At 58.3% G+C, this 109419-nt stretch carries 119 protein-coding genes, 7 tRNA genes, 1 other RNA gene and 8 pseudogenes (2 of these 135 cut by a window edge); 98 read left to right on the top strand and 37 right to left on the bottom strand.

Annotated features, from left to right (window positions below):
• Positions 1–674: the 5' portion of a substrate-binding domain-containing protein gene (locus ACOYW1_RS25850; RefSeq protein WP_482420272.1), read on the bottom strand. It extends 121 nt beyond the left edge of the window; the window shows 674 of its 795 coding nt (coding positions 1–674); it begins with the start codon at positions 672–674; its stop codon lies beyond the left edge, outside the window.
• 370 nt (positions 675–1044) lie between these two features.
• Here ACOYW1_RS25850 and ACOYW1_RS25845 point away from each other — a divergent pair, with 370 nt between their 5' ends.
• From ACOYW1_RS25845 to ACOYW1_RS25825, 5 genes are all read left to right on the top strand, one after another.
• Positions 1045–1437: a hypothetical protein gene (locus ACOYW1_RS25845; RefSeq protein ID WP_482420271.1), complete on the top strand. Its 393-nt coding sequence runs from the start codon at positions 1045–1047 to the stop codon at positions 1435–1437.
• Positions 1365–1835 (top strand): Coenzyme F420 hydrogenase/dehydrogenase, beta subunit C-terminal domain, encoded by a 471-nt coding sequence (locus tag ACOYW1_RS25840; RefSeq protein WP_482423824.1) that lies wholly within the window; start codon positions 1365–1367, stop codon positions 1833–1835. Before ACOYW1_RS25845 ends, ACOYW1_RS25840 begins: the two co-directional genes overlap by 73 nt.
• A 34-nt stretch (positions 1836–1869) precedes the next feature.
• A complete protein-coding gene (locus tag ACOYW1_RS25835; protein ID WP_482420270.1) occupies positions 1870–2199 on the top strand; it encodes a Coenzyme F420 hydrogenase/dehydrogenase, beta subunit C-terminal domain in 330 nt (109 codons plus the stop codon).
• Positions 2196–4136, top strand: coding sequence for a thiamine pyrophosphate-dependent enzyme (locus tag ACOYW1_RS25830; protein WP_482420269.1), 1941 nt, complete (start codon positions 2196–2198; stop codon positions 4134–4136). Before ACOYW1_RS25835 ends, ACOYW1_RS25830 begins: the two co-directional genes overlap by 4 nt.
• 417 nt (positions 4137–4553) lie before the next feature.
• Positions 4554–5174: an indolepyruvate oxidoreductase subunit beta gene (locus ACOYW1_RS25825; protein WP_482420268.1), complete on the top strand. Its 621-nt coding sequence runs from the start codon at positions 4554–4556 to the stop codon at positions 5172–5174.
• A 435-nt stretch (positions 5175–5609) separates the two neighbouring features.
• On the opposite strand, the gene ACOYW1_RS25820 is transcribed toward ACOYW1_RS25825, so the two are convergent.
• The 6 genes from ACOYW1_RS25820 to dnaJ all read right to left on the bottom strand — a co-directional run bounded on the left by ACOYW1_RS25820 (position 5610) and on the right by dnaJ (position 11873).
• Positions 5610–6611 (bottom strand): MBL fold metallo-hydrolase, encoded by a 1002-nt coding sequence (locus ACOYW1_RS25820; RefSeq protein ID WP_482420267.1) that lies wholly within the window; start codon positions 6609–6611, stop codon positions 5610–5612.
• A 408-nt stretch (positions 6612–7019) separates the two neighbouring features.
• Entirely contained in the window at positions 7020–7859 is an 840-nt protein-coding gene (locus ACOYW1_RS25815; protein ID WP_482420266.1) for an MBL fold metallo-hydrolase, read from the bottom strand.
• A gap of 548 nt (positions 7860–8407) precedes the next feature.
• Positions 8408–9301, bottom strand: coding sequence for an acyltransferase (locus ACOYW1_RS25810; RefSeq protein ID WP_482420265.1), 894 nt, complete (start codon positions 9299–9301; stop codon positions 8408–8410).
• A 289-nt stretch (positions 9302–9590) separates the two neighbouring features.
• Positions 9591–10346, bottom strand: a complete 756-nt coding sequence (gene hisA / locus ACOYW1_RS25805; RefSeq protein ID WP_482420264.1) for a phosphoribosylformimino-5-aminoimidazole carboxamide ribotide isomerase — start codon at positions 10344–10346, stop codon at positions 9591–9593.
• 25 nt (positions 10347–10371) lie between these two features.
• The gene (gene queD, locus ACOYW1_RS25800; protein WP_180137709.1) at positions 10372–10743 is read right to left on the bottom strand and encodes a 6-carboxytetrahydropterin synthase QueD; all 372 of its coding nucleotides are present in this window, start codon (positions 10741–10743) and stop codon (positions 10372–10374) included.
• Positions 10744–10757: 14 nt separating this feature from the next.
• Entirely contained in the window at positions 10758–11873 is a 1116-nt protein-coding gene (gene dnaJ, locus ACOYW1_RS25795; protein WP_180137708.1) for a molecular chaperone DnaJ, read from the bottom strand.
• Positions 11874–12109: 236 nt separating this feature from the next.
• Here dnaJ and ubiE point away from each other — a divergent pair, with 236 nt between their 5' ends.
• Both ubiE and trhA read left to right on the top strand, forming a co-directional pair.
• Positions 12110–12847, top strand: coding sequence for a bifunctional demethylmenaquinone methyltransferase/2-methoxy-6-polyprenyl-1,4-benzoquinol methylase UbiE (gene ubiE / locus ACOYW1_RS25790; protein WP_482420263.1), 738 nt, complete (start codon positions 12110–12112; stop codon positions 12845–12847).
• Between the two features lie 483 nt (positions 12848–13330).
• Entirely contained in the window at positions 13331–14014 is a 684-nt protein-coding gene (gene trhA / locus ACOYW1_RS25785) for a PAQR family membrane homeostasis protein TrhA (RefSeq protein ID WP_482420262.1), read from the top strand.
• Positions 14015–14368: 354 nt separating this feature from the next.
• Here trhA and pyk read toward each other — a convergent pair whose 3' ends face one another.
• On the bottom strand, positions 14369–15781 hold the full coding sequence (pyk, locus tag ACOYW1_RS25780; RefSeq protein WP_482418324.1) for a pyruvate kinase: 1413 nt from the start codon (positions 15779–15781) through the stop codon (positions 14369–14371).
• 445 nt (positions 15782–16226) lie between these two features.
• On the opposite strand from pyk, the gene ACOYW1_RS25775 reads away from it, so the two are divergent.
• Positions 16227–17231 carry a response regulator gene (locus ACOYW1_RS25775; protein WP_482420261.1) on the top strand — a complete coding sequence of 335 codons (1005 nt, stop codon included), beginning with the start codon at positions 16227–16229 and terminating at the stop codon, positions 17229–17231.
• A 1-nt stretch (position 17232) separates the two neighbouring features.
• On the opposite strand, the gene ACOYW1_RS25770 is transcribed toward ACOYW1_RS25775, so the two are convergent.
• From ACOYW1_RS25770 to ACOYW1_RS25750, 5 genes are all read right to left on the bottom strand, one after another.
• Positions 17233–20091 carry a response regulator gene (locus ACOYW1_RS25770; RefSeq protein ID WP_482420260.1) on the bottom strand — a complete coding sequence of 953 codons (2859 nt, stop codon included), beginning with the start codon at positions 20089–20091 and terminating at the stop codon, positions 17233–17235.
• Positions 20092–20110: 19 nt separating this feature from the next.
• Positions 20111–20656: a TOL_0243 family YfiR-like periplasmic protein gene (locus tag ACOYW1_RS25765; protein WP_482418321.1), complete on the bottom strand. Its 546-nt coding sequence runs from the start codon at positions 20654–20656 to the stop codon at positions 20111–20113.
• 53 nt (positions 20657–20709) lie between these two features.
• Positions 20710–22737, bottom strand: a complete 2028-nt coding sequence (locus ACOYW1_RS25760) for a TOL_0244 family TonB-dependent receptor (RefSeq protein WP_482420259.1) — start codon at positions 22735–22737, stop codon at positions 20710–20712.
• Between the two features lie 269 nt (positions 22738–23006).
• Positions 23007–23081, bottom strand: a tRNA-Arg gene (locus tag ACOYW1_RS25755).
• Between the two features lies 1 nt (position 23082).
• Entirely contained in the window at positions 23083–24828 is a 1746-nt protein-coding gene (locus tag ACOYW1_RS25750) for a LysM peptidoglycan-binding domain-containing protein (RefSeq protein ID WP_482420258.1), read from the bottom strand.
• A 398-nt stretch (positions 24829–25226) separates the two neighbouring features.
• Here ACOYW1_RS25750 and ACOYW1_RS25745 point away from each other — a divergent pair.
• The 50 genes and pseudogenes from ACOYW1_RS25745 to rplQ all read left to right on the top strand — a co-directional run bounded on the left by ACOYW1_RS25745 (position 25227) and on the right by rplQ (position 55993).
• Positions 25227–25302 (top strand) — tRNA-Thr (locus tag ACOYW1_RS25745).
• A gap of 21 nt (positions 25303–25323) precedes the next feature.
• Positions 25324–25408: transfer RNA gene (locus ACOYW1_RS25740), tRNA-Tyr, on the top strand.
• A gap of 97 nt (positions 25409–25505) precedes the next feature.
• Positions 25506–25581, top strand: a tRNA-Gly gene (locus tag ACOYW1_RS25735).
• 35 nt (positions 25582–25616) lie between these two features.
• A tRNA-Thr gene (locus ACOYW1_RS25730) sits at positions 25617–25693 on the top strand.
• A gap of 116 nt (positions 25694–25809) precedes the next feature.
• Positions 25810–27007: pseudogene (gene tuf, locus ACOYW1_RS25725) on the top strand (elongation factor Tu).
• A gap of 16 nt (positions 27008–27023) precedes the next feature.
• Positions 27024–27173, top strand: coding sequence for a 50S ribosomal protein L33 (gene rpmG, locus ACOYW1_RS25720; RefSeq protein WP_092214426.1), 150 nt, complete (start codon positions 27024–27026; stop codon positions 27171–27173).
• Between the two features lie 66 nt (positions 27174–27239).
• Positions 27240–27316: transfer RNA gene (locus ACOYW1_RS25715), tRNA-Trp, on the top strand.
• Positions 27317–27376: 60 nt separating this feature from the next.
• A complete protein-coding gene (secE, locus tag ACOYW1_RS25710; protein ID WP_180137675.1) occupies positions 27377–27760 on the top strand; it encodes a preprotein translocase subunit SecE in 384 nt (127 codons plus the stop codon).
• A gap of 18 nt (positions 27761–27778) precedes the next feature.
• Complete coding sequence (gene nusG, locus ACOYW1_RS25705) at positions 27779–28309, top strand: transcription termination/antitermination protein NusG (protein ID WP_180137674.1); 531 nt, start codon at positions 27779–27781, stop codon at positions 28307–28309.
• A 28-nt stretch (positions 28310–28337) separates the two neighbouring features.
• Positions 28338–28763, top strand: a complete 426-nt coding sequence (gene rplK / locus ACOYW1_RS25700; RefSeq protein WP_180137673.1) for a 50S ribosomal protein L11 — start codon at positions 28338–28340, stop codon at positions 28761–28763.
• Between the two features lie 30 nt (positions 28764–28793).
• Positions 28794–29498 carry a 50S ribosomal protein L1 gene (gene rplA / locus ACOYW1_RS25695; RefSeq protein ID WP_482418317.1) on the top strand — a complete coding sequence of 235 codons (705 nt, stop codon included), beginning with the start codon at positions 28794–28796 and terminating at the stop codon, positions 29496–29498.
• 221 nt (positions 29499–29719) lie between these two features.
• The gene (gene rplJ / locus ACOYW1_RS25690) at positions 29720–30250 is read left to right on the top strand and encodes a 50S ribosomal protein L10 (RefSeq protein WP_482418316.1); all 531 of its coding nucleotides are present in this window, start codon (positions 29720–29722) and stop codon (positions 30248–30250) included.
• A gap of 73 nt (positions 30251–30323) precedes the next feature.
• Complete coding sequence (gene rplL / locus ACOYW1_RS25685) at positions 30324–30707, top strand: 50S ribosomal protein L7/L12 (RefSeq protein ID WP_218950963.1); 384 nt, start codon at positions 30324–30326, stop codon at positions 30705–30707.
• A gap of 127 nt (positions 30708–30834) precedes the next feature.
• Positions 30835–34566, top strand: a complete 3732-nt coding sequence (gene rpoB / locus ACOYW1_RS25680) for a DNA-directed RNA polymerase subunit beta (protein WP_482420257.1) — start codon at positions 30835–30837, stop codon at positions 34564–34566.
• Positions 34481–34930 (top strand): DNA-directed RNA polymerase subunit beta, encoded by a 450-nt coding sequence (locus ACOYW1_RS25675; RefSeq protein WP_482420256.1) that lies wholly within the window; start codon positions 34481–34483, stop codon positions 34928–34930. The genes rpoB and ACOYW1_RS25675 overlap by 86 nt, the downstream gene beginning before the upstream one ends.
• A gap of 10 nt (positions 34931–34940) precedes the next feature.
• A complete protein-coding gene (gene rpoC, locus ACOYW1_RS25670) occupies positions 34941–39380 on the top strand; it encodes a DNA-directed RNA polymerase subunit beta' (protein WP_482420255.1) in 4440 nt (1479 codons plus the stop codon).
• Positions 39381–39537: 157 nt separating this feature from the next.
• Positions 39538–39909: a 30S ribosomal protein S12 gene (gene rpsL, locus ACOYW1_RS25665; RefSeq protein ID WP_180137669.1), complete on the top strand. Its 372-nt coding sequence runs from the start codon at positions 39538–39540 to the stop codon at positions 39907–39909.
• A 53-nt stretch (positions 39910–39962) separates the two neighbouring features.
• The gene (gene rpsG, locus ACOYW1_RS25660; protein WP_180137668.1) at positions 39963–40433 is read left to right on the top strand and encodes a 30S ribosomal protein S7; all 471 of its coding nucleotides are present in this window, start codon (positions 39963–39965) and stop codon (positions 40431–40433) included.
• A gap of 136 nt (positions 40434–40569) precedes the next feature.
• Positions 40570–41761: pseudogene (gene tuf / locus ACOYW1_RS25655) on the top strand (elongation factor Tu).
• A gap of 17 nt (positions 41762–41778) precedes the next feature.
• Positions 41779–42087 (top strand): 30S ribosomal protein S10, encoded by a 309-nt coding sequence (gene rpsJ, locus ACOYW1_RS25650; protein ID WP_092214491.1) that lies wholly within the window; start codon positions 41779–41781, stop codon positions 42085–42087.
• A gap of 18 nt (positions 42088–42105) precedes the next feature.
• A complete protein-coding gene (gene rplC / locus ACOYW1_RS25645) occupies positions 42106–42738 on the top strand; it encodes a 50S ribosomal protein L3 (RefSeq protein ID WP_180137666.1) in 633 nt (210 codons plus the stop codon).
• 76 nt (positions 42739–42814) lie between these two features.
• Positions 42815–43438 carry a 50S ribosomal protein L4 gene (rplD, locus tag ACOYW1_RS25640; protein ID WP_180137665.1) on the top strand — a complete coding sequence of 208 codons (624 nt, stop codon included), beginning with the start codon at positions 42815–42817 and terminating at the stop codon, positions 43436–43438.
• Positions 43435–43722 (top strand): 50S ribosomal protein L23, encoded by a 288-nt coding sequence (locus tag ACOYW1_RS25635; RefSeq protein ID WP_092214396.1) that lies wholly within the window; start codon positions 43435–43437, stop codon positions 43720–43722. The genes rplD and ACOYW1_RS25635 overlap by 4 nt, the downstream gene beginning before the upstream one ends.
• 14 nt (positions 43723–43736) lie before the next feature.
• Positions 43737–44564 carry a 50S ribosomal protein L2 gene (rplB, locus tag ACOYW1_RS25630; protein WP_482420254.1) on the top strand — a complete coding sequence of 276 codons (828 nt, stop codon included), beginning with the start codon at positions 43737–43739 and terminating at the stop codon, positions 44562–44564.
• A gap of 55 nt (positions 44565–44619) precedes the next feature.
• Positions 44620–44898, top strand: coding sequence for a 30S ribosomal protein S19 (gene rpsS / locus ACOYW1_RS25625; protein ID WP_092214391.1), 279 nt, complete (start codon positions 44620–44622; stop codon positions 44896–44898).
• Between the two features lie 35 nt (positions 44899–44933).
• Positions 44934–45269 (top strand): 50S ribosomal protein L22, encoded by a 336-nt coding sequence (gene rplV / locus ACOYW1_RS25620; RefSeq protein WP_482418313.1) that lies wholly within the window; start codon positions 44934–44936, stop codon positions 45267–45269.
• Positions 45270–45287: 18 nt separating this feature from the next.
• A complete protein-coding gene (rpsC, locus tag ACOYW1_RS25615) occupies positions 45288–45935 on the top strand; it encodes a 30S ribosomal protein S3 (protein WP_180137662.1) in 648 nt (215 codons plus the stop codon).
• Positions 45936–45975: 40 nt separating this feature from the next.
• Positions 45976–46389 (top strand): 50S ribosomal protein L16, encoded by a 414-nt coding sequence (gene rplP, locus ACOYW1_RS25610; protein WP_092214385.1) that lies wholly within the window; start codon positions 45976–45978, stop codon positions 46387–46389.
• Positions 46389–46571, top strand: a complete 183-nt coding sequence (gene rpmC, locus ACOYW1_RS25605) for a 50S ribosomal protein L29 (protein ID WP_180137661.1) — start codon at positions 46389–46391, stop codon at positions 46569–46571. The genes rplP and rpmC overlap by 1 nt, the downstream gene beginning before the upstream one ends.
• 30 nt (positions 46572–46601) lie before the next feature.
• Positions 46602–46859, top strand: coding sequence for a 30S ribosomal protein S17 (gene rpsQ, locus ACOYW1_RS25600; RefSeq protein ID WP_180137660.1), 258 nt, complete (start codon positions 46602–46604; stop codon positions 46857–46859).
• Positions 46860–46877: 18 nt separating this feature from the next.
• On the top strand, positions 46878–47246 hold the full coding sequence (gene rplN / locus ACOYW1_RS25595) for a 50S ribosomal protein L14 (RefSeq protein WP_180137659.1): 369 nt from the start codon (positions 46878–46880) through the stop codon (positions 47244–47246).
• Between the two features lie 39 nt (positions 47247–47285).
• Positions 47286–47615, top strand: coding sequence for a 50S ribosomal protein L24 (rplX, locus tag ACOYW1_RS25590; RefSeq protein ID WP_180137658.1), 330 nt, complete (start codon positions 47286–47288; stop codon positions 47613–47615).
• 20 nt (positions 47616–47635) lie between these two features.
• A complete protein-coding gene (gene rplE, locus ACOYW1_RS25585) occupies positions 47636–48175 on the top strand; it encodes a 50S ribosomal protein L5 (protein ID WP_180137657.1) in 540 nt (179 codons plus the stop codon).
• Positions 48176–48267: 92 nt separating this feature from the next.
• Complete coding sequence (locus ACOYW1_RS25580) at positions 48268–48438, top strand: type Z 30S ribosomal protein S14 (RefSeq protein WP_281374462.1); 171 nt, start codon at positions 48268–48270, stop codon at positions 48436–48438.
• Between the two features lie 65 nt (positions 48439–48503).
• Complete coding sequence (gene rpsH / locus ACOYW1_RS25575; RefSeq protein ID WP_482418311.1) at positions 48504–48902, top strand: 30S ribosomal protein S8; 399 nt, start codon at positions 48504–48506, stop codon at positions 48900–48902.
• Positions 48903–48917: 15 nt separating this feature from the next.
• Positions 48918–49448, top strand: a complete 531-nt coding sequence (rplF, locus tag ACOYW1_RS25570; protein ID WP_482420253.1) for a 50S ribosomal protein L6 — start codon at positions 48918–48920, stop codon at positions 49446–49448.
• Between the two features lie 93 nt (positions 49449–49541).
• A pseudogene (locus tag ACOYW1_RS25565) lies at positions 49542–49631 on the top strand (50S ribosomal protein L18); the annotation flags it as partial.
• A gap of 2 nt (positions 49632–49633) precedes the next feature.
• Positions 49634–49903 carry a 50S ribosomal protein L18 gene (locus ACOYW1_RS25560; protein ID WP_482423823.1) on the top strand — a complete coding sequence of 90 codons (270 nt, stop codon included), beginning with the start codon at positions 49634–49636 and terminating at the stop codon, positions 49901–49903.
• Between the two features lie 18 nt (positions 49904–49921).
• The gene (gene rpsE, locus ACOYW1_RS25555; RefSeq protein WP_180137652.1) at positions 49922–50416 is read left to right on the top strand and encodes a 30S ribosomal protein S5; all 495 of its coding nucleotides are present in this window, start codon (positions 49922–49924) and stop codon (positions 50414–50416) included.
• A 16-nt stretch (positions 50417–50432) separates the two neighbouring features.
• Positions 50433–50627, top strand: a complete 195-nt coding sequence (gene rpmD / locus ACOYW1_RS25550; RefSeq protein ID WP_180137651.1) for a 50S ribosomal protein L30 — start codon at positions 50433–50435, stop codon at positions 50625–50627.
• Positions 50617–51054 (top strand): 50S ribosomal protein L15, encoded by a 438-nt coding sequence (gene rplO / locus ACOYW1_RS25545; RefSeq protein WP_180137650.1) that lies wholly within the window; start codon positions 50617–50619, stop codon positions 51052–51054. The genes rpmD and rplO overlap by 11 nt, the downstream gene beginning before the upstream one ends.
• A gap of 6 nt (positions 51055–51060) precedes the next feature.
• A complete protein-coding gene (locus ACOYW1_RS25540) occupies positions 51061–51429 on the top strand; it encodes a hypothetical protein (protein WP_482420252.1) in 369 nt (122 codons plus the stop codon).
• Positions 51426–52358 carry a preprotein translocase subunit SecY gene (secY, locus tag ACOYW1_RS25535; RefSeq protein WP_482420251.1) on the top strand — a complete coding sequence of 311 codons (933 nt, stop codon included), beginning with the start codon at positions 51426–51428 and terminating at the stop codon, positions 52356–52358. Before ACOYW1_RS25540 ends, secY begins: the two co-directional genes overlap by 4 nt.
• A gap of 293 nt (positions 52359–52651) precedes the next feature.
• Positions 52652–52870, top strand: coding sequence for a translation initiation factor IF-1 (gene infA, locus ACOYW1_RS25530; protein ID WP_092214362.1), 219 nt, complete (start codon positions 52652–52654; stop codon positions 52868–52870).
• Between the two features lie 46 nt (positions 52871–52916).
• Positions 52917–53030, top strand: coding sequence for a 50S ribosomal protein L36 (rpmJ, locus tag ACOYW1_RS25525; RefSeq protein WP_092214360.1), 114 nt, complete (start codon positions 52917–52919; stop codon positions 53028–53030).
• A gap of 13 nt (positions 53031–53043) precedes the next feature.
• The gene (gene rpsM / locus ACOYW1_RS25520; protein ID WP_180137648.1) at positions 53044–53412 is read left to right on the top strand and encodes a 30S ribosomal protein S13; all 369 of its coding nucleotides are present in this window, start codon (positions 53044–53046) and stop codon (positions 53410–53412) included.
• 48 nt (positions 53413–53460) lie between these two features.
• Positions 53461–53850, top strand: a complete 390-nt coding sequence (rpsK, locus tag ACOYW1_RS25515; protein ID WP_092214356.1) for a 30S ribosomal protein S11 — start codon at positions 53461–53463, stop codon at positions 53848–53850.
• Positions 53851–53924: 74 nt separating this feature from the next.
• On the top strand, positions 53925–54536 hold the full coding sequence (gene rpsD, locus ACOYW1_RS25510) for a 30S ribosomal protein S4 (protein WP_482423822.1): 612 nt from the start codon (positions 53925–53927) through the stop codon (positions 54534–54536).
• 55 nt (positions 54537–54591) lie between these two features.
• Positions 54592–55560, top strand: coding sequence for a DNA-directed RNA polymerase subunit alpha (locus ACOYW1_RS25505; RefSeq protein ID WP_482420250.1), 969 nt, complete (start codon positions 54592–54594; stop codon positions 55558–55560).
• 49 nt (positions 55561–55609) lie between these two features.
• Positions 55610–55993 (top strand): 50S ribosomal protein L17, encoded by a 384-nt coding sequence (gene rplQ, locus ACOYW1_RS25500; RefSeq protein WP_180137647.1) that lies wholly within the window; start codon positions 55610–55612, stop codon positions 55991–55993.
• 158 nt (positions 55994–56151) lie between these two features.
• On the opposite strand, the gene ACOYW1_RS25495 is transcribed toward rplQ, so the two are convergent.
• Together ACOYW1_RS25495 and ACOYW1_RS25490 are read right to left on the bottom strand one after the other, a co-directional pair.
• Positions 56152–56658: a GGDEF domain-containing protein gene (locus tag ACOYW1_RS25495; protein WP_482420249.1), complete on the bottom strand. Its 507-nt coding sequence runs from the start codon at positions 56656–56658 to the stop codon at positions 56152–56154.
• A 41-nt stretch (positions 56659–56699) separates the two neighbouring features.
• Complete coding sequence (locus ACOYW1_RS25490) at positions 56700–57188, bottom strand: hypothetical protein (protein WP_482420248.1); 489 nt, start codon at positions 57186–57188, stop codon at positions 56700–56702.
• Between the two features lie 131 nt (positions 57189–57319).
• Here ACOYW1_RS25490 and ACOYW1_RS25485 point away from each other — a divergent pair, with 131 nt between their 5' ends.
• The 4 genes and pseudogenes from ACOYW1_RS25485 to ACOYW1_RS25470 all read left to right on the top strand — a co-directional run bounded on the left by ACOYW1_RS25485 (position 57320) and on the right by ACOYW1_RS25470 (position 59999).
• Entirely contained in the window at positions 57320–57913 is a 594-nt protein-coding gene (locus ACOYW1_RS25485) for a hypothetical protein (RefSeq protein WP_180137645.1), read from the top strand.
• A gap of 380 nt (positions 57914–58293) precedes the next feature.
• Positions 58294–58941 carry an NAD(P)/FAD-dependent oxidoreductase gene (locus ACOYW1_RS25480; RefSeq protein ID WP_482420247.1) on the top strand — a complete coding sequence of 216 codons (648 nt, stop codon included), beginning with the start codon at positions 58294–58296 and terminating at the stop codon, positions 58939–58941.
• A gap of 58 nt (positions 58942–58999) precedes the next feature.
• Positions 59000–59128, top strand: a pseudogene (locus ACOYW1_RS25475) (FAD-dependent oxidoreductase); the annotation flags it as partial.
• Positions 59129–59453: 325 nt separating this feature from the next.
• Complete coding sequence (locus ACOYW1_RS25470; protein WP_482420246.1) at positions 59454–59999, top strand: rhodanese-like domain-containing protein; 546 nt, start codon at positions 59454–59456, stop codon at positions 59997–59999.
• A 14-nt stretch (positions 60000–60013) separates the two neighbouring features.
• Here ACOYW1_RS25470 and ACOYW1_RS25465 read toward each other — a convergent pair whose 3' ends face one another.
• The gene (locus ACOYW1_RS25465; protein WP_482420245.1) at positions 60014–60301 is read right to left on the bottom strand and encodes a hypothetical protein; all 288 of its coding nucleotides are present in this window, start codon (positions 60299–60301) and stop codon (positions 60014–60016) included.
• Between ACOYW1_RS25465 and ACOYW1_RS25460 the strand changes: the two genes are divergently transcribed.
• Positions 60300–61163 (top strand): hypothetical protein, encoded by an 864-nt coding sequence (locus ACOYW1_RS25460; protein ID WP_482420244.1) that lies wholly within the window; start codon positions 60300–60302, stop codon positions 61161–61163. The genes ACOYW1_RS25465 and ACOYW1_RS25460 overlap by 2 nt on opposite strands.
• Positions 61164–61347: 184 nt before the next feature.
• Here ACOYW1_RS25460 and ACOYW1_RS25455 read toward each other — a convergent pair whose 3' ends face one another.
• The 20 genes and pseudogenes from ACOYW1_RS25455 to ACOYW1_RS25360 form a co-directional block, all read right to left on the bottom strand.
• Complete coding sequence (locus ACOYW1_RS25455) at positions 61348–61830, bottom strand: Crp/Fnr family transcriptional regulator (RefSeq protein WP_482420243.1); 483 nt, start codon at positions 61828–61830, stop codon at positions 61348–61350.
• 96 nt (positions 61831–61926) lie between these two features.
• A complete protein-coding gene (locus ACOYW1_RS25450) occupies positions 61927–63714 on the bottom strand; it encodes a Na(+)/H(+) antiporter subunit D (protein ID WP_482420242.1) in 1788 nt (595 codons plus the stop codon).
• A 275-nt stretch (positions 63715–63989) separates the two neighbouring features.
• Complete coding sequence (locus ACOYW1_RS25445) at positions 63990–65477, bottom strand: monovalent cation/H+ antiporter subunit D family protein (protein WP_482420241.1); 1488 nt, start codon at positions 65475–65477, stop codon at positions 63990–63992.
• A gap of 2 nt (positions 65478–65479) precedes the next feature.
• On the bottom strand, positions 65480–66970 hold the full coding sequence (locus tag ACOYW1_RS25440; protein WP_482420240.1) for a proton-conducting transporter transmembrane domain-containing protein: 1491 nt from the start codon (positions 66968–66970) through the stop codon (positions 65480–65482).
• A gap of 2 nt (positions 66971–66972) precedes the next feature.
• Positions 66973–67380, bottom strand: coding sequence for a cation:proton antiporter subunit C (locus ACOYW1_RS25435; RefSeq protein WP_482418300.1), 408 nt, complete (start codon positions 67378–67380; stop codon positions 66973–66975).
• A gap of 4 nt (positions 67381–67384) precedes the next feature.
• Positions 67385–68218 carry a Na(+)/H(+) antiporter subunit B gene (locus tag ACOYW1_RS25430; protein WP_482420239.1) on the bottom strand — a complete coding sequence of 278 codons (834 nt, stop codon included), beginning with the start codon at positions 68216–68218 and terminating at the stop codon, positions 67385–67387.
• Positions 68215–68460, bottom strand: a complete 246-nt coding sequence (locus tag ACOYW1_RS25425) for a Na(+)/H(+) antiporter subunit B (protein ID WP_180137635.1) — start codon at positions 68458–68460, stop codon at positions 68215–68217. The genes ACOYW1_RS25430 and ACOYW1_RS25425 overlap by 4 nt, the downstream gene beginning before the upstream one ends.
• Positions 68444–68791, bottom strand: a complete 348-nt coding sequence (gene mnhG / locus ACOYW1_RS25420) for a monovalent cation/H(+) antiporter subunit G (RefSeq protein WP_482418298.1) — start codon at positions 68789–68791, stop codon at positions 68444–68446. Before mnhG ends, ACOYW1_RS25425 begins: the two co-directional genes overlap by 17 nt.
• Positions 68792–68807: 16 nt before the next feature.
• A complete protein-coding gene (locus tag ACOYW1_RS25415; RefSeq protein ID WP_180137633.1) occupies positions 68808–69098 on the bottom strand; it encodes an MrpF/PhaF family protein in 291 nt (96 codons plus the stop codon).
• The gene (locus ACOYW1_RS25410) at positions 69091–69648 is read right to left on the bottom strand and encodes a Na+/H+ antiporter subunit E (protein WP_482418297.1); all 558 of its coding nucleotides are present in this window, start codon (positions 69646–69648) and stop codon (positions 69091–69093) included. The genes ACOYW1_RS25415 and ACOYW1_RS25410 overlap by 8 nt, the downstream gene beginning before the upstream one ends.
• A 726-nt stretch (positions 69649–70374) precedes the next feature.
• A complete protein-coding gene (locus ACOYW1_RS25405) occupies positions 70375–71847 on the bottom strand; it encodes an SLC13 family permease (RefSeq protein WP_482418296.1) in 1473 nt (490 codons plus the stop codon).
• A 79-nt stretch (positions 71848–71926) separates the two neighbouring features.
• Positions 71927–72361, bottom strand: coding sequence for a response regulator (locus ACOYW1_RS25400; protein WP_180137631.1), 435 nt, complete (start codon positions 72359–72361; stop codon positions 71927–71929).
• A gap of 67 nt (positions 72362–72428) precedes the next feature.
• Positions 72429–73661 (bottom strand): response regulator, encoded by a 1233-nt coding sequence (locus ACOYW1_RS25395; protein ID WP_482420238.1) that lies wholly within the window; start codon positions 73659–73661, stop codon positions 72429–72431.
• A 474-nt stretch (positions 73662–74135) separates the two neighbouring features.
• Positions 74136–74738 carry a histidine kinase gene (locus tag ACOYW1_RS25390; protein WP_482420237.1) on the bottom strand — a complete coding sequence of 201 codons (603 nt, stop codon included), beginning with the start codon at positions 74736–74738 and terminating at the stop codon, positions 74136–74138.
• Positions 74735–75097: a response regulator gene (locus ACOYW1_RS25385; protein WP_482418293.1), complete on the bottom strand. Its 363-nt coding sequence runs from the start codon at positions 75095–75097 to the stop codon at positions 74735–74737. Before ACOYW1_RS25385 ends, ACOYW1_RS25390 begins: the two co-directional genes overlap by 4 nt.
• Positions 75094–75576, bottom strand: a complete 483-nt coding sequence (locus ACOYW1_RS25380) for a sensor histidine kinase (RefSeq protein WP_482420236.1) — start codon at positions 75574–75576, stop codon at positions 75094–75096. Before ACOYW1_RS25380 ends, ACOYW1_RS25385 begins: the two co-directional genes overlap by 4 nt.
• The gene (locus ACOYW1_RS25375; RefSeq protein ID WP_482420235.1) at positions 75554–76819 is read right to left on the bottom strand and encodes a cache domain-containing protein; all 1266 of its coding nucleotides are present in this window, start codon (positions 76817–76819) and stop codon (positions 75554–75556) included. The genes ACOYW1_RS25380 and ACOYW1_RS25375 overlap by 23 nt, the downstream gene beginning before the upstream one ends.
• Positions 76803–77168 (bottom strand): NifB/NifX family molybdenum-iron cluster-binding protein, encoded by a 366-nt coding sequence (locus ACOYW1_RS25370; protein ID WP_180137626.1) that lies wholly within the window; start codon positions 77166–77168, stop codon positions 76803–76805. The genes ACOYW1_RS25375 and ACOYW1_RS25370 overlap by 17 nt, the downstream gene beginning before the upstream one ends.
• Positions 77169–77711: 543 nt before the next feature.
• Positions 77712–77828 (bottom strand): helix-turn-helix domain-containing protein, encoded by a 117-nt coding sequence (locus ACOYW1_RS25365; protein WP_482420234.1) that lies wholly within the window; start codon positions 77826–77828, stop codon positions 77712–77714.
• Positions 77829–78102: 274 nt separating this feature from the next.
• Positions 78103–79017 (bottom strand): annotated as a pseudogene (locus tag ACOYW1_RS25360) (sigma-54 interaction domain-containing protein); the annotation flags it as partial.
• Positions 79018–79453: 436 nt separating this feature from the next.
• Here ACOYW1_RS25360 and ACOYW1_RS25355 point away from each other — a divergent pair.
• From ACOYW1_RS25355 to ACOYW1_RS25310, 10 genes and pseudogenes are all read left to right on the top strand, one after another.
• On the top strand, positions 79454–80506 hold the full coding sequence (locus ACOYW1_RS25355; protein ID WP_482420233.1) for a hypothetical protein: 1053 nt from the start codon (positions 79454–79456) through the stop codon (positions 80504–80506).
• 29 nt (positions 80507–80535) lie between these two features.
• Entirely contained in the window at positions 80536–81999 is a 1464-nt protein-coding gene (locus ACOYW1_RS25350; RefSeq protein WP_482420232.1) for an ATP-binding protein, read from the top strand.
• Positions 82000–82473: 474 nt separating this feature from the next.
• Positions 82474–83934 carry a sigma-54-dependent transcriptional regulator gene (locus ACOYW1_RS25345; RefSeq protein ID WP_482420231.1) on the top strand — a complete coding sequence of 487 codons (1461 nt, stop codon included), beginning with the start codon at positions 82474–82476 and terminating at the stop codon, positions 83932–83934.
• A gap of 313 nt (positions 83935–84247) precedes the next feature.
• Positions 84248–85927 carry a sensor histidine kinase gene (locus tag ACOYW1_RS25340; protein ID WP_482420230.1) on the top strand — a complete coding sequence of 560 codons (1680 nt, stop codon included), beginning with the start codon at positions 84248–84250 and terminating at the stop codon, positions 85925–85927.
• 360 nt (positions 85928–86287) lie between these two features.
• Positions 86288–86518 (top strand): response regulator, encoded by a 231-nt coding sequence (locus tag ACOYW1_RS25335; protein WP_482420229.1) that lies wholly within the window; start codon positions 86288–86290, stop codon positions 86516–86518.
• Complete coding sequence (locus ACOYW1_RS25330) at positions 86475–86753, top strand: response regulator (RefSeq protein WP_482420228.1); 279 nt, start codon at positions 86475–86477, stop codon at positions 86751–86753. The genes ACOYW1_RS25335 and ACOYW1_RS25330 overlap by 44 nt, the downstream gene beginning before the upstream one ends.
• A 15-nt stretch (positions 86754–86768) precedes the next feature.
• Positions 86769–88596 (top strand): annotated as a pseudogene (locus tag ACOYW1_RS25325) (SLC13 family permease).
• A gap of 30 nt (positions 88597–88626) precedes the next feature.
• Complete coding sequence (locus tag ACOYW1_RS25320) at positions 88627–88773, top strand: hypothetical protein (RefSeq protein WP_482420227.1); 147 nt, start codon at positions 88627–88629, stop codon at positions 88771–88773.
• Between the two features lie 2 nt (positions 88774–88775).
• The gene (locus ACOYW1_RS25315; RefSeq protein ID WP_482420226.1) at positions 88776–89303 is read left to right on the top strand and encodes a hypothetical protein; all 528 of its coding nucleotides are present in this window, start codon (positions 88776–88778) and stop codon (positions 89301–89303) included.
• Positions 89304–89349: 46 nt separating this feature from the next.
• Positions 89350–90249 carry a CBS domain-containing protein gene (locus ACOYW1_RS25310; RefSeq protein ID WP_482420225.1) on the top strand — a complete coding sequence of 300 codons (900 nt, stop codon included), beginning with the start codon at positions 89350–89352 and terminating at the stop codon, positions 90247–90249.
• A gap of 133 nt (positions 90250–90382) precedes the next feature.
• Here the strand turns inward: ACOYW1_RS25310 and ACOYW1_RS25305 are convergent.
• Positions 90383–90459, bottom strand: a tRNA-Pro gene (locus ACOYW1_RS25305).
• Between the two features lie 160 nt (positions 90460–90619).
• On the opposite strand from ACOYW1_RS25305, the gene ACOYW1_RS25300 reads away from it, so the two are divergent.
• The 25 genes and pseudogenes from ACOYW1_RS25300 to tyrS all read left to right on the top strand — a co-directional run.
• Positions 90620–91483 carry a S66 peptidase family protein gene (locus ACOYW1_RS25300; RefSeq protein ID WP_482420224.1) on the top strand — a complete coding sequence of 288 codons (864 nt, stop codon included), beginning with the start codon at positions 90620–90622 and terminating at the stop codon, positions 91481–91483.
• Positions 91476–91970, top strand: a complete 495-nt coding sequence (locus tag ACOYW1_RS25295; protein WP_482420223.1) for a serine hydrolase domain-containing protein — start codon at positions 91476–91478, stop codon at positions 91968–91970. Before ACOYW1_RS25300 ends, ACOYW1_RS25295 begins: the two co-directional genes overlap by 8 nt.
• Positions 91940–92581, top strand: a complete 642-nt coding sequence (locus ACOYW1_RS25290) for a serine hydrolase domain-containing protein (RefSeq protein WP_482420222.1) — start codon at positions 91940–91942, stop codon at positions 92579–92581. The genes ACOYW1_RS25295 and ACOYW1_RS25290 overlap by 31 nt, the downstream gene beginning before the upstream one ends.
• Positions 92582–92834: 253 nt before the next feature.
• On the top strand, positions 92835–93878 hold the full coding sequence (locus ACOYW1_RS25285) for a rod shape-determining protein (RefSeq protein WP_180137616.1): 1044 nt from the start codon (positions 92835–92837) through the stop codon (positions 93876–93878).
• Between the two features lie 3 nt (positions 93879–93881).
• On the top strand, positions 93882–94703 hold the full coding sequence (gene mreC / locus ACOYW1_RS25280; protein WP_482418280.1) for a rod shape-determining protein MreC: 822 nt from the start codon (positions 93882–93884) through the stop codon (positions 94701–94703).
• The gene (gene mreD / locus ACOYW1_RS25275; RefSeq protein WP_482420221.1) at positions 94703–95230 is read left to right on the top strand and encodes a rod shape-determining protein MreD; all 528 of its coding nucleotides are present in this window, start codon (positions 94703–94705) and stop codon (positions 95228–95230) included. Before mreC ends, mreD begins: the two co-directional genes overlap by 1 nt.
• Entirely contained in the window at positions 95223–95939 is a 717-nt protein-coding gene (locus ACOYW1_RS25270) for a hypothetical protein (protein WP_482420220.1), read from the top strand. Before mreD ends, ACOYW1_RS25270 begins: the two co-directional genes overlap by 8 nt.
• Positions 95912–97090, top strand: coding sequence for a penicillin-binding protein 2 (gene mrdA / locus ACOYW1_RS25265; RefSeq protein ID WP_482420219.1), 1179 nt, complete (start codon positions 95912–95914; stop codon positions 97088–97090). Before ACOYW1_RS25270 ends, mrdA begins: the two co-directional genes overlap by 28 nt.
• Positions 97083–98183 carry a rod shape-determining protein RodA gene (gene rodA / locus ACOYW1_RS25260; RefSeq protein WP_482420218.1) on the top strand — a complete coding sequence of 367 codons (1101 nt, stop codon included), beginning with the start codon at positions 97083–97085 and terminating at the stop codon, positions 98181–98183. The genes mrdA and rodA overlap by 8 nt, the downstream gene beginning before the upstream one ends.
• Positions 98184–98574: 391 nt before the next feature.
• Positions 98575–98943 (top strand): F0F1 ATP synthase subunit B family protein, encoded by a 369-nt coding sequence (locus tag ACOYW1_RS25255; protein ID WP_482420217.1) that lies wholly within the window; start codon positions 98575–98577, stop codon positions 98941–98943.
• A gap of 56 nt (positions 98944–98999) precedes the next feature.
• Positions 99000–99602 (top strand): F0F1 ATP synthase subunit B, encoded by a 603-nt coding sequence (atpF, locus tag ACOYW1_RS25250; RefSeq protein WP_482420216.1) that lies wholly within the window; start codon positions 99000–99002, stop codon positions 99600–99602.
• Positions 99599–100150 (top strand): ATP synthase F1 subunit delta, encoded by a 552-nt coding sequence (gene atpH, locus ACOYW1_RS25245; RefSeq protein ID WP_482418275.1) that lies wholly within the window; start codon positions 99599–99601, stop codon positions 100148–100150. The genes atpF and atpH overlap by 4 nt, the downstream gene beginning before the upstream one ends.
• A pseudogene (gene atpA / locus ACOYW1_RS25240) lies at positions 100150–101665 on the top strand (F0F1 ATP synthase subunit alpha). The gene atpH and the pseudogene atpA overlap by 1 nt, the downstream one beginning before the upstream one ends.
• A gap of 53 nt (positions 101666–101718) precedes the next feature.
• Positions 101719–102609: an ATP synthase F1 subunit gamma gene (gene atpG, locus ACOYW1_RS25235; protein WP_482420215.1), complete on the top strand. Its 891-nt coding sequence runs from the start codon at positions 101719–101721 to the stop codon at positions 102607–102609.
• Between the two features lie 59 nt (positions 102610–102668).
• Positions 102669–104086, top strand: a pseudogene (atpD, locus tag ACOYW1_RS25230) (F0F1 ATP synthase subunit beta).
• Between the two features lie 58 nt (positions 104087–104144).
• Positions 104145–104552: a F0F1 ATP synthase subunit epsilon gene (locus ACOYW1_RS25225; protein WP_180137607.1), complete on the top strand. Its 408-nt coding sequence runs from the start codon at positions 104145–104147 to the stop codon at positions 104550–104552.
• Positions 104553–104764: 212 nt separating this feature from the next.
• Positions 104765–105058 carry an NTP transferase domain-containing protein gene (locus tag ACOYW1_RS25220; RefSeq protein WP_482420214.1) on the top strand — a complete coding sequence of 98 codons (294 nt, stop codon included), beginning with the start codon at positions 104765–104767 and terminating at the stop codon, positions 105056–105058.
• Positions 105055–105516: a sugar phosphate nucleotidyltransferase gene (locus tag ACOYW1_RS25215; RefSeq protein ID WP_482420213.1), complete on the top strand. Its 462-nt coding sequence runs from the start codon at positions 105055–105057 to the stop codon at positions 105514–105516. Before ACOYW1_RS25220 ends, ACOYW1_RS25215 begins: the two co-directional genes overlap by 4 nt.
• Before the next feature lie 61 nt (positions 105517–105577).
• On the top strand, positions 105578–105823 hold the full coding sequence (zapB, locus tag ACOYW1_RS25210; protein WP_180137605.1) for a cell division protein ZapB: 246 nt from the start codon (positions 105578–105580) through the stop codon (positions 105821–105823).
• Between the two features lie 35 nt (positions 105824–105858).
• Positions 105859–106029 carry a hypothetical protein gene (locus tag ACOYW1_RS25205; protein WP_482420212.1) on the top strand — a complete coding sequence of 57 codons (171 nt, stop codon included), beginning with the start codon at positions 105859–105861 and terminating at the stop codon, positions 106027–106029.
• A gap of 181 nt (positions 106030–106210) precedes the next feature.
• Positions 106211–106380: non-coding RNA, 6S RNA (gene ssrS, locus ACOYW1_RS25200), on the top strand.
• Between the two features lie 317 nt (positions 106381–106697).
• Positions 106698–106994, top strand: coding sequence for an Rnase Y domain-containing protein (locus ACOYW1_RS25195; protein WP_482420211.1), 297 nt, complete (start codon positions 106698–106700; stop codon positions 106992–106994).
• Positions 106954–108264, top strand: coding sequence for a ribonuclease Y (gene rny, locus ACOYW1_RS25190; protein WP_482420210.1), 1311 nt, complete (start codon positions 106954–106956; stop codon positions 108262–108264). The genes ACOYW1_RS25195 and rny overlap by 41 nt, the downstream gene beginning before the upstream one ends.
• 320 nt (positions 108265–108584) lie before the next feature.
• Positions 108585–108833 (top strand): hypothetical protein, encoded by a 249-nt coding sequence (locus tag ACOYW1_RS25185; RefSeq protein WP_482420209.1) that lies wholly within the window; start codon positions 108585–108587, stop codon positions 108831–108833.
• Positions 108781–109419 carry the 5' portion of a tyrosine--tRNA ligase gene (tyrS, locus tag ACOYW1_RS25180; RefSeq protein ID WP_482423821.1) on the top strand. The gene runs 420 nt beyond the window's last position, so 639 of the gene's 1059 nt are visible here — the first part of the coding sequence; it begins with the start codon at positions 108781–108783; the stop codon falls past the right edge of the window. The genes ACOYW1_RS25185 and tyrS overlap by 53 nt, the downstream gene beginning before the upstream one ends.

The following is a 109419-nucleotide window of genomic DNA, read 5'->3' as shown; positions in this document are numbered from 1 at the left end:
GTCTGCGTATAGGGATAATCTTCGGAACCGGGCTCAAGGCCGTCGATGGTGAAGATTTTGACGTTGTCGTATTTGGCCACCACGCTGCGTGTGGCAAAGGAGAGGGCCCCGGGAATGTGGCTCACTGCCTCAACGGCCGACGAGGAGTGGGCCGCCTGGTAATCGAATTTCATCTGGGAGGCGCCCATGGCCTGACGCACAAAGTTGACATAGGCCCCGGTCTCCTTGACCGGGGTGATGATGCGCACGGGCAGGTCCGGTCCCCCCACCTCTTTCCAGTTGGGGATGTTGCCGCTGAAAAGGCGCCTTACCTCGGTGAGGGAGAGGTCCCCCACCGGAATCTCCGTACAGGCAATGACCACCATGGGGTCCTTGCAGATGGGGATGGCCACAAGGCCCTGCTTTCGATCCTCCGGAGATAGGGGCAGGGCCGAGGCGGCCAGTTCACAGAAGCCGTTTTTCAGTCGGTTGATGGACACCTGGGAGGAGAAGATATGGAGGGTGACATTGAGGCCGGTGGTGTGTTTGAAATCGTTGAGGACGGTTTTGCCGAAGGCCTCGGCAATCTGGGAGGAGCAGCTGGCGTTGACCATGCCCTGGGCGGACACCGAGGCAGGCAGAAGGCACGACAGGACGATGAGTAAAACGAAAAGAGCGTTATTCCTGGGTGACATGGCATCTCTCCGAGTGGAAGGTTGACGATCTGTATATCGAAACATAAAGAGCTGTTCGGTTCCTGGTAATGCCGAAAACCACGATACGAATATGCTGCCCCGAGGTAAAGTGAAATATTTCAGGCCGGGCAGCCATGGGAGGGAATATGAGGTGTGTATCTTAAAATGAACGACGATCGCAACATAAAAATAGTGTTCGATAATTTTGTTGACAGGAAAAATGGGATGCCCGTATACTTTTTTTATAATGATATACGCTGTTTGATAATGTCGAACAACTGAGGGCCAACGGCTCACGTCCGGCCCCTGTTCCGTGGAACCGGAGAACTGGTTTCGATTCACCCGTTTGTGCGATGCAAGGGAGACTGCCATGGAGATTCGCGGAGGGATGGAGCTGGTGCGTGATGTCCTGGACAAGGGGCTGTGTGTGGATTGCGGTGGCTGCGTGGGGCTCTGTCCCTATTTTCGGAGCCATAAGGGGCGCGTGGCCATGCTTTTCGACTGCAACCTCGAGAAGGGGAGGTGCCATGCCCACTGCCCCAGGGCGGAAGTGGACCTGGACGCCGTAAGCAAAAAGCTTCCCGGGGGCCATTACACCGGTGAGCCCGCAGGCCGCTTTCTTCGCATGGTCAAGGCCCGTGCCGGAAAGAAGATGGCGGGCAGGGCGCCGTACCAGAACAAGGAGAGTGCATCTCCCTTCTGGCCCTGGCCCTTGATACCGGTCTCATCGATGCCGCCGCCCTTACCGATCGCAAGGGGCTGATGCCCCGGCCCCGCGTGGTCACCGACGTGGCCGGGGTCCTGGCCTGTGCCTCCTCCAAGTACATGGCATCCCCCACGGTGGCGGCGGTTCACGAGGCTGTTGCCGAAGGGTTTCGGCGCATCGCCGTGGTGGGGACCCCCTGCCAGGTCACCTCGGTGGGGCAGATGCGGTGCGACCCCCTGGATCGCTCTGAAATCGATCCAGTGGCCCTGACCATCGGCCTTTTCTGTACCTGGGCGCTGGACGCTCGCCTCTTTTCCGACCTGATTCCCGGCGGGGTCGCCCCTGAGTCCGTTACCGGCATGGACGTACCCCCACCCCCTGCCTCGGTGTTTTCCCTTCACACCTCGAACGGTACCATTCTAAATCTTCCTTTAGAAAAACTGCAGACTTCGTAAAGCCATCCCGGACGGCTGCCGGGTCTGCCCGGACATGACCGCAGAGTTTACCGATCTCTCCGTGGGAGCCATGGAAGGGGATACCTCCTGGAACCTTCTTATCTGCCGGACCGAGGTGGGGGATGCCCTGGTTGAAATGGCTGTCAGCAGGGGCTACCTCGACACCAACCCAGTGGACCCGGCTCAGGCAGACCGCCTCATGGAGGCCGCAGCTGTCAAAAAGGCCCGGGCCATGGAAAAGGCCCGTGACGAAGGAGGGCTCAACAGTGAGGAGGGGGCGTCGATGTTTCGCCTTGCCCCTGCAGTCGTGGACAAGATCATGGGCCGGGGGGCACCGACCCCAGGCGCCAGGGAGGAGCGATGAGCCATCTGCATGAAGAGAGGCCGGGAATTCGCCGGCTCTGCATGGGAAACGAAGCCATTGTCCGTGGGGCCCTGGAGGCAGGGGTGGCTGTTGCCGCAGGGTACCCGGGAACCCCGTCGTCGGAGATCATCGAGACCCTTTCCGAGTCGGCTGAATCCCAGGGGCTCTATGTGGAGTGGTCGGTGAACGAAAAGGTGGCCCTGGAGGTGGCGTCTGCCGCCTCCTTTGCCGGACTGCGGGCCCTGGCTGTGATGAAGCAGCCGGGCCTCAACATACAGGGCCTCAGACTACCTGCTCCGCTGGGCTCCGGTACCCGGGGGGGCATGGTGCTGGTCTCCGCCGACGATCCCGGGGCGCTTTCCAGCGTCAACGAGGGGGAGACCCGGCCCTACGCCAAGCTCATGGAGGTGCCCCTGCTGGAGCCGGGGGATGTCCAGGAGGCAAGGGAGATGACGGCCTGGGCCTTTGAGCTCTCCGAGAGTATCCGCAACGTGGTGCTCCTGCGGACCGTGACCCGGCTCTCCCATGCCAGCGGTACCGTGGTGATGGGCGATATGCAGGAAACAGAGAAGAGGGCGCGATTTACCCACGACGGGTTTATCATCGACCCCATGGAAGGGGTGGTGATGAGCCCACCCGTGGAGTGGAAACACGGCCAGCAGCAGGAGAAACTCGAAAAGGCCCGGGCCCTTTTTGAAACCTCCCCCTTCAACACCTACGAAGGCCCGGACAACCCGGAGCTGCTCATCATCACCAGTTCGGTCTGTGGTCTCTACAGCAGGGAGGCCGTGAGCCTTCTGAAGGCCGAAGAGAGGGTGGGGATTTTAAAGCTCGGCACCACCTGGCCCCTGCCCGAGGCCCTGGTGAAAAAACACCTGGCCTCTGCTGAAAAGGTTCTGGTGGTGGAAGAGGTGCTTCCGTTCCTGGAAGGGGAGATCAAGATCCTGGCCGCCGAGTCCGCAGGGGAGATCGGCGTCAAACAATTCTTTGGTAAAAAAGAGGGGAACCTCGCCTCCACCGGGGAGATGAACCCGGACCGCGTGGTGGGGGCCCTGTCTACCATCCTGGAGATCCCCTATGAAGGCCTGGAAGCAGCCTACGCCCAGCGGGCCACCGAGGTGTCCTTCATGGGTTCCCCCAACCGGGAGGCAACCTTTTGCCCGGGCTGTCCCCACCGCGCCTCCTTCTGGTCCATCAATACGGCCCTGTCCATGGACAACCGCAACGGCTTTGTCTGCGGAGACATCGGGTGCTACTCCATGGCCGTACTCCCGGCCGGGTTCTCGACCCTCAAGACCCTCCACGCCATGGGCTCCGGCACCGGGGTGGCAAGCGGGTTCGGCAAGCTCTCTCACTTTGGTATGGACCAGCCCGTGCTCTCGGTCTGCGGGGACAGCACCTTTTTTCACTCCATTCTCCCTCCCCTTGCCAACGCCATCCACCACCGGGCCAACCTCACCCTCGTGGTCCTGGACAACAGCGGCACGGCCATGACAGGCTTCCAGCCCCATCCAGGCCTTGGCGTCGATGCCATGGGAAGCCCCGCCCTCTCCATTGATATCCCCGCAGTGTGCAAAGCCATGGGAGCACGCGTCAGCGTGGCCGATCCCTTTGAGGTGGCCACCACCCGGGAGACCCTCTTTGACCTCATGGACCAAGAGGGCGTGGGCGTTCTGGTCCTCAAGCAGGCCTGCGCCCTGAGCCCTGAAAAAAAACGCACCAAAGCCTGGGAGATGAGCGTGGACGAGTCCGCCTGCCTGGGAGAAACCTGCGGATGCAACCGCCTCTGCACACGGGTCTTTGCCTGCCCCGGTCTTGTCTGGGACAAAGAAAAAGGCACCGCCCGCATCGATGAGGTGGTCTGCACCGGCTGCGGCGTCTGCGCGGACATATGCCCTGTGGGCGCCATCCGGAGGGATGTGGCAGAAAGCGTGTGAAAAAGCGTGCCTCCGGCGGCGAGGTGTGCCACCTCGAAAGCTGATTGCCTCTGCGCTTTGCCCTTCGTTCCTCAGGCCAAAGCGCAGAGGCGTTCGCCGCGGGCTGCGCCCGCCTTCAAAACCGGAGATTTTACGGGTATTCTTATACGGCTTGGAAGGGTGTGGATATAGTTTCATTCCATCATTCCAAGGCGGAGTTTTGGAATGTTAAGGATCCCTGATCCAGGGTGTTGCCCTTTGCCTTCGGTACTCAGCACGGGCGAAGCCCGTCAGGGAATGTGATGGGCCTGAGGAATGAAGGCGAAAGAGCATTCCCGAACCTGGGGTCCAGGGGTGACGAAGCCACTTAGGCTAAAAATCCCCTGGCCGCCGGAGGCAGGCTTTTTTTGAACCTGTATTGCGGACAGAGGAGAGCATATGGATGGCAGAGGACTTCCCCATGATCCGTACAATTTGATTGTTGCGGGGGTGGGCGGGCAGGGAAACGTGATGACGTCGCGGACCATCGGCTCCATGCTGGCGGCCCAGGGTTTTTTTGTTACCATCGGGGAGACCTTCGGGGCGTCCCAGCGTGGGGGCTCGGTGATGAGCCACATTCGCATTTCCGCCCGGTGCAGCTGGTCGCCGCAGATTCCGTTGGGCAAGGCGCACATGGTGGTCTCCATGGAACCCTCCGAGGCGATTCGGGTGCTAAAGGATTTTGGGAACCGTCAGGTGAAGGTGATCACCAACACGCGTCCTTTTTTGCCGGTGGGGGTGATCTCCGGGCAGCTCAGTTACCCCTCGGATGAGGAGATCAGGGGCTGGATCCTGGAGATGACAGAGGGGGCCTGGTTCCTTAATGCCACGGAAGAAGCCGTCAAGATCGGAGCGCCGGTGCTGGGCAACGTCATCATGGCAGGTGCCCTGGCGGGAACCGGTGAACTTCCCCTGGCACGGGAGCTGTTTGAAGGGGCTGCGGAAAAGCGGTTTGACGGGGAGACGCTGACTCAGAATCTCACAGCATTTGATGTGGGGGTCGCGGCCGTTTCCGGCTGAGCGTCCCCCCCACCAAGCTGTGAACGATAGGAGAATATGATGAAGAAACTCCCTGTGTGGGAGTACTCTTACTTAATACACAGTCCGTGCCAAGATGGAAAAATAATTTATGGAACCCTGAATAACGGGGCTTCTGGCCTTTTTGGGGGCCCGAAGGGCAGGGATGGGAAAAGGGAAAAAAAGATCCGGGTGACTCCATTGGAGTCACCCGATGCCGCCGGGTGGATAAAAAAGTCTCACCAAGCGGTTTTTTTATGCGCATAAAATGATTGTTCGGCTTAGCAACGCCTCAGGAGTGAGGCGCTCCAGGGCACAAGGGTGTTCGGGGGGGTGTTAACAGGCCGATGGGCCAAACGATGATCAAAGCGCATTCGCAATCTGCTTTCAAGGGCACGCCTTGTCGCCGGAGGCTTGTTTTTTGAATCCTGAAGGGGTCTATTCAGACAGGGCAATAGGGCGCCCCACCTGCACTTCGGCATAGCCCTTGCCAAAGGCCTTTCGGAATTGGTCCAGGCTCCAGTCGCAGCTGTCGTGGGGGGAGAGGCCCACGGTGGTGGCACCTGCTTTTTTGATGGTTTCGATGCCGCTTCGGACGTCGGCTTCGGTGAGGCCGTTCCACGGCATTCTGTCGGAACCCACGTATTTCTGGATGTTCACTGGGCCTACCTTGATGCGTCCTCCGCGGATGGGGTAGTGGAGCCCGCCGATGACAGCAAAAACAGGGTGGGGAAAAAGGGCTTCACAGCGTTCGATGAGACCTTCAATGGTGGGGTGGCCGCAGCCGATAATAAGGGCCATGCCCTTGCCCTTAACGTGGACGGCCAGGGCCTGTTCCAGGGTATAGCCCATGAAAAACAGGGACCGGCCCATGGGGCCCAGGGACCAGACCCCCGGCGCGATCTCCCGGGGTTCGGTGACGGTGACGGGACGGCACCCCTCGGGCAGGTGACCGGTGAGGGGCTCCGGGGTGTAGACAGGGAGGTCGGCCATGGAAAAGGGCCCTTGGGAAAAAGAGAACCGTTTCTCCTTCTCTTCGGGGATGCCCCCCACGTGGTCCCGGTGGAGGTGGCTGAGGACCAGGGCGTCGAGGGTGTTTAAATCCACGCCGAGGGCTTCGGCATTGGCCAGCAGAGGAGAGGGGTGCTCCCCCTTTTCATTGGCGCCCACGTCCAGGAGGATCTTCGTGTCGCCAGCCGTGACGAGGTAGGAGACCCCGGCTTCGGTGGATAGGCCGGGCTCGGCTGCGTGGTAGTCCACCAGGGGCAGCACGGTGAGGGAGGAGACCCCATTGGAAGCGTCGAGCTTTGGTGCCCGATACGCGGCATTCTCCATCTGCTGCCGCTTGATGCCGCGGGCGAGCTTGATCTTGAGCAGGGCTAGGGGGGTAAGGAGGATCAGGGCGAGGATGATCATAACCGTGAGCATGAAGGTGAGCATGGGCGCCTCCGGGGCTGGTGTGGGGTTTAACAATGACGCGTAAGGTATACGTCCGTGGTAAAGCAGTTTGTTTTGTGATTATTCAGCTTCAAAAAACAGCCTCCGGCGACGAGGTGGAGCCACTTCGAAAGCTGATTGCGCGTGCGCATTTTCCTTCGTTCCTCAGAAAAATGCGCACGCGCCTTCGGCCCGGGCCTCGCCCGATACGTAAGCTGGTGGATTGTACAAACTATCCCACAAACCTTGGAGGACCAGGATGCGTTATCGTAACCCGTTGATAATCAGTTTTAACCGGACTACTTCCAAGGTATTGGGAGATTTAAAAACCTGTTTGTCAAACTTTATAAAAGTTTGGCCCCCGGCAGGGCCGCCGGAGGCTTTTTGGCGCTGAATCGTTACCTCGTATTATTATATTTCTACGACCCGGTCTCTTTCGATCCCTTTGCGGCCCTCTTTGACGGTGGCCGCGGCGATGGCTGGGTCGTGTTCGAAAAAGAGGGTCCAGTTGCCGGCAACGGCCTGTTTAAGGACGTTCTCCTTTTCGGACATGATGAGCAGGGGCTGGTTGTCGTAGCCCATGTGCCAGGGGACCGGGATGTGGGCCGAGGTGGGGATCAGGTCGCCGCAGTAGAGCAGGGCGCCCTTCTCGTCGTGGATGAGGGGGAGCTGCTGGCCGCAGGTGTGGCCGTCGGAGAAGAGCAGGTCGATACCGTCGATGGGCAGGGTGTTGCCGTCCAGTACCGTGAGTTGCCCGCTTTCTTCCATGGGTGCCCAGTTCTCGGCAAAAAAGCTGGCCCGATCCCTCAATGTGGGGTGCTTGGCCCAGTTGAGCTGGCGTTTCTGGGTGTAGTAGGTGGCGTTGGGAAAGGTAGGGACAGCCTTGCCGTCCTTGAGAAAGGTGGTGCCCCCTGCGTGGTCGAAGTGAAGGTGGGTGAGGATGACGTCGGTGATCTCCGCCGTGGAGAGGCCGAAGTCGCTCAGCGCTTGGTCCGGGCTGCGGGTGGACGTGACCCCGTAGATGGCAAGCTCTTTGTCACTGAACTTCGTGCCGCAGCCGGTGTCCACCAGAATGTTGCGGCCGTTGCCGCGAAGGAGCAGGGACCGCGCCTTAAGCGGGATGCGGTTTTTGTCGTCCGAGGCGATCTTTTTTTCCCAGAGGGGCTTGGGCACCACCCCGAACATGGCGCCTCCGTCCAGAAGAAAATCGCACATTTCTACCCCATGACACCTGTAACCACCGAACTCCATCGTTTGTCTCCCCGGTAAAAAAGAGTTGCTCCACATCACCTTCCGGTCCGTCCTGAAAAACCGTATCCTACTTGATTTAGCCTGTAAATAGCTGAATATGAGCCATGGATAATGTTACCTCAGGGGGGGCTGAATGAGGAGCGTCGGCCGGCTGTGGAGGCAGAGTGTTGGATGGGTCTGAGGGGAATGGGGCGGGGTATGTGGCCATGGGGGACGTCAGGAAGGAAAAAATCCCGTAACTGTTCAGCTCCAAAAAACAGCCTCCGGCGGCAAGGTGTGCCACCTTGAAAGCTGACAGCAGATGTCATTTGCCCCTCGTTCCTCGGGTCAAATCACATCTGCATTTAAAACGGCAGTAACTATTCAGCTTGCCTCCGGCGGGTCGCTTTTTTGAAAAAAAGCTCCGCAAAAAACTTTTGTAATGCAAAAAGTGGAAATTATTTCGGCGGAGCCTGGAAAGACTTGCTTAACACCTGTTTGTCGAACCCGACTCATAAAATCGGGCAAAAGTTTGGCCCCCGGCAGGGCCGCCGGAGGCATTTCGGTTTTTATGCAGCCTTGCGCAGTTGGTCGATACGTCGGTCTTTTGCTTCCCAGACGCCGTTGATCCAGGTCTGGAAGTGGGCGCGGAAGTCGGGATCGTTCTCGTAGGAGCCGATGATGTCGTCGGTGACCTCCATGAGCTCCACGTGGACCTTGACGGCGTCGATCTTACCGCAGAGGTATTCCCAGAAGCTCTTGGTCCCGTTGGGGTAGACGATGGTGACGTTGACGATGCCGGTCATAAGCTCGCCCATGGAGCCCAGGACAAAGGCGACGCCCCCGGCTTTGGGTTTGAGCAGGTGGGTGAAGGGGGAGCTTTGCCGGGTGTGTTTGCCCGGGGTGAAGCGGGTGCCCTCCACGAAGTTGACGATGGAGACGGGGATGGTTTTGTACTTTTCGCAGGCCTTTCGGGTGACCTCGATGTCTTTTCCCTTGAGGTGGGGGTGTTTTTTGAGCTGCTCTTTGGAGTAGCGCTTCATAAAGGGAAAATCCATGGCCCACCAGGCGAGGCCCATGATGGGGACCCAGATGAGCTCCTTTTTGAGGAAAAACTTCAGAAAGGGGATTTTGCGGTTGAGGACCCTCTGGAGGATGAGGATGTCCACCCAGCTCTGGTGGTTGCTGATGACAAGGTACCACATGTCCCTTTTGAGGCCTTCGGTTCCGGTGACTTCCAGGTCGATGTTCTGCATGAGCCGCATGTTGAAGGTGTTGACGTCGATCCAGTTTGTGGCCAGCACATCCAGGATCTTCCGGGAGGCTCGTTGCCAGAAGGAGAAGGGGATCACCAGCTTGGTGATGGCAACGGTCACCAAAGGCACAATGGTGACAATGGAGTTGAGGAAATAAAGCAGAAACGCGAGGACCCCCCTGATGGGGCCGGGCAGAATGGATCTCATGGTCGGTGACCTCCGTGGGGTTGTGGGCCTTGGTGACAGGCCGGTTTCGGACACCTCGTTCGCCCATGCGTGACGGGTCCGGTGATGGCGCGGACGGGCCTGTGGTGCAGGCTGACCGGCCGGGGTTCGGCAACAGGTTTATGCAAGCATTGTGCCTGGTGCGTATGTCGGTGGGATGTTTCGGAAATGCAGGGGGTTCACGATGGGGTGACGGCTGGTTTCGGGACGGAAAAGGGAATGGGGTGTGCAAACCAAGCAGGTTGGTTTGCACGATTTGTACAAAGGCGTGTCAGCCGCTGTAGCGCTGGCTCAGGGTTTCGTAGGCCAGGGCGTCGCCTCCGAAGATGTCCAGGGCGCTTCCCACGGTGAAGTCGATGGCCCCGTTGCCCAGGGTGTCGATGGCCTCGATGTCCGACAGGGAGCGGATTCCCCCGGCGTAGGTGACGGGGCGCTTCCCCCATTTCCCAAGGAGTTCCACCAGGGGCTCTTCAATGCCCGAGACCATGCCCTCCACGTCCACGCCGTGGATGAGGAACTCATGGCAGGAGTCTGCCAGGCGGTCCAGCAGGGGGAGGGTGATCACCTCATCGGTCCAGGTCTGCCAGCGGTCGGTGACGATGCGGTAGCCTTCGTCGCTGCGCCGGCAGCTCAGGTCCAGGACGAGTCGCTCTTTGCCCACGGTCCTGACCAGTTTGGCCAGGCGCTCTTCGTCGATGCGGCCGTCGTGGAAAACGTGGGAGGTGACGATGACGGCTGCAGCCCCAGTAGACCAGGAGACAGCGTTGTCGCAGGTGATGCCGCCGCCCACCTGCAATCCACCGGGCCAGGCGGCAAGGGCCCCGCAGGCCGCTTCTTTGTTGCCCGGTCCCAGCTGGATGACGTGGCCGCCGGTGAGGTTGTCCTTGCGGTAGAGCTCGGCAAACCAGGAGGCGGGCCGGGTGGCGGAGAAGTTGGTGGTGGGCGACTCGTCCGAGTCGGTCAACGTGCCGCCCACGATCTGTTTGACGACCCCCTGGTGGAGGTCGATGCACGGTCTGAATTTCATGGTCTCCTGTCCCGTTGGGGTGCGATCAGTCGGCGATGTAGGTGGCGCAGGAGTTTTCAGATTCCCAGGCCGAGACACGGGAGACCTTGACCCCGTCCACGTCGATACGGCGTTCCAGCTCCTTGGCGATGTACATGGCAATGTGCTCGGAGGAGGGGGGCGCGTCCTTGAAGATGTCCGACTCATTCAGGTAGGTGTGATCCAGGGTGCCTATCACCTCTTTCAGCTCTTTTTTGACGATGCCGAAGTCCATGAGGACCCCGCCTTTGTCCAGCTTTTCTCCCTGAACGTACACTTCCACGTGCCAGTTGTGGCCATGGAGGTTCTCACACTGTTCGCCCACCATGGTGAGGCGGTGGGCAGCGGCAAAACGGGTGGTGACTTTCAATTCAAACATGGGCTCTCCTTCGTTTAGTAGCCAGACCCCTTGAGGAGGTTCTTCAGCCTGTTGGTGAACTTTTCCGAATCGAGCTTTTCAAATTCCCGGAGGAGCTTCTCCTGCTTTTTGGAGATTTTCTTGGGGGTGGTGATCTCCACCTGGATGATCTGGTCCCCGGGCCTGCCGCCCCGCAGGGACGGAATGCCTTTGCCGGGGAAGCGGAAGGTCTCGGCGTACTGGGTCCCTGCCGGGATCTTGAGGGACTCTTCGCCTTCCAGGGTGGGGATGGTGATGGTGGCTCCAAGGGCCGCCTGGATAAAGGAGATCTCCACCAGGCAGATGATGTCGTTGCCGTTGCGCTGGAAGTGCTTGTGGGGGCGCACGGAGATGAAGACGTAGAGGTCCCCTGCGGGGCCGCCGTTGGGGCTGGCCTCGCCTTCGCTGGTGAGGCGCAGGCGGGAGTCGGTGTCGACGCCGGCCGGGATCTTCAGGGAGACGGTCTTGCTCACGGCCACCTGGCCGCGGCCGTTGCAGTCGGGGCAGGGGGTTTTGATGGTTTTGCCGCGGCCCTGGCAGGCCGGACAGGTGGAGCGCACCGTGAAAAATCCCTGGCTCTGGGTGTGCTGGCCCGTGCCTTTGCAGAGATGGCAGACCTCGGGTTCGGTGCCGGGCTTGCAGCCGTTGCCTTCACAGGTGGTGCAGGTCTGGCGCTTGTCCAGCTTGATCTCTTTTTCCGTGCCGAAGGCGGCCTCTTCAAAATCGATGGTGAGGTCGTAACGCAGGTCGGCCCCGCGCTGGACCCGGCTCCTGCCGCGTCCGCGTCCCCGGCCTCCGCCGCCCATGCCGAAGAAGTCTTCGAAGATGTCGCCGAAGCTGGAGAAGATGTCGTCAAACCCGCCGGAGCCGGAGAAGCCGTTGCCTTCAAGGCCCTGGTGGCCGTACTGGTCGTAGATCTGGCGTTTTTTGGGGTCGGTGAGGACGTCGTAGGCTTCGGCCGCCTCTTTGAATTTATCCTCGGCTTCCTTGTCCCCGGGGTTTCGGTCGGGGTGGTATTTCAGTGCCAGCTTGCGGTATTTCTTTTTCAGCTCTTCGGCACTTGCCTCGCGATCGACGTCGAGGATTTCGTAGTAGTCTCTTTTCGTCGTCATGTATATTTCCGATACGCTTCCAACAGGTTGTCACGGTTGACCAATTGTGATAATTTCGATGGCTTGGTCCTGCGATACGCCCTTTGCGGGCGCGGGGTCATCCCTTTAGGCTGCCCGGAATATGGGGCTCGGCCGTCGGCGTGGTTCCGCCACCATCAGGTGACGTTCATACAGGGCGCACCCCTCCCATGTCGGCAGAACCATGGACTAAATTAAATCAGAATTTGGTGTTGTCAATGAATAATGTAGAGCTGCCCTTCATTCGGGAGATGTTTGACGCCATTGCCCCGAAGTACGATGTGTTGAATCGGAGCCTGAGCCTGTACCAGGACGTGATCTGGAGGCGCAGGGCCATTGCCTCTCTCAAGCTTGGCAACGGACGCGGAAAAAAAATGCTCGACGTGGCCTGCGGCACCTGCGACATGGCCATCGAAGCGGTACGAAGGACCCAGGGGCGCCTTTCCGTGGTGGCCACGGATTTCTCCTTCAACATGCTGGCTTTGGGCAAGGCCAAGGTGGCGGAAGAGCCCCACGGAAAGGCCATCGCCCTGGCCCAGGGCAACGGCCTGGCCCTGCCCAGCTTTGACGACGCTTTTGACGCCGTGACCATCGCCTTCGGTATCCGCAACATCATGGACCGCAAGGGTGCCCTCACCGAGTTCCACCGCTGCCTTAAAAAGGAGGGGCGTGTGGCTGTTCTGGAGCTCACCACTCCCACCAACAAGGTCCTGAAAAGTCTTTACCTTCTCTATTTTCAGAAAATCCTTCCCGTCATCGGCGGGCTCTTTTCCAAAAACAGGGGGGCCTACACCTACCTGCCCGAGTCGGTCCTGAAGTTCCCCAGCCACGAGGAGTTCAAGGCCATCATGGCCGAGGCCGGGTTCTTACAAGATCCACCCCTCCCCATCAACCTTTGGGAGAAGCTCCAGCCACCCTTCACAGGGAGTGGAAAAGACCTTGCTGCCTGGGGTTGAAATGTCAGCCAAAGGCTCTCACAGTGTTTATCTCCAAGGGCTCCGCTGTCAGTAATACAAACAAATTTGCATGGATCTTTTCATGCGCTAATGCCAGCGTGTCCACTGAGGCCACCACTCCTGCACACCTCGGCTTTTGAGGGCGGCCATGGCACGTGATTATTCCGTTAACCTCAAGCCAATCCCAAAGGTTCTTCATCGTGTTTTTAGAAGAATGAAATGGGCCTCCCCTGCAAAGACGGTTGCCAGATGTCGCACATCACGCGAATGCCACGATAACGCAGGCAGAATGGCTGCCTCCATGCATTCGCCTCAGGGTTTCAAGGTGCCCCCACCTTGCCGCCGGAGGCTGTTTTTTTGAGCTGAACAGTTACCCTGTTTTTTTCGGGGCATTTTTTCTTGCGATAAATCGGGCCAGGGTGTAATCTTTCCCATTGATTTAACGGGTTACACCTGTCCCAAGGATTTTATCGGGAGGAGACAATGAGTGCAGTTGCGGCGTTGCCCTGCTACAGTGCCGGCGAGGAGCTCGCCAACAGCATTACCCACGGCGTGGGGATTCTTTTCGGGATCTCGGCGTTGTGCATCATGACCACCTTCGCCGCCCTTTACGGGGATGCCTGGCATATCGTCGGCTGCAGCGTCTTCGGGGCGGCTCTTGTTCTGCTCTATACCTTTTCCACCCTCTACCACAGCGTCACCGTTCCCCGCTTGAAATCCGTGTTTCGGGTTTTTGACCACTCCGCCATTTATCTTCTCATCGCAGGCACCTACACCCCTTTTACCCTGGTGAGCCTTCGCGGCGCCTGGGGCTGGGTTCTCTTCGGGGCCGTCTGGGGTGCAGCCCTTGTGGGCATTGTCTTGAAGATCATCTCCATCCATCGATGGGAGGCCCTTTCCCTCGGGCTCTATGCAGGGATGGGGTGGTCGGTGGTGGTGGTCGTCAAACCGCTTCTCTCCTCGTTGCCCACGGGGGGGCTTATTTTTTTGATTCTCGGAGGTCTTGCCTATACCTTCGGCATCGTCTTCTATGTGTGGGAGAAACTCCCCTTCAACCATGCCATCTGGCACCTTTTCGTGCTCACAGGCAGCATCCGCCGTACTCTTCTATGTGATCCCCGTTTTCAGCTGAAAGGGGCTGATCATTTATCCGTTTTACAACCGTAACTATTCAGCTTATGCCTCCGGCGGCCCTGCCGGGGGCTAAACGTTTGCCTGATTTTATAAAGGCGGGTTTAACAAACAGGTTTTAAAAAATCTTTTTGAGTGAATTTTTACTTTAAAGGCAGATGTGATTTGACCCGAGGAACGAGGGGCAAAACACATCTGCTATCTGCTTTCAAGGTGGCACACCTTGCCGCCGGAGGCTGTTTTTTTGAGCTGAATAGTTACGTACAACCAAACACAAAGAGCCATGGGAAGGACGTCCCATGGCTCTTTGTGTCTGGTGTGATTCTCACGGGCGAAGCCCGTCAGAAAAATGAGAAGGGGCGAAGGCCCGGAGCATGTGCGAAACTTGGGTTATCCCCTGCTCAAAAGGTTCTGGGCGGTGCTGATCTCCACGAAGGAGGCGCCGTTTGCCGCACCGAAGTGACCGGCCAGGACGACAATGAGGTCCTCCTGGCTGAAGGAGCCCCTGGACAGGAGGCGGGTGAGGGCTTCGTGGAGGAACTCGTTGGTGGTCTGGTTGAGCTTCATGTAGCTCCCGAGGACCCCGAAGGAGAGGGCGAGTTCCCGCATCACCCGCTTGCTGTAGCACTGGGCGTAGATGGGGTTTTCCCCACGGTAAGCGGCCAGGCCCCTGATGGTGCGCCCGGTGAGGGTATCGGCCACGATGGCTTTGGTGGGAAGGCGCAGGGCAGCCTTCACCGCGGCCTTGGTGAGGTAGTCTGTGGTGATACTTTCCGGTGTGTAGGGGGTGTCGTTGAAGGTGCTGCGGCTCTCCTCCACCTCCAGGGCGATGCGGGCCATGGTCTGGACCGCCTCCACCGGGTACTTGCCGTTGGCGGTTTCACCGGAGAGCATGATGGCGTCGGTGCCGTCCAGGCAGGCGTTGCCAACGTCCGAGACTTCGGCCCTGGTGGGACGCGGGGCGTGAATCATGGAGTGGAGCATCTGGGTGGCGATGATGACCGGTTTTCTCTTCTCCACGCACTTTTTGACGAGGCGCTTCTGGATGAGGGGGATCCGCTCGGCCGGGATCTCGATGGCCAGGTCCCCCCTGGCGATCATGGCGCCGAAGGCGTGGTCCAGGATCTCGTCGATGTTGTCCAGCCCCTCCTGGTTTTCGATTTTGGCGATGATTTTGACGTCGCTGTCCATGGCATCGAGGATCTCCTGAACGGCCTGAACGTCCTCTTTTTTACGGACAAAGGAGTGGGCGATGAAGTCCACGTCCTGTTCTGCGGAGTACTTGACAAAGGCGATGTCTTTTTCGGTGAGGGCGGGCAGGTTGATGGTGACATCCGGGATGTTGATGCTCTTGCGCCCTTTGATGGTGCCGTCGTTTTCCACGGTGCAGTGGAGGGTGGTGTCGGTTTTGCCGGTGACGGCCAGGGCGATGTCACCGTCATCGATGAGGAGCTGGCTTCCCACGGGGACGTCTGCGGCCAGGTCGTTGTACGAGACGCAAAGAAGGCCGGGCTTTGAGGTGCCGCTTGCATCACCCCGCACGTCGATGAGGTCGCCTGCGATGACGGGCAGGCCTTCGTCCATGGCCACGGTTCGGATCTCCGGCCCCTTGGTGTCCACCATGATGGCCAGGTTTTCGGAAACAGCCCGGACGTTGTCGATGACCTTTTGGGCGTCGTCCGTGGTCATGTGGGCCGTGTTGAGGCGCACCACGTTCATCCCGGCGTCGTAGAGCTCACGTAAAAAGTCCACATCACATTTCAAGTTGGAGATCGTTGCTACGATTTTTGTCTTTTTTTGCACAGGTTACCCGCCTTGTCCGTCATCTGGGTTTTGCCGCAATCCGAGGCGTCCCGCGTCGTGCCCGCGGCATTGCCGGGGCAGGGCGAGGCTGCGGCTGCCTTGATTCCTTAGGTTACTCTACAGGAAGCGTTATCAAATGAAAACGGTTCTTTCTTCCCGGCTCCTTCAGGGATCATCCGGGTTGAGCCCGGGTCATCGGAGGGGCGCGCAGGCGGTGGTAACCCGTTGATTACCCTATGGGTAACCGCTGTTTTGTGGTAGAGTAAAAAAACAGGTATCGTTCAGACGGGTATTCCTCTTTTTCCCCTCGTGCCCCCAGGCCTTCGGCACACCCCGCCTGCACGGCAGCCCCTCCAGACACAATCCGACACCCAGGCCCCCGGCTGCAAGCGCCGCCTTTGGGGCTCAGCCTTCACTTACAACAACCCATCAGAGAGACAAGCCGATGAATGTACTGGTCGTGGATGACGAGATCCTCTCCGTGGAACTTCTGAAAGAGGCGTTGAACCGTACGGGGTATGAGGTGGCTGTGCGCGAGAACGGGAGTGAGGCCCTGTCCTACCTTCGGGACCATGGGGAGTGCCGCATTGTGATTACCGATTGGGAGATGCCGGATATGGACGGGCTGGAGTTGACCCGGCGCATCCGCCAGGACAGCATCGGGCACTATGTCTACATCATCATGGTTACCAGCCGTGGGGGCACGGCCAACGTGGTGGAGGGGCTGGAGGCCGGGGCCGACGACTTTATGTCCAAGCCTTTTCATCCCGCGGAGCTGGAGGTGAGGTTGCGCTCCGGATTGCGTCTCATGTCCCTTGAGGCGAGCAACATGACGATTTTTGCCCTGGCCAAGCTGGCCGAGTCCCGGGATCCGGAAACCGGGGCCCACCTGGAACGGGTGCGGGGGTTCTCCCGTGCCCTGGCCGTTCGCATGGGGGCCGAAGGGCCGTTAAGCGGGGAGATCGACACCGCCTTTATAGAGAACATGTACCTCACCACCCCCTTGCACGATATCGGCAAGGTGGCCATACCCGATTACGTGCTCCTCAAACCCGGGCGTCTCACCGATGCGGAGTTTGAGATCATGAAACGCCACACCACCGAAGGGGCCGCCACCCTTAACCTTTGGTATAAGGATCGCCCGCACCTTATTTTCTCAGTCGCCCGGGATATCGCCCTGTGTCACCATGAACGCTTTGACGGCACCGGTTACCCAAGGGGCCTCAAAGGGCGGGACATTCCCCTGGCTGCACGTATCTTCAGCCTTGCCGATGTCTACGACGCCCTTATCTCCAAGCGGGTGTACAAGCCAGCCTACAGCCACGATGTGGCCAAAAACCTCATCATGGAAGGGGACGGCACCCAGTTTGACCCTTATGTGGTGGAGGCCTTCCTGGCGCTGGAAGAGACGTTCCAGGCCATCGTGAAGAGTCAGGGCCGGGGCATGTAAGCTACATGCCTTCCTCCAGGCATTTCACAAACCGTTCCACCCCCTCCTCAATGGCTGCAGCATGGTCGGCGCACGCCTTTACATCTCCTTTTTCCGCCGTGTTTTGAAGGGTTGCGGCCAGCTGTTCCAGCCGCTTGGCCGAGATGTTGGCAAAGTACCCCTTCATTTTGTGGGCCTGTGCACGGATGGGTTCGGGATCCCCTTGGGCCACGGCTTCCCTCAGGCGCTCCAGCTCCTGGGGTGTTTTTTCAAGAAAAAGGGTGATGAGTTTGTCCAGCAGCCGGGTGTTGCCCTGGATACGCAGGAGGAGATCTTCCCGGTCAAAAAGCAGGAGCTCTTCCGGGGGCTTCTCCTTTTCCCGGGGTTCCGGCAGGGACGGCTGGGCCTGGGGGCGGGGAGGGGTCAGGAGGTAGGACTGCAGGGCGTGATACACCGCTTCGGGCAGGATGGGTTTTGGGATGTGGTCGTTCATGCCCGCCTTGAGGCATTTTTCCCGGTCCCCCTCCATGGCGTTGGCTGTCATGGCAACGATGGGGACATCGTGGCGCATGACGGCCGACTGGGGATCCCGCACCACGCGGGTGGCCTCAAATCCGTCCATCTCCGGCATCTGGAGGTCCATGAAGACGAGGTCGTAGGATGTGGTTTCCATGGCTTTGACAGCCTGGAGCCCGTTTTCCGCCACATCGGCCCGGAAGCCGTAGCTCTCCAGAATCCCCAGGGCCACCTCCTGGTTGATGGGGAAGTCTTCCACCAGGAGGATCCGGTGGTTGCGCCGCGAAAGCTCGGCCATGGTGTGGCGGGTGAGAAACGGCTTCTCGGGCTGGTTCTCCACCGGGGTTCCTCCCAGGAGCGTGGCCAGGCAGTTGTAGAGTTGAGAGCGCTTGTAGGGCTTGGTGAAGTAGGCGTCGAAACCAGCGGATTTGAAGCGGCTGGCATCGCCCCGCTGCCAGAGGGTGGCCATGAAAATGAGGGAGAGCCCCTGCAGGGATCCGTGGGCCCGGATGCGCCTGCCCAGGGTTTCGCCGTCCATGTCCGGCATGTCGCTGTCGATGACGGCGATGGCATAGGGATCGCGGTGGATGGCCGAAACGAGCAGGTCAAGGGCCGCCTCTCCGCTGGGCGCTTCGTCGGTGCGGCAGTGCCAGGCCTCCAGCTGGCTTTTCAGGGCCTTTCGGCTGCTCTTGTTGTCGTCCACCAGCAGGATGCGGCAGCCGCGGATATCGGCTGCCGGGGTCATGCAGAAGCTTCCTTCGCGTGGGCAGGCGTCCAGCATCACGGTGAACCAGAAGGTGCTCCCTTTGCCCTCCTCGCTCTCCACCCCGATCTCACCACCCATGAGGGTGATGAGTTGCCTGGAGATGGAGAGCCCCAGCCCTGTACCGCCGAACCGTCGGGTGGTAGAGACGTCGGCCTGGGTAAAGGGAGAGAACAGGTTGTCGCGGGCCTCTTCGGGGATGCCGATGCCCGTATCGGAGACAGCGAACCACAGGGGGATTTTCATCCGGGAGGCCCCTTCCCGCTCTGTGCACCGGGTGACATGGATGAGCACCTCGCCTTTGGCCGTGAACTTGATGGCGTTGCTGATGAGGTTCATGAGCACCTGCCGCAGGCGGGACGGGTCCCCGGAGAGGCGTAAGGGGACGTCGTGGTCCATGCGGAAGATGTACTCAAGGCCCTTGGACTGGGCCTTGACCGCCATGATGTCGTTGATGTTTTCCAGCATGGTCAGAAGGTCAAAGTCGATGGCCTCCAGCTCCAGCTTGCCCGACTCGATCTTCGAGAAGTCCAGGATGTCGTTGATGATTGTCAGCAGGGCATCTGCGCTTTTCTGGATGGTGTGTACCCGGTGGGTCTGCTCTTCGGACAGGGGGGTGCCCATGAGGAGCCGGGTCATGCCCATGACGCCGTTCATGGGGGTGCGGATTTCGTGGCTCATATTGGCCAGGAAGCGGCTCTTGGCCCGGTTGGCCGTTTCGGCGGCTCGGGCCAGGTCCTTGGCGTTGTGGATGGCTTCCCTTAAGTGGAAGTTGGCGGCCTCGGTGGCGGCCTTGGCGTCCTTGAGGTCCGCCACGGTCTGTCGGAGCTCTGCGGTGCGCAGGGCCACGGTCTCCTCTAAGCCCTCGTGCTGTTTCAGGAGCTCGGCATCCCGGCGCTGGATCTGGCTCAGCATGTCGTTGAACCCCTCCATGAGCAGGCCGATTTCATCTTCTGTGCGCTTGACGGCTCTGACCGCGTAGTTTTTTCCCTCCGAGACTTCGCTCATCATGCCGGTGAGCTCCAGGATCGGTCCGGAGACGATAACCTGGAGGCGAGAGGAGATGGTGTAGGCGGCAAAAATGGAGAGGGCCAGGATCCCCATGGCTGCGGCCAGGTAGAAGAGGAGTCGGCGGTAGACCCGGGTGAGGTCTGCCTGCAGGGTGACGGTGCCCAGGAGCTCACCGTCGAAGCGAATCTCTTCTTTCACCTCGATGTGGGTGGCAGGAAAGGGAAGGTCGTTTAGCAGGCGGTGGGGCGGAGCGGACTCCGGGGCCTGGGAGGACGGAGGAAGACGCCGGTACTGGGCAAAGAGGGTCCCGTCGGGTTTGTGGATGCGGGCCCGGTCCAGGCTGGGGTCCACGGAGAGCCCCTCCAGATTTTCCCTTGCCACCTTGGTGTCGTTGAAGGTGAGGGGGGCCACGGAGTTGTATCCGATGATGCGGGCCAGCATGGAGAGGTTGTTGTGCATCTCCTGTCGAGACGTAAAGGCCTCGGTGGCCAGCAGCAGCAAGGTGGCGAGAATCAGGATGAAGCCTGAGATAAGGGTCATCAGGGCCACGAGTTTCTGCCGGAGGGGCAGGGCTTTGAAGTAGGTGAGCATGGGGTCGCCTGTATCTGTGTTAGGGCACCAGCCGGGCGAGCTTGAGCAGGCGGGAACTGATGGCGAGTCCCGCTGTCCGGGTGGTGGACAGGTTGACTTCAAAACGGATTTTGTTTTCCGTCTTGATAAAGGTGAGCATGCCCCCCCGGCTGGAGAATCCCGGGAGGCTGCTGACGGTCAGGATGGGCCGGGTCCCGATGGCCGCAAGGATCTGCTGGATGGTTTTCGGGGTTGTCTCCCCCACAAAGAGCATGTGGCAGCGTGGCAACTCTCCTAGGGTGTTGATATGGCGGATTTCCAGGGGGCGGTCCTGGACCCGTTTGTACTGGATGGTGGGCAGGGCCGAATCAATGGGGTCGTCACCGAGAACACAGAGCACGATGGGAGCCACGCTGTTGTCAAAGGCCTCTTCGGGCCAGGTCACGAACCGTGCAAAGTTCAGGAGATAAGCCGCTTTGATGCGGCTCTCCGTTGCTGGCTCCGCAGACACACGGGCAGGCCCCACGCTGAAAAGAGCGATGCAGAAGACAAGAACGGTGATGGTGAGGCGTTGCTTGCTGTTCATGACCTTGAGAAAACGTGCGGAATACCGCGAAACGGGGCCTGCCGCGTTTGGGGTTAAAAGGCCAGGGTCGCCTGGGCGTGGACGGAACGCTCCACTTCCGTGGGCGCGACCCACAAAAGGGACTCGGCGAACTCTGCGTGGCTTTCGTGGAGGAGGTTCTGCCCGGTGACGGAGAGTTCCACGCCCTTAGTCGGTTTCCAGGCGAGGCGCGCGTCGAGTTCGGTGTAGGCATCCACGCGCCCCTCCTGGATGTCGTCCATGTGACGGAGCCAGAGGTCCAGGGTCACCTTCGGTGAGAGGTCCAGGCCGGACCGCAGGGAGAACTGGACCTTGGGCGCGGCGTCGTCGGTGTCATCGGAAAAACTCCCCGCGTAGCCGGACTTGGTGTCGTAGCTGGCCTGGAAGAGGGTGCCGGAGGCCTGGAGCCGCCAGTTGGGACGGGGCGCCCAGTTGGAAGCAACCTCCAGGCCCCAGGTGTGTCCCTCCATGCCGTTGTTGATGGAGGTCTCCAGGGTGACGCGGGGCGGGTCGGCCCCCGGGTCCGGCACCGGCTCGCCGGTGAGGTAGCCGCTGAGGTCGTCGTAGCTGTTGAAAAAGAGGGCCAGGTCCAGGGAGAAGGCGGGGTCCGGGGTGAGGCGGTAGCCGGCCTCTAAGGCGATGAGTTTTTCGGATTCGAAGTCCTCGTCTCCTGTGATGAGCACTTCCAGGGGAAGGGGAGAGGGATTGACCGGGGTCCCCGGTGGTACAACAGCCTGGCGGATCCGGATCTGGGTTTCGGATCGGTTGGGGGTGCGAACGGCCCGGGAGACGGCAAACCAGGTGCTGTGGATGGCATTGGGTGCCCAGAGAATCCGGGCATTGGGCTGAATCTCCGTTCCGGTGTAGTCGTTGTGTTCCAGCTTGGTGCCCAGGGTGAGCTGCAGCGACGGTGTGAGGGTGATTTCATCCTGGAGAAAGGTGCTGATGAGATGGTCGGTGGTGGATGGGGAGGCCAGGGTAAAGTTGTCGCTGAATTCAATGGTGTCCGAATAATAGCGGTACCCAAACCCCCAGATCACTTCGTGGCCTGAAAGGGGCTGGAACCGGTGTTGAAAGTCGAGGTCGGCAAGGTCTCCTTCCCAGGAGAGATCGTTTTCTTCTTTTTCCGAGCGGTCGTAGTAGGCCTGAAAGGTGAACTCCGAGGTGGTGGACAGGGTGCGGGTGACCCGGCTCAGCAGGTTCATGTGCTTGGAGTCGTTTTCGTTTTCGTACAAGGTGGTGTATGGCGCGGAAAGGGACGGGAGATTTGTACGCTCGTTGAATCGCCCGGAGTAAACGTCGCCCTGGAAGGTGAGGCGCATATCGGCCGTGGGGGTAAGGTCGCTGCGGAATCCTCCCTGGAGGGTGTCCCAGGAGTCGCCGCTGCCCTCACCTTCAGGGCTGACGGACTCATCCCGGTTGGCGTAGGTGGCGTAGAGGCGGTAGTGGCCTTTGGATCCGGCCTCGCCCCCGTAGCGGGCACCGCCGCCGCTGCGTTCCAGGGTACCGACGCGGTTGGTGGCAAGGGCCCCCTGGGTTTTGTCCGATGTCTTGGTGATGATGTTGATGATGCCGTTGACGGCATTGGCTCCCCAGAGGCTTGCACCGGGGCCCCGGATCACTTCGATGCGATCGATGTCCTCTAAAAGGGTGGTCTGGTCCTCCCAGAACACCCCGGAGAAGAGGGGGGAGTAGAGGGTGCGGCCGTCCATCTGGACGAGGAGTTTGTTGGCGAACTGGCTGTTGAACCCCCGGGCGGTGATGGCCCATTTGCTCGAAGAGATGCGGGCCACCTGGATGCCCGGGACCATGCGCAGGGCATCCGGGATATTGGTGACCCCGGACCTGCGGATATCATCGGAGGTGATGACGAAGATGGCCGACGGGGCGTGGGAGAGCTTCTGGGGCTTGCGGGAGACCGAGGTGACCTCGATGTTGGCGAGCTCTTCGATGGAGAGTTCCGTAAAGTCTTCGGTGGCACCGGCCGGCAGGGCCAGGCAAAGCCCGATGGCGAGGGTCCACGCAAGGATGGCACGACAATGTGGGGGGCGTGACTTTTTCATGGGGATCTCCAGGCTGCCGATGTGGTCGGTGCACCATACAGGCGGCAGCGGGAAGGGCAATGGGCCGCGGTATGTTGACCTGCCCGGCGGAGGAGAGGAAACGGGAGACAAGTGCCGGGTAAGGGGCGTTAAATGCGCTAACTTTGTTAATATACCACGGGGACGGTCAGGCAGCAATGCGAAGGCGGTGGGAAACGGGCGGCCCCAAACGCAAAAAGGGTCGGGACAATCGTCCCAACCCTTTGAAACTTGTTTATATTTTTATAGGATGGTACCCCCAGCAAGAATTGAACTTGCGCACATGGATTAGGAATCCAATGCTCTATCCACTGAGCTATGGGGGCACTAATCTATATAGAGACGCTGACCCGGATAGATGGTGCTTCCTGAAGTCAGGTTATTCAGGTCAAGCAATCTCGCGACTGAGATATTATGTTTTGTGGCAATTGTAAAGGGATTATCACCGCGTTTGACATAATAGACGGATTTTTTTGCCTGGCGGGCCTTGGGCGAAGCCGGGCTGGGCAGTTTGAGGACCTGGCCCACGGTGAGGGTGTTGCTGGAGAGACGGTTGGTCTCCTTGAGCGCCGTGGGGGTTGTGCCGTACTTTCTGGCAATGAGCCAGAGGGACTCGCCCTTGCGCACCACATGCTTGGTGGGGCGCTTGGCGTTGGGGATGGCGGTGTTGGCGTAATATCCCTTGGTGGTGTAGCCCCGCTGGGGGATTTTGATCTTCTTTCCGGCCACAATGATGTGGCGGTTGGAGAGGCCGTTGGCCCTTGAGATGGCCTTTACCGAGGTGCCGTATCGCTTGGCCAGGGTGGAGAGGGTGTCCCCTGGGCGGACCTTGTGGTAGACGAAGGCGCGCTGGGGCGGCAGGGAGACCCTCAGGGAGCTCATGGCGGTGAGGGTGGCCTTGCTTTTGCCCACGGGAACCCGGAGGCTGTAGCGCTCCTTGGGAAGGATGCCGTAGCGCAGCTCGGGGTTGAGGCGCTTAAGTGTGGCGTAGGGGGCGCCGATGGCCTTGGCCACATCCGCGAGTTTTACCTGCTTTTTGACGGTGACGGTGTCAAACGTGGGCGGCGTGTTCAGCGTGACGGTGTGGAAGCCGTACTTCTCAAGGTTGTTGACGATGTGGATCGTGGCAATGAACTTGGGCACGTAGCGGGCCGTCTCCGAGGGAAGCCGGGAGTAGAGGTCCCAGAAGTTGTCCAGGTAGTTAAGGTTCTGACGGCGGATGATCTTCAGCACCCGGCCCTCGCCGCAGTTATACGCCGCAAGGACCGTGGACCAGTCCCCGAAGAGCTTGTGCAGCCTGTCGAGGTAGGCGATGGCGGCGTCCGTGGATTTTTCCGGGTCCAGGCGCTCGTCCACGAAGGTGGTGCGCTTCAGGCCGTACATGTACCCCGTGGACGGGACGAACTGCCAGAGACCCAGGGCCCGGGCAGAAGAGAGGGCCTTGACCTTGTACCCGCTCTCCACCAGGGGCAGCCAGGAGAGTTCGGCAGGCAGGCCGGCTTCCTGGAGTTTTTTGACCATCATGGGCCGGTACTGCCCGGATCGTTTCAGGGATTCGGCAAAGAAGCGGCGGTCCTTTTTGGTGAAGATGTCGATCTCCCGCTGTACCTGCTGGTTGATGGTGATGGGGATGGCGTTGCGCGTAAAGGAGGTGGTGGTGGCCCGGGAGGTGTAAATCTCAAGGATCCGGCGTGAGATGGTGAACCGGAGGTCCTCCTTCTGCTGGAGAAGCAGGGGGTCGTTGCCTGTGTCGACCTTGAGGATCAGGCCGTAGGCCTCGTCAAGGCTGGAGAGGGCCCCGTCCATGTCGCCCTTTTCCCAGAATGACTGGGCCGCCTTGCAGTACTCGATGGCATGGTCGAAGAGGGGGAGCTCTTCCTGGGCTTCTTCAGGCAATTCCAGGGAGATATTGCGCCTGTTGGTGGCGAAGTTGAAATCCGCGGGCTCGGGCGCTGTTTTTTCTATGCCTATATAAGGATAGCGTGGCGCCTTGGTATTGAGGGGGGCCGTCGGCGTTGTGCATGCGGTGGTGAGCAGCACGAAGGCGCATGTGATAAGGGAGGTCTTTTTCATAGGGTTTTGGCTCTTATATGGCTGTAAGTTGTTGTTATCTGAATACAGGGGAATTACAGGCTTGGGCAGGAGGTGTCAAGTGATTTGGGTGGAAGCCCGGTGAGCGGCTCCGGGCAGACGAAGAAAAAAGGAGACGGCAGCGGGAAAAAAGGGGAGACAAATTTAAGGGGATAAAAAACCAATTGTATGGTAATATCCGACAATTAGGTCCGAAGATGTCCGGTGGGCATGCTGGTTTTTTGCAAAATCGCATTTGCGGGAGAAATACGGAGCTTTTGGGCGATAAATTGGGCTTTGAGGCTAATATTTCCATCTAATCACCTATAATCGGCATTGATAAATTATGGCCTCATGGGTAAAAAGGCTTCGTTCTTTGACGACGGCAGTCTTCAAATCGAGCCGGCATAGCTCAGTTGGCAGAGCGTCTCACTTGTAATGAGATGGTCCTCCGTTCGATTCGGGGTGCCGGCTCCAAAAAGAACATGTTCCAAAAATGGTGGGGTTCCCGAGTGGTCAAAGGGATCAGACTGTAAATCTGACGGCTCAGCCTTCGGAGGTTCAAATCCTCCCCCCACCACCATCCCGGAAAAGCAAGCCGGGTGTAGGAGGCCAAATGGCCGCGACTACACGGCTGCCTGCATAAAACTTGCTTCCGGTGTTTTGCACCGGTTAGGTCGGCGGGAGTAGCTCAGTTGGTAGAGCTTCAGCCTTCCAAGCTGAATGTCGCGAGTTCGAATCTCGTCTCCCGCTCCATTTGGCTATTGCCCGGCCGCATAATCAGCGATTTAGCCCATGTAGCTCAGTTGGTAGAGCGCATCCTTGGTAAGGATGAGGTTCATCAGTTCGACTCTGATCATGGGCTCCACGCTGATTTGTGTTTAGCCTTCTGATATTGCGGCAGGTGTAAGTAAGCAAGTCACACCATATTATATTAAGAACACAATTTGGGTAAAGCACCAAACGTACAGGGAGGTAGTTGACATGGCAAAGGAAAAATTCGAGCGGTCCAAGCCGCATGTGAACGTCGGTACCATCGGTCACATTGACCATGGCAAGACTACGCTGACCGCTGCGATCACCAAGCAGAACGCACTCCGTGCCGGAGGTATAATTTGCTATCGCTTTCGATGAGATTGACAAGGCTCCTGAAGAGAAAGAGCGCGGAATCACCATTGCCACCGCACACGTGGAGTATGAGACCCCCAATCGTCACTATGCTCATGTTGACTGCCCCGGCCACGCCGACTACATTAAGAACATGATCACCGGTGCTGCTCAGATGGACGGCGCAATTCTGGTTGTGTCCGCTGATGACGGCCCCATGCCCCAGACCCGTGAGCACATCCTGCTCGCCCGTCAGGTTGGCGTTCCCCGCATTGTGGTCTTCCTTAATAAATGCGACATGGTCGACGACGAAGAGCTCATCGAGCTCGTTGAGATGGAGCTCCAGGAGCTTCTCTCCAAATACGATTTCCCCGGCGACGACACCCCCATCATCCGCGGCAGCGCCCTGCGCGCCCTGGAAGCCGACAGCCACGAAGACGACGCTGCTCAGTGCATCTTCGAGCTCATGGACGCTTGCGACAGCTTCATCCCCGAGCCCGAGCGTGACACCGACAAGGATTTCCTCATGCCCATCGAGGACGTCTTCTCTATCTCCGGCCGAGGTACCGTTGTTACCGGTCGTATTGAGCGCGGTGTGATCCACACCGGCGACGAAGTGGAACTCGTGGGTATCCGTCCCACCGCCAAGACCGTATGTACCGGTGTTGAGATGTTCCGCAAGCTTCTCGACGAAGGCATGGCCGGTGACAACGTAGGCCTGCTTCTCCGCGGCACCAAGCGTGACGAGGTCGAGCGCGGCCAGGTTGTGGCCAAGCCCGGGACCATCACTCCCCACACCAAGTTCAAGGCAGAGATCTACGTTCTCTCCAAGGAAGAAGGCGGACGTCATACTCCTTTCTTCTCCGGCTACCGTCCCCAGTTCTTCTTCCGTACCACGGACGTGACCGGTATCCTGAACCTGCCTGAGGGTGTTGAGATGATCATGCCCGGCGATAACACCGCCATCATTGCTGAACTGATCAGCCCCATCGCCATGGAAAAAGAGCTTCGTTTCGCGATTCGCGAAGGCGGCCGTACCGTCGGTGCCGGGGTTGTATCCGAAATCATCGAATAGATCGAGGAGCCGATAAGTGCGAACTCTAGTGACTCTCGCCTGCACCGAGTGCAAAAGGCGAAACTACACCACGACAAAAAACAAGCGTACGACGCCTGACAAACTTGAATTCAAGAAGTACTGTCCCTTCTGCAAGAAGCATCTTGCTCACAAGGAGACGAAGTAATCAGGTCCATAGCCGGGGTGGGTCCCACCGAATTCACCCCGGTCGCTTGAAAAAGGTTTACCTTGCAGGTCAGTAGCTCCAATTGGTAGAGCGTCGGTCTCCAAAACCGAATGTTGGGGGTTCGAGTCCCTCCTGACCTGCCACAAACCTTGATTAGAGGGGCTCCCTGGGACCTCCCTATCGACAGATACAGAAGGAGAGGTATGGGTCGTATACAGCGCAAAAAGACAGAGAGCCAGAAACTGAAGCAAAAGGAGAAGCAAAAGCTTCGAAGGGAATCACAAGCTGACGTTCTGGCGGACCAAGGGCCCTCGTCAAAGAAGTTACCTGATCAGAAAAAGCAGATTCAGACCAAGGCTCATTATTCGGTGAAGACGACCGGAATCAATAATGAGCCTGGTTTGATTGAGAAGGTGAAAACTTTCTTTAACGAGGTGAAATTAGAGACAAAAAAGGTTGTATGGCCTGAAAAGAAACAGACGATTGCCTCCACCTCGGTGGTCATTGTCCTCGTGATTCTCATCTCATCCTTTCTGGGCTTGGTCGATGTGGGTTTAAAGGGCCTAATCAGTCTCGTTCTTCACTAAAACCGAGGAGATAGTTCAGTGGCTCTAAAATGGTATGTGGTTCACGTATACTCGGGCTTTGAAAATAAGGTCAAAGCTGCCCTGGAAGAGCGGATAACCGCATCACCCTTCAAGGAGAAATTTGAGGAGATCGTTGTTCCCACGGAGCAGGTCGTTGAGCTGGTCAAGGGGAAGCGGCGTGAGTCTTCAAGAAAATTCTACCCGGGCTACATCCTTGTCCGAATGGAGCTGAACGACAATACCTGGCACATCGTCAACAACACCGCGAAAGTTACCGGTTTTCTTGGGGGAAGGAACAGGCCTGCGCCGATCTCGGATGACGAGGCCGAAAAGATCCTGAACCGCATGGAGGCGGGCAAAGAGAAGCCTCAACCGAAATTTCTATTTGAAACTGGCGACGAGATTCGCGTAATCGACGGGCCCTTCACGAATTTCAACGGCACGGTAGAAGAAGTCAATCCTGAAAAGGGAAAGATCAAAGTGCTGGTGAGTATCTTTGGACGTGCTACGCCAGTTGAACTGGACTTTGTTCAGGTAACGAAGTTATAGCATTCACTATCGGGAGTAAGTAAGTACAATGGCAAAAAAAGTTATTGGACAGATAAAATTACAGGTAAAGGCCGGCAAAGCCAACCCCTCACCACCCATTGGTCCTGCGCTTGGTCAGCATGGTGTGAACATCATGGACTTCTGCAAGGCGTTCAACGCACGAACCGCCAAGGAAGAGCCTGACATGATCATCCCGGTGGTGATTACCGTTTTTGCCGACAGGACGTTCAAGTTCATCACCAAGACCCCTCCGGCATCGGTGCTTCTGAAAAAAGCAGCCAAGCTTCAGAAGGGCTCTAGCGATCCCCTTCGCAACAGGGTCGCAAAAATTACCATGGATCAGGTGGAAGAGATCGCCAAGATCAAGATGGAAGACCTCAACGCCAACGATCTCGAGGCTGCAAGCAAGATCATTGCAGGCACAGCCCGAAGCATGGGAATTGACGTCGTCTAATTGGATTTAGATAAGGAGCAATAGGGTACGATGCCAAAGCGTGGTAAAAAATACATAGAAGCTGGGAAAGATGTAACTCCCCTGCAGAAGTTTGAACTGGCTGAAGCCGTGGGGGCTGCTGTTTCCAACGCATACGCCAAGTTTGACGAAACCGTGGACGTGGCCATCCGTCTCGGGGTCGATCCCCGTCATGCGGATCAGATGGTGCGCGGCACCTGCATCCTTCCCCACGGCCTCGGTAAAGAGGTGAAGGTCCTTGTGTTCTGCAAGGGCGAAAAAGAGAAAGAGGCACTGGACGCCGGTGCTGATTTCGCAGGAAGCCAGGATCTCGTTGAAAAGATCCAGGGCGGCTGGTTCGAGTTCGACAAGGCCATTGCCACCCCCGACATGATGGGCGTGGTCGGCAAGATCGGTCGCGTTCTCGGTCCCCGTGGCCTGATGCCCAACGCCAAGACTGGCACCGTCACCTTTGACGTGGCCAAGGCCGTTGAAGAGCTCAAGGCCGGTAAGATTGACTTCCGCGTGGAGAAGGCAGGGATCATCCATGCCCCCATCGGAAAGGTCTCCTTCGGTGCTGAAAAACTCACCGAAAACCTGACCGCACTTCTTGAGGTGCTCATCAAGCTCAAGCCTTCCGCAGCCAAAGGCGCCTACTTCAAGAGCCTCACTGTTTCCTCTACCATGGGACACGGCTACCGGGTCGATCCCACCGCTCTGAAAGAAGTTGCAAAATAGATCTTGCCTTTGATCTGCTCAAGGTATATACTATATCGATTTTTTCATTTGGGCATAACCCGCCTGCCGCACTTGGTGCGGCAAGGCCCGGGTTCTATATATGTCACAGACAGTAGGTGCACACGTTAGGTTCACCGTGTTTAATCGGCGAGGCCGGCCTACCGAGACACTCGTTTTGGTACAGTTGGCACCTCATGTAGAAAAATCTGCTTAAAGGAGGTGTGAAAGAATTGAATCTGGATAAGAAAAAGGCTGTTGTAGATAGCCTGCACGAAAAGCTTGCGAAGTCCGCCATCGTCATCTCGACGGATTACAAGGGACTGGACGTGGCTACCGTGACCAAGCTCCGAGCCGAACTGACCAAGGTCGGCGTCGAGTTCCACGTGGCCAAAAACACCCTGCTTCGGCGCGCTTCCGAAGAGACAGACGCAGCGCTTATTACCGACTCCTTCAAGGGCCCCACGGCCATCGCCATCAGTTTTGATGATCCGGTGGCTCCTGCCAAGATCCTCTCCAAGTTCGTCGAAGAGAACGAGAAGATGCAGATCAAGGCAGCCGTCATGGAAGGCAAGACCCTGGATTTGAATGGCCTCAAGGCGCTCTCCGAGCTGCCTTCACGCGAGGTTCTCCTCTCCCAGGTACTCTCCGCCATGAATGCGGTGCCCACTGGTATGGTACGCGTTCTTGCAGAAGTTCCCCGACAGATGGTCAACGTCCTTTCGGCCATCAAGGATCAGAAGGAAGCGGCGTAATTTGCGCGGGTTTCCGTTTACGACACAATCGATACACTAGAACAAGATAAGTTTTTCTGGAGGTTATAAAACAATGGCTGATATTACCAAAGACGACGTAATTGAGTTTATCGCAAACATGACTGTTCTCGAGCTTTCCGAGCTCGTTAAGGAACTTGAAGATAAATTTGGTGTTTCTGCTGCCGCTCCCGTAGCCATGATGGCTGCTGGCCCTGCAGGCGATGCAGGCGGTGCTGCTGAAGAGAAGACTGAGTTCGACGTCATCCTCACTTCTGCCGGCGACAAGAAGATCAACGTGATCAAAGAGATCCGCGCCATCACCGGCCTCGGTCTCAAAGAAGCCAAGGCTCTCGTTGACGAAGCTCCCAAGCCCGTTAAAGAAGGCATCGCCAAAGACGAAGCAGAAAAAGTCAAGGCTCAGCTCGAAGAAGCTGGCGCTCAGGTTGAACTTAAGTAATCAAACGCTTAATTAGCCTACCATACCCAATTACTATCACCTTTGCGGATGAAAGGCGGGCACTTGTGCCTGCCTTTTAATCCGCTAATCCTGTTTCTGCAGTCTCAACAAAAAATTTGGAGATGATATGACTGGAAGCCCCTTGGCGAAAAAGCGATTAAGGAAGAATTTCGGAGGGAAGCATAAAATCGCTGAGATTCCTGATCTTATCGGTATGCAGCGAGATTCTTACAACCGTTTTCTGCAGATGGATGTTCCGCCTGAGAAGAGGGAGGATATAGGTCTCCAGGCAGTCTTCAAGTCCGTTTACCCCATCAAGGACTTTACAGGTAGCGCTTCCCTTGAGTACGTATCGTATTCCTTCGGTGAGATCAAGCACTCCATGGAGGAGTGCATCCAGCGTGGGATGACGTATGAGATCTCCCTTCGGATTCGCGTTCGCCTCGTCGTCTACGACATTGATAAGGACGCCGGTATCTCCAATATCCGGGACATCAAAGAGCAGGAGATCTATTTCGGCACCATCCCCCTGATGACCAAGCGGGGAACCTTTATCATCAACGGCACCGAGCGTGTCGTGGTGAGCCAGCTCCACCGATCCTCCGGTGTCTTTTTTGACCACGACAAAGGCAAGACCCACTCCAGCGGCAAGATTATCTATTCGGCACGGATCATCCCCGTGCGTGGTTCCTGGATCGACATGGAAGTCGACCCCAAGGATATCGTTTACATTCGCATCGACCGCCGCAGGAAGTTTCCCGTTACCGTACTGTTCAAGGCCTTTGGATACACCAACGAAGACCTGCTGACCTATTTCTATGCCAAAGAGAAGATTCTCCTGGAAGGCGGCGTGTTCAAGCGCGTCTTCAACGAGGACTTCCTCAAGGGCCAGCGTGCCAGCGAGGACATCACGGATCCCGAATCCGGTGAAGTCATCGTCAAGCAGGGCCGCCTGTTCACCAAGCGTGCCATCAAGCAACTCAAGGCCCTGGGCACCGAGACCCTGCCCATCAGCCCCGACGACATCCAGCAGCGTGGCCTGGCCACCCGACTGGTGGACCCCAAGACCGGCGATGTGGTTGCCATGGCAGGGGACCTGGTGGACGAGGAGGTGCTTGAGCGCATTTCCGAATCCAACGTAACGGGCTTCGAACTCCTCTATCAGGACACGGCCTACTCTTCGGATGCCATCCGCAAGACCATCGTGGCCGACAAGGTGAACACCAAGGAAGAGGCCCTGGTAGAGATCTACCGCCGTCTCCGTCCCGGCAACCCGGCCACCCCCGAGGTCGCCCAGGAGTTCATCGACCACCTTTTCTTTAAAGAGGCATACTACGACCTGTCAGGTGTGGGCCGACTCAAGATGAATCACCGTCTGGGCCTCAACACCGATATCAATATCAAGACCCTGCGCCGTGAGGACATCCTCCTCACCGCCAAGACCCTGGTCCAGCTCCGCGACACCCAGGGTGTGGTGGACGACATCGACCACCTGGGCAACCGACGCGTCCGCGCCGTGGGCGAGCTCCTGGAGAACCAGTACCGCATCGGCCTGGTCCGCATGGAGCGTGCCATCAAAGAGCGCATGAGCATGCAGGAAGTAGACGCCCTCATGCCCCACGACCTGGTGAACCCCAAGCCGGTGTCCGCCGTGGTCAAGGAGTTCTTCGGCACCAGCCAGCTCTCCCAGTTCATGGACCAGACCAACCCCCTGTCGGAGACCACCCACAAGCGTCGTCTCTCGGCCCTGGGACCCGGCGGTCTGACCCGTGAGCGCGCAGGCTTTGAAGTGCGAGACGTGCACCCGTCCCACTACGGCCGTATCTGCCCCATTGAGACCCCTGAAGGCCCCAACATTGGCCTCATCGTCTCTTTGTGTACATATGCCCGCGTCAACGACTTCGGGTTTATTGAGACCCCGTACCGTGTGGTCAATGACGCCCATGTCACCAACGATGTTCGCATGCTCAGCGCCTTCGAGGAGAAGGCCCTACCCATCGCCCAGGCCAACGCGCCCATGGACGACAACAACGACTATGTGAACCCTCTGGTGACCTCCCGCGTGGAAGGGGAATTCGAGATGGTGGAGCGCGAAGAGATCGAGCTCATGGACATCTCCCCCAACCAGCTGGTGAGCGTCTCCGCGTCGCTTATTCCCTTCCTGGAAAACGACGACGCCAACCGAGCCCTCATGGGCTCCAACATGATGCGCCAGGCCGTGCCCCTGACCCAGAGCCGCGCGCCCCTGGTGGGCACCGGCGTTGAGGGCGTTGTGGCCCGTGACTCCGGCGTGGCCATTGTGGCCGAGGCCGACGCCACCGTGGTGGAGGTGGACTCCGAGCGCATCGTGCTTCAGCACGATGTGGACATGGAGAAGCCCGGGTTCAACCCGGTGACCATCTACAACCTCTCCAAGTTCATTCGCTCCAACCAGAACACCTGCTTCAACCACCGACCCATCGTGGTCAACGGCCAGAAGGTGAAAAAGGGCGAGGTCCTGGCCGACGGCCCCTCCACCGAGAAGGGCGAACTGGCCCTGGGCCAGAACGTCACCGTGGCCTTCATGCCCTGGGGCGGTTACAACTTTGAGGACTCCATCCTCGTCTCCGAAGCCATTGTCCGCGACGGGGTGTACACCAGCATCCACATCGAAGAGTTCGAGGTGGTGGCCCGTGACACCAAGCTGGGCAAGGAAGAGATCACCCGGGACATCCCCAACGTCGGGGAAGAGGCCCTCAAGGATCTGGACGACAGCGGGATCATCCGCCTGGGCGCCGAGGTCAACCCCGGGGACATCCTCGTGGGCAAGATCACGCCCAAGGGCGAAACCCAGCTCTCCCCCGAGGAGAAGCTGCTCCGCGCCATCTTTGGTGAGAAGGCAGGGGACGTCAAGGACACCTCCCTGAGGGTTCCCCCCGGTGTCACCGGCACCGTGGTGGATGCCAAGGTCTTTTCCCGACGCGGCGTGGACAAGGACGACCGTACCCGTCACATCGAGGACGATGAGATCGCAGGGTTTGAAAAAGATCGCAACGACAAGATCGAGGTGATCGAAAAAACAGCCCGCGAAATGATCGAAGCCATGGTGGTGGGCAAGAGCTGCCCCACTCCCTTGCGCAAGGCCAAGAAGGTCGTGATCCCGGCCGACACCGTCATCACCGACGAGATGTTCGCCGAGGTCTCCCTCTCTCAGCTCGAGGGGATTATCCTGGACGACGACACCGTCACCGAGCGGGTCAACGAGATCCTGGACCGCAAGAACGAAGAGATCGAAAAGATCAAGAAGACCTTTGAAGATCAGGTGGTGCGCTACGAGAAGGGGGACGACCTCCCTCCGGGCGTCATCAAAATGATCAAGGTCTACGTCGCCATGAAGCGCATGCTTTCCGTGGGTGACAAGATGGCGGGCCGCCACGGGAACAAGGGTGTTGTCTCTCGCGTCCTTCCCCAGGAAGACCTGCCGTACTTTGAAGACGGCACCATGGTGGACATGATCCTGAACCCCCTGGGCGTTCCTTCGCGAATGAACGTGGGGCAGATTCTGGAGATTCACCTGGGTCGAGCCGCCAAGGGCCTCGGCAACCAGATTGCCGACCTCATCGACGCCAAGAAGGCCGAAGACCTGCGAACCAAGCTCAAGCGGATCTTTACCGGCGAGGCGGACCACGAGATGATGGACAGCCTGGAAGGCGACGACATCTATACCTTTGCTGAAAACTATCGACGCGGGGTCCACATGGCCACCCCGGTCTTTGATGGCGCCGAAGAAGAAGATGGGGCGGCCTCGACAGGAGGAGTACAAAACCTCCGGCCAGGCCCGTCTGTTCGACGGCCGGACCGGCGAGCCTTTCGACGGTGAGGTAACGGTCGGCACCATGTATATGCTCAAGCTCCACCACCTGGTGGACGACAAGCTCCACGCCCGATCCATCGGTCCCTACTCCCTTGTGACCCAGCAGCCCCTGGGCGGCAAGGCGCAGTTTGGTGGCCAGCGTCTCGGGGAGATGGAGGTCTGGGCCATGGAAGCGTATGGTGCGTCCCATGCGCTCCAGGAGTTCATTACGGTCAAGTCCGACGACATGGCCGGTCGTACCCGAATGTACGAAAAGATCGTGAAGGGACAGGCCGTTCTCGAGCCGGGAATGCCCGAATCCTTCCGCGTTCTTACCAAAGAACTGCAGAGCCTCGGACTGGACGTAACCTTAATCGAAGGCACTAACTAAGGAGCAGATATTGGAAACCCTATACGATTTTTTCGCCAAGCCGATAGATCCCAAGATGTACTCCGGCGTAAAGATTGCCCTGGCTTCCCCCGAGCAGATCATGCAGTGGTCCCACGGGGAGATCAAAAAGCCCGAGACGATCAACTACCGTACGTTCAAGCCTGAGCGGGACGGCCTGTTCTGTGCCAAGATCTTTGGTCCCACCAAGGACTATGAGTGCAACTGCGGCAAGTACAAGCGCATGAAGCACCGGGGCGTGGTGTGCGAAAAATGTGGCGTCGAGGTCATTCAGTCCAAGGTGCGCCGCGAGCGTCTGGCCCACATTGAGCTGGCTACCCCCGTGGCCCATATCTGGTTCCTGAAGAGCCTGCCCAGTAAGATCGGCAACCTTCTGGACATCACCCTGAAGAATATGGAGAAGGTCCTCTACTTTGACAGCTACATCGTCATGGACCCCAAGGAGACCGGTCTCACCAAGTACCAGCTCCTCTCCGACGACAAATACATCGAGGCCCTGGACCTGTACGGCAAGGAAGCCTTTGAGGTGGCGGTGAAGGGCGCCGAAGCGGTGCGAACCCTTCTGGAAGAGCTGAACCTGGAGCAGATCTACAACGACCTGCGCGAGGAGCTCAAGACCACCACCTCTTTGGCCAAAAAGCAGAAGCTGAGCAAGCGACTCAAGATCGTCGACGCCTTTTACAACTCCGGCGTGGATCCCATCTGGATGATCATGAGCGTTGTGCCCATCCTGCCGCCGGACCTGCGTCCCCTGGTGCCCCTGGAGGGCGGTCGTTTCGCCACCTCGGACCTGAACGACCTCTACCGCCGGGTGATCAACCGGAACAACCGCCTGAGCCGCCTCATGGAGCTCAAAGCGCCCGATATCATCGTGCGCAACGAAAAGCGTATGCTCCAGGAGTCCGTGGACGTGCTTTTCGACAACGGCCGTCACGGCCGCGTGGTTACCGGTACCAACAAGCGTCCCCTGAAATCCCTCTCCGATACCTTGAAGGGCAAGCAGGGCCGCTTCCGTCAGAACCTCCTCGGCAAGCGTGTGGACTACTCCGGCCGTACCGTTATTACCGTCGGCCCGAACCTGCGCCTGCATCAGTGCGGCCTGCCCAAGAAGATGGCCCTGGAGCTGTTCAAGCCCTACGTCTACCATCGCCTTGAGAAAAAGGGCCTGGTCTCCACGGTCAAGAGCGCCAAGAAGATGGTGGAGCGTGAAGTCCCCGAGGTGTGGGACACCCTGGACGAGGTGGTTAAAGAGTATCCCGTGATGCTCAACCGTGCGCCCACCCTTCACCGTCTCGGCATCCAGGCCTTTGAGCCGGTGCTCGTGGAAGGCAAGGCCCTTCAGCTGCACCCCCTGGTCTGTACCGCCTTCAACGCCGACTTTGACGGGGACCAGATGGCCGTCCACCTGCCCCTCTCCATTGAGGCCCAGGTGGAAGCCCGCGTGCTGATGCTCGCCTCCAACAACACCCTGTCGCCCGCCAACGGCCAGCCGGTGATCGTGCCTACCCAGGACATCGTCCTCGGTCTGTACTACATCTCCCGCCAGGTGGACGGCGCCCGCGGCGAAGGGACCCTCTTCGGCAGCTTCGACGAGGTGCGTACCGCCTACGATCACGGCAAGATGGGTATCCATGCTGCCATCAAGGTGCGCATGGGCGAAGAGATGGTGGAGACCACCGTGGGTCGAACCCTCTTGTGGGATATCATTCCTTCCCACCCCGAGCTGAGCTTCCGCCGCATTGTGGTCAAAGACCGCGACAAGGCCGATGAGATCAAAGAGGCCCTGACGTCCGGAACCCCCTTTGCCGACCTGGTGGAACGATCCGAAACCTCCGACAAGAAGCGCGGCGGAGACATCGGGTACATGGACCACGAGGAGATGCGCAAGGTCTTCCGCATCGACGACGACACCCTGGAGGTCATCTTTGCCATGGAGATCGGTGACATCAGCGATCCCATCGAGACCCAGGGCGGGTACAATATCTTCTATGTGGCCAACAGGCGCCCCGGCGTGCCCTTCGCCATGATCAACAGGGTCATGGACAAGAAAGCAGCCCGGGACCTCATCGACTTTGCCTACCGCTACATCAGCCCCAAGGCCACGGTTCTCCTGGCGGACCGCCTGAAGAACCTGGGGTACCGATACTCCACCATCGGCGGCCTCTCCATCTCCATCGACGACATGGTGATTCCCGGCAACAAATGGGACATCATGAAGGAGTCCGAAGACAAGGTTGTGGAGATCAACCGTCAGTACGCCGAGGGTCTCATCACCCAGGGCGAAAAATACAACAAGGTGGTGGACATCTGGGCCAAGGCCACGGACGACATCGCCAACGCCATGATGGATACCATGAGCGAGCCCAAGGTGCCTGTGGAACTCCCCGAAAAGGGAGAGCACGACATCCGCCTGGATACCCGCAACGTGGACAACATCAACTCCATCTTCATGATGGCTGACTCCGGGGCCCGAGGCTCCAAGGACCAGATGCGTCAGCTGGCCGGTATGCGAGGCCTCATGGCCAAGCCCTCCGGTGAGATCATCGAGACGCCCATCCAGGCGAACTTCCGCGAAGGCCTCTCGGTGCTTCAGTACTTCGTCTCCACCCACGGCGCCCGTAAGGGTCTGGCGGATACGGCCCTTAAAACGGCCAACTCCGGTTACCTCACCCGTCGTCTGGCCGACGTGGCCCAGGACTGTGCCGTCATTGAGCCCGATTGCGGCACCACCATGGGTATCGAGGTGGAAGCCCTCATGGAGGGTGGCGAGGTGATTCAGCGCCTTGGTGAGCGTATCCTCGGTCGAACCACCCTGGAGAACGTCTACGATCCCTTCACCGACGAGGTGCTGGTGCAAGAGGGAGTCGAGATCGACGAGAAGATCCTCTCCATCATGGAAGATGCCGGTATCACCAGTCTCAAGATCCGCTCCGTCCTCACCTGCAAGACCCGCGGCGGGGTGTGTGCCAAGTGTTACGGCCGAGACCTTTCCCACGGGGACACCGTGGAGATCGGACAGGCTGTGGGCATCATGGCTGCCCAGTCCATCGGCGAGCCCGGTACCCAGCTCACCATGCGTACCTTCCACATCGGTGGTACGGCGAGCCGGAAGGTGGAGGTTGCCGAGATCAAGGCCCGCGTGGACGGCAACATCAAGTTCCTCGACGACCTCAAGGTTGTCAAGAACGAAGAGGGCGAGCTCATCGTCATGAACCGTCGTGGCGGGGAGTTCTCCATTGTGAGCGACACCGGCCGTGAGCGTGAGAAGCACCACGTTATCTATGGTGCCCACCTTCTGGTGGAAGACGGAGCCTCCGTAGAGAACGGTCAGCTCCTGGCGTCCTGGGACCCCTTCACTGTGCCCATCATCACCGAGGTGTCCGGCAAGGTCAAATTCGGCGACATCGAGTCCGGCAAGACCATGCAGGAAAAACTGGACCCCGTCACCGGCAAGTCCAGCCGTACCATTATCGAGAGCCGCATCGGCGATGCCCGTCCCCGCATCTCCATCAAGGACGAGAACAACAAGACCGTCCAACTCGGCGGCGGGGCCCTGGCCCGGTACAGCCTGCCCGTGGAAGCGGTTATCCTGGTGGAGGAGCACGACGAGGTCAAGGCGGGTCACATCATCGCCAAGCTGCCCCGAGCCACCACCAAGACCAAGGACATCACCGGTGGTCTTCCCCGAGTTGCCGAACTCTTTGAAGTTCGCAAGCCCAAGGAGACCGCGGTGCTGACCCAGATCGACGGTTACGTGGGTATTGCCAAGGGCACCAAGGGCAAGCAGAAGGTCACCGTGACCAACGCCGATGCCGGCGAGAAGCGCGAGTACCTGATCCCCAAAGGGCGTCACATCAACGTCTACGAAGGGGACTATGTCCGTGCGGGTGAAAAGCTCACCGGCGGCAGCGAAAACCCCCAGGACATCCTGAACATCAAAGGCGAGGTGGCTCTGGCCAGCTACCTGGTGGACGAGGTCCAGCAGGTCTACCGTCTCCAGGGCGTCCGCATCAACGACAAGCACATCGAGGTCATCGTGCGCCAGATGATGAAGCGGGTCAAAGTCACCGACTCCGGCGACTCCAACTTCATCATGGAAGAGCATGTGGACCGCACCGAGTTTGCCGACGTGAACCGTGCACTGGTGGAAGAGGGTGCTCAGCCCGCCCAGGGCGAGCCTTTGATCCTCGGGATCACCAAGGCCTCCCTCTCCACGGACAGCTTCATCTCGGCGGCTTCCTTCCAGGAGACCACCAAGGTCCTCACCGAAGCGGGCATCCGCGGCAAGGTGGACACCCTGCGGGGTCTCAAGGAAAACGTGATCATGGGCCGGCTCATTCCCGCCGGTACCGGCATCGCTCAGTACCGCAATATTGAAGTGCAGAGCGACCTCGAAGAGGTTGTTGAAGAGAGCAACGTCATCGATCTGTAGAAAAAAAAGGCGGGTTTCTTCGGGTTTTTTCGGGGGAACCCGCCTTTGATACAATTGGGTAAGGAAATTATTCCTTGACAAAACGGGGTGGTATATGTATCATGCCGTATTTTGCGTTTTAGGAAAATGACAAACAATTAAAGGAGTTTGGTACGAAATGCCTACGATTAACCAGTTGGTCCGGAAAGGAAGAACGCGCGCGAAGAAAAAGACCAGCACGCCAGCCCTGATGGGTGGGCCTCAGAAGCGTGGTGTCTGTACTCGTGTGTATACTTCGACTCCGAAAAAACCAAACTCAGCACTCAGGAAGGTGGCCAGGGTTCGCCTCACCACAGGCGTGGAAGTTACCGCCTATATCCCCGGCATCGGCCATAACCTCCAGGAACACTCCGTTGTCCTGGTTCGCGGTGGTCGTGTAAAAGACCTTCCGGGTGTCCGTTACACTATTGTAAGGGGTACCCTTGATACGCTGGGTGTGGAAGACAGGAAGCAGAGTCGCTCCAAGTACGGTGCACGCAAGCCTAAGTAAGACGACTCTTCATCTGATTCGTTAACCAAGATTTGTTCAAAGAGTGAGTAGCTATGCCAAGAAGAAGGGAAGTTCCCCATAGACCGGTAATGCCCGATCCCCGATACAACAGTGAGCTGGTTTCACGATTCGTGGCGGCCATTATGCTTGACGGGAAAAAAAGCACCGCCGAGAAAATTTTCTATGGCGCCTTTGACATCATCAAGGAGAAGAGCGGTCAGCCTCCCCTTGAGGTGTTCGAAAAAGCCCTTGAAAACGTGCGACCCGCCATCGAGGTTAAGTCCCGAAGGGTGGGGGGATCCACTTACCAGGTTCCCACTGAGATCCGTCCCTCACGGCGCAGGGCCCTGGCCATTCGCTGGGTCATCGAGTATTCCCGCAAGCGTTCCGAAAAATCCATGGCAGCCAAGCTGGCCGCCGAGATGATGGACGCAGCAAGCAACCGCGGTGCTTCCGTTAAGAAGCGTGAAGACACCCACAAGATGGCAGACGCAAACAAGGCATTCGCCCACTACAGGTGGTAATCCGGATCCAATTGTTACGCGACCGATTGCACTGTATGCGAGACGCTTTGAAGCGCGCTTTATGTCAGCCTGCATGAAGGCAAACACCATCACATTTGCAACCACCAAGGTAGCGAGGAGGAGGAAAAAACAACCCATGGCAAAAGAAAAATTTGAACGTTCCAAACCGCATGTAAACGTCGGTACCATCGGTCACATCGACCATGGCAAGACCACGCTCACCGCTGCGATTACCAAGCAGAACGCCCTCCGAGCCGGAGCAGGCGCAGCCGTTGCCTTCGACGAGATCGACAAGGCACCGGAAGAGAAAGAGCGCGGCATCACCATTGCAACCGCTCACGTGGAGTACGAAACTCCCAACCGTCACTACGCACACGTTGACTGCCCTGGTCACGCCGACTACATTAAGAACATGATCACCGGCGCCGCCCAGATGGACGGTGCGATCCTGGTTGTGTCCGCAGACGACGGCCCCATGCCCCAGACCCGTGAGCACATCCTGCTCGCCCGTCAGGTTGGTGTTCCCCGTATTGTTGTGTTCCTCAACAAGTGCGACATGGTCGACGACGAAGAGCTCATCGAGCTCGTTGAGATGGAGCTCCAGGAGCTTCTCTCCAAGTACGATTTCCCCGGCGACGACACCCCCATCATCCGCGGCAGCGCCCTGCGCGCCCTGGAAGCCGACAGCTACGAAGACGCAGCAGCTGCTTGCATCTTTGAGCTCATGGACGCGTGCGACAGCTTCATCCCCGAGCCCGAGCGCGACACCGACAAAGATTTCCTCATGCCCATCGAGGACGTCTTCTCCATCTCCGGCCGTGGTACCGTTGTAACCGGTCGTATCGAGCGTGGTGTGATCCACACCGGCGACGAAGTGGAACTCGTGGGCATCCGTGCCACCGCCAAGACCGTTTGTACCGGTGTTGAGATGTTCCGCAAGCTTCTGGACGAAGGCATGGCCGGTGACAACGTTGGCCTGCTGCTCCGCGGCACCAAGCGTGACGAGGTTGAGCGCGGCCAGGTTGTAGCCAAGCCCGGTACCATCACGCCCCACACCAAGTTCAAGGCAGAGATCTACGTCCTCTCCAAAGAGGAAGGCGGCCGCCATACCCCGTTCTTCTCCGGGCACGTTCCAGCTCTTCCGTACCACCGACGTCACCGGGATCCTGAACCTCCCCGAAGGCGTTGAGATGATTATGCCCGGCGACAACACCGCCATCATTGCTGAACTGATCAGCCCCATCGCCATGGAAAAAGAGCTCCGCTTCGCTATCCGTGAAGGCGGTCGTACCGTTGGTGCTGGCGTCGTATCTGAAATTATTGAATAGGTGGGACCCAAATCATGATGATCAATACCAAAATCAGGATCAGACTCAGGGCATACGACCACAGGCTTCTCGACAAATCAGCCCTTGATATTGTCGACACCGCCAAGAAGACAGGCGCAAAGATCTGCGGGCCCATTCCATTGCCCACGCGTACCAACAAATTCTGCATTCTTCGCTCACCCCACGTGAACAAAAAATCACGTGAGCAGTTTGAGATCAGAACCCACAAGAGACTGCTGGACATTCTCGAACCCACCCAGCAGACCGTGGACGCTCTGATGAAGCTGGATCTTTCGCCCGGTGTCGATGTAGAGATTAAACTGTAGTTAAGGGGTATATTACCAATGAGTAGAGGACTTTTGGGTAAAAAATTGGGGATGACAGGCGTCTACTCCTCAGACGGGAGGTACATCCCCGTCACTGTAGTACAGGTAGGCCCCTGCGTCGTAACTCAGATCAAAACCGTGGACACGGACGGGTACAACGCCGTTCAGCTCGGATTCGGTGAGAAAAAAGCAAAGCACACCACCAAGCCCCTGAAGGGCCACTTCGCCAAAAGCGGCGAGAGCTTTTTTTCCGATGTCCGTGAGTTTGAAGTGGCTGATCCCGCTGAGTACTCCCTGGGCCAGGAAATCACCGCCGAGATGTTCGAGGTTGGTGAACTCGTGGACGTGACCGGAACCTCCAAAGGCCGCGGTTTCTCAGGTACCATCAAGCGCCACGGGTTCTCCCGCGGCCCCGAGACCCACGGTTGCCGTAACCACAGGGCCCCCGGCTCCATCGGTTGCAGCGCCTGGCCTGCCAAGGTTTTTAAAGGAAAGAAGCTTCCCGGACAGTACGGCGGCGTCAGAAAGACCGTTCGAAACCTGACCGTTGTGGACATTCGTGCCGACGAAAATGTGGTTCTCATTCAGGGCTGCATTCCCGGCGCCAAGTCCGGTCTTGTTGAGATCAAGAAGCCGAAGTTTGGCAAGTAAACGATGAACATCAACGTGTGCCCAACCGCAGGGACCCTGCGAAGTGGGTGCATGAAAATAAAAAACGAGGGAAGTTATGGCTGTCGTTGATGTACTGAATGTTACAGGAGATAAGGTCTCGCAGGCTGAGCTTGCGGACGATATCTTCAATGTAGCCGTAAAAGGAAGTGTCCTTCACGAAGTGGTCAAGATGCAGTTGGCCAACCGGCGCGCCGGGTCTGCATCTGTTACGAACCGCTCCGATATTACCGGTAGCACCAAGAAGCTTTACCGGCAGAAGGGTACCGGCAACGCCCGCTCCGGCTCCATCAAGTCGCCCCTGCGTCGTGGTGGTGGGGTTATCTTTGGCCCCCAGCCCAAGAGCTGGGCGTACAAAGTGCCCAAGAAGGTGCGGAAGCTTGCACTGAAAATGGCTCTTTCCAGCCGTTTCCAGGGCGATAACCTCATGGTTGTCGATACCTTCGGAGTGGACGAGATCAAAACCAAGACCGTTGTCAAGGCCCTTACCGACCTTAAGGTCGACAACGCTCTGATCGTGACCGACGCGGAAGATATCAAATTTGAGCTGTCAGCGCGCAATATCAAAGGCGTCAAGGTGATCCGCACCGAGGGCCTGAACGTGTATGATATTCTCAAGTACAACAAGCTGGTCCTCATTGAGTCTTCCATCAAAGGCATCGAAGGGAGGCTTTCAGCATGAATACATTCGATATCATTATCAAGCCGTTGAACACGGAAAAGACCACGATTCAGAAAGAGACGCTGAACCAGGTATCTTTTGAAGTCGCCCCGAAGGCCAACCGGATTGAGATCAAGAAGGCTGTCGAGAAGATCTTCAAAGTCGGCGTGGAAGATGTCCGCACGGTTAACGTGAAGGGCAAGGTCAAGCAGAGAGGCAAAATCGTCGGAAAGCGCAAAGACTGGAAAAAGGCGATTGTGACGCTGGTGCCTGGAAGTACCATTGAATTCTTTGAAGGCGTATAGACCGGGAGCGATAAATGGCAGCAATTAGAAAAACCAAACCGACATCACCTGGCCGCAGGCACCAGGAATATTCGACGTTTGAAGGGATTACCACCGACAAACCCGAAAAGAGTCTGCTGCGGCCCCTGAAGAAAAGCGGCGGTCGTAACGTCAACGGCCGGATTACCTGCCGTCACAAGGGTGGTGGACACAAGAGACATTACAGGGTCATCGACTTCAAGCGTGACAAAGTCGGTATCCCTGCTAAAGTAGCGACGATCGAATACGATCCCAACCGCAGCGCCCGGATCGCTCTGCTTCACTACGTCGATGGCGAGAAGCGGTACATCCTGGCCCCCATCAACCTCAATGTGGGCGATCAGATCATGTCCGGCCCTGAGGCCGACATCAAGCCCGGGAACTGCCTCCCCCTGGAGAACATTCCCCTGGGTACCCAGATCCACAACATTGAGCTCAAGGTGGGCAAAGGTGGGCAGATCGTTCGCAGCGCCGGAACCTTTGCACAGCTGATGGCCAAAGAGAAGGCCTACGCCATGGTTCGACTTCCCTCCGGTGAAGTACGCATGGTCCTTGCCAAATGCAAGGCGACCATCGGGCGACTTGGAAATACAGAGCACAGCAGCATCAACAAGGGCAAAGCCGGCCGTACCCGCTGGATGGGCGTTCGTCCCAGTGTCCGCGGTGTGGCCATGAACCCTGTTGACCATCCCATGGGTGGTGGTGAAGGACGCTCTTCCGGCGGCCGTCACCCCTGTTCACCCTGGGGCGTACCCTCTAAGGGCTTCCGCACCAGAAAGAACAAGACCACCAACCGTTACATCGTGAAGCGACGCACGAAGTAACAGGCTCGCGTAAAGCAATTACGGGTAATTTGAAAGATTAAGAACAGGAGACAAAATGCCACGTTCGCTTAAGAAAGGGCCGTTTGTTGATGCAAAGCTTGTCAAGAAAGTGCTCTTGGCTCAGGAAAGCCGATCCAACCAGGTCATCCAGACATGGTCGAGACGATCTACCATCTTCCCCGAGATGGTAGGGTTGACGCTTGCAGTACACAACGGTCGTAAATTCATTCCGGTATTCGTTACCGAGAATATGGTTGGCCATAAACTGGGGGAATTTTCACCGACACGCACCTACTGGGGGCATGCGGCTGATAAAAAGACCAAGGGCAAATAGCGCCCCGCAAACCTTTAAGTAGAGGATGACTTACAATGGAGGTTAAAGCTGTAGCAAGGTATGTGCGAATTTCTCCTCAGAAGGTGCGGAAGATTGTCGGCGCCGTGAAGGGGAAGCCTGTCGAATCAGGCCTCAATTCGCTCAAATTTATGCCTCAGAAAGCCGCTGCAATCGTCGAGAAGACTCTGCGGTCAGCTGTCGCCAACGCCGATCACAACAACGAACTCGACGTTGACGCGCTCTTTATTAAGAATATTACGGTTGACCAAGGGCCCAGCCTGAAGCGGTTCAGGGCCAGAGCGCGCGGTAGAGGATCCCGCATCCTGAAGAAAACCAGTCACATCACAGTCGTCGTGGCTGATGAGGCGTAACGAAAAGGAGATAAAAAGTTGGGCCAGAAAGTAAATCCAATAGGACTTAGACTCGGAATCAACAAGACCTGGGATTCCCGCTGGTACGCCGACAAGCAGTATGCGGATTTTGTCATGGAAGATTTCCGGATCCGCAAGTTTCTCAAAAAGCGACTGTACCATGCCGGTATTTCCAAGGTAGAGATTGAGCGATCCTCCAAGAGGATCCGCCTCCGCATCCACACTGCCCGCCCCGGGATCGTCATCGGCAAGAAGGGCTCTGAGATCGGTCTGCTCAAGACCGACCTGGTGAAGCTGATTTCTGCCGGTGGGGACAAGCGCGACGTCATGATCGACATTCAGGAGATCAAACGTCCCGAGCTTGACTCCCAGATGGTGGCTGAAAACGTGGCCCTCCAGCTGGAGCGCCGTGTGGCCTTCCGCCGCGCCATCAAGCGCTGCGTCTCCTCGGCTATGCGTTTCGGCGCACTGGGCATCAAGATCATCTGTGCCGGCCGTCTGGGTGGCGCTGAAATGGCCCGTACCGAATGGTACCGGGAAGGCAGGGTGCCCCTTCATACCCTCCGTGCGGATATCGACTACGGTTTTGCCGAAGCCCATACGACCTATGGGGTCATCGGCATCAAAGTGTTTATTTTCAAAGGAGAGATCCTGGGTAAGGACTGATGTGGCCCTTGCTTTGACAGGATAATGAAGGAGTTTCCAAATGCTGAGTCCTAAAAAGGTCAAATTCAGAAAGCAGCAGCGTGGAAGAATGACGGGGAAAGCCTACCGTGGCTCCACCCTCAGCTTCGGCGAATTCGGGCTGCAGGCCCTGGAGTGCGGCTATGTTAACGCACGCCAGATCGAGGCTGCCCGTATTGCCATGAACCGTCGCGTTAAGCGTGGCGGAAAGATGTGGATCCGGATTTTCCCGGACAAGCCCATCACCAAGAAACCTGCCGAAGTCCGAATGGGTAAAGGTAAAGGTTCCACCGAGGCATGGGTTGCCGTTGTCAAACCCGGCAAGATCCTTTATGAACTCGAAGGTGTTCCCAGAGATCTGGCTCGCGAAGCGATGCGTCTTGCCGCCCACAAGCTTTCCATTAAAACACGTTTTATTGAGAGGGGCGACTACTAATGAAGATCAAAGATATTCGTGCCATGGGCAAGGATGATCTGAAGGCGAAACTTCAGGACCTCAAGGAAGAGCACTTCAACCTGCGCTTCCAGCACGGCGTGGGGCAGCTTGAGAAGACCTCCATGCTCAAAAGCGTGCGAAGGGACATTGCCAAGGTCGAGACGGTCATCCGGGAAAACTGAACTTTCTAAAGGTAGAGACTAGTTACCGCTATGAAAAAACGAGGAATGAAGAGACAGCTGCAGGGAACTGTGGTGTCCGATAAGATGGATCGAACCGTCGTCGTTCTTGTGGAAAGGCTGGTTAAGCATCCTCTTTACAAGAAATATATCAAGCGCCACAACAAATATGCAGCCCACGACGCGGAGAACGCATGCGGCATCGGCGACAAGGTCGTCATCACCGAGTGCAGGCCCCTGAGCAAAAGCAAACGGCACCGCGTCAGCAAGATTGTTGAAAAGGCGGTTTGATAAAGAAGGAAGACAACGATGATTCAGACAGAAACTAGATTGACCGTGGCAGACAACTCCGGTGCCAAGGAGCTGTACTGCATCAAGATATTGGGCGGTTCCAAAAAGCGATACGCAGGTGTCGGCGACATCATCGTCGTGTCTGTCAAGGAGGCCATTCCCAACGCCAAGGTAAAAAAAGGCGATGTGATGAAGGCCGTGATTGTACGCACGAAGAAGGCCATCAAACGAGCCGATGGATCTTACATCCGTTTCGACGAGAACTCCGCGGTACTGGTCAATCAGAGCCAGGAACCCATCGGAACGCGTATTTTCGGCCCGGTGGCAAGGGAGCTGAGGGCGAAGCGATTTATGCGTATCATCTCACTGGCTCCTGAAGTCCTTTAATGCCGGAAAAGACCCCGGTCGCTATTTTGGAGACAAATTATGAACAGTGAAAAATCTCATATCCGAAGAGATGATAAAGTTAAGGTTCTTACCGGAAAGGACAGGGGCAAGATCGGCAAAGTCCTCAAAGTCATCCGGAAGGAAAACCGGGTTGTTGTGGAAAACATCAACAAGGTGAAGAGACACCAGAAGCCTAACTTCAAGAACACCCAGGGCGGTATCATTGAAGCCGAGGCGCCCATTCACCTGTCCAATGTTCAGCTGATGTGCAACCACTGCCTCAACCCCGTCCGGATAAAGATGAAGGTCCTGGAAGATGGTAAGAAGGTCCGTGTTTGCAGAAAATGCAATGAAACCATCGAAGCTTAGGGCCAAGGCGGAGGATGTAAATGTCAGATTTTAAAAAACAGTATCAGGAAGAAGTGGTTCCCAAGCTTATGGAAACCTTCGGGTATAAAAACCTCATGGAGGTTCCCAAGGTTGAGAAGGTTGTCCTGAACATGGGCCTGGGCGAAGCCATCAAGAACGGAAAGATCCTCGACTCGGCAGCTGCCGAGCTGGCGACCATTTCCGGTCAGAAGCCGGTGATCACCAAAGCCAAGAAGTCCATCGCAGCCTTCAAGCTGCGCGAAGGCATGCCCATTGGGTGCATGGCGACCCTGCGCAAGGAGAAGATGTGGGATTTCCTCTACAGGCTGATCAACATCTCCCTTCCTCGCGTTCGGGACTTCCGCGGTATTTCCGGCAAGGCCTTCGACGGCCGAGGCAACTACTCTCTGGGCGTTCGTGAGCAGATTATTTTCCCTGAAATCGATTACGATAAAATCGATCAGATCAAGGGGCTGAATATCACGATCGTGACCACTGCCAAGAACGACGCGGAAGGCAAAGAGCTTCTCAGGCTCCTTGGAATGCCTTTCCGGAATTAGAGGAAAAAGACCTGACTTCATGAAGGGGGCGATAAGGGAGACCGAGTCCCCGCAAGGAAGTCTGCAAGGAGAAAGCTGTGGCAAAGAAATCAATGATGGTGAAAGCCGAACGCAAGCCCAAGTTTAAAGTCCGTGCGAACAACAGATGCCCGATGTGCGGGAGGCCCAGGGCTTACATGCGAAAGTTCGGTATCTGCCGTATCTGTTTCAGGAACCTTGCATCGCACGGCAAGTTACCCGGTGTTACTAAGTCGAGCTGGTAAGGGATTTTTTCCTTTACCCTCGATACTGGTATAAACCTTTACAGTACTATTCAACGGAGTAAATCATGACGATGAGTGATCCTATTGCGGATTTGTTGACACGCATCCGCAATGCCGGCAGAGCCAAGTTCCCCAAAGTCGATATCCCCGGATCCAAGATCAAGGTGGAGATCGCACGGGTTCTTCAGGAACAGGGCTACATCAAGAACTACAAGTTTGTCGACGACGGAAAGCAGGGCATGCTGAGGCTGTACCTTAAGTACGATCAGGAAGGTACGCACGCCATTTTCGGAATCACAAGAGTGAGCAAGCCCAGCCGACGTGTGTACGCAAAGTACAAGGACCTGAAACCGGTCCTCAACGGACTCGGCGTGGCCGTGGTCTCCACCTCCAAGGGTGTGATGACCGACAAGCAGGCGAAAGCGCAGAAACTCGGCGGCGAGATTCTCTGCAATATTTGGTAGCAAGGGAGCGACATTATGTCTCGAATTGGAAAAAAGCCCATTGTGCTGCCTGCATCCGTCAAGGCGGCCTATGCGGATCGAAAACTTGTGGTTGAAGGCCCCAAAGGCAAGCTGGAACAGGAGATTCATCCTGTAGTGGACCTGAAGATTGAGGACAACGTCATTTCCGTTGAAATCATCGACAACGTTCGTGATGCGGGAGCGTATCATGGTATGGTCCGAGCCATCGCCGCCAACATGGTGACTGGCGTCAGCACTGGATTTGAAAAGGCCCTTGAGGTCAACGGTATCGGCTACAAGGTGGAAGTCAAAGGTCAGACGGTCATCCTGAACGTCGGATACTCTCACGCTGTCAGCTATGATCTCCCCAAAGGCATTGAAGCCAAGGTGGACAGGAACATCCTGAAGATCATGGGTGCCGACAAGCAGTTGGTGGGCCAGGTTATCCGCTGCATTTGTGACGTTCGTCCCCATCTTTCCAAGGGCAAGGGGATCAAATATGTCGACGAGCACATCCAGAGGAAAGCTGGAAAGACAGGAAAATAATAAGCCTGACTTTGTGGCGCCAGCTATGGTGTGGCCGGGACCTGACTCTTCAGGTCCCGCCAAGGTTCAGCTTATCATATACAGGATAAAGATATGGGTACTACAAACTCTCGCAAAGAGAAGCGACTCAAAAAAAAGATCAGGATCCGTAAGAAGATTGTCGGAACTCAGGAACGTCCCCGTCTCTGTGTGTTTCGCAGCGCCAAGCACATCTATGCGCAGCTCATCGACGATACGGTCGGCGCACTTCACCGACCTCCACCGTCGGTAAAGGCTACAGCGCAGAAGAGGGTGCCGATAAGTCTGCCAAGGCCAAGATGGTCGGCAAGCTTGTCGCGGAGAAGGCCATGGAAAAAGGTGTTAAGAGCATCGTTTTCGATCGCAGCGGTTACATCTACCATGGTCGTGTGAAATCCCTTGCAGAAGGGGCTCGTGAAGCAGGACTGGAATTTTAATTCTGAAGGAGGCGTCCTTTGTTTAAGAAAGACACAGAAGATAACGGATTGATTGACAAGGTTGTCTATATCAACCGCGTCGCCAAGGTCGTCAAGGGTGGTCGCAGATTCAGCTTCAGTGCCATTGTTGTCGTCGGTGACGGAGAGGGCAGCGTCGGCTTCGGGCTCGGCAAAGCCGGTGAGGTTCCCGAAGCCATCCGTAAGGGCGTGGAAGCCGCCAAGAAAAACATGGTGAAGGTAAATCTCGTGAATGGGACCATCCCCTCTGAGGTAATCGGCAAGTTCGGTGCCGGTCGCGTGCTGCTCAAGCCCGCTTCCGAAGGTACCGGCCTCATCGCCGGCGGTGCTGTTCGCGCCGTCCTCGAAGCCGTGGGTGTGAAAAACATTCTGACCAAATGCATGGGTTCCAACAACCCCCATAACGTAGTCAAAGCCACCATCGCCGGCCTGAAAGCAAACCAGAGCCGTGAAGAAGTGGCCCGACGCAGGGGTCTGAGACCTGAAGATCTGTAATCGGGGGAGTTAGCAAATGTCACAGAAGCTGAAAATCACTCTTGTCAGAAGCATGATCGGCCGACCCGAAAAGCACCGCAAGGTACTCAGAGGCATGGGCCTGACGAAGATGAACAAAACAGTCGAGCTGGAAGACACCCCCTCCATTCGAGGCATGGTCTCCAAGGTCGTTCATCTTGTGAAAGTGGAGGAGAACGCCAATGAAGCTTAATGAACTGTCACCGGCCGAAGGCTCGGTTAAAGCGCGCAAGCGTATCGGTCGCGGTGTAGGCTCCGGTTGGGGCAAAACCGCTGGTCGTGGTACCAAGGGATTTAAGAGCCGTTCCGGCGGCAACGTCCGTCCCGGTTTTGAGGGCGGCCAGATGCCGATCCACAGGCGTCTTCCCAAACGCGGTTTCACCAACATCTTCAAAAAAGAGTTCGCCATCTTGAACGTCAAGGACCTTGCCCGCTTTGAAGAGGGCCAGGTGGTGGATGAAGCGGCTCTCGTAGCGGCTGGCCTCGTCAAAGGCCGTCGTGACGGCATCAAGATCCTCGGCAACGGTGAGATCACCATGAAGCTCACCATCAAAGAGTGCCAGGTGTCCAAGAGCGCCCGAGAGAAAATTGAAGCAGCAGGTGGAACAGTAGAGGCCTAAGACCATATGACGACCAGCGGATTCCAGAACCTATTCAAATTGCCGGAATTGAAGAAACGGATCGTAACCACACTGATGCTGTTGCTCGTCTACCGCATCGGTGTGCACGTTCCCACACCCGGGATTAACCCCGACTCCCTGGCCGAGATCTTTCGCACGCACGGCGAGGGCATCGTGGGCATGTTCAACATGTTCTCCGGGGGGGCACTCGAGAGACTCTCGGTGTTTGCCCTGGGTATCATGCCTTATATCAGCGCCTCCATTATTCTTCAGCTGATGACCGTGGTGGTTCTCACCCTCAGTAGGCCCGCAAAGGTGAGGAGCAGGGTCAGAAGAAGATCACCCAGTACACTCGGTACGGGACGGTGCTCTTGAGCGTGATCCAGGGCTTTGGCATCAGTGTGGGCCTGGAAGCCATGCACGCCGCAACCTCACCGGGTTGGGGCTTTCGCATCATGACCGTCATCACCCTGACGGCCGGCACCGCGTTTATCATGTGGCTGGGTGAGCAGATCACCGAGCGTGGCATCGGGAACGGTATCTCCCTGATTATCTTTGCAGGGATTATTGCCCGCATGCCCGCTGCGGTTGCCAACGTGTTCAACCTCATGGGGTCTGGTCAGATGAGCCCCTTTACTGCGCTGATGCTCGTTGTCATGATGGTTGGCGTCATCGGGTTTGTCATCTACATGGAGACGGCTCAGCGCCGGATCCCCGTGGAGTATGCCAAACGCGTGGTGGGCCGCAAGGTCTACGGGGGGCAGAGCTCGCATCTGCCCCTGAAGATCAACACCTCCGGTGTGATCCCGCCCATCTTCGCCTCCTCCATCATCGTCTTCCCGACCACCGTTGCCTCGTTTTTTCCCGGCGTTCCGGTGATGAAAACCATCAGTGACCTGATGGCTCCGGGCAGCGTGCTTTATACGGTCATCTTTGTGGCCTTCATCGTGTTCTTCTGCTTTTTCTACACCGCCATCCAGTTCAACCCGACGGATGTGGCTGAGAACATGAAAAAGAACGGGGGCTATATCCCCGGGATTCGGCCCGGCAAGCGTACCGCGGATTACATCGACAAGGTGCTTACCCGCATCACCGTTGTGGGGGCTGTTTACGTCTCCGCCATCTGCGTGCTGCCGACCATGCTGATCACCAAAGCCAATGTTCCCTTCTACTTCGGCGGCACGGCCCTCCTCATTGTGGTGGGTGTTGCCATCGATACCGTTGCCCAGATGGAATCGCATCTTGTGATGCGAAACTACAGCGGGTTTCTCGGGGACGGCAAAGCGATGAAAGGTCGCCGATAGCGACAGGTAAGTTTAGAACGTATATGGATGGTCACCCCTTTGCACCGGGCGCCTATTTCAAGGTGTCCGGAAAAAAGGGGTTGTCATCCATTTGCGAGTGTAGTATCACATCATGCTGGTTTTTTTTGTTTCGTGGCCACCTCTCCATGGAACTGCCGGTTGAGTTGCAATGTGTGAGATACTCGATATTTGGATATCATTCGTAAGGTAAACTCTGCAATCTGGTCGAAAGCGGTGTGAGCCGTTTTAACCCATTTGGACCAGACAGATGCGATTATCGTGGGAGGAGAGTTATGGCAAAGGAGGAGCCCATTAAGGTACAGGGAACTGTACTTGAGACTTTGCCCAATGCAATGTTCAAAGTGGAACTGGAAAACAAGCATCAGATCCTGGCTCACATCTCGGGTAAAATGCGCATGCATTTTATCAAGATTCTACCCGGGGACAAGGTGACCGTTGAACTGTCGCCTTATGACTTGACCAGAGGACGAATCACCTACCGTTCCAAGTAGGTATCCTTACGAAATTTGAAGGATAAGACGAGGGAGTATAACCCAAATGAAAGTCAGAGCTTCAGTAAAAAAGATATGTCCTAAGTGCAAGGTTGTTCGTCGTCACGGCGTTGTACGGGTTATCTGCGAAAACAAACGTCATAAGCAGAGACAGGGATAGAGGAGGATAAATTTTGGCAAGGATTGCAGGGGTAGACATACCCAGAAGAAAAAGAATCGATATCGCGCTCACCTACATCTACGGTGTAGGGCTCTCCACTTCCAAAGAGATTCTCTCTAAGCACGATATTGACCCGAGTACCCAGACTCAGGATCTGACCGAATCCGACGTCAACCTTATCAGGAAGACCATTGATGCAGACTACCGTGTGGAAGGTGAACTCCGCACTGAGGTGTCCATGAACATCAAGCGTTTGATGGATCTTGGTTGCTACCGTGGACTTCGTCATCGTAAATCCCTCCCTGTCAACGGACAGAGAACCAAAACCAACGCACGTACCCGTAAAGGCCCCAGACGAGCTGCCGTTAAGAAGAAGAAGTAGGTGCAGCTTGGGACACCTGGTCACGATTAAAGGAGGCTTTTAAGCGTCATGGCGAAGACACGCGCACGACAGAAGAAAAAGGTCAGAAAGAACATATCCAGTGGAGTGGTTCATATCCAGTCCACATTCAACAATACCATTGTATCTGTTACCGACACCAATGGTAACGTCATTTCCTGGTCCAGTGCCGGTATGCACGGCTTTAAAGGGTCCCGCAAGAGCACCCCTTTTGCTGCCCAGCTGGCTGCTGAAGATGCGGCCAAAAAGGCTCAGGAACACGGCATGAAAACCGTGGAAGTAGAAGTGAAGGGACCCGGCGCCGGCAGGGAATCGGCTCTCCGCTCTCTCCAGGCTGCAGGCTTTGTGATTACCAAGATCAGGGACGTCACCCCTGTTCCTCACAACGGCTGTCGCCCCCCGAAGAAGAGAAGAGTTTAAAAAAGACTATTTGAACATGATACCAAATATTCCGAGTATCAAAGGAGGAAACTCACTGCAGTACAGAGGGTTGCATTTTACCGTGCTGTCTTTGCAGACGTGAAAACATGAAGCTTTTCCTTAAAGGCGATCGTTGCTACTCAGACAAATGCAGCTTCGATCGACGCAGCTACGCACCCGGCCAGCACGGTCAGCGCCGCAGCAAGTTTTCCGATTACGGCATCCAGCTCAGGGAAAAGCAGAAAGTAAGACGCATTTACGGTGTCTCCGAAAAGCAGTTCCGCATCATCTTCAAGAAAGCGGACCAGAAAAAGGGGATCACCGGCACCAACCTGCTTCAGGCCCTCGAATGCAGACTTGACAACGTGGTCTACCGACTCGGTTTCGTCAACTCTCGCACCCAGGGACGTCACTTCGTACGCCACGGGCACTTCCTCGTGAACGGCCGCAAGGTTGACATCCCCTCCTACATTGTCCGCAAAGACGATGTGGTCGAAATTCGTGAAAAGAGCAAGAAGGTTCAGTTTGTGCAGGACGCCATTGACGCCGTGGTTCGCCGAGGCGTGCCCCAGTGGCTTGAACTGGACAAAGACAATATGAAAGCCAGAGTTGTAAATCTTCCTGTACGCGAAGACGTCACCCTGCCGATTCAGGAACAGTTGATCGTCGAGCTCTACTCCAAGTAGCGGAGCCTTTTAACGTGAGTAAACTGTTGTTCTTGGCACAATTCTGGAGATCAATATGACATCAAACGAAATGATATACAGGAACTGGCGTGAGATGATCAGTCCGGACAAAGTGCTGCTGTCCGGCAGTTCAACTTACGGTAAGTTTGTATGCGAACCTCTTGAAAGGGGATACGGCATTACCATCGGTAACGCCCTCCGGAGGATCATCCTTTCATCCCTTTACGGCGCCGGCGTCGTGTCGGTGAAAATCGAGGATGTTCTGCATGAGTTCTCTCCAATCCCCGGGGTTCTTGAGGATGTCTCTGAGCTGATTCTCAACATTAAAGAGATTAAGTTGAAGGTGACCGACACCGAGACGCGCACCCTGGAGCTGAAGGCCGAAGGCCCCGGCAAGGTGTGCGCCGGAGACCTCATCAGTCCCGATGGCCGGGTGGAGATCCTCAATCCAGATCTTCATCTTGCGACCTTGAACGAGGGCGGCAAACTCGACATGATCCTCACTGTTAAAGTGGGTCGCGGGTATGCTTTGGCCAGGGATAACAAGGACGAGGACGCACCGGTCGGGACCATAGCCATCGACACCGTCTTTTCCCCCATCAAAAAGGTCAACTACACGGTTTCCAACTCCCGCGTGGGGCAGAAAACCGATTACGACAAGCTGACCCTCGAGGTGTGGACGGACGGCAGTCTGCTTCCTGAGGACACCGTGGCGTATGCCGCGAAAATCCTGAAAGAGCAGATGAGTCCTTTCATCAACTTTGATGAGGATATCGAGCCTGAACACGACAGCGTCAGTGAAGAGGGTGGGGACAGAGATTTCAACGAAAACCTCTACAGAAATGTGGATGAGCTTGAACTCTCGGTACGTAGTGCCAACTGCCTGAAAAATGCCGACATCATCAAGATCTATCAGCTCGTGCAGAAAACCGAAGCCGAAATGCTCAAAACCAAGAACTTCGTTAACCCTGAACGAAATCAAGATGCTTGGCGAGGATGCACTTTCCCTCGGTATGAAACTTGACGGTTTCAGCCCGAAGGAGGAAGACGGAGCTGAAGGGGAGTAAGAGGAAATGAGACATAAAAAAGCAGGCGTTAAGCTGGGCAGGACTTCTGCCCATCGCAAAGCGATGTTTCGCAATATGGTGACCTCTCTGTTCAAGCACGGGAGGATCAAAACCACCGACGTCAAAGCCAAAGAGCTTCGTCGTTGGGCGGACAAAATGATTACCCTGGCCAAGCGTGGAGACCTCCACGCCCGTCGCCAGGCAATGGCCGTTATTATGGAAAAAGAAGTGGTGCACAAGCTTTTCGAAGAAGCTCCCGCACGCTTCGGCGGTAAAAACGGCGGCTACACTCGAGTGACCAAAATCGGTTTCCGTGCCGGTGACGCAGCGTCCATGGCTATTGTGGAGTTCACCGCTCCCAAGGTCGAAAGCGCAGCAACCGACGCGTAAATCCGTAAAGGGCATCCGCCCTTTCCGGTCCCTCTGCATGAACAGTTAGTAACAGCCAAGGAGCGTTAGCTCAGGAGGTGGCTGTGACCTGTTGCACATAAAAGCCCACGGCATTTCATGCCGCGGGCTTTTTTTGTTTGGTGATCTGTTCTTCCGGCTTAGGGGGTGACCTCACACACCGGCTTGAGGCGGGTCTTGTTTCGGTACAGGGCCTTGTCCGCCCGCTTGAGAAGGGCCGGGTAGGTGGGGGTGTTTTCCACGCGCAGGGAGGCGATACCGAAGCTGACGTGCTGGTGCAGGGTGTGGCCGTTGATGGGGATGGGCATGGCTGCCATCTCATCCTGGATGCGGGTCATCATGGCCTGGGCCTTCTCCAGGGTGGTTTCGGGCAGGACGAGCACGAACTCGTCTCCGGCAAACCGGCAGAGGATGTCGCTCTCCCGGGTGTATCGGGACAGGGCCCTGGCCACGTCCATGAGGACCTTGTCCCCTGCGTCATGGCCGTAGCGGTCGTTTACGGCCTTGAACTTGTCGAGGTCGAGAAAGGCCACGGAGAGTTCCCGGTTGTAGCGGATGGCCCTGCGGAACTCCTGCTCCAGGGCATGCTCCATGGCCCGTCGGTTCAGCAGCTCCGTCAAGGGGTCATTAAAGGCCAGCAGGCGCAATTTTTCATGGGCCGTTACATTGGAGAGGCACAGGGAAAATTTTAAGGCCAGCTGGGCGAGGAGGACCAGTACCTGTAGGAGAATCGGTCTGACGAGACGTCCGCCTGATTGAGGCAGCCGATCACTTCACCGTCCAGGGTGATGGGCGACATGGACATGGAGCGGATCAGCCAGTTGCTGGTGGGGGGGATCAGGGCCCGGTACTCGTGGATATCCTGGTTGACGAGGGTGGGGGTGGTGCCGGTCCCCAGGAGTCCCTGGAACTGGGAGCGTGTCGCCAGGTTGACCCGTTCGGGCAGGAGTTCCGATGAGCCGAAGGCCTTGAGGAGGAGCCGGGACGTATCGCTCCCCTTGACCAGGGTAATCCAAACATACGGGATGTTAAACTGCTTGGATATTTCGGAAAGGAGGGTTTCAAACAGGTCCTTGAAATTCAAAATTGTGAGGATTTTGGTTTCAACCTGATTGAATTTACGAGATTTTATTTCGTTGTCTTTGACAAGGTCTAGAAGCTCTTGGAATGTCAGCATATGCCTGATTTTATCGAAGGATTGTTAAAAAAAAGCCAAAAGAAGCTAAAAAAAAATAGTGTAAATCCGATAATAAAGTCAAGAGAATAGATATGAACGCCTTAAAGCGGGGTTAGACAGGCATGGCCGATATGGAGAGTCGACTTTCCAGTATTGCTGAAAAATACAGGACGAACCACCTGGACGGATTGGGCGAGGAGGAGATTTTACAGGATATCTTCAACCTCCTGGAAGAGGTCGACGAGCGTGAAAAGGAGATCCTCTGGGCCAAGCGCCGCATCAAGGAGCTGGAGCGCGAGAAGAAGGGCGAAAGCAAGGTGGGGCGTACACGCACCGCCATGTGGGCCATCCGCGGGTTCACTGCTGAAAACCGCCTCTACGTCAAGATGGCCGGTGAGTTTGATTACAAAGGCGCCAAACAGTTCTCCAACCACATCCTCTCCGTCCTCGACTCCCTTCGCAGTGAGTGCGACATTATCGTGGACATCAGCCGTATCCGGGAAAACGGCGACAAGAAAAACGCCTTCCATATCCGCAAAGTGGCCTGCACCCTGGCTCAGATGAGCGTTTCCCGCATCATTCGTATCTCAGACGGCATGCCCAAAACACTCAAGGAGATGGTGGATGCCATCTTTGAAGAGAATGGCCTGACCATCTTTGACGTTCCCACCCTCAACGATGCTTCGGATCTTTTGAAGCGGGAGAAGCATCACCTGAGGGTCTGAGGCCCCTTTTGGCAAGATGCGGGGCTGCGCGTTGGTCAAACCGGTTGTGGGGTTCCCATGACCGGTTTTTTGCGTTCTGGCAGACCCTTTGAAAACAAGCCTATCCGGGTTTCAGGCCAGGCCCTTTAAAGCCTCAAAAGAGCGTGAAACCTCGCGGCTTTTGCCTCACCTTTGTTTTTCTTGTAATTCAGAGGATAAGATACTACAACCGTGTGGTGGCCGGGCTGAAGAGGTGGCTGGTTTCGTACATAAACCAGGCTCTTTTTCAGGCCGGGAGACGCAATTTCAGCGTGTTGGGCGCGACGCTCCGGGACAGGGTCAATGGGTCCCGAGACGCCGGTCCAGTGGCGATAAGCACAAGCAAAAAGGTAGACAAGAAAATGTCAAGACGAGTTGTTGTCATCGGCGGCGTTGCCTTGGGGACCAAGGCTGCCTGCCGAGTGAAACGCATCGATCCCTCGACCCATGTGACCCTCATCGACAAAGATGACTACATCTCCTACGGAGGCTGCGGTATTCCCTACTATGTCTCTGGTGATGTGGCGGATCATACGGCCCTTCAGAGCACCGCGTATCATATGGTTCGTAACGAAGAGTTCTTCAAGACCATCAAAGGCTTCGAAGCCCTGGTCACCGGAACCCTGGTTACCCGCATCGACCGGGAAGCCAAGGTGGTCTGGGCCAAGGGCAAGGACGGAGTGGAGAAGAGCTACCCCTACGACAAGCTGGTCATCGGCGCGGGAAGCCGCACCCGGGATCTCAAGATTCCGGGCCAGGACCTGGCCAACATCCACGCCGTGGGCAACCTCGAAGACGCCATGGAGATCAAGAAGCTCGTGGCCGCCGGACAGGTGGAAAAAGCTGTCATCGTGGGGGCCGGGTTCATCGGCCTGGAGATGGCCGAAGCCCTGGCCGACATGTGGGGCATCGAGACCTCCGTGGTGGAGATCGGCAACCAGATTATGCCGGGGTTTGTCAGCGAGCAGATGGCCCATATGGCCCAGCGCTCTATGGAAGAAAACGAGTAGCTTTTACCTCGGAGAAACCGTCAAGGGGTTTGAAGGCGAAGAGGGAGCTGTCCAGCGGGTGGTCACCGACAAGCGCACCCTGGAAGCCGACCTGGTCATCATGGCCGTGGGGATCAACCCCAACGGCGAGCTGGCCCGGGAAGCCGGCCTGGAAGTGGGCCCCACCGGCGGAATCGTTGTCAACGAGCGCCTGGAAACCTCGGATCCCAATATCTACGCCGGGGGCGACTGCATTGAACTCAACCACGCCGTGAGCGGAGCCCCCGGGGTTTATCCCCTGGGTTCCCTTGCCAACCGCCAGGGCCGCGTCATCGGCACCAACCTGGCAGGTGGCAACGCCACCACCGAAGCCCCGGTGGGCAGCTTTGTGGTCAAGCTCTTCGATAAGTCCCTTGCGGGCAGTGGTTTACTCGAAAAGGACATGGAAGCAGCCGGCATCGACGCCATCAGCGTCTCCATGTGCCAGCTGGACCGCGCTCACTTCTATCCCGAAAAGGAACTGAATCCAGCTGGTGGTGGAAAAGGCCACCAAAGTGGGTGCGGTCTTCGGCATCCAGGGTTTTGCCGGCAGCGGCGATGCCATGGTGGGCCGCATCAACGCGGTGGCAGCCACCTTGAAGTACAAGCCCACTATTCTGGATATCAGCAACCTGGAGTTTGCCTACTCTCCGCCCTTCAGCTCTGCCATGGACATCGTCAACTCCCTGGCCAACGTGGCGGACAACGCCGTGGACGGCCTGCTCCAGTCCATCCCCCTGGCCACCTTCGAAGGGCTCTGGGAAGAGGGCGACTGCGTCTTCATCGACTGCCGCGAGCTGCCCGACTCCACCCCCTTCAAGGAGAAATTCCCCGGCAAGTGGAACACCATTCCCCAGGGAGAGATCAAAAACCGCATTGCAGAGGTCCCCAAAGACAAGTTGGTGGTCCTGGTCTGCAACACCGGCGTGCGCTCCTTTGAGGCCCAGATCAACCTGCGTGAAATGGGCATCACCAACACCGTGAGCGTCCAGGGCGGCATGGCCACCCTCAAGACCTGGGGTTCCAAGGTCGCCGAGTAACGCCAGTTCCTTGATCAAGTTATCGACACCCACGCTTTGCCCGCATCCTGCGGGCAGAACGTGGGTGTTTTTTTTTGCCTCCGGCGGGTCGCTTTTTTGAAAAAAAGCTCCGCAAAAAACGTTCCTAATGAGAAAATGTTGCCCTCGTATGTAGCACGGGCGAAGCCCGTCAGCACATGTGATGTCCCTGAGGAACGAAGGGGCAGAGCATGTGCGAACCGATTTATCCCCTGGCCGCCGGCGGCATGCTTTTTATTTTTTTCTGTGCCTGTTCGAGGGCTTTGTGGTGTAATGACCGCCATGAAATCTTCTTTATACAGCGGACTTGGGGCTGCCCTGGTGCTGGTGGCCGGATGGTGGGGCGTCTCCATGGCGGGGGCCGCCCTTATGGGGCGTGTGGGCATGGTCTCGGGGTTTGTGGGGGGGCTGGCGGTTCTTGCGTTGATCCTCGGGGCCTTGTGGGCGGTTTCCCTGTGGTGTATGCGCCGTGTGGCCGTTCCAGAAGTTCCGGCGCTGCATCGCTGGGGGATCCTGGCGGTGGGGTTTCTGATCACGGCGGGCAGCTGGACCGCCCTTCGGTTTGGCCTGCCTTTTCGGCTTAGCTGGGAGGCATTGAGCACCTGCGGTCAGCTTCTGGTTGTTGTTGTGGCGGCGGGCTACCTGCCACGTTTTTTAAAATCTCCAGCCGAGCTGCTGCCCCTGGTGAGTGTGATGGTGTGTGCCGATGCCGTGAGTTTTCTTGTGGGCCCCACCCACCATATTGCCCAGGACGTGGCTGCGTACTACACCGGGGGGCGACAGGGCCTTTACCCTCTCTCCGAAGTACTCCTCATGAAGTTTCCCAGCCCCGGCACCGATGCCCTCCATCCCTTTTTCGGCGTGGCCGACTGGTTCATGGTGGTATTTCTGGGCAGCGCCTCCCGATTTTTCTCCTTGCCGGATCGCCTTGCAGGAATCCCCGCAGCCGTTCTCGGCCTCTTTTTGGCTGTTGCTACCGCCTGGACCCTTGGCGCCTTTGTCCCGGCCCTTCCTGTGCTGGCCCTCTTTTACCTGGCCGTCATGGCCGTGCGCCACACCCAAGCCTTTACCCCGAAACGCCGCGAAGTGGCCCTTTTCCTCTTTCCGCCCCTGGTCTCCGCAATCCTGTTTTTCTTCAAGAGCTAACGTCAAGCATTTACCAGGTAAAAAACAAAATCGGTGGGCAGGGGATAAATCCCCTGCACCCCAGGATCGCACATGCTCTGCCCCTTCGTTCCTCAGGGCCATCACATGTGCTGACGGGCTGCGCCCGTGAAGAATGTGAGTGCAACCAGCTTTCAAGGTGGCTCACCTTGCCGCCGGAGGCGTTTTACGATTTTTCGAGTTCGTGGATCTCCGGGTGGGTGGAGAGGGCGCGGAGGAACTGTTCGGTGCGCCGCTGGAGGCGTCCTGCCATCATCTGGACCATCTGTCGGTGGATGAGGTAGCCCAGCCTGTGGTCCTTTTCCATGATTTCGACCAGGGCCTTGCCGTCGATGAGGATCACCTCGGAGGCTTCGGAGCTGATCGCCGTGGTGCTGAAGGACATCTCTTCCATGAGGGAGGAGTAGCCGAAGCATTCGCCTGCGTTGAGGGTTGCCACGGTGACGGTCATGTGGCGGGTCATCTCCTGCTCGATGAGGATGGTGCCGGAGCGCACCAGGTAGAAGGTGCCGGACTGGCCCCCTTCGCCGAAGATCACCTCTCCTTCCTCAAAGGAACGGGGTTTGGAGATGGCGATGATGCGGTCCACCAGCTCATCGGGAAGGGTGGAGAAGAGAAAGGCGTTTTTTATATCGTCTCGTGAGATCATGGTCTGTTGTCCTCGTGTTGGGCTTGCAGCTTCAAAGAGCCGGGTTGTGGTGTCCGTTTTCGAGGGGACCGGCAAGGCCCCCTCACCCCGTGTGGGCTATCCTCTGACGGCGTAGAGCAGGAAGATGAAAAGTACGGCGATGAAGGCGCCGACCCCTGAGGGGACGGTGCCTGTCCTGAAGGCCAGTCTCACCCGGTCGGAGACGTCCGCCTGGCTGGGGTTCCCCTTGCCGAAGAGGTGGGTAAAGGGGGCCATGAGGGCCACGGCAATGGACTCGGGCGCTCCCTGGGCGAATCGATTGACACGTCCGGTGAGCCCTTTGACAAACAGGGCGTCGCAGGCGGCGTTGATGCCGTTGAGCACCTTGTCGAAAATCACGTAGAGGACGCGCCCGGCGCCTGCATAAAACCAGTCCGTGTCCAGGAAGGTGGCCTTGGAGAGTTTTGGCAGGAGCCCCTTGGCCAGCAACAGGAAAAAGGCCAGGGTGCCGAAGAACTGAAGCTGGAGCTGGCCGATGACGTGGGCCGCGGTGTAGGGCTCGTAGTCCGCGGCAAAGGGGAGCATGTTGTAGAGCACCTCGTGGTGGATGCCCACGTAGACGCAGCCCAGGGCGGTAAAGCCCATGGCGATGCGCATGTTCCAGGGGGCCTCGGCGGGCTTTAAGCCGGAATCCCTGTGGAAGAAGGTGAGGAAGGGCACCCGGATGCCCACGTAGGCAAAGACACCCACGGCGGTGAACTGGAGGATAAACCAGGCCAGGGTGAGGTGTTCGTGGGCCGCTGCCGAGATGATCATGGACTTGCTCACAAAGGCGCAGAAGTAGGGGGTGGACATGGCCAGGCCCCCCACGATGCAGAAGGTGGCGGTCCAGGGCATGAAGCGGAAGAGGCCCCCTAAGTCGCCCAGGTTCTGTTTGCCGGTCTGGTGAATCACGGCCCCTGCGCCCATGAAGAGCAGGGACTTGTAGAGGATGTGGCAGACGGCGTGTGCCGCCACCCCGTTGATGGCCAGGTCGGTGCCGATGCCGATGCCCACGATCATGAAGCCCACCTGGTTGATGAGGCTGTAGGCCAGGACCCGTCGCATGTTGTTTTCAATGACCGCATAGCACAAGGGAATGAGTGCCATGGCAAGGCCTAAGGGGATAAGGATCTCGGTTCCGGCAAAGATGCGGGCCATGGTGTAGACGGCGCTCTTGGTGGTAAAGGAGCTTAAGAACACCGCGCCGGTCACCGTGGCTTCCGGGTAGGCGTCTTTGAGCCAGGCGTGCATGGGGTAGACCGCTGCGTTTACCGCCACGCCCACGAAGATGAACCAGGAGGCAGGGGAGGCCAGCTCAATGGCCGAAAAGGCGATGGTTCCGGTCTCCTGGATCTGGAGGACGATGCCCGCCATGAGGGAGAGCCCCCCCAGGATGTGGATCATGATGTAGCGGAAGGCCGCCTTCTGGGCTTTTTCCGCGCGCCGGGCAAGGATGAGGAAGGTGGAGGCCACGGCCATGAACTCCCAGAAGACATACAGGGAGAAAAAATCACCGGCAAAGGTCACGCCCACGGCGCTGCCCGCGTAGATCATGGCCGAGGTGTGGGCCAGGGCGTCGTCTTCGTGCATGGCGTAGACGCTGCCGGCAAAGGCGGCGATGCAGAAGATGGTGCCGAAGACGCGGGAGAGGGCGTCGATGCGTCCGAAGACAAGCTGGTAGTCCAGGAAGGGGACTGTCCAGTGGGTGCCGTTGGGCACCGAGAGCAGGGTCACCAGGGCCAGAAGGGGCAGGACCGTCATCCAGGCGGACCTTAAGCGTCCTTTCAGGATGGGCAGGACCAGGGCCCCGGCCACCATGATCAGGGCCGGGGGGATATCTATATAAGGCATGGAAAGTGTCATTGGATCGAACATCTCCTGTAAGGATTACCTGTTATTTTCCGTTTTTCACCAGGAACGAGAGTCCCAGGGCGAGGACGGGCAGGGCCAGGCCGGAGAGGAACCCGAAGATGGGGTTGAACTCGGGCCATCCGTCGACGGTAAACGATGCGTGGGGGTGAATGAGAGCTTACTCTAGCAGGCATCCCAGAAAGATCGCGAAAATGACCATCACGGTCTTTAAGGTTTTTGGGCTGCTGAAAAGTGTGTTGTCTGACGTCATATCGTACCTCTGAACCTTAGGGCATGGGAGCGCCGATGATGGTGCTCACCGTCATTTTCGCCAGCTGCAGAAACGGCTGGGGGTAGAAGAAGAAGATCACCGAACAGGTGGCCGTGATGCACAGGGGCACCAGGCACCAGGTGGGCACCTCGTCCACTTTCTTTTCAAACATGGCCTCTTCGTCGGTGCAGAAGAAGGCCTTGTAGGAGATGGGCAGAAAGTAGGCGGCGTTTAAAAGGGAGCTGGCCAAAAGCACAAAGAGGAAAAAGATCTGGCCGGACTCCAGGGTGCCGATGACAAGGTTCCACTTGCTGATAAAGCCTCCCAGAGGGGGCAACCCGATGACCGACAGGGACCCCAGCAGGAAAGCGGACATGGTGATGGGCATGCGCCGTCCGATGCCCACCATCTCGCTGATGTTCTTGATGCCCGAGGCGGCAAAGATGGCCCCGGCGCAGAAGAAGAGGGTGATCTTGCCGAAGGCGTGCATGGCGATGTGCAGCATGCCGCCGGTCATGCCGGACGGGGAGAGCAGGGCCACCCCCAGGATGATGTAGGAGAGCTGACCGATGGTGGAGAAGGCCAGCCGCCGTTTCAGCCCGTCCTGTGACAGGGCGATGAGGGACGAGACAATGATGGTAAAGGAGGCCACGTAGCAGACCAGGGTGCCCAGGCCCATGTCGGCCAGCATCTTGGTGCCGAAGACCCCGGTGATGACCCGGGCCACGCAGAAGACCCCGACTTTCACCACGGCCACGGCGTGGAGCAGGGCCGAGACCGGCGTGGGCGCCACCATGGCGGCGGGCAGCCAGGAGTGAAAGGGCATGACCCCTGCCTTGGCAAAGCCAAAGACAAACATGAGCAGCAGCACGGCCATGGCCCCCTGGGAGAAGTGGCCGTTCATAAAGCCCTGGGGGGCGAACTCAAAGGTGCCGGTCTGGCTGTAGATCACCAGCATGGCCGGAAGCACCAGGCCGATGGAGGCCCCCAGAATATAGGTGATGTATTTTCTGCCCGAGCTCCTGGCCTCCCGGTCCTGGTGGTGGGTGACCAGGGGGTAGGTGGCAAAGGAGAGCATCTCGTAGAAGAGATAGAGGGTCAGAAGGTTCCCTGCAAAGGCGACCCCCAGGGTGGCGGACAGGGAGAGGGCAAAGCAGGCGTAGTAGCGGGTCTGCCCGTGTTCTTTTAATGTCCGCATGTACCCGATGGAGTACATGGAGGTGACGATCCACAGGCTGGAGGAGACCAGGGCAAAGAGCATGCCGAAGGCATCCACCCTGAACTCGATGGCCAGCCCGGGGAGCACCTCGGCCAGGGTGCAGGCGATCTGCCCTCCCTTTAAGACAAAGGGAAGCATGGACAAGACAACGGCGAATTTTAAGATGGCTGCGACAAAGGTCCATGCCTCACGCACGTTCTCGGACCGTGCGGAGAAGATGATGGGCACCACGAAAAAGGAGACGAGAATCGCAGCAAGGGGTTTGACTGAGTAAAGCAGTTCCATATCTATGCAATCCCTGCCGGTATGGCCAGCTGAATGAGTTTCGTGACAATGTCGCCGGTGAAAAGACCTAAAGCGATGAGTGAAAGGGCCGCAAGGATCAGGGGCACCACCATGGTGACCGGGGCCTCGCTCATGACAGGCCCGTGGTCGTGATGGCCGTGGCCTTCTGCAAAGGGCTCGAAAAAGGCGATCTCAAAGATGCGGAAGAAGAGCACCGCGTTGACCAGGCTGCTAAAGAGAAGGGCGGCCACAAAGCCCCACTGCCCGGCGTTGATGCCGCCGGTGATGAGGTACCATTTGCTGAAGAACCCGCAGGTGGGGGGGATGCCGATGACGGCCAGGGCCGCCAGGACAAAGCCTGTCATGGTAAAGGGCATCTTGCCGAAGAGCCCCTGGAGGTCTTCGAAGCGGTCGCTCCCCAGCTTCCAGACGATGGCGCTCACGGCCATGAAGAGGGTCAGGGTCATGGCGGCGTCGTTGATGATATGAAGGGTGGCGCCGGTGACGCCGGAGGTGTTGCCCAGCCAGAAGCCCCCCACCATGTAGCCCACCTCTGCCACGATGATGTAGGTGAGCATCCGGGAGAGCCGTCGCTGCATCAGGGCCAGAAGAGAACCGGTGACGATGGCCGCCACCGCCAGCCAGACGATGGCCTCGGAGAGCAGGGCCCGGGAGAAGGTGAACTCCGGGGTAAAGACCGTGAGCCCCACCCGTACCATGGCATAGATCATCACCTTGGTGGTCAGCGGCGCGATGAGCCCGGCCGAAGCTGAGGGCGCGTTGCTGTACGCGTTGGGCAGCCAGCCGTGCAAGGGGAAGAGGGCCATCTTCACAAAGAGCCCGGCCATGCAGATGATCAGGGCCAGGAAAAGGGTCCCCGAGCCTGTAAGGGTGGGCATCAGGCGGGCGATATCAGCCATGTTCAGGGTGCCGGTGGCGATGTAGATGTAGCCGATGCCCAGAAGGTAAAAGGAGGCGCCGATGGTGCCCATGAAGAGGTAGTTGAGGCTGGACAGCGGGGCCCGCTCCTTGCCCAGGCCGATGAGGGCGTAGCCGGTGAGGGAGCCGATCTCCAGGAGAACGTAGAGGTTGAAGGCGTCGCCTGTGGCCACGATGCCCACCATGCCGGCCAGAAAGAGAAGGTACAGGGCCAGGTAGGCGCTGAGCTTGTCGGAAAAGTCCTTCTCGATCCAGGTCTTGGCGCTGATGAGGTTCAAGAGGGCCACGGACAGGATCACCACAAGGACCGGTGCGTTCAGGTAGTCGATGACGTAGACGATGCCGATGGGAGGGCGCCATCCCGCCATTTTGTAAACAATGGGGCCTGCTGCCATGACCTGGGCGCAGAGGCCGACGGAAACCGCCAGGGCCCCGGCCAGAGAGGCAACGGCCAGGGGAAAGCACCAGCGCCGGTCGATCCACCCCATGGCGGAGACGATGAGCGCCGACAGCAGCGGTATGATTATCAGGAGTGCCGGAAAATGCTGTGTCATTCTTACTGTCCTGCCTGCATGCGAATCTGGTGGTTGATGTCATCCTCTTCCAGGGTGCCGTACTGCCGAAAGATCTTGATGGCCAGGGCCAGGGCAACGCCGAGGGTGGCAACAGAGACCACGATGGCCGTGAGCATCAGGCAGTGGGGAAGGGGGTTGATGTAGTCCGCCGCATGGACGGCCGCGTGGCCTCCTCCATGGGCGTCGCCCATGATGATGGGCAGGGTCCCCTCCTTTTTGTAAGCAATGGAGACGTAAAAGAGGATGATGGCGGTCTGGAAGATGTTCATGCCGATGATTTTTTTCACCAGGTTGTTCTTGGCGATCATGGCATAGAGACCGATCATCATGAGGATGGTGTAGATCCAGTAGTTGTATTTGGCCGCAAGGAGCGGCAACAGGTCGGTCATGATATCAGAGCCCCTCGTCGTGTTTCCCTGCCGAGGACAGGTTGTAGTAAATCCAGATAATCACCGCCATGACGGCAAAGGCCACGCCGATCTCCACGATGAGGATGCCGTGGGAACGCGCCATCACCGCATCGACCCCCAGAAGGGGGGCCAGGGCTTCGTAGTTGAGGAAGTTGGCCCCGAACAGGAGGCACAGGGCCCCGGTGCCCGCGTAGATGAGAACGCCCAGGGAGCCGAACAGGGCCGCGATCTTCTCGGGAAAGCGCCGGATGGCGCGCCGCAGGTCGTGGCTGATGGCGTACAGAATGATGGACGCCGCCAAAAGCACCCCGCCCTGGAACCCGCCCCCGGGGCTGTAGTGGCCGTGGGCCACCACGTAGAGGGCGAAGATCTGGATAAAGGGGATCACAAGGCGGCAGGTGTTTTTGATGATCATCTGATGGGGCACGAAGTGGGAGTCCAGGCGCCGGAAGACCTTGGAGTCTTCCGCCGGGAGCTTGCCCCCTTCCTTGATGTGCAGGGTCACCCCTGTGGGCAGGTGACGGTACATGCGGGTGGTCTCTTCCGGACCTTTTTTCCGGCGCAGCAGAAAGAAGCAGGCCAGGCCCGCGGCAAAGACCACCGTGGTCTCGAACATCGTATCATAACCACGGTAGTCGGCCAGGACGCTGGTGACCACATTGGGAGCGTGGGTGTCGGCCTGTCCGTGTTCCAGGTAGTAGGGCGAAAGGTAGGTGTTCGCCGGAGAGTCTGCATCACCGAAGTCGGGGAAGGCCCCGGTGTGGAAGATGATGAGCCCGCCCGTGAGGACGACGGCGATGATGGCTAAAAATCTCAATCTTTGGTCCTCCGTGTGGTGTGGAAGACGGCTGCCACGCAAAAGACGGTGCTGACGCCCGCCCCGACGGCTGCTTCGGTGAATGCCACGTCCACAGCCCCCATGACGGCCCAGGCAAGGCACATGAGAAAGCTGTAGGCGCTGAAGACAATGGCGGCTCCGAGGAGGTCCTTGACGGCCAGGGCGCCGATGCCGCTGATGACCACAAGGGTGAGTATCGCCAGATCAATGGGTATCGTCATCGCTGCCTCCGTTATTCTTTTTTGTCCACGGAGCCAGTCCCGCCCGGATGCCGGCGTCCACGATGGCGTGGGTGGCGGTGGGGCTGGTGATGTAGACGAAGATGACTATGAGGATGAGTTTTATGGCCGTGAGGATGGTGGTCCCGGAGAGGCCGTGGTGGCTGAGGACAAAAAGGGCCAGGCCGCTCATGGAGAGGAGCAGGCCCATGGAGTCGATCATCCCGGCGGGATGGAGCCGGGAGTAAAAATCGGGGAATCGGATCACGCCCACGGCTCCGGCAAAAAAGAAGAAGATGCCCAGGGCGATGAGCAGAAGGCTTAAGATGGTCATAATCGTTCGTCGCTCCTTATTTCTGGGTGAGGGACTCGCCGTGGAGCCCCTTTTTCTTGTGGAAATAGCGGGCCGACGCCAGAACCGTGATGAAGTTCAGCAGGGCGTAGGCCAGGGAGATGTCCACAAACATGTCCACCCGGTCAAAGAGAAGCCCGATAATGACCAGCAGCACCGTGGTCTTGGTGCCCAGGGCGTTGATGCCGATGATGCGGTCCAGAATGGTGGGCCCTGCTATGGCGCGGTAGAGCGAGAGCAGAGAGATCAGGCAGATGGCAATGGCTGCGCAGAGAAAAAAATCAGTCATGGTCCTCTCCGAATACGGTTGCGACGCGTTTCTCCATCTCGCCGGGCAGGGGCTCGGCCGACGCGTCGTCGATGGCGTGTACCACATAATCCCCGAAGACGGAGAGGGAGACCGTGATGGTCCCGGGGGTCAGGGTGATGGAGTTGGCAAAGGTCACCAGGCCCATGTCATCGCTCATGCGGCTTCGGAACTGGATGAGCTTGGGGTTGATCTCATCAAGCAGCCTGGGATGAAAGACAAGCTTGAGAAGGTGGAGGTTTGCCAGGACAATCTCTTTGATGAGCCACGGGAGGTAGAGGAAAAAGCGCAGCCAGAGGCCGGGCATTCCCTTGAATGTGGTGGCGGTGATGAGAAGATCCGATGAGAAGAGTGAGACGATCACGCAGGAGATGACGCCAAGGGAGAGGTGGAAAATGTCGAGTTTTCCCGACAAGGCCACCCAGGTTGTCATCATGACCGCGAAGGTGACCGCAAAGGGGACCAGCCTGAAGCCGTTATCGACTTTTTTCCGGCCCGCGTGCGGCGGCGGGGTGTTCATTTGTCTTGTCACAGTTGTTACCTTCCTCAGTGTTGACACTGTCGCTGAGACAACCCGGGGGATGATCCGGGGCAGTGTCAGAAATGTCGGGCAGAAGCGCCCGCGTGTCACGGACCATGGACACGGTTGACGAACGTGTCCGCTCGTCACACCTTACGGTCGGTGCGGGTGCATCATCTATCCGGGAAGTATGTGGGGGCTCGGCCGGAAAATAATAGTGATACAGCGTAAAGTATTGGGCAGGCAGTACTCAAAGAGTGCTGTTTTATTAGCCAATGCGTGTATATTTTATTTTTCTCATAGCCCTCAACTGCTCGAAATGCACGCTGAGACCGAGTAAACCAGGGCCTTGCCAGAGGTGTGACGACCGTGGATAAATGGGTATTCTGCAAAAGATCATTTGGGGTGTCAAGAAGTTTCCGCGATTGATGAATATGTTCAATTAAATTTATGAATTAGCATTAAAAAAAACGCCGTAAGTTGCTGATAAATATACCTACCTTTTCGCCTTTGGCGCATTGTGTCGCCAAGGAACATCCCTCTTTAGTTCCCTGCCTTTTTTGGGTTTTCCTTTCCGGGAAACATGTTCATGCCTTTGGTCCTGTTCCTCCTATTGCTTGCTGTAAATGACTTTGGTGAGTCTGTTCTGTTTGGTCTCATGTTGTTGATATCTTGTCTTATGTGTCAGTGCGTCTGGCGCCGGATTACCTGACTCCGGCGCCAGTATGCGTTGTTTGGTTAAGGAAGTAAAACCGGCATGCCCATCATGGGCCAGACAATCAGGACAAACAGGGCGGTAACCACCATGAGGATCAGGCTCGCGATGAGTCCGTAGGAGAAAAACTCACCGGTGGTGAACTGTCCGGAGTCGTAGGCGATGGCGTTGGGGGCTGCCCCCACCAGAAGGATAAAGGGCATGCCCGCCGTGATGAGGGACGCAAAGAGGATCACCTCCGGGGCCACTCCCAGGTAGGGGGCGATGACCAGGGCCACGGGCAGGGAGATGGCAATGGCCGCCACGTTCATGATGAAGTTGGTCATCACCATGACAAAAAAAGCGATGCTCATGACAAAGACGAACCAGTGGGCTTCCTTAAACAGGGTAAGCCAGTTCACCGCCATCCACTGGGCCGCTCCGGTCTCCCAGAGACAGAACCCGATGCTCATGGCGCCGCCGAAAAGAAGGATGATGTTCCAGGGGATGGCCTCCAGGTCCTTGATGTCCAATATGTTGAGGACAAAAAAGAGGATGGTGGAGACCAGGATGATGGCGGTTTTGTTGACACCGGACAGGGCCGGGATAAAGGCCCGCATGGAGAGGCAGAAGATGCAGCCGAAGATGATGATGGCCGACACCACCTCGGTGCGACTCAAGGCGCCCATCTCTTTGAGCATAAAGGCCGAACGCTCCTTGATGCCTTCGATGCGGGTTTTTTCCGGCCGGAAAAAGAGCATGATAAAGGCCCAGAGGACGAAGACCATGATCCATCCCACGGGGGCCATGTAATAGGTGAGCCCGAAAAAGGAGACCTCACGGCCCACGATGTCCCGGAAGAAGCCCACGGCCACCGCTCCCCTGGCCGCCCCCAGCAGGGTGATGATGGAGCCGGCCCCGGCCACCCAGGCCATGCCGATAAAGAGGCCCTTGCCGAAGCGGGTGGGCTCGCGGTCGTCGGCGTACATGGCGTGGATGGTGAGCAGCAGCGGGTACATGGTGGCGGCCACGGCCGTGTGGGCCATGATGTGGGTGAGGGCGGCCGTCACCACGAAGCTGCCCAGGTAGATCATGCTGGTGCGCTCTCCCACGATGGAGAGCATCTTGTAGGCGATGCGGCGGGTGAGCCCTGTCTTGGTGAACACCATACCGATGACCAGTGAGGCGAAGATGAAGAGGACCGACGGGTCCATGAAGTCTTTAAACGCCTTGTTGGCGGGCCGGATCATGAACATGACCTGCAGCACCCCGATGGTGAGGCTGGTGACCCCGATGGGCAGGACCTCAAAGATCCACCAGATCCCCGCCAGGAGAAAGACGGCGATGGCGCCCTTGGCCTCGGTGGTGAGGGCAAAGCGTTTGCCGTTGGGGTCGACGGCGTCGGGCCAGGCGGAGCTGTAGTAAACCAGGACAAAAAGGCCCAGCCCCAGGCCGAGAAAGAAGATGCGTTTCCAGTCAATGGGCCGTGTTTCGGCCTGAAGGGTTTCCGTTACCATAAATAAACCTCCATGCAGGGAGTCTCGAGAAGGTGGCGTCCGCCCCGAAGGGGGGCAGGGGTGGTGCGCTCAGGGCCCGTTACCAGCCTTTTTTTTCAATGATGTTGTTGATCTCCGCATCGCGGATGCGGGCCTCGTGATCGCACTTGAGCTTGTAGGCCGCCTCAAGTTTTTCGGCGATGACGCCGATGTCGCAGGGCTTCATGAGAAAATCCAGGGCCCCTGCCTTCATGCCGGTGATGGCCCGTTCCACCGTGGCCTCCCCGGTGAGCATGAGCACCGGGATGAGCGGGTGGTCGGCCTTGATGCGGACCAGGGTCTCGCAGCCGTCGAGCCCGGGCATGAGGACATCCAGGATCACCATGTCCGTGAGACCCTCGGTGAGGATCTCCAGGGCCTCCTCCCCGGAATAGGCCACCTTGGTCTTGAAATTCCGCAGCTCCAGGCGTTTGGCCAGGGTGTTGGCGAACTCTTTTTCGTCGTCCACCACAAGTACATGGGGTGTGTAGGTCATCTTTTCTTTCTCCTCCAAATTAAGGTGTCGGCGCGGGGTGCGGTGCGTTGCCGCCATGCGCTGTCTCTTAGGCTTTGGCCGGGGTCTTTTCGGCGCGGTTTGCCCGGATCTTGTCGTAGGCGGCTTTCATGGTCTCGGTGAGGCGCTCGATGTCCGCGGGTTTCTGCAGGTAGGCAAAGGCCCCCATGGCAAGGCAGCGCTTGCGGTCCTCTTCGGATCCGTGGCCCGTGAGGATGATCACCTCCACGTGGGGGCGATTGGCCTTCATGTTCTTGAGCACGTCGTAGCCGTTGACGCCGGGCATCTTGAGGTCCAGGACCATGACGTCGGTCTCCTCCTTGCCGGCCATGGCCAGGGCCTCTTCCCCGCCGTAGGCCACGGAGGTGGTCACCTCACGCATGCGGAGCCGCTCGGACAGGGTCTGGACAAACTCTTTTTCATCGTCCACCAGAAGGACCCGGGGCGGTGTGGGCAGGTCGAAGTCGTACATGACATTGGCCTTGTAGAATCCTTTCCCGATACGGGTCTCCACGGATGTCACCCCGTTGATGCGCGCGGCGTCGGCCTCCACCTTCTGCTTGAATTTTCCCAGCATGAGCACGTTTTTGTTGATGGTCACGGTCACCTGGCCGTCCCTTGCCTCGGCGGTGAGCCCTTCCCCGGTGTCGACGAGGACCTGTTCCACCCGGGCTGCCAGGGAGAAATCCGCTGCGAGCCGAGCCCCCTCTTCGGGATCCACCTCAATGCGGGAGAGGCTCTCGGTGATGAGGCTCAAGGCCTCGGGCACCGGGGTCTTGTCCGTGGGGATGACCACGTCGTACAGCTCAGGATCCCAGGCGCTTTTGCCGTGGAGGGCGCTGCACCAGAGCTGGGCCGCTTCGTCCAGAGCCTGGATCCGCGCGGTGGCCTCTTTGTCCGTGATGTTGCGGGTCTCCCGGGCATTTTCGATGCGTCGCTTTTTGTCGGTGATGATGAGGGTGCGCAGCACCGGGGTGAGGGAGGCGGGGACCAGGTGGCCGCTCAAGCCATGGAGGATGATGTCGCCTTCGGCCAGGAGTTCGGCCAGGGTGAGCTTGACGGCAGCCAGGCTCTTTTCACGCTCCTTGGTAAAGGTGTTGAAGGTGGGGGTCTGTCCTTTGAGGATCTTGAGGAGGGAGGCCTCCTTCAGCCCTTCGCGCTGGGCGGTGAGGGTGATGATCTCCCGGTCCGTGAATACCTTCATGCCGGTGGCGCTGCTGAGGGCGTCGACAATGGCTCCGGCTTGGCTGAAGGCGCCGTTGGTGATGGTGATGGAAGGCATATGCGACTCCTTGCAATGTGGGTTGTTGATGAATTGGTTCAGTTAAATTGATGGATTGCAAGGGGTGTGCCATGCGTGGAATGCTTATTTATAACAGTGGGTTGTGTGACGGGTGGGTGGGGCAGGAGATATTGATAGAAACAAAATGAAATTAAATGAAACGAACAATTTGAAACAATACGGGACGAGAAAGGGTGTGCCGGGGCAGGGCACCGTTGTTTATGGTGGCTGTGACTGCATGCCTCAAGATGCTCTGCCGGTGGCCTGTTTAGTCGGTGGAGCCATTGGCATTTGAGGGACTTTTACGCTCTGTCTCTGACGGGTCGCTTTTTTGGAAAAAAGCTCCGCAAAAAACTTTTGTAATGCAAAAAGTGGAAATTATTTCGGCGGAGCCTGGAAAGGCTTTCTTAAGATCTGTTTATCAAACTTTTTATAAGTTTGGCCCCCGGCAGGGCCGCCGGAGGCAAAGAGAGGCTAACCCCGTTTCAGGATGAGGCAAAGGGTGTGGTGGGTGCGGGAGAGGGAGCCGCCGATCTCATGGGCCAGGGCGCTGACAGCCCCGGGCAGTTCCATGGCATCGTGGCCTTGAAAGGTGAGGGTAAGGGTGGACTCGCCAAGGGTTGGTGTGATGGCTGTTTCCCGGGCCTGCTGCGGGTGGCTTGCGGCTTCCAGGAGGCGAAAGATGAGCAGCCGCAGCTTCATGGGGTCGGCCTGGACCGTGGCGGAGGGGGCGGGTGCGGTGAGTCGTCCGTGGAACCGTCGCCGGGTGAGGCAGACCACCTCCTCCAGGGCGGCCCCGGCATCGGCAGGGCCGCCGGGACCGGGATCCGGGGCATGGGCCAGACGGTTGAGATGGCTGAGGAGTTCCCGGCCCCGGGCCACTTGGGCCTCCACGGCGGCGATGCTCTTTTCCAGCTGTTCCGGTGGGAGCTCGCCGCTGCCCTTGAGATGGAGAAGATCCGAGAGGAGCCCCGCGTGTTCATTGATGATGGCCAGCACGTTCATGAGGTCGTGGGTGGCTGGGGCGGTGACGGCCCCCATGAGGGCCGTGGTCTCCTGGTCCGGGGTCAGGCTCATGATGCGACAACCTCCTTGAGCTTGTCCAGGAGGTCTTCAATGGCCAGGGGTTTCATGAGGTAGTCCACGGCGCCCAGGCGCATTCCTTCCATGCCCTCCCGGGTGGAGCCGTGGCCGGTGAGAAGGATTACGGGCAGGTCCGGGGCGATGTGGCGGATATGTTTCAGGGTCTCCAGGCCGTTCATACCCGGCATGAGGAGGTCCAGGATCACCACGTCAAAGGTCTCCTGGCGGATCAGGGCAAGCCCGGTGTCCCCGTCTTCGGCCGTGGCGGTTGAAAATCCCCTGATATCCAGGCGCTCGGCCAGTGTGGTGACAAACTCCCGTTCATCGTCAATCAGCAGGACATGGGTGGTCATGGGGTGGGTCCTCCTTTGCGTGTGTCGGCCGGGGGCTTTTCAGGCAGCGTCACCGTAAAGGTGGTGCCCTCCCCCTGCCGGGTGTTCAATGTGATGGTGCCCCCGAGTTTCTTGAGGATGCCGTAGGTGATGGAGAGGCCCAGGCCGGTGCCGTTGCCTTTTTTGGTGGAGAAGAAGGGGTCGAAGATGCGTTTGGCCACATCCTCGGTCATGCCGCAGCCGTTGTCCGCGACCGTGACCGTGACCCCCTTCCCCTGGGCGGGCATGGAGGCGAGCCTCACGGTGCCGCCGTCTTCCACGGCGGCAAAGGCGTTGGTGAGCAGGTTGAGAAAGACCTGCTGGAGCTGCCCCCGGTCCGAAAGAATGTCGGAAAGGGACGGGTCCAGGTCAATGCTGACGTCCAGCTGGCGATAGAGGGCTTCCCGTTCCAGAAAGCCCATGACCTCTTTTAATATCTCATTGATGGAGAGGGGCTCCATGAGGGTGTCGAGTTTGCGGGCAAAGCCCAGGAGGCGGTGGGTGATGGTCTTGCAGCGGGAGACCGAGCCGATGATGGCCTCGGTGAGCTCTGCCAGGCGCTTCCGGTGGGGGAAGTCTTCCCGCGGCCACCATGAGGCCCGCCTTTTCGTTGATGATGGCAAGGGGGTTGTTGATTTCGTGGGCCACCCCTGCGGCCAGGCGGCCGATGGAGGAGAGTTTCTGGTTGTGCTGCAGCTCGGTAAGAGCCGTCTCCCGGCGCTCGTCGGACTCTTTGATGCGCCTCACCAGGGTGCCGGTCATCTTCACCACCATGAAGATGATCACCAGAAGGCTCAAGGCATAAACCAGAAGGGCGTCGGACTTCAGGGCATACCAGGACCTCAGCACCACGGAGCGCGGCTTGGCAATGACCAGAACGTAATCGGCGTTGTTGAAGCCGGAGCAGGCCAGAAGGATCTGGCGGCCGTCGGGGTCGGTGGTCTCTGACACAAAGGTGCTCCGGGTGCCCGTGGGGATGGTGAGGCGGCAGGCCTTGAGGGTTTTGCCGTACAGGGCGGAGTTGGTCTGCATGATCCCTTCGGAGTTGACGAGAAAGGCGTCGCTCTGGGGAGAGAGCCTGAGGCTGCCCAACAGGGTGTAGAACCGTTCCGTGTCGATGGTGGCCCTGATGATCCAGTTGGTGCCGTCGTCGGTGTACCGCTGCACGGCCAGCACGATGTGGGGGAGCTGGCGGTGGCCCATGAAGACGTTGCTGATGTAGGAGCCCTTGACCAGCACCTCCTGGAAGGAGCGCTGGCTGGCGTAGTTTTTCCCCGCCAGGTTGTAAGGTCCGGCGTAGCTCACCAGGTCCCCGTCCGCGTTGATGATGGCCAGGTCCACAAACCCGCCCAGCTCGGTCTTCAGAATCCGCAGGAGATGGTGCAGGGTCCGGCTGTCGTTGAGCTCCTCGAAGTCGTAAGCGTTGGCGATGAACCGCACCGTGGAGAGTCGCTCTTCAAAAAAGAGCTCAAAGGAGTGCTTGGCCTTGCTCACCGTGTTGGCCAGGGGGGTGATGAGCTCGTTTTGCAGGTGGCGCCCGTATTGAAAGTGGTTGAGGATCCCCATGACGGTTAAGGGCGTGATGGTGACCACCAGCATGGTGATGATGATGTTGCGGGTGAGGTTCCGGTAGTGGCCCGGAGAGTCGGCTCCCCGGCTGAACAGGTCATCGATCTTGTCGATGAAGCTACGGATGGTCCACATGGCGTCCCTCCACAATGCGGTCGAAGAGCATCTCCCCTTCGGAGAGGTCCCCTTGAAGGTGGCGGATGAGGGCCTTTTCCCACGGCCCGGCCACGGCATCGATGACGGTGATCTTTTTCCAGGCAAGGAATTGAAAGTACTCTTCCTCGATGGCGCCGCAGATCACGCAGGTGATGTTCTCGGTGAGGATGAGGTGGCAGAGCTTTTCCGCAGAGGCCTGGGGCAGCACCACGGTCTTGTCCTCGGTGTCGCCCCCCCGGAGCAGGGTGACGATGTGCACCTCGGCGGCCAGGTCAAAGCGGGGGGCCACCTCATCGGCGGCGATGGGGATGAGGATCTTTGTTAACATAGGGAAAACTGTATCATAGGGTTTTAAATTGTTTCAAGAGCTTAAACCGCTTGTTTCAGGGTCAGCTCGTTTACCTGTTCACGTGCCCGCTATGGTTAAAGGGAGTGGAAAAAGCAAGCCTCCGGCGGCGAGGTGAGCCACCTCGAAAGCTGACGGCCTTGCGCTTCGACCCTCGTTCCTCGGGCCAAAGCGCAAAGGCCTTCGGCTCGGGCTGCGCCCGACATAAACGCTGATGGTTTGTGCCGGCTGGTTCACAAGCTTCGACGTCACAGGATACGTTGTCGCTGCTTGCTCATTGTCGATTTAACCGTATTGCCTTCTTATGGTTTAAGTGCATGGAAAAGCCTGCCTCCGGCGGCCAAGGCTTCCGATGAAGTGGCTTCGCCACCCCTGGACCCCAGGTTGCGAAAGCCCTTCCCCTTCGTTCCTCAGGGTGAGAGCTTCCGCGAAGGCTTCTGTGAAATTGAGCAAAACCTGTTTGTCAAACTTTTCAAAAGTTTGGCCCCCGGCAGGGCCGCCGGAGGCAACCTCAAAACACGTATCCTATTCATTGATGCCATATTGTTTCATTTTGCGCCAAAGGGTGCTGCGGCCCCAGCCCAGGGCCTTGGCCGCCTCCTGTCGCTTGCCCCGGGCCCTCTGCAGGGCGTCGAGGATCATCTCCCGTTCGGCCGTGGCCCAAGTGCGGGGGGCGGTCTGGGGTGCCTGGGCGTCGGGGGCGGTGGGGGATGACGGGTCGGGCGTCTCCGGCAGCGGGGTCTGGGGCGGCCCTTCCAAGAGGTAGGCGGGCAGGGACTCCACGTCGATGGTGGGTTCCGTTGCCATGTTGACGGCAAACTCCACGATGTTTCGTAGCTCCGGCGACGTTGCCGGTAACCGGACGGGCGAGCAGGGCCAGGGCGTCCCGGGAGAACCCGGTGACCCGCTTGCCGAGCTGGCGCCGGTAGATTTCCAGAAAGTGGTCCAGGAGGATGCGGATGTCCCCTTTGCGCTCACGTAAGGGGGGCAGGTGGACCCGGGCCACGTTGAGGCGGAAGAGCAGGTCCTGGCGAAAGGTCCCTTGGGTCACCATCTGTTCCAGGTTGCGGTGGGTGGCGGCGATGACGCGGACGTTGGCGTGAAAGGGGCGGGTTTCGCCCAGGGGGTAGATCACCTGGTCGTCCAGGAAGGTGAGCAGCTTCACCTGCAGGGCAAGGGGAAGATCCCCCACCTCGGTGAGGAAGAGGGTGCCGTTGTGGGCCATGCGGAACCGGCCGGGCTTGTTTTCCACGGCACCGGTAAAGGCGCCCTTGGCGTGGCCGAAGAGCTCGCTCTCCAGAAGGGTCTCGGGAAGGGCTCCGCAGTTGACCTTGACAAAGGGGCCCCCGGCCCGGAGGGAGGTCTGGTGGATGGCTTCGGCCACCACGTCCTTGCCCGTGCCGGTCTCCCCGGTGATGAGAATGGAGGCGTCGCTCTGGGCGAGGATGGGCAGGGTCTGGAAGATCTTGTCCATCTTTTCGCTGCGGCCGATGATTCCTTCGAAGCTGAAGGCCTGGCTTTTCTGGCTGTCCAGGCTTCGGACCGCCCGCAGGTCTTCGATGGTTTCCATGTATCCGGTGTGGTTGCCGTTGGCGTCGGTGAGGGGGGCCAGGTTCAGCTTGACGGGCAGGCGCACCCGGTCCCGGTTGATGATGTCGCTTTCGCAGGGGGCCGGGGCCGTGACCACCCCGTTTTGTCTGGGGCAGTTCTCCACACAGGCGCGGCTTCTTACCACATGGCGGCACGGCATGCCGTAGGCGTCGCTCCGGGAAAAGCCGGTGAGGGCCTCAAAGGCGCGGTTGAGCCAGACAATGTTTAAGTCCTTGTCCATCACCGCCGTGGCCAGGGGGATTTCATCCATGAACCGGCCGAAGGAGAGTTCGGAGGAGAGAAGGTGAACGATGGCCGGAGTGGGGACGGGCATGGGGGACTCCTTTGTCTGTTGGGTCAGCACCTGGGCCGGTGGCGTGATCACGCCCCTTATCCTTTGCCTACCCGGGAGGTGGTGTCAAGGGGAATGTAAACGGCAAGCTCCCGGGAAAAAAGGGTGTCAGAAAAGTTTCCACTGTGTAAACCTGAAGCCCGAAACCACCCTGTTCCATCGGAAATTTTCAAAGGATTTCAGGTGGGGGATGCTGGCATGGGTCTTGCTCACCAAGAGAACCATGGAACGCCGGCTCCGGGCAGGCAAGGCACCGTCAGGGTGCCGTGCCCGGGCACGACACACACCGGCACACACCGATTTACAGGGCGGAGGAAGAATACATATGACGGCCATTGTGATTTCAGGCGGTGAAAACGAGCAGGTCCGGGCGCTGGTCCGGCACCTGGAGCGGGAGACCGGCGGAGTTGCCATGGGAGATGACGAACTCATTGCCATGGCGGCCCATGGGGGCGGGGGGCACCTGTCCCTGTCGTGGGCGCTTTTCGGCGTTCACCCCCTGGCAGATCGCATGGTCAAGGAGCGTGCATGCGCAAGGGCTCGGCTGTGCCGGGCCATGGCATCGGCCCTGGAGCGGGGCGTGAGGATTTTTTACGGGGACCTGGGGCACCTGCTTCAGCGGTTTCCCGTGGCCGTGTTCCGGGTCCTCATGGCCGATGTCCCCGGGGCCGGGCGTCGCAGCTGGGTAAGGCGTCGCAGGCGACTGTTTGGGCGGAGTTTTCTGCACCACAGGTTTTACGACATGTATCTCCCCTGCGGGACCTTTTCGGTGGGGGACGCGGCCAGGGCCATCCTGGAACGGGTGGCCGTTGCCGTGGGGGATCCCGGGCGCCCCCTGACCCGGGATCGCCTGCGGCTTGCCATGGACATGGCCGAAGCCGAAATCGACCTGGTACGCCGCGGGGTGGAGGTGGTGTTCTGGCACCACGGAGGCGGGGTGACGGTGTGGAACGCCTCGGCCCTGGATAACGCCGAGCTGGAAGCGCGGGTGAGGCGCACCTGTGCCCTGGGCTCTTTTTTGTGTCGGCGGGGCAATCCACCGCCCCTTTTTGACGAAAGGCTTGCCTACACCCTGTCCATGCGGGTGGAAGGAGACCGTGGCCTGCCGGAGGTGATGGCAACCGTGGCCGGGCGAAACGGGGGACGCACAGCCTCATCGACCTGCGAGGTCATGGTTTACGGTGGTATCGGATGGGATGGACGGCTCGTGGTGGATCTGCCCGACTCCCTGGTGGACCCCCAGGAGGCGGTGTGGCGGCTCATGGCCCTGCACCCGGGGCGGACACTTGTGGTGCCTGCTCAGCGGTACGCCTGGCTGGCCGACCGCATGGGCCTTGAAACGGAATCGGTCCCATGGGCGGTGGATGCTCAGAAGTAAGCAAGGAGGAAAGAAGGATGCCGGGTTTTTTGAGTCTGCGAACAAAGACGACATCCATTGTGGCCCTGATGGTGGCCGTGACCATGGCCTGTGGCGGGGTGATGATATGGAATACCTACCGGGTGGATCGCCTCATCGAAGGCATGGTGAGCGACTCGGTGGCGGCGTACCAGGCGGCCGAGGCCCTGGAAACGGCCCTGGTGAACCAAAAGGGGTTCATGTCCTATTATGTCATGGACAGAAACCCCGAATGGCTCCAGCGCCTGGGGGAGTACCGGCAGCTGTTTCGCATGCGGCTGGAGCGGGCCCAGGGCTTTGCCGGAACGGCTGAGGAGCGGGATACCCTTGCGTCCATCGGAGATGCGTATGACCTCTATGTCTGTGGCCTAGGCACTCAGGCCCTGGCCTCTCACATCAAGGGTGATGAAATCGCCGGGGGAGAGGCCCATGCCGGGGTGAGGGATCAGTTCTTCAAGATCCTTGATCACTGCGAGGCGTACAAAAAGGCCCATGAGGAAGAGCTTTTTGCCGCGCGCCAGGCAGTGCACGCCCGGGCCGAGCAGCTGCGCTGGGTCACGGTGGCGGCCCTTGTGTTTGTCACCGGTTTAGGGGGCGTCCTGACCCTGATGCTGGGGCGCCAGGTCCTGGCTCCCCTGCGTCGCCTGGCCCGGGAAGAGGCGGGTGAACTGGCCCTCATGGAGCCCAATGAGGTCAAGGCCGTGACCCACCGCATCGAGAACCTTATCCGCAGCGCCGGAGAAGCCCACACTGAACTGGCCCGGAGCCGGGAGAACCTGCTCATGGCCGAGAAGATGGTCCTGGTGGGGAAACTGGCAGCGGGCATGGCCCACAGCATCCGCAACCCCATGACCTCGGTGAAGATGCGCCTCTTCTCCCTGAATCGGTCCCTGCCTCTTACCCGGGAGCAGGAGGAGGATTTTCAGGTGATCACACGGGAGATCGGCCAGGTGGACACCATCGTGCAGAACTTCCTGGAGTTTTCCCGCCCCCCGCGCCTGGCCATGCAGCTGGAAAGCCCCTCCACCGTGGTGGACCGGGTCCTCCAGCTCCTCTCCCATCGCCTCCGCTCCTACGAAGTCACCGTGGAGGTCAAGCGCGAAAAGCCCCTGCCCGACGTGACCTGTGACCCCGAGCAGCTCAAGGAAGCCTTCGTCAATTTCATGGAAAACGCCTGCAAAGCAATGGGCGGCGGAGGCCGCATCGTGATCACCGAGCGCGTGGTCTCCGAGACCGACGGCGCGGGTCTTGCGGAGATCTCCTTTGCCGATACCGGATGCGGCATCCCCGAAGAGGAGCTTGAACAGGTGTTCCAACCGTTTTTTACCACCCGGGAGGACGGCACCGGCCTGGGCCTGCCCATCTCCCAACGCATCATCGAAAACCACGGTGGCTGGATCGACGTGGACTCCGTCCAGGGCAAAGGCACCACCTTTGTGGTCTACCTGCCCATGGACAGCGAAGAAAGGGGATAAGGGGAACGTGCATGGAAAAACGCCTCCGGCGGCAAGGGGCTAAAGCCCCTTGACCCCAGGGTCGCGAATGCTCCCGGCCTTCGTTCCTCAGGCCGATCACATTCGCTGATGGGCTTTGCCCGTGGAGAATGAAACTTGATTTCATGGTGAAGATCAACGTGTGAGATCTTTAAAAAAAGACGGCGTAATTTTTTTATAGGTTGTTTCCCGGCAGGGGGCTGGGGGTATTCGGGTGAAAGCCAATTCAATACGAAAAGCTTCGAGTTTGTTTTTTAGAAATATGAGACGGGTCTCTCTTGCAGGGGCGATCGCATTATGTCATCCGTCGTGCGAATGCCCCTAAAACGGCAGCATAGCGGCGGCATTCATGCATTCGCCATAGGGTTTCAAAGGTACCCCCACCTTGCCGCCGGAGGCATGGCTTTTTCCAGCAACTTTGACCATAGAAGGCTTTTCCTTAAAATAAGGAGCGATATGGTTACCATTCTTATTGTGGACGACGATGATTCGTTGCGGGCGTCCTTTGAAAAGCTGCTTGCGGCCGAGGGGTACCGGGTGCACAGCGCGGCCAATGGCCTTGAGGGCATTGAACTTGCCAAGCGCTTGAAACCGGACCTTGCCATCATCGACATGAAGATGCCGGGCATGGGCGGGCTGGAGTTGTTTGAGCGTCTCAAGGAGGTGGCGAGCCTCATGCCGGTCATTGTGATGACCGCTTACGGCACCACGGAAACCGCCATCAAGGCCACCAAGATGGGAGCCTTTGATTACGTGCTCAAGCCCTTTGATATTCCCGCGTTGCTTCGTCTCATTGGTCAGGCGGCCGAGGCGGGGCGCTTCATGAAGTCCACCGTGACCTTAGGGGGCACCGGGGCAGGCGCCGTGCCTGGAGGGGACGAGGAGAGCATCGTGGGAATCAGCCCGGCCATGCAGGAGGTGTATAAGTCCATCGGGCGGGTGGCGGCAAGCGACGCCACCGTGCTGATCCGGGGAGAGTCCGGCACGGGCAAGGAGCTTGCGGCCCGGGCCATCTACCAGCACAGCAACCGGAGCGGTCGGCCCTTTGTGGTGATCAACTGCGTGGCCATACCCGAGACCCTTCTGGAGAGTGAACTTTTTGGCTACGAGCGGGGGGCCTTTACCGGAGCCACCCACCGGAAGATCGGCAAGATCGAGCAGGCCAACGGCGGGACCCTTTTTTTAGACGAGATCGGGGACATGCCCCTGGAGCTCCAGACCAAGATCCTGCGCCTGCTTCAGGAGCGGAGCATCGAGCGCATCGGGGGGCGGGAGACCATTCCTGTGGACGTGCGGATCATCGCCGCCACCAACCGGGACCTGGAAGGGGCCATCAAGGAGGGGCGGTTTCGAGAAGACATCTACTACCGCCTCAAAGTGGTGACCCTTGCGTTGCCCCCTTTACGGGAGCGCAAAGGGGACATTGCCCTTCTCACCGACTACTTTCTCCGGCGCCACGCCCTGGAACTGGGCATGGCCAACCCCGGCATCAGCCAGGAAGGGCTGAAGCTCCTGGGAAGCTATGAGTGGCCCGGCAACGTGAGGGAGCTCTCCAACGTGATCCAGAAGCTGCTTATTTTTCATCGGGGCGGGGCCATTACCCAGGAGAGCATCGCACGAAGTCTCGGTCAGGATGTTGTTTCCGAGGATCCCTGGAAGGACCCGGAGGAGATTATCCGCCGCTGGGTCAGGGGGCGCCTGGAACGGCGGGAAGACGACCTGTTCGAACGTCTCCTGGACGAGTGTTCCCGGGTGATCCTCTCCGAAGCCCTGGCCGCCACCGAGGGCAACCGCTCCCAGGCCGCTCGGCTCCTGGGGATCTCACGGCCCACTCTCCATGCCCGCATGGACAAGTACGGCATTACCGTGGGCGCTCGCATCAATGCCGGAGACACAGAGGACCCGGCAAAGCAGTAAACATGGAAAAGCTTGCCTCCGGCGGCCCTGCCGGGGGCCAAACTTTTGAAAAGTTTGATAAACAGGTTTTCAGTAAGTCTTTCCAGGCTTCGCCGAATCAATTTTGGTAGTTTGCCATTTTCGGGAACGTTTTTTGCGGAGCTTTTTTTCAAAAAAGCGACCCGCCGGAGGCAAGCTGAAGTACTGGCGTTATTTTTTTGAAAGGCGGATGTGATTTGACCCGAGGAACGAGGGGCAAAGCGCATCCGCAACCAGCTTTCAAGGTGGCTCACCTTGCCGCCGGAGGCGTTTTTTCTCCGAAATTAAGGAGGCGATGATGACAGGCAGGGCATACGATCGGAAGATCGCGCGGTTTATTCTTGGCAACATGACGATCGTCCCTTTGGTGCCGTTTCTGGTGTTGCTGGTGGTGGGGGCCATTCTCTTTTCCGGGGCCATGGAAAAAAGCATCATGGCGCGGATCTCCCAGACGGCCCGGGACCACGGCATGATGGTGGACACCTTTTTAAAAGAGCGGCGTGCCGACCTGGCGCTGCTGGCCTCCATCTCTTCCTTTGAGGCGTTGTCCACCCCCGAGAATTTGGAGACGGCCTTCGGGAATCTCCAGGCCAGCTCCGGGGCTTTCATGGACCTGGGGGTGTTTGACGAGGCCGGGGTCCACGTGGCCTACACCGGGCCTTACCGTCTGGAGGGCATCGATTATCAGGAGGAGTTCTGGTTTCGCAAGACCATGGCCACCGGCTCCTGGATCAGCGATGTATTCACCGGGTTCCGCAAGACCCCCCATGTGGTGGTGGCGGTGCGTGCTCAAGGGGCAGGGCGTCCCTGGGTGCTGAGGGCCACCATTGATACCGATGTGTTCCAGGCCGTCACCGGTGAGGTGCGCATCGGCCAGACCGGAGAGGCCTTTCTTTTGAACGACGAGGGCGTGTATCAGAGCATTCGCCCCTCCAGGGGCAAGCTCATGGAAAAGGACCCGGACAGCGACGCCTATGTCATGGGAGACGGCTGGGCCGGTGCCCGTGTTATTGCCTGCCGGGACGGGGTCAAGCGTGTCTTTGCCTCGGTGCGGCTCACGGAAAAGCCCTGGCGGCTGGTGGTGGTGCAGGACACCCGCGAGGCCTTTGAGAACCGCATGCGTATCTACCTGGTGATCTTTGCCGTGATGGTGGCTGGCAGCGGGGCGCTTCTGGGCGTGGGCTACGGGCTGACCACCCGCATCGTCTCCCGGATCCGGCGAAGCGACGACGCGGCCGTGCACCTGGAAGAGCAGCTCTACCGCGCAGCCCGCCTGGCCGAGCTGGGGGAGATGGCCGCAGGGTTTGCCCATGAGATCAACAACCCCTTGCAGGTGATGCAAAGCGAGCTGGCCTACATGGCCGAGACCGTTCGCGACGTGGAGGAGGGCACCGAGGAGGTAGGCATGATCCGGGAGTCCCTGGACCAGATGCGCCTTCAGATCGGGCGCTGCTCGGACATCACCCGGTCGGTCCTCAACTTCGGTCGCAAGAGCACCACCCGGGACCAGGCCGTGGTCATGGGGGACTTCCTTGCCGACGTGGCCAAGATGGTCCGCTCCAGGGCCGAGGTGAGCGGGGTGCAGTTCCTCACGGAGGTGCCGGAAAACGGCAGCCGGGTCTGGGGAGATCCCTCGCGGCTCCAGCAGGTTTTTCTCAACCTCATCAACAATGCTTTGGATGCCGTGGAAGCCCGCCATGGCAGCTGCGGCGGCAGGGTCAGCGTGGCGGTTCGCGAGGAGGCAGACACCGTGTGCGTGGACGTGTCGGACAACGGCAGCGGCATGGACGAAGAGACCCGGTCCAAGATTTTTTCCCCCTTCTTCACTACCAAGCCCCCGGGTTCCGGTACGGGCCTGGGGCTCTCGGTCTGCTTCGGCATCATCGAGGGCATGGGCGGGCGCATTCATGTCTCCAGCACCGTGGGTGAGGGCTCTGTGTTCACCATCTCCCTGCCTCGCCACCTCGAACAATGACGTAAAAGCGTGCCTCCGGCGGCGAGGTGAGCCACCTCGAAAGCTTATTGCCATTGCGTTTTGCCCTCTGCTCACATCAATCGGGTTTCATCCATTAAACATTTCAGGCCCCGGCACACGACCTCTTACATGGGGACGTGGCCGGGTTTTTTTATGCCCGGTTTTTACATTGCCCGACACCTTGTAAACCGGGCTGACAATACAACGGGATAGTTTTGGGGAGTGTTTTGCGAATGACCTTAAAACAGTTTGTTGGCGTGTCTGTCTGACTTGGCATGTCCCGTGCATTTCCTCGTGAGAGTCAATCTTTAAGGCATTCGTTTGGGAATGAAGAACCTTAGATTAATTGAGGAGGAGTGAATGGATACTCTTTATGTGTTGCTCGTGGACGACGAGCCCCGTTACCTCGAAACCACCTCACGGCTTCTGGCCCGCAAGGGGTGCACCGTGCTGACAGCCGGCTCCGGGATGGAGGCTCTGTCCGTGCTGTCCAGAGATCCGGTCCACGTGGTGGTTCTGGATGTGAAGATGCCCGGCATGGACGGCCATGAAACCTTCGTCCCGGTCATCAAAGAGCCATCCCCTGGTTGAGGTGATCCTGCTGACGGGCCACGGCACCGTGGATTCGGCCGTGGAAGGGTTGAAGGCCGGGGCCTTTGATTACCTGGTGAAACCGGCGGACATCGACCTGCTCTGGGGCAAGGTCAGCGAGGCCTGGGATTCGTACCGACGGCATGCGGAGAAGATTCGGTTGGCCATGCTTGAACGAAGCATGCAGAGCCCGAGGGATATCATGAAGCAGCAGGGGTCGGATATCGACGCCTAGGAAGGGGGAATACTCATGGGAGAACGCGATAAGCAAAAGGTGACCGGGTATGACAAGTACGTGGATTGGAAGATCTTCTCCATTCCCGTTGTCCTTTTTTTTCTGATCCTGCTCATGCCCACGCCCGGCGGCATGAAGGATGTGGGGGCCGAATACAAGGTGGGCCCCAAGGCGGTGATCGCCTACCTGAGCCAGGAGCTCTTCGGGGCAGAAACACCGAAGTCCCCGAGTGGCAGCTTCTCACGGCCCAGATGATGGAGCGCAACATGCGCATGGGCGCCCTGACCAAGGCCCGTTTTTTGAAACGAAACGAAAAATGGTGCAAAAAATACAAGATCCCTGCGGCCGGGGCCAACTTCAAGCGCGCCCACGCCTTTATCAGGGACGAGGTGGACGACGCCAGGTTCCTTGCCCTCATGGAGGGCGCCCTGAAGCAGAGGCGCGACGTCCTTGACTACGGGGAACTGGCCGGTAAGGACAAAGCCGCCGCCGACAAGGGGAGCTGGCATATCAAGGTGGCCATCGCCATGGTGGTCTTTGTGGTGATCTGTTTTCTTACGGAGTGCATTCCCCTACCCGGGGTGGCCTTCTGCATCGGCCTCATCCTGGTGTTCACCGGGGTGGTGACGAGAAAGCAGGTGGCCATGCTCTACTGGTCGGATGCCTGCTGGTTCATCATGGGTTCCCTTATGTTTGCCGCGGCCTTTGTAAAGACCGGGGTGGACAAACGGGTCTGCCTGATGATGTTTGAAAAGCTGGCCGTGCCCAACGTCCGGTGGATCACCCTCATCTTTTTCCACGCGCCCCCTGGCCGCCTTTATCTCCGACCACGCCCTGGCCGCCATGTTTCTTCCCATCGGCATGCTTCTTTACCAGAACAGCCTCACCAGCGAGGTGCCGGAAGACCCGGAACTGGCCAAGATGCTGATGATCGGCATTGCCATGGCCTGGATCAGTCGGGCAAGCAGGACCATCCAGCAGCCGGAGCATCCATCATGATGACGTATCTCACCCCGACATGTTCGGGTTTGACATCGGGTATTTCCAGTGGATCACCTACTGTTTCCCCTTTCTTTTTGTGATGATTCCCATCACCTGGCTCATCGTGAACTGGCGCTTCAAGCCGCAGGTCACCAGCCTGGCTCCGGCCATGGACCACCTGCGTGTGGAGATTCATAAAATGGGGCCCTGGAACCGCAAGCAGATCATCGCCCTGGTGGTGTTCCTGGTGATGGTCTTCGGCTGGTTCACGGAAAAAGAGTTCTACAACCTGGGGATCTACCCCATTCGCTTAGGCATCGGGGTCATTGCCGTGGCTGGTGCCGTGGCTTACCTGCTCACCGGGGTGGTGAACTGGCGTGACTACCATGAAAAGGTGGACTGGGGCGTGGTCTGGCTCTACGCCGGTGCCATCATTTTCGGCAGGACCCTGGACACCACGGGCCGCACCGTCATCGATTTTCTGGCGCCCTTCGGCATGGACTCCGGCCTTCCCCTCATGGCGGTCTCCAACGGGCTCACCGCCGTGCTCACCAACCTCATGGCAGATGGACCGGCCGCTGCGGCCGTAGGGCCCATTACCCTGAACATGGCGGGCCTGGTGCATCCCGGGACCACCTTTCTGCCCTTCATGGCCATGAGTACGGCCATTGCATCCAGCTTTGCCTACTGCCTGATCATCGGCACACCTCCCAACGCCATCGTGTACGCCTCCGGTTACCTGGAGCCCAAGGACTACCTCCGGGTGGGGCTTCCCCTGTGGTTTGTGGCCAACGCGATCCTTCTGCTCCTCACCGGAGCGTACTGGGTCCTGCGCGGGTTCAACGCCCTGCCGGGGTTTTAATCACCCATGAATCGTAAGGAGAAAGGACCGGTGAAAGAACAAGACACCATGAAACCTTCGATGAGATGGAAACGCGGAAAGCTCTTTTTTACTGCTGAGGCAGAGCGCCGTGTGTGCTTTGTGCTGGTTAGCGTAGTGCTGGTGTACGGCGCCGTGACCTGGGCCCTGGGAGGGTAGCCATGGATGCTGACCTGAAACGGGGCCCGACCCCCACCGTGGAGAAGATCGGGGTGACGGCCGTGCTGCTGTCGCCCTCCCGGGTCTATGGCGCCCTGGCCGCCCGGGGAACCTTGCACCGGCTGCTGTGGGGCTTGTCCGCAGCGGTGGTGCTCCACGGCCTGATGACGGGCATGCTGGTGCCGGGCAGTGGCCGGGCGGTCCTGGCCACGGTGTCGGCGGCCAACGCCCTGGGCATGGCCCTGCTCTCCTCCCTTCTGGGCTTGGTGGCCCTGAAGGTGGTGGGGGCTCGCCGGTCCGGCCTGGCCGTTGTGGCGCCCTGTGTGGCTTACGGCTTTGGGGTGACCCTGCTTGTCTCATGGATTCCCGGGGCCTTCTGGTTCACGGAGCCCTGGAAATGGGGCGTCATCGGGATCGGTTTCCGGGAACTCGGAGGGATGAGCGGCCGACGCGCCTTTGCCGCGGTGGGGCTCATTCTTGTGGCCCTGGTGGCTCTGTTCAAGGGGATTTTCATGCTGCAGGGCGTGTGAGGTGTCGGTGCACAGCATTTGATTGACGTGAAAGGAGAAGACAACGATGAGTACAAAGATACGTGTGATGATAGTGGATGATGAGGAACGCTTTCGCGTGGCCACGCAAAAGGTCCTGGAACGCCGGGGCTTTGAGGTGATTTCCGCGGAATCGGGGGAGGCGGCCCTGGAACGCCTCGACAAGGCGCCGGACGTGGTGGTGCTGGATATCCGCATGGCCGGCATGGACGGGCTCACGGCCCTGGGCCTGATCAAGGCCCGCAAGCCCAAGGTCCCGGTGATCATGCTCACCGGCCACGGCACCGGGGAATCCGCCGAGGAGGCCCTGGCCGCAGGGGCCTATGATTTTCTGGCAAAACCCTGCGACATTGATCTTTTGTCCACCAAGATTTACGAAGCCGGGCGAGGGCACGGAATGGACTCCGATGAGGAAAAGACCGTCGGGGAGGTGATGATTCCCCTGGCAGAGTATGAAACGGCCCGGCCCAATCAGACCGTGGAGTACGCGGTTCGGGCCTTGCGGGCCTCCTTTTCGCCCCGGACCCTGTCCGGCTCCCTCATTGAGTCGGGCCAGCGGTCCCTGCTGGTGCTCGCCGACGGTGAGGTCAAGGGGGTGATCTCCGTAAGGGGCCTCATGGAATCCCTGCTGCCCGCTTATATTCATGCCGACCTTCCCAGCACGGCCTCCACCATCCGGTACTCTCCCATGTTCTGGAAGGGGCTCTTTACCTCCGAGGCGAAAAAGCTCATGGCGCGCAAGGTCTCGGATGTGATGACCGAAGCACCGCCGGAAGTGGATATCGAGGCCAACCTCATGGAGGCTGCCTACATGATGGCGTCCCTGCGGCAACGCAGGCTGGCTGTCATGGCCTGGGGGCAGTGCCAGGGGATTATCCGGGAGGAGGAGCTCTTCTTTGAGATCGAGAGGGTTGCCTCGGAAGGGTGAGTATTGCCTTCTTCAAGGTGGCACACCTTGCCGCCGGAGGCTGTTTTTTGGCGCTGAATAGTTACCAAAAAACCAAAAAAAAAGGACCTGATCGAAATCGATCAGGTCCTTTGTATTTTTTGCTTTTGTGTTTTGGTCGGGGCGAGAAGATTCGAACTTCCGACCCCTTGACCCCCAGTCAAGTGCGCTACCAGGCTGCGCTACGCCCCGCCAAAAACAGGAGGGTTATACCCCCATGCCCCAAGGGATGTCAAGCACTCTTTGACAAAAAATCGACCCGACCCCATAATGGCCCCAAACGCGAGGGTGGCTGTGGAATGTCGCCATGGAAGGTGTGCGTAAAATCAATGTGTTGGCGAAAGGCGGCCGGATGATATTTCCATTTGGACAAGATGCGCGGATCGGGGTGGTGGCCCCGTCCGGGGTTGTGGACCCCGTAAAACTGGAAAAGGGGATGGCAGTCCTCAGGGCGGCCGGATGGGACGTGGCCGTGGACACGGCCGTGGGGGATGCCATGGGCTACCTTGCCGGGAGTGAGGCCGTGCGAAGGGCCTCTCTGCTTCGTATGGCCCAGGCGTGTCCCGACCTTCTGGTGGCTGCCCGCGGAGGGTACGGCGCCATGCGGCTTCTGGCTGAATTGACAGACGAGGAGCTGCTGGAGCTCCCGCCACTCATGGGCTTCAGCGATACCACGGCGTTTCTGGTACGGCTCGTGGGGCTGGGGCGGCGGGTGATCCACGGCCCCACGGTTCAGGGGCTGGCCATGGCCTGCCCGGAGACCCTGGATGCATTGGAGGGGCTCTTCCGCTCCGGTGTCCGTCCCGATCCTTTGGGCGATGCCTGGGGCGCTCTGGTGGCCGGAGACGCAGAAGGGGTGCTCACCGGGGGCAACCTGGCCACCCTGGCCCATCTTTGCGGCACCCCGTTTCAACCCGATTTTTCAGGGTGCGTCCTTGCCCTTGAAGATGTTCATGAAGCCCCGTACCGCCTGGATCGTGCCTTGACCCAGATGCGTCTCTCAGGCGTTTTTGACGGGGTGCAGGGGGTGTTGGTGGGAGAATTTTTGCATTGCGGAGAAAAAGGGGCGCCTGAGGCGGTCCTTCGGGATGTGTTTGCCCCCTTGGGGATTCCGGTGGTGACCGGGGGGCGCTTTGGCCACGGCCCCACAAACTTTCCCCTGGTCTTCGGGGAGCAGGTGGTTCTCTCGTCTGAATCGGGGTTTCGTTATGTGTGAGGCCCTGGCGCAAAAGATGGCGGACGGGGTGGCCTCCGGTGTTTTTCCCGGGGGGCAACTCCTGGCCATGGTGGGCGGAGAGGTGGTGGGGGAATCGTGTGCCGGAACCCTCTGGACCGGAGGGCCCGAGGTGACCCCCGACACGTTGTTTGACCTGGCATCCCTCACCAAGCCCCTGGCTGGGGCCACACTTGCCATGGTGCTGGTGGCCGAAGGGATTCTGGAGATTGAGGCTCCGGTGAGCCGTTACCTGCCCTGGTTCACAGGGGGCGGTAGGGAGGCGGTGACCCTTCGACACCTTCTGGACCACTCCTCGGGTCTGCCGGCCTGGATGCCCCTTTACGAAACCCTGGTGAGCATGCCGCCCAAGAGGGCAAGGGGCTTCGGGCGCTTCTTCAAGGGTGCTCCCTTGAGGCACCGGCCGGGGAGAGGGTCTGTTACAGCGATATCGGATTCATGGTGCTCAAGGCGGTGGTGGAGGCCGTGACGGGCACGGATGTGCGGCACCTCTTTGAGGCGAAGGTGCGTGGTCCCCTGGGGCTTCGCGATGTGATGTACGCCCCGGACCTGCCCGAGGGCAGGGCGGTGGCTGCCACCGAAGCCTGTCCCTGGCGGCACAAAACCCTCTGCGGAGAAGTCCACGACGACAACGCCTGGGCCATGGGGGGCGTTGCTCTTCATGCCGGGCTTTTCGGCACGGCCCGGGACGTGGGACGCCTTGTGTGGCACCTGGCATCCCACCACAGGGACGGGGTGGCGGGCTCGCCCTTCAGCCGGGATGTGGTCACCGCTTTTTTCCGGGAATCCCGAGGGCGTGGACGGGGGCTGGGCTTTGACCTGCCGTCGGCCCAGGGGTCGGCAAGCGGGCGCTATTTTTCCACGGGGAGCGTGGGGCACCTGGGCTTTACCGGGACCTCGTTTTGGGTCGACCCGAACCGGGGCGTGGTGGTTGTGCTGCTCACCAATCGCGTGCACCCATCCCGGGAAAACACAGCGATTCGCGTGTTTCGTCCGGAGGTTCATGATATCGTTATGGAAACGGTTTGTCGCGGCGTCTTCGCAACGGGGGCGCCGCACTGCTCCGGTCCCGCTTTTTAAGTTGTCAAGAAGCATGATTTCTGATAGCGGTGAAGGTTGATTATTGCGTTTTTTTTGTCCTGATGGCCCCGGGACACGCCCCACGGGAGAAGACAGCTTCGGTGAAGCCCTCTTTCGGACGGGGATGTGTGCAATCGATTCATGTAACGACGACTTCAGGAAACAGGCCCCGACCGTCGCGGAGACGATGTCGACGGCACAGGGATTCCTGTTGTCAAAGGCCATTACTTACTATCGGAAACAAAGGCTGACTATGAACCTTCTTGACTCGCTGCTGGGAGTTTTTTCCAGTGACCTGGCCATTGACCTGGGAACGGCCAACACCCTTGTCTATGTGAAAGGCAAGGGCATTGTGCTCAGCGAACCGTCCGTGGTGGCTGTTCGCACCGACAACAGATCCAAGAACAAGGTATTGGCCGTGGGCCTCGAGGCCAAGAACATGCTCGGTCGAACGCCGGGAAACATTGTGGCCATCCGCCCCATGCGCGACGGGGTGATCGCCGACTTTGAAGTGACCGAAGCGATGCTCAGCCACTTTATCAAGAAGGTGCACAACAACCGCCAGAAATTTGTCCGCCCCCGCATCATCATCGCCGTTCCCTCCGGTATTACCCAGGTGGAGAAACGCGCGGTCAAAGAGTCTGCCGAGTCGGCAGGGGCACGTGAGGTCTTTCTCCTGGAGGAGCCCATGGCGGCTGCCATCGGCGCGGGCCTTCCCATTACCGAGCCCACCTGTAACATGGTGGTGGATATCGGCGGGGGTACAACGGAGGTGGCGGTGATCTCCTTGGCCGGTATTGTCTATTCCCGCTCCCTGCGGGTGGCCGGCGATCGCATCGACGAAGCGATCATGCAGTACATCAAGCGACGCTACAACCTTCTCATCGGCGAGCGTACCGCCGAGGTGATCAAGACCACCATCGGCAACGCCTACCCCGACACCGAGCACATCGAAACCATCGAAGTGAAGGGCCGTGACCTGGTCTCCGGGATTCCCAAGATCCTGGCTATCGACTCCGAAGAGATTCGCCAGGCCATCAGCGAACAGATCGACGCCATCGTGGAGTGCGTGAAGATCGCCCTTGAGCAGACTCCTCCCGAACTGGCCGCGGACATCGTGGACCGGGGCATTGTGCTCACCGGCGGCGGTGGCCTCTTGAAGAACCTCGACAAGCTTCTCAAGGAGAACACCGGCCTTCCCATTACCGTGGCAGAGGATCCCCTCTCCACCGTGGCCAAGGGGGCGGGCATGTCCCTGGACAGCATCGAAATTTTACGGCAGGTGGTCATCAGGTAGCCTATGTTTTCTCGGCGTATGGTACTGGTTGTGGCGGTTTTGGTGCTGCTTCTGCTCAACATTGCCGCTCTGACCGTTTCTAGCAGCCGTCCCGATTCTGCCGGAGGTGCAGCGCCCATTGCGTTGCACCTGACGGCCCCCTTTCAAAAAGGCCTGACCGCATCCCTCGGGTGGATCCGTTCCATCTGGTACGGGTACTTCAACCTCGTCTCCACCGCCGAGGAGAATGAGGCCCTTCGCAGAGAGGTGGCGCAGCTCCGGGAGCAGCTCAACGGGTACAACGAACTCAAGCTGCTCAACGGGAGAATGCGCGGCCTCCTCTCCTTTAAAGAGGCCAAAGCCCGCAACATGGTGGCTGCCATGGTTACGGGCAAGGATGCCTCCCTCTGGTATCGCACCCTCATCATCGACAAAGGCACGGAAAACGGCGTGGCCAAAGGGCAGCCCGTGGTGGTCCCCGACGGCATTGTGGGGCAGGTCATTGAGGCTTCCCGTCGTTATGCCAAGGTGCTTCTCGTCACCGATCGCAACAGCTCCGTGGACGCCCTGGTCCAGGACACCAGGGTCCGCGGGATTCTTAAAGGGGGCGGGGCCGGTGAGTGCCGGTTTGCCTACGCCAACCGGAACGACACCATCAAGCCCGGCCAGCGGATTGTCTCTTCGGGGCTGGACGGGGTGTTCCCGAAAGGGTTTTTCATCGGAACCGTCAGCGAGGTGCGCAAAGGGGTCTCCGGTATCTTTCAGGATGTGGCCGTGGCCCCTTCGGTTAATTTTGAGACCCTGGAAGAGGTGCTTGTCATCATGAGCCCCGAAGCGGAGGAGTGATGGCAGTCATCGGATACACCCTGGTGTCCATCTTGCTGATCCTCATCCAGACGGCCCTGTTGCCCCAGATGTCCATGCGTCCGCCCTTTGATTTGCTGGTGGTGCAGGTGGTCTTTACGGCCCTTGCCCTGCCCAGGATCCAGGGCGGGGTGGTGGTCCTGGTGACGGGGGTTCTCGTGGACGGGTTGTCGGGGAGCCCCTTCGGCTTTTATCTTACCAGCTACTTCTGGCTGTTTTTTACTCTTCAGGTCGCCATTCAGGTCCTGCACGTCTACAGCCGTATCCTTATTTATCTCGCTGTTCTGGCCGGGATCGTTCTGGAGAATCTCGTGGCCCTTCTTGTGCTCAGCGTATCCGGAACCGCTACCTCCACCATGGTGTGGGCTGTGGAGCAGGGGGGCAGGCAACTTCTCTGGGGTGCGATTCTGGGGCCTGTGGTCTATGTGCTCATGGCCCTGGGGTATCGCCTGGGCGGGGCTCTGGCCCGTGAGATTGTTTGTCGCCTGGAAGGAGGCAAGGGTGTCTGATTTACCCCGAAAGCGAAACACCGAAAGGGCCGGAGGCTCGGAGGGGTACCTCAACAGTCCTGACGGGGAGTGGTTCAACAACCGCCTCAAAGGGACGATGCTTCTCATCTTTATCGCCTTTGCCGTTATCCTTGTCCGCCTTTTCTACCTTCAGATCATCAATGGTCAGGTCTATCGCGAACTCTCCACCAACAACCGCATCCGTCTTCAGAGCCTTCCTCCGTCCCGAGGGTTGATTTACGACAGCCAGGGCAGTCTCCTGGTGGACAACCGGCCGGCCTTTGACCTGATCATCGTGCCCCGGGATGCCCAGCCCGTTTCCGAGACCCTGGAACTCCTGTCGGAGTTTACGGGGATCGACGTGGAGGAGATGGCGGCCAAGATTGCCAAGAAGGGGGGAGATAATTCGTCCCGGCAGGTGGTTCTCAAGCGGGACATCGGCCGGGATGCCCTGGCGCCGGTGGAGGTGAACAGTTTTGATCTGCCCGGTGTGAAGGTGAAGGTCCGGCCCAAGCGCTTTTATCTCAACCCGGGCATGGCGGCCCATCTTCTGGGCTACTTAGGGGAGATCAACGCCCGCGAGCTCTCCAGCGGCAAGCACCCGGAGGCATCCGGCGGGGATTTCATCGGCAAGTTCGGCATCGAAAAGGTGATGGAGCCCCGGCGGCAGGCGGGCGACAGGTGGAGGTGGACGCACGGGGACGGGTGATTCGGGAGCTCAAGCGTGTGGAGGCGGACCCGGGAAAGAATATTTTTCTGACCATTAATACAGAGCTTCAGAAAAAGTCCGAAGCGCTGCTCAAGGGGGATGTGGGGTCCGTGGTTGCCCTGGATCCCCGCAACGGGGCTGTGTTGGCCATGGCCAGCAGCCCTGCCTTTGATCCCAACGATTTTGTGAGTGGCCTGTCGTATGCCAAGTGGAACTCCCTTCAGAACGATCCGGGACGGCCCATGGAGAACAAGGCCACCCAGGCGTTGTACCCCCCTGCCTCTATTTACAAGATCGTCTCTTCCATTGCCGCCCTGGAAGAGAAGGTGGTGGATGAGAACACCCACTTTTTCTGCTCCGGGAGCCATGCCTTCGGGGACCGTGTCTACCGGTGCTGGAAGCGGGCGGGCCACGGCTCCATCAACCTTGTGGATTCCCTTGCCCAATCCTGTGATGTCTACTTCTATGAGGTGGGGGAAAAACTCGGGGTAGACCGTCTGGCCTTTTACGCCCGGGCGTGCGGTCTGGGCAAGCCCACGGGGGTGGACCTGGACAACGAACGGGCCGGTTTGATCCCCACGGCGGAGTGGAAGCGCCGCAAGCTCCATGAGAGCTGGCACAGCGGGGAGACACTCTCTTTGGCCATCGGCCAGAGCTACAACCTGGTGACTCCCATTCAAATGGCCATGCTCATCGCATCCGTTGCTAACGGCGGGGTGATCTACAGGCCGTATATCTTAGGGAAAATGGAGACCGCAGACGGGGCCCTGGTCAAGGAGACCCACCCGGTGGAAAACGGGCGGCTTCCTGTCAGTAAGAAGACCCTGGCCTTGATTCAAAAGGGGCTCTGGGGCACGGTGAACGACCGGAAGGGGACGGCAAAGGTCGCCGCCGTGGAAGGGGTTACCGTTGCCGGGAAGACCGGGACCGCCCAGGTCATCAGCAAGGCCAAGAGGGATTCCCGTACCAAAAAGAGTATCCGAAAATTCAGGGATCATGCATGGTTTGTCGCCTATGCGCCGGTGGAAAACCCCACCATCGCCGTGGCGGTGATCGTGGAGCATGGTGAAGGCGGGTCCACCAAGGCTGCCCCCATTGCCAAGAAAGTGATTGAGACTTATCTGGGAAAAGGGGAGGCTGTTCGTGATTGATCGACGCGTGGTGGAACATTTTGACTGGGGGCTCCTGCTCATCACCCTGGCCTTGTCGGGCCTGGGGCTTGTGGCCCTGTACAGCGCCGTGTACGCGGGAAACGATCCTTCCCTCAGGCCCCTGTTCGTCAAGCAGCTGGTCTGGCTCGGCGCAGGCATGGGCGTGATGATCGCCACCTTTTGCGTGGACCCCAAGGAGTTCGAGCGCTGGACGCCGGGAATCTATGCCTGCTGCATGGGGCTTCTGGTGGCGGTGCTCTTTGTGGGACGCATGGTGGGCGGCTCCCGGCGCTGGCTGGTGCTGGGGCCCATGACCCTTCAGCCCTCGGAGCTTGCCAAGGTGGGCGTGATCCTGATGCTGGCGCGGTTTTACGCTCGAAACGCCACCACCCGGGGGCTCGGTTTCCGGGAGCTCATCAAGCCAGCGGCCATTGTGCTGCTGCCCTTTCTCCTGATCTACCTTCAGCCCGATCTGGGCACCGGCCTTCTTATTGTGATGATCGCCGGGATCATGACCCTTTTTGTCAAAATCGAGCGCCGCACCCTCACCATGCTGGTGTGTGCGGGGCTCGGCCTGGCCGTTGCGGCCTGGCTCTTCTTCCTGAAAGCCTACCAGAAACAGCGCGTGCTGACCTTCCTTAACCCCGACCGCGATCCTTTGGGGGCGGGGTATCACATCATCCAATCCAAAATCGCCATCGGCTCCGGGATGCTCACGGGCAAGGGCTTCCTCAAGGGCTACAACACCCTGCGGTTCCTTCGTGAGCGGCACACCGACTTTATCCTGTCTGTCCTGGCAGAGGAGTGGGGTTTTGTGGGTACGGTGCTTCTCGTGCTCCTGTACGGCACCCTCTTTGTCTGGAGCCTCAACATCGCCCACAAAAGCAAGAACACCTTCGGTACCATCACCGCCGTGGGGGTGACGGCCATGCTCTTCTGGGAGGCCTTCATCAACATGGGGATGGTCATGGGACTCATGCCCGTGGTGGGGGTTCCCCTGCCACTGGTGAGTTACGGCGGCTCTTCCGTGGTGACCAGCTTTATGGCCATCGGTCTCCTCATGGGGGTCAGCATGCGTCGCTTCAAGAAATAAAGCCCCTTGGCGGTTCGTTCTCTTTTTGGCGGGTGGATCTGTGGAAAAGGGGCCCCTTCCGGGGTGGCTTTTTACTCTTTTATTGTGGTATGAGCAGGTGCAGGTGAAATGCTTAGCTTCCTGTGACTTTTGACCGTGGACTTCGGGGCAACATAATGCTTGTTGGTAAATCCTGACGCCTGCGGTTCGCAAGGGTTAAGCTTAGATGGAAAAAGCTGATATCACTTGCTAATCATGGAGAGATTTTCTAAAACAGGTTGACATAAAAAGAGAAAAACTGATATAGGTTCGGTGCTAAAATGAGGGAATTTCTAAGGCTTGCTCCAGCCTTGGTCTGTGTTGTTATGAATATTATCTGGCATTCTTATTAACTTTTGTTGGAGGGTCACCAATGGTCAGTGTGGATTATTCCTTATTGGTGCAGATTGTCAACTTCATCCTCTTGATCCTTATTTTGAATATCGTCTTGTATAAGCCGATCCGGGGAGTTCTTGCGAAGCGTCGTGAGGCCATAGACGGCCTCAATGACAGCATTGATGCCTCATCTGTGGGCGTGCGCGAGAAGGAGGAGACGTTTGCAGCAGGCATCAAAGAAGGGCGTGCCAAGGGCGTTGAGCTCAAGGACGCGATCATCGATGAAGCGTCCCGTGAAGAGCGGCGCATCATCGGCGAGATTACCGGTCGTGCCCAGGACGATCTTGCCGCCGTGCGCGTTAAGATTTCTCAAGAGATGGTTGCAGTGCGGAAAGTTCGGCAATGAGAAGTGGACGATTTTGCGAAGGCAATCGGCGAAAAGATTCTGGGGAGGGCTCTGTAATGCGTGATGAGATGAAATCGTCCGGAGGGCGCAGGCTTTTGTTCTGGGGCCTTTTCGCGGCATTGACCTTGAGTGCGGGAATGGCTTTCGCCTCCAGCGGGGGCGGCCACGCCGCCGAGGCCAAGCACTGGCTCACCACGGACACGGCCCGTGTCCTCAACTTTGTTGTGCTCATGGGGTTCCTGTTCTTTGTTCTGCGCAAGCCGGTCTCCAGTGCCCTGTCCGGGCGTATCGGCTCCATTCGCGACGAACTGGATACCCTGGAACAAAAGAAGGCGGACGCTGAAAAGACCCTGGCCGAGTATGAGACCAGAATTGCCACCCTCGAAAGCGAGGTGGAGGTGATCCTGGATCAGTACCGGGAGCAGGGGGAGGCCGCCCGCACGCGCATCATGGAAGAGGCCAAGCTCCACGCCGCTAAGCTCGAAGAGCAGGCCAAGCGCAACATTGACCATGAGTTCAAGGCCGCCCGTACGGATCTCAAAGCCGAAATCATGGCCCTGGCCCTGGAAAAGGCCGAGTCGCTGATCCAGGAGAAGATCAATACCGACGACCAGGAAAAGCTGGTGGATGACTATCTGAACAAGGTGGTGGTGCAATGAAAGATTTCGCGATATCCAGGCGTTATGCCAAGGCTCTGCTGCTCATCGGCAAAGAGGACGGCCAGGCAGAGACCTACCGTGAACAGCTCAGCGGGGTGGCGGCGTTTCTTGCACGGGAGGTGGAGCTCTCCACCGCCATCGCCAACCCGATTTATGAATGTGACGGCAGGCGCGGTGTGCTGAAGGTGGTGGTGGAGAAGCTGGGCCTCTCCCCTGTCATCGCATCCTATGTCCTGCTTTTGTTTGACAAGGGACGCTTCGGTTACCTTGGTTCCATCGATGAAACCTACCAGGAGCTGGTGGACGAGCTGAACGGCATCGCCCACGCCCATGTGGTTTCCGCCGTGGATCTGTCGGAAGACGCTGTGGAGAAAATCAAGGCATCCCTCTCCGCATTGACAGGCAAGGACGTCATTTTGAATCTGGAAAAAGACCCCGGGTTGATTGGGGGCATTGTAACGAAGATAGGTGACCTTGTACTTGACGGCAGTGTGCGCACACAGCTGCAGAACATGAAAGAATCTTTTAAAAGGGGTGAGAGTGTCTAATGGAAATCAAAGCTGAAGAGATAAGCCAAATAATCAAGGAGCAGATCAAGGATTTCGACAAGAAGGTCGAGTTGTCCGAAACCGGCGTCGTTCTTTCAGTGGGCGACGGCATCGCAAGGGTCTACGGCCTGGAAAAAGTGATGGCCCTGGAGCTTGTGGAATTTCCCGGCGGCATTCTCGGCCTGGCCCTTAACCTGGAAGAAGACAACGTGGGTGTGGCCATTATGGGCGATGACACCCACATCAAAGAGGGCGACACCGTCAAGCGTACCGGCCGTATCGCCGAGGTTCCCGTGGGCGAGGCCGTCCTCGGGCGCGTCGTGACCACCGTGGGTGAGCCCATCGACGGCAAGGGCGCCATTGACGGTGCCGAGACCCGCCGTATCGAGATGGTGGCTCCCGGTGTTATCCATCGTAAGAGCGTGCACGAGCCCTGCTACACCGGCATCAAGGCCATCGACGCCATGACCCCCGTGGGCAGGGGCCAGCGTGAGCTGATCATCGGCGACCGTCAGATCGGCAAGACCGCCATCGCCGTTGACGCCATCCTTGCCCAGAAGGGCCAGGGCGTGAAGTGTATCTACGTTGCCTGTGGCCAGAAGAAGTCCACTGTTGCCCAGGTTGTGGCGGTTCTCGAAGAGCACGGTGCCATGGAGTACACCACCGTGGTCTCTGCCCGCGCCCCTCACCGCGGCCCTTCAGTTCCTTGCCCCCTACGCCGGTTGCGCCATGGGCGAGTACTTCCGCGACAAGGGCGAGCACTCCCTGATCATCTATGACGACCTCTCCAAGCAGGCCGCGGCCTATCGTCAGGTCTCCCTGCTGCTTCGTCGTCCCCCAGGACGTGAAGCTTTCCCCGGGGACATCTTCTACAACCACTCCCGTCTCCTGGAACGTTCTGCCAAGCTCTCCGATGAGCTGGGTGCCGGGTCCCTCACCGCCCTGCCCATCATCGAAACCCAGGAAGGCGACGTGTCCGCCTTTATCCCCACCAACGTTATCTCCATTACCGACGGCCAGATCTACCTCGACAAGGGGATGTTCTTCGCCGGTATGCGTCCCGCAGTTGACGTCGGCCTCTCGGTTTCCCGAGTCGGCGGCGCGGCCCAGGAGAAGGCCATGAAGCAGGTGGCCGGTACCCTGCGTCTCGACATGGCGGCCTTCCGCGAGCTCGAGGCCTTTGCCGCCTTCGGTTCCGACCTGGACGCCTCCACCCAGCGTCAGCTCACCCGTGGTCAGCGGCTTGTGGAAGTTCTCAAGCAGCCCCAGTACGCGCCCCTGCCCCTGGAAAAGCAGGTTCTCATCCTTTACGCAGGCACCAAAGGGTTCATCGACGACTACCCCCGTGAGGCGGTGGTCAAGTACGAAGCGGGCCTCTACCCCTTTGTGGAAGGCCGTTTCCCCAAGATTCTCCCCGCCCTTGCGGAAGCCAAAAAGATTACCTCTGAAATCGAAGCCGATATTGTCAAAGCACTCGAGGCGTACGCCGAGGAGTTCAAGGACACCATCAAGTAGCTTGCGTTGAAGAGCAGATCTATTAATTTGAGACACGTAAAGGTAAATGGCATATGGCAACGTTAAAGGAAGTACAATTAAAGATCTCTGGCGTCAAAAAGACCAAGCAGATCACCAGCGCCATGAAAATGGTCGCGACTTCCCGCTTGCGTGGTGCTCAGTTAGCCATGGAGGCCTTCCGTCCCTATGCGGAAAAATACGCAGAGGTGCTGGGAAGCCTTGCTCAGAAGGCAGGTGAAGGAGCCAGTCCGCTCCTTGAAGCACGCGAGGAGGTGAAGAAGGTCCACGTGGTACTCCTGACATCGGACAGGGGGCTGTGTGGGGGCTTCAACATCAACCTCATCGAAAAAGCGGAAAAGCTGATCAAAGAGAAAGTGGGGGAGGGGGCCGAGGTCTCCTTCACCAACTTTGGTAAACGGGGCCGTGACTGGGCCCGCAAAGAGGGACAGACCCGGGCGGATGAGTACGTCGGGGTCGTTGGGACAAAGGTGGGGTTTGGCGTCGCGTCCACCGGTGGCCAGAAGCTGATTGACGGCTTTCTCGCCGGTGAGTACGACGAAGTCTACCTGATCTATGCCGAGTTTGTCAGCATGGCCAAACAGGTGCCTGTGGTTCAGCAGCTTCTTCCCATCCCCCCCATCGAGGTGGTGGAAGAGGAGGCTGCCGAGGACAAGCCGTTCCAGGCAGAGCACATCTGTGAACCCAGCGCGGACAAGCTCCTTGGCGAGATGCTCCCAAGGAATGTGTATATCCAGCTTTACCGCGGTCTTCTTGAGACGTCGACCAGTGAGCATGCGGCCCGAATGTCGGCCATGGACAACGCCACCCAGGCGTGTTCCGACATGATCACTGATCTTCAGAGGGTGTTTAACAAAGCACGACAAGCGGCAATTACTGCAGACCTTATGGATATCGTCGGTGGTGCAGAGGCCTTGAAGGGCTGATTGTAACTCGCTTATCGCATATACAGCATAGATTTAGGTACAATAGGAGGTACTTTTCAATGGCTGACAATATCGGAAAAATCACACAGGTCATGGGACCTGTTGTTGACGTGGAGTTTGAACCTGGAAAACTGCCGGCGATCCTTACAGCCCTGACCCTGACCAACCCTGCCATCAACGACGAAGAGGACAACCTCGTCATTGAGGTGGCCCAGCACCTGGGCGACAACGTGGTGCGTACCATCGCCATGGACGTTACCGACGGCCTCGTCCGCGGCATGGGCGTTAAAGATACCGGAAACCCCATCGTCATGCCCGTGGGCAAGGCTTCCCTGGGTCGCGTCCTCAACGTTGTTGGGCGCCCCGTGGACGGCCTCGGCGATGTAAGCACGAAGAAGCCGAGGCCAGTTCCAGCCCGCTCGTCCCGCCCCCGAGTTTACCGAGCAGGACACCTCGGTGACCGTTCTTGAAACGGGCGTCAAGGTTATCGACCTTCTCGTTCCCTTCCCCCGAGGCGGCAAGATGGGCCTCTTCGGCGGTGCGGGCGTTGGCAAGACCGTTATCATGATGGAAATGGTTAACAACATCGCCATGCAGCACGGCGGCATCTCCGTGTTCGCCGGCGTTGGTGAGCGTACCCGTGAGGGCAACGACCTCTACCACGAGATGAAGGAGTCCGGCGTTCTCGACAAGTGCGCCCTGATCTACGGTCAGATGACCGAACCTCCGGGAGCTCGTGCACGTGTTGCCCTCTCCGCCCTGACCTGCGCCGAGTACTTCCGTGACGTGGAAGGCCAGGACGTTCTGATCTTCATTGACAACATCTTCCGCTTCACCCAGGCGGGCTCCGAAGATCGGCCCTCCTCGCCCAGGGCCCTTCGGCGCGGTTGGTTACCAGCCCACCCTGGCGGTGGACATGGGTGGCCTTCAGGAGCGTATTACCTCCACGGATAAAGGCTCCATCACCGCGGTTCAGTGTGTGTACGTCCCTGCGGACGACCTCACCGACCCGGCTCCGGCCACCACCTTTGCCCACCTCGACGGCACGGTTGTTCTCTCCCGAGCCATCTCCGAGCTGGGTATCTACCCTGCGGTGGACCCCCTGGGACACCCTCCGGATCCGGACGCCGCCTACATCGGCGACGAGCACTACGCCGTTGCCCGTCAGGTTCAGACCGTGCTCCAGAAGTACAAGGAACTCCAGGACATCATCGCCATCCTCGGTATCGATGAACTCTCCGATGAGGACAAGGTGGTGGTAACCCGTGCCCGCCGTATTCAGCGTTTCCTCTCCCAGCCCTTCCACGTGGCTGAGATCTTCACCGGCCTCAAGGGCAAGTACGTGAAGCTCGAAGACACCATCCGAAGCTTCAAGGAGATCCTGGACGGCAAGCACGACGAGTTGCCTGAAGGCGCCTTCAACCTTGTAGGGACCATCGAAGATGCAGTGGCCAAGGCCAAGGACATGGCCGATTAATTTGATCTGAACGGGGCAGGGGAGCATTCCTGCCCCTTCAAACCTATGAGGGGTTGATATGGCAGACACTATCAGACTCGAAATCGTGACGCCGGAACGGCGTGTGGTCAGCGAGGACGCACAGATCGTCATGGCCCCCGGTTCGGAGGGTGAGTTCGGTGTGCTCGACGGGCACACTCCGTTTCTCACCTCCCTGAAGGTGGGCATGGCCCGGTTCAAGGACGCTGCAGGCAACGAGTGCGGAGTCTTCATCAACGGCGGTTTCGCCGAGGCACTGGCCGATCGGGTGACCATCCTGGCCGAGTCCGCGGAGCGTCGTCGAGACATTGATCTCAAGCGTGCACAGTCGGCGATGAATCGGGCGGAGCAGAGGTTGTCCGGTGACCGGGCCACCATTGACGAGACCCGTGCCAAGGCGGCCCTTGCCCGGGCACTGCACCGCATCCAGGCGGTGGAGAGCAGGTAACATCTCCGGAAGTTCAGACGATGGGCCGTTAAAGCGGCTCCTTTGTCGCCTGGGCAGGAACGACAGCGCGTAAGTTGCAAAGGGGCGGCCCGGTCATGCCCTTGTCGTCGGTGCATGGGCCCTGTGCGAAAGAGGCTTCGGTCTATTTGGAGGCAATTGGGAACCATGTTTTTTGGCATGCCGGTCAGGTGCTATTGCAACAAGGGGGAAAATTGAGTAAAACCACAGGAAAGACAGCGGTGGTTGTCCTTGCCGCGGGCAAGGGAACACGCATGAAGTCGGACAAGGCCAAGGTCCTCCATGAGGTCCATGGTCTCACCCCGCACGACGCCATGGCGTCGGCTGCGGAGATCGCAGGTTCCGACGTGGTTGTGATCGTCGGGCATCAGGCCGATGCGGTGAAGGCCGCTGTGGCCCAGCGGCACGCAGCGCTTTTTGCCCGTCAGGACGAGCAGCTCGGAACGGGCCATGCCGTGATGTGCGCCAGGCAGGCCGTGGGTGGATGATCGGTCAGGTGGTGATCCTCTGCGGGGATGTGCCCCTGGTCCGGCCCGAGACCCTCAAGGAGTTGGTCCGGGCACATGAAGCTGCCGGAAGGGCCGTATCGGTCCTGGCGGTCTCCCTGGACGACCCGACGGGTTACGGGCGCATGGTTACCGGCGATAACGGGGCCCTGCTTCGCATCGTGGAAGAAAAGGATGCCGGCGCTGACGAAAAGGCCATTAAAGAGATCAACAGCGGTATCTACTGCGTGGATGCGGACTTTCTCTTTTCTGCCCTTGACAAAGTGAAATCGGATAATGCACAAGGGGAGTACTATCTCACCGATATCGTGGAGATAGCCGTTCAGGACGGGGCCGGCGCAGGGGTCGTAACCGGGGGATCAGCCCGGGAAGTGACGGGTGTAAATACCGTAAATGACCTCGAAACCGTACGGCAAATGCTGGAAGAGCGGCCCACATGAATTCCCTTGACTTTATTGAAAATTGAAGACTATAGTGATTTGAATTTCGAGAGGTGCTAAATTGGATGATGAAGCAATAGTTGGTCAAATTGATTATATAGAAGAACAGGTAGATTTTCTCATTGAACTCTGCAACAGCCTGAAATCAGAGAAAGCAGAGCTCAAGGGCAGGATTGAAATACTTGAAGGTCAGCTTCAGGAGAAAACCCAGTCGGAAGCAGCCTTCGCAGAACAGCGGGAGACCATTCGAGGAAAGATTGATGGGCTGATGGATCGCCTGAACACTTACATCGATGTGGACTCCTGATCTCTAACCGAATGACAAAAGCGAATGCGGATTCATTGGAAGAGATACTGACAGTCGACCTTTTTGGGGAAACGTATAAGTTCAAGACCGACGCTGATCCGAGCGAGGCATCGGCCATTGTCGAGAGCATTATGGGTGAAGTGGCGCGAGCCGGTGAGGGCATGAAAGGCCCTTTGACCGAGAACCGCAAATTCATTCAGCTTTGACGTGAATCCTCGCATAGATCGCAAAGGAGTTGGCTGAGGTGAAAAAGAGCCATGCGCGTTTCATGAGAAACTCTCCCTGGCGAAGTCAGCTATCTTCATCGAAAAATTGGGGCGCTCACGTAATGGTGCAACAGAAAAGGCTGTTCTGCATTGCCGAAATACGATACAATTTGAGTAGAAAAATTGCCTGCTGTGTTCGTGATCGGAGTAATATCCTTTGACCCAATGGCAATATCACGGGAGCCTCCTGTTTGTGGTGTGCATGTTCTGCCTAAAAGCCTGAAGCTACACTCCCCTTTGAACAATCGGTTCAAAGACCTTAATTCAACACGGCACTCGGGTGGGGATATTTTCATATCAATGTCTCCCCGTTTGCCCGACCCTTCCTTCCAACCACCACCCCTCAAAACCGATTACGGTGCCAAGTGGTCCCCATCACAAGTGATCATGCCCCGCGTCGATGCGGCATTGTCTCCGTTTTTTAAGATTGTGAAGCCGTCGCATGGCACACGTCGGATCCCTTTGTCCGTTCGTACGATACCCGCTGCGGTCTGTTGGGGGTCGGACCTTTACCTCTATGGTTGGGCTAAAGCCAGGGCTCATTGGTGGAGTCCCGTACAGTGGATTTTCCGTCATAACTGAGGTGGATATATTCTCGGGGGAATCAAATGGTAGTGAAAATTATGGCAACCGGCATCGTCGGTTTTCTTGTCGGCGCTGCGCTCACCTTTGTGCTCAAAGGTCGGGTGGACAGCAGGCGGGCAGAGGAAGCCGAAGAAGAGGCCGAGAAAATAATACGTGACGCCGGGCTTCGGGCCGAAAACCTTCTCATGGAAGCCAATGTGGAGGCCAAGGACCGGCTTATCAAGATGAAAAACGAGTTTGACGCCGAAACCAATGAGACGCGGCTGGAACTCAAAGGGCTTGCAGAGCGCCAGCCTCAACCAGAAGGTGGAGAAACTTGATCGAAGGCAGGATCAGATCGAGCGCATTGAAACCGATCTGTCCCAGCGGAGCAAGCAGCTTACCGAAGACGCCGATACCCTCGCCGACAAGAACCGGGAGTGCGACGCCCTCGTTGCCGAGCAGAAAATGCAGCTTGAAAAGATCTCCGGGATGACTTCCGAGGAGGCCAAGGGGCTCCTTTTGAATGCCATGGAGAACGAAGCCCGCCACGACGGGGCCAAGATGATCAAGCGGGTGACCAGTGAAGCCAAGGAGAGCGCGGACAAAGAGGCGAAAAAAATCATCGCCACGGCCATCCAGCGATACGCCGGGGATTTTGTGGCTGAGCGTACCGTGTCTGTGGTGCCCCTGCCCAACGATGAGATGAAAGGGCGCATCATCGGCCGGGAAGGGCGCAACATCCGGGCTCTGGAAGCAGCCACCGGCATCGACCTGATCATTGACGACACCCCTGAGGCGGTGATTCTCTCCGGGTTCAACCCGGTGCGTCGTGAGGTGGCCCGTCTCTCCCTGACCAAGCTGATCAACGACGGAAGAATCCATCCGGCGCGCATCGAAGAGGTGGTGAAGACCGTCGAAAAGGAAGTGGACCAGACCATCCGGGAAGCCGGTGACCAGGCCGCCTTTGATCTGGGTGTCCACGGTATCAGCAACGACTTGATCGCCATCCTCGGTCGTTTGAAGTTTCGCACCAGCTATGCCCAGAATGTGCTTCAGCACTCTGTGGAGGTGGGCTTTCTCTGCGGGGTCATGGCCGCCGAGCTGGGTCTCAATGTGAAGCTGGCCAAGCGCATGGGCCTGCTGCACGATATCGGCAAAGCCGTAGACCACGAGGTGGAAGGGCCCCATGCCGTTATCGGCGCCAACCTGGCCAAGAAATACGGGGAGAATCCCAAGATTGTCCAGGGCATCGCCGCCCACCATGAGGACGTGCCCCCCGAATCGGTCTATGACCTTCTGGTCCAGGCTGCCGACTCCCTTTCCGGTGCACGGCCCGGTGCCCGAAAAGAGCTCCTGGAAAACTACGTCAAGCGACTGGACGATCTGGAGAAGATCGCCAACAGCTACAAAGGCGTGGCCAACTCCTACGCCATCCAGGCGGGCCGAGAGCTCCGTGTGATTGTTGAGGGGGATGTGGTCCGCGACGAAGATGCCGTGGTCATGAGCCGCGACATCGCCAAGCAGATCGAAGAGAGTCTGACCTTCCCGGGGCAGATCCGTGTTACGGTGATTCGTGAAACCCGCGCTGTGGGGTATGCAAACAAATAGGGCATCTCCGGCCATTTCAAGGAGAACGTAATAAGCCGAACGCTTAAGGGCAGGGCGGAATTGTCTGTATGGATGATTTCGACCCTGCCTTAGTGGTTCGGCTATTTTAGTATCAGGGGAACAGAAGACGACGGCTAAATTTCAAAACGAACGGGAACGCTGGGGTGTCGTCCATCGGCACCTTATATCAATGGGCCGTCTCAGGCTTCGGAGCGTGTGTATTCAACGACCGCTTTTCGCTGCGCTGAGCCGGTATCGAACCAATCGAGACGAGGTAGAATGCTATGAATGTCATTGAGTCGCTTAGAGAGCGCGGTTTTGTGGATAATACAACCCATGAAGAGGAACTGATTTCGTATCTTTCCACCCCTGGAAGACGCTGCTATATCGGCTTTGACCCCACAGGGGCCAGTCTTCATGTCGGCCACCTCGTAACGGTTATGGCGTTGTGTCACATGCAGCGAGCCGGTCATTGCCCCATTGCCCTGGTGGGCGGGGGCACCGGTATGATCGGGGATCCCAGCGGGAAGACCGAGATGCGCAAGATGCTCACCACAAGAGACAATTGAAGAGAACAAGGCAGGGCTCAGGTCCCAGCTCTCAAGGTTCCTCGACTTTTCCGATGAAAAGGCGTTTCTCCTGGACAACGCCGACTGGCTGACGGGGCTTGAGTACATTCCCTTTTTAAGGGATGTGGGGCGTCATTTCAGCGTGAACCGCATGATCAAGGCCGAGAGCTACCGGGCACGCATCGATTCCGACGAGGGTCTCAGCTTTATCGAGTTCAACTACATGCTGCTCCAGGCATACGATTTCTACGAGCTCTCTCGAACCCACGACTGTTACCTCCAGATGGGGGGCAGCGATCAGTGGGGCAATATTGTGGCCGGTGTGGAGCTGGTGCGACGCAAGGCGGGCGAGACGGCCTTTGGGATTACCTTTCCCCTGATCATGACCGCGGCCGGCATCAAGATGGGCAAGACACACAAGGGCGCTGTCTGGCTTGATCCGGAGCGAACGAGTCCCTACGACTACTATCAGTTTTGGGTCAACACGGACGATGCGGATGTGGAACGGTTCCTGGCTCTTTTTACCTTCCTTCCCATGGAAGAGATTCGGGCTGTCTCCGGCCTGTCCGGCGCAGACCTGAACAAC

The organism is Desulfoluna sp. CYM3A (assembly GCF_056829965.1).
Note: the sequence above shows the minus strand (reverse complement) of the source record. Positions and strands in the feature narration are given on the sequence as shown.

What these genes read in the sequence shown, in the direction of transcription:
- ACOYW1_RS25225 (WP_180137607.1), top strand. Translation starts at nt 104,145, where the DNA reads ATGGCAGACACTATCAGACTCGAAATCGTGACGCCGGAACGGCGTGTG.
- rpsK (WP_092214356.1), top strand. Translation starts at nt 53,461, where the DNA reads ATGGCGAAGACACGCGCACGACAGAAGAAAAAGGTCAGAAAGAACATA.
- ACOYW1_RS25415 (WP_180137633.1), bottom strand. Translation starts at nt 69,098, where the DNA reads ATGACTGATTTTTTTCTCTGCGCAGCCATTGCCATCTGCCTGATCTCT.
- ACOYW1_RS25195 (WP_482420211.1), top strand. Translation starts at nt 106,698, where the DNA reads ATGGTAGTGAAAATTATGGCAACCGGCATCGTCGGTTTTCTTGTCGGC.
- ACOYW1_RS25290 (WP_482420222.1), top strand. Translation starts at nt 91,940, where the DNA reads ATGGTGCTCAAGGCGGTGGTGGAGGCCGTGACGGGCACGGATGTGCGG.
- atpG (WP_482420215.1), top strand. Translation starts at nt 101,719, where the DNA reads ATGGCAACGTTAAAGGAAGTACAATTAAAGATCTCTGGCGTCAAAAAG.
- ACOYW1_RS25375 (WP_482420235.1), bottom strand. Translation starts at nt 76,819, where the DNA reads ATGTGGACCATCCGTAGCTTCATCGACAAGATCGATGACCTGTTCAGC.
- ACOYW1_RS25465 (WP_482420245.1), bottom strand. Translation starts at nt 60,301, where the DNA reads ATGGCGGTCATTACACCACAAAGCCCTCGAACAGGCACAGAAAAAAAT.
- rpsJ (WP_092214491.1), top strand. Translation starts at nt 41,779, where the DNA reads ATGATCAATACCAAAATCAGGATCAGACTCAGGGCATACGACCACAGG.
- ACOYW1_RS25480 (WP_482420247.1), top strand. Translation starts at nt 58,294, where the DNA reads ATGTCAAGACGAGTTGTTGTCATCGGCGGCGTTGCCTTGGGGACCAAG.
- ACOYW1_RS25335 (WP_482420229.1), top strand. Translation starts at nt 86,288, where the DNA reads ATGGATACTCTTTATGTGTTGCTCGTGGACGACGAGCCCCGTTACCTC.
- atpF (WP_482420216.1), top strand. Translation starts at nt 99,000, where the DNA reads ATGCGTGATGAGATGAAATCGTCCGGAGGGCGCAGGCTTTTGTTCTGG.
- infA (WP_092214362.1), top strand. Translation starts at nt 52,652, where the DNA reads ATGGCAAAGGAGGAGCCCATTAAGGTACAGGGAACTGTACTTGAGACT.
- rplP (WP_092214385.1), top strand. Translation starts at nt 45,976, where the DNA reads ATGCTGAGTCCTAAAAAGGTCAAATTCAGAAAGCAGCAGCGTGGAAGA.
- ACOYW1_RS25760 (WP_482420259.1), bottom strand. Translation starts at nt 22,737, where the DNA reads ATGAAAAAGTCACGCCCCCCACATTGTCGTGCCATCCTTGCGTGGACC.
- ACOYW1_RS25295 (WP_482420223.1), top strand. Translation starts at nt 91,476, where the DNA reads ATGTGTGAGGCCCTGGCGCAAAAGATGGCGGACGGGGTGGCCTCCGGT.
- ACOYW1_RS25460 (WP_482420244.1), top strand. Translation starts at nt 60,300, where the DNA reads ATGAAATCTTCTTTATACAGCGGACTTGGGGCTGCCCTGGTGCTGGTG.
- ACOYW1_RS25770 (WP_482420260.1), bottom strand. Translation starts at nt 20,091, where the DNA reads ATGCTCACCTACTTCAAAGCCCTGCCCCTCCGGCAGAAACTCGTGGCC.
- queD (WP_180137709.1), bottom strand. Translation starts at nt 10,743, where the DNA reads ATGTTTGAATTGAAAGTCACCACCCGTTTTGCCGCTGCCCACCGCCTC.
- ACOYW1_RS25310 (WP_482420225.1), top strand. Translation starts at nt 89,350, where the DNA reads ATGAGTACAAAGATACGTGTGATGATAGTGGATGATGAGGAACGCTTT.
- ACOYW1_RS25315 (WP_482420226.1), top strand. Translation starts at nt 88,776, where the DNA reads ATGGATGCTGACCTGAAACGGGGCCCGACCCCCACCGTGGAGAAGATC.
- ACOYW1_RS25835 (WP_482420270.1), top strand. Translation starts at nt 1,870, where the DNA reads ATGACCGCAGAGTTTACCGATCTCTCCGTGGGAGCCATGGAAGGGGAT.
- ACOYW1_RS25775 (WP_482420261.1), top strand. Translation starts at nt 16,227, where the DNA reads ATGAATGTACTGGTCGTGGATGACGAGATCCTCTCCGTGGAACTTCTG.
- ACOYW1_RS25365 (WP_482420234.1), bottom strand. Translation starts at nt 77,828, where the DNA reads ATGATCCTCGACGCCCTGCAGAGGGCCCGGGGCAAGCGACAGGAGGCG.
- ACOYW1_RS25425 (WP_180137635.1), bottom strand. Translation starts at nt 68,460, where the DNA reads ATGACGATACCCATTGATCTGGCGATACTCACCCTTGTGGTCATCAGC.
- rpsS (WP_092214391.1), top strand. Translation starts at nt 44,620, where the DNA reads ATGCCACGTTCGCTTAAGAAAGGGCCGTTTGTTGATGCAAAGCTTGTC.
- ACOYW1_RS25300 (WP_482420224.1), top strand. Translation starts at nt 90,620, where the DNA reads ATGATATTTCCATTTGGACAAGATGCGCGGATCGGGGTGGTGGCCCCG.
- rplN (WP_180137659.1), top strand. Translation starts at nt 46,878, where the DNA reads ATGATTCAGACAGAAACTAGATTGACCGTGGCAGACAACTCCGGTGCC.
- ACOYW1_RS25215 (WP_482420213.1), top strand. Translation starts at nt 105,055, where the DNA reads ATGATCGGTCAGGTGGTGATCCTCTGCGGGGATGTGCCCCTGGTCCGG.
- ACOYW1_RS25580 (WP_281374462.1), top strand. Translation starts at nt 48,268, where the DNA reads ATGATGGTGAAAGCCGAACGCAAGCCCAAGTTTAAAGTCCGTGCGAAC.
- ACOYW1_RS25820 (WP_482420267.1), bottom strand. Translation starts at nt 6,611, where the DNA reads ATGCTCACCTTCATGCTCACGGTTATGATCATCCTCGCCCTGATCCTC.
- rplA (WP_482418317.1), top strand. Translation starts at nt 28,794, where the DNA reads ATGCCAAAGCGTGGTAAAAAATACATAGAAGCTGGGAAAGATGTAACT.
- ACOYW1_RS25490 (WP_482420248.1), bottom strand. Translation starts at nt 57,188, where the DNA reads ATGCTGACATTCCAAGAGCTTCTAGACCTTGTCAAAGACAACGAAATA.
- ACOYW1_RS25485 (WP_180137645.1), top strand. Translation starts at nt 57,320, where the DNA reads ATGGAGAGTCGACTTTCCAGTATTGCTGAAAAATACAGGACGAACCAC.
- ACOYW1_RS25540 (WP_482420252.1), top strand. Translation starts at nt 51,061, where the DNA reads ATGACGACCAGCGGATTCCAGAACCTATTCAAATTGCCGGAATTGAAG.
- ACOYW1_RS25355 (WP_482420233.1), top strand. Translation starts at nt 79,454, where the DNA reads ATGACGGCCATTGTGATTTCAGGCGGTGAAAACGAGCAGGTCCGGGCG.
- rplF (WP_482420253.1), top strand. Translation starts at nt 48,918, where the DNA reads ATGTCTCGAATTGGAAAAAAGCCCATTGTGCTGCCTGCATCCGTCAAG.
- rplV (WP_482418313.1), top strand. Translation starts at nt 44,934, where the DNA reads ATGGAGGTTAAAGCTGTAGCAAGGTATGTGCGAATTTCTCCTCAGAAG.
- ACOYW1_RS25395 (WP_482420238.1), bottom strand. Translation starts at nt 73,661, where the DNA reads ATGCCTTCCATCACCATCACCAACGGCGCCTTCAGCCAAGCCGGAGCC.
- ACOYW1_RS25845 (WP_482420271.1), top strand. Translation starts at nt 1,045, where the DNA reads ATGGAGATTCGCGGAGGGATGGAGCTGGTGCGTGATGTCCTGGACAAG.
- ubiE (WP_482420263.1), top strand. Translation starts at nt 12,110, where the DNA reads ATGAATAATGTAGAGCTGCCCTTCATTCGGGAGATGTTTGACGCCATT.
- ACOYW1_RS25345 (WP_482420231.1), top strand. Translation starts at nt 82,474, where the DNA reads ATGGTTACCATTCTTATTGTGGACGACGATGATTCGTTGCGGGCGTCC.
- ACOYW1_RS25285 (WP_180137616.1), top strand. Translation starts at nt 92,835, where the DNA reads ATGAACCTTCTTGACTCGCTGCTGGGAGTTTTTTCCAGTGACCTGGCC.
- ACOYW1_RS25390 (WP_482420237.1), bottom strand. Translation starts at nt 74,738, where the DNA reads ATGAGCCTGACCCCGGACCAGGAGACCACGGCCCTCATGGGGGCCGTC.
- rpmC (WP_180137661.1), top strand. Translation starts at nt 46,389, where the DNA reads ATGAAGATCAAAGATATTCGTGCCATGGGCAAGGATGATCTGAAGGCG.
- rplC (WP_180137666.1), top strand. Translation starts at nt 42,106, where the DNA reads ATGAGTAGAGGACTTTTGGGTAAAAAATTGGGGATGACAGGCGTCTAC.
- ACOYW1_RS25830 (WP_482420269.1), top strand. Translation starts at nt 2,196, where the DNA reads ATGAGCCATCTGCATGAAGAGAGGCCGGGAATTCGCCGGCTCTGCATG.
- rpmJ (WP_092214360.1), top strand. Translation starts at nt 52,917, where the DNA reads ATGAAAGTCAGAGCTTCAGTAAAAAAGATATGTCCTAAGTGCAAGGTT.
- rpsQ (WP_180137660.1), top strand. Translation starts at nt 46,602, where the DNA reads ATGAAAAAACGAGGAATGAAGAGACAGCTGCAGGGAACTGTGGTGTCC.
- rpoB (WP_482420257.1), top strand. Translation starts at nt 30,835, where the DNA reads ATGACTGGAAGCCCCTTGGCGAAAAAGCGATTAAGGAAGAATTTCGGA.
- rplE (WP_180137657.1), top strand. Translation starts at nt 47,636, where the DNA reads ATGTCAGATTTTAAAAAACAGTATCAGGAAGAAGTGGTTCCCAAGCTT.
- ACOYW1_RS25340 (WP_482420230.1), top strand. Translation starts at nt 84,248, where the DNA reads ATGATGACAGGCAGGGCATACGATCGGAAGATCGCGCGGTTTATTCTT.
- ACOYW1_RS25385 (WP_482418293.1), bottom strand. Translation starts at nt 75,097, where the DNA reads ATGACCACCCATGTCCTGCTGATTGACGATGAACGGGAGTTTGTCACC.
- ACOYW1_RS25400 (WP_180137631.1), bottom strand. Translation starts at nt 72,361, where the DNA reads ATGACCTACACACCCCATGTACTTGTGGTGGACGACGAAAAAGAGTTC.
- rpsG (WP_180137668.1), top strand. Translation starts at nt 39,963, where the DNA reads ATGCCAAGAAGAAGGGAAGTTCCCCATAGACCGGTAATGCCCGATCCC.
- dnaJ (WP_180137708.1), bottom strand. Translation starts at nt 11,873, where the DNA reads ATGACGACGAAAAGAGACTACTACGAAATCCTCGACGTCGATCGCGAG.
- trhA (WP_482420262.1), top strand. Translation starts at nt 13,331, where the DNA reads ATGAGTGCAGTTGCGGCGTTGCCCTGCTACAGTGCCGGCGAGGAGCTC.
- mreD (WP_482420221.1), top strand. Translation starts at nt 94,703, where the DNA reads ATGGCAGTCATCGGATACACCCTGGTGTCCATCTTGCTGATCCTCATC.
- ACOYW1_RS25440 (WP_482420240.1), bottom strand. Translation starts at nt 66,970, where the DNA reads ATGACACAGCATTTTCCGGCACTCCTGATAATCATACCGCTGCTGTCG.
- ACOYW1_RS25810 (WP_482420265.1), bottom strand. Translation starts at nt 9,301, where the DNA reads ATGAGATCCATTCTGCCCGGCCCCATCAGGGGGGTCCTCGCGTTTCTG.
- ACOYW1_RS25405 (WP_482418296.1), bottom strand. Translation starts at nt 71,847, where the DNA reads ATGGTAACGGAAACCCTTCAGGCCGAAACACGGCCCATTGACTGGAAA.
- ACOYW1_RS25445 (WP_482420241.1), bottom strand. Translation starts at nt 65,477, where the DNA reads ATGGAACTGCTTTACTCAGTCAAACCCCTTGCTGCGATTCTCGTCTCC.
- rpmD (WP_180137651.1), top strand. Translation starts at nt 50,433, where the DNA reads ATGTCACAGAAGCTGAAAATCACTCTTGTCAGAAGCATGATCGGCCGA.
- rplB (WP_482420254.1), top strand. Translation starts at nt 43,737, where the DNA reads ATGGCAGCAATTAGAAAAACCAAACCGACATCACCTGGCCGCAGGCAC.
- mreC (WP_482418280.1), top strand. Translation starts at nt 93,882, where the DNA reads ATGTTTTCTCGGCGTATGGTACTGGTTGTGGCGGTTTTGGTGCTGCTT.
- hisA (WP_482420264.1), bottom strand. Translation starts at nt 10,346, where the DNA reads ATGAAATTCAGACCGTGCATCGACCTCCACCAGGGGGTCGTCAAACAG.
- rplX (WP_180137658.1), top strand. Translation starts at nt 47,286, where the DNA reads ATGAACAGTGAAAAATCTCATATCCGAAGAGATGATAAAGTTAAGGTT.
- ACOYW1_RS25815 (WP_482420266.1), bottom strand. Translation starts at nt 7,859, where the DNA reads ATGGAGTTCGGTGGTTACAGGTGTCATGGGGTAGAAATGTGCGATTTT.
- rplO (WP_180137650.1), top strand. Translation starts at nt 50,617, where the DNA reads ATGAAGCTTAATGAACTGTCACCGGCCGAAGGCTCGGTTAAAGCGCGC.
- ACOYW1_RS25380 (WP_482420236.1), bottom strand. Translation starts at nt 75,576, where the DNA reads ATGGAGCCCCTCTCCATCAATGAGATATTAAAAGAGGTCATGGGCTTT.
- ACOYW1_RS25675 (WP_482420256.1), top strand. Translation starts at nt 34,481, where the DNA reads ATGGGGCGGCCTCGACAGGAGGAGTACAAAACCTCCGGCCAGGCCCGT.
- ACOYW1_RS25455 (WP_482420243.1), bottom strand. Translation starts at nt 61,830, where the DNA reads ATGATCTCACGAGACGATATAAAAAACGCCTTTCTCTTCTCCACCCTT.
- rpsH (WP_482418311.1), top strand. Translation starts at nt 48,504, where the DNA reads ATGACGATGAGTGATCCTATTGCGGATTTGTTGACACGCATCCGCAAT.
- ACOYW1_RS25450 (WP_482420242.1), bottom strand. Translation starts at nt 63,714, where the DNA reads ATGACACTTTCCATGCCTTATATAGATATCCCCCCGGCCCTGATCATG.
- rplQ (WP_180137647.1), top strand. Translation starts at nt 55,610, where the DNA reads ATGAGACATAAAAAAGCAGGCGTTAAGCTGGGCAGGACTTCTGCCCAT.
- rplK (WP_180137673.1), top strand. Translation starts at nt 28,338, where the DNA reads ATGGCAAAAAAAGTTATTGGACAGATAAAATTACAGGTAAAGGCCGGC.
- ACOYW1_RS25825 (WP_482420268.1), top strand. Translation starts at nt 4,554, where the DNA reads ATGGATGGCAGAGGACTTCCCCATGATCCGTACAATTTGATTGTTGCG.
- secE (WP_180137675.1), top strand. Translation starts at nt 27,377, where the DNA reads ATGGGTCGTATACAGCGCAAAAAGACAGAGAGCCAGAAACTGAAGCAA.
- rplD (WP_180137665.1), top strand. Translation starts at nt 42,815, where the DNA reads ATGGCTGTCGTTGATGTACTGAATGTTACAGGAGATAAGGTCTCGCAG.
- ACOYW1_RS25635 (WP_092214396.1), top strand. Translation starts at nt 43,435, where the DNA reads ATGAATACATTCGATATCATTATCAAGCCGTTGAACACGGAAAAGACC.
- ACOYW1_RS25765 (WP_482418321.1), bottom strand. Translation starts at nt 20,656, where the DNA reads ATGAACAGCAAGCAACGCCTCACCATCACCGTTCTTGTCTTCTGCATC.
- rpsL (WP_180137669.1), top strand. Translation starts at nt 39,538, where the DNA reads ATGCCTACGATTAACCAGTTGGTCCGGAAAGGAAGAACGCGCGCGAAG.
- rplL (WP_218950963.1), top strand. Translation starts at nt 30,324, where the DNA reads ATGGCTGATATTACCAAAGACGACGTAATTGAGTTTATCGCAAACATG.
- ACOYW1_RS25330 (WP_482420228.1), top strand. Translation starts at nt 86,475, where the DNA reads ATGAAACCTTCGTCCCGGTCATCAAAGAGCCATCCCCTGGTTGAGGTG.
- ACOYW1_RS25750 (WP_482420258.1), bottom strand. Translation starts at nt 24,828, where the DNA reads ATGAAAAAGACCTCCCTTATCACATGCGCCTTCGTGCTGCTCACCACC.
- mnhG (WP_482418298.1), bottom strand. Translation starts at nt 68,791, where the DNA reads ATGACCATCTTAAGCCTTCTGCTCATCGCCCTGGGCATCTTCTTCTTT.
- atpH (WP_482418275.1), top strand. Translation starts at nt 99,599, where the DNA reads ATGAAAGATTTCGCGATATCCAGGCGTTATGCCAAGGCTCTGCTGCTC.
- ACOYW1_RS25505 (WP_482420250.1), top strand. Translation starts at nt 54,592, where the DNA reads ATGACATCAAACGAAATGATATACAGGAACTGGCGTGAGATGATCAGT.
- ACOYW1_RS25435 (WP_482418300.1), bottom strand. Translation starts at nt 67,380, where the DNA reads ATGACCGACCTGTTGCCGCTCCTTGCGGCCAAATACAACTACTGGATC.
- ACOYW1_RS25255 (WP_482420217.1), top strand. Translation starts at nt 98,575, where the DNA reads ATGGTCAGTGTGGATTATTCCTTATTGGTGCAGATTGTCAACTTCATC.
- ACOYW1_RS25370 (WP_180137626.1), bottom strand. Translation starts at nt 77,168, where the DNA reads ATGTTAACAAAGATCCTCATCCCCATCGCCGCCGATGAGGTGGCCCCC.